This window comes from Sphingomonas sp. BRN-1R (assembly GCF_057748035.1).
The window spans coordinates 1,037,387-1,152,729 of the sequence record NZ_CM173236.1 but is presented as its reverse complement, the minus strand read 5'-3'; the positions used below and the strand labels follow the sequence as shown (position 1 = coordinate 1,152,729).

96 protein-coding genes, 1 tRNA gene and 3 pseudogenes (2 of these 100 running past the window's edge) are annotated in these 115,343 nt (G+C 66.1%); 50 read left to right on the top strand and 50 right to left on the bottom strand.

All coding sequences use genetic code 11. The features are described 5' to 3' along the window. The 4 genes from AC3ANX_RS05225 to AC3ANX_RS05210 form a co-directional block, all read right to left on the bottom strand. On the bottom strand, positions 1-916 hold the 5' portion of the coding sequence (locus AC3ANX_RS05225) for a LamG-like jellyroll fold domain-containing protein (RefSeq protein ID WP_488335961.1). It extends 2,939 nt beyond the left edge of the window; only the first 916 of its 3,855 coding nucleotides appear in the window; its start codon is at positions 914-916; its stop codon lies off the left edge, out of view. A gap of 20 nt (positions 917-936) precedes the next feature. Next, positions 937-1,722 carry a 2-keto-4-pentenoate hydratase gene (locus AC3ANX_RS05220; RefSeq protein ID WP_488335960.1) on the bottom strand — a complete coding sequence of 262 codons (786 nt, stop codon included), beginning with the start codon at positions 1,720-1,722 and terminating at the stop codon, positions 937-939. 134 nt (positions 1,723-1,856) lie between these two features. Next, a complete protein-coding gene (locus AC3ANX_RS05215) occupies positions 1,857-3,476 on the bottom strand; it encodes a family 43 glycosylhydrolase (protein WP_488335959.1) in 1,620 nt (539 codons plus the stop codon). 130 nt (positions 3,477-3,606) lie between these two features. Next, positions 3,607-6,945, bottom strand: a complete 3,339-nt coding sequence (locus AC3ANX_RS05210; RefSeq protein WP_488335958.1) for a TonB-dependent receptor — start codon at positions 6,943-6,945, stop codon at positions 3,607-3,609. Positions 6,946-7,214: 269 nt separating this feature from the next. Between AC3ANX_RS05210 and AC3ANX_RS05205 the strand changes: the two genes are divergently transcribed. Continuing rightward, a complete protein-coding gene (locus AC3ANX_RS05205) occupies positions 7,215-7,466 on the top strand; it encodes a hypothetical protein (protein ID WP_488335957.1) in 252 nt (83 codons plus the stop codon). Next, positions 7,444-8,390 (top strand): IS630 family transposase gene (locus AC3ANX_RS05200; protein ID WP_488334225.1). Its coding sequence is split into 2 segments (ribosomal slippage): positions 7,444-7,780 and positions 7,780-8,390, totalling 948 coding nucleotides; the frame shifts between segments, so codons are not numbered across the junction. The genes AC3ANX_RS05205 and AC3ANX_RS05200 overlap by 23 nt, the downstream gene beginning before the upstream one ends. A gap of 108 nt (positions 8,391-8,498) precedes the next feature. Here AC3ANX_RS05200 and AC3ANX_RS05195 read toward each other — a convergent pair. Continuing rightward, a complete protein-coding gene (locus tag AC3ANX_RS05195) occupies positions 8,499-10,874 on the bottom strand; it encodes a glycoside hydrolase family 95 protein (protein ID WP_488335956.1) in 2,376 nt (791 codons plus the stop codon). A 366-nt stretch (positions 10,875-11,240) separates the two neighbouring features. Then, a complete protein-coding gene (locus AC3ANX_RS05190) occupies positions 11,241-12,035 on the bottom strand; it encodes an IclR family transcriptional regulator (RefSeq protein WP_488335955.1) in 795 nt (264 codons plus the stop codon). Between the two features lie 245 nt (positions 12,036-12,280). Between AC3ANX_RS05190 and AC3ANX_RS05185 the strand changes: the two genes are divergently transcribed. From AC3ANX_RS05185 to AC3ANX_RS05165, 5 genes and pseudogenes are all read left to right on the top strand, one after another. After that, a complete protein-coding gene (locus AC3ANX_RS05185) occupies positions 12,281-13,492 on the top strand; it encodes an L-fuconate dehydratase (RefSeq protein ID WP_488335954.1) in 1,212 nt (403 codons plus the stop codon). Then, positions 13,489-13,878 (top strand): SDR family oxidoreductase, encoded by a 390-nt coding sequence (locus tag AC3ANX_RS05180; protein WP_488335953.1) that lies wholly within the window; start codon positions 13,489-13,491, stop codon positions 13,876-13,878. Before AC3ANX_RS05185 ends, AC3ANX_RS05180 begins: the two co-directional genes overlap by 4 nt. Positions 13,879-13,901: 23 nt before the next feature. Then, entirely contained in the window at positions 13,902-15,194 is a 1,293-nt protein-coding gene (fucP, locus tag AC3ANX_RS05175; RefSeq protein WP_488335952.1) for an L-fucose:H+ symporter permease, read from the top strand. Between the two features lie 3 nt (positions 15,195-15,197). Continuing rightward, positions 15,198-16,208, top strand: coding sequence for a zinc-binding alcohol dehydrogenase family protein (locus tag AC3ANX_RS05170; RefSeq protein WP_488335951.1), 1,011 nt, complete (start codon positions 15,198-15,200; stop codon positions 16,206-16,208). Positions 16,209-16,386: 178 nt separating this feature from the next. Continuing rightward, positions 16,387-16,850 (top strand): annotated as a pseudogene (locus tag AC3ANX_RS05165) (integrase core domain-containing protein); the annotation flags it as partial. A gap of 138 nt (positions 16,851-16,988) precedes the next feature. Here the strand turns inward: AC3ANX_RS05165 and AC3ANX_RS05160 are convergent. From AC3ANX_RS05160 to AC3ANX_RS05150, 3 genes are read right to left on the bottom strand one after another with little or no spacing between them, the layout of a single operon-like run. Then, positions 16,989-18,626 carry an alpha-L-fucosidase gene (locus AC3ANX_RS05160; protein WP_488335950.1) on the bottom strand — a complete coding sequence of 546 codons (1,638 nt, stop codon included), beginning with the start codon at positions 18,624-18,626 and terminating at the stop codon, positions 16,989-16,991. A gap of 18 nt (positions 18,627-18,644) precedes the next feature. After that, entirely contained in the window at positions 18,645-20,225 is a 1,581-nt protein-coding gene (locus AC3ANX_RS05155; RefSeq protein WP_488335949.1) for a family 43 glycosylhydrolase, read from the bottom strand. Further along, positions 20,222-20,599: an L-rhamnose mutarotase gene (locus AC3ANX_RS05150; protein WP_488335948.1), complete on the bottom strand. Its 378-nt coding sequence runs from the start codon at positions 20,597-20,599 to the stop codon at positions 20,222-20,224. The genes AC3ANX_RS05155 and AC3ANX_RS05150 overlap by 4 nt, the downstream gene beginning before the upstream one ends. 160 nt (positions 20,600-20,759) lie before the next feature. Here AC3ANX_RS05150 and AC3ANX_RS05145 point away from each other — a divergent pair, with 160 nt between their 5' ends. Further along, a complete protein-coding gene (locus tag AC3ANX_RS05145) occupies positions 20,760-23,624 on the top strand; it encodes a TonB-dependent receptor (protein WP_488335947.1) in 2,865 nt (954 codons plus the stop codon). Between the two features lie 161 nt (positions 23,625-23,785). On the opposite strand, the pseudogene AC3ANX_RS05140 reads toward AC3ANX_RS05145, so the two are convergent. Beyond that, positions 23,786-24,020 (bottom strand): annotated as a pseudogene (locus AC3ANX_RS05140) (transposase); the annotation flags it as partial. A 99-nt stretch (positions 24,021-24,119) separates the two neighbouring features. Continuing rightward, positions 24,120-25,066 (bottom strand): IS630 family transposase gene (locus AC3ANX_RS05135; protein WP_488334225.1). Its coding sequence is split into 2 segments (ribosomal slippage): positions 24,120-24,730 and positions 24,730-25,066, totalling 948 coding nucleotides; the frame shifts between segments, so codons are not numbered across the junction. Between the two features lie 117 nt (positions 25,067-25,183). Between AC3ANX_RS05135 and AC3ANX_RS05130 the strand changes: the two genes are divergently transcribed. The 5 genes and pseudogenes from AC3ANX_RS05130 to AC3ANX_RS05110 all read left to right on the top strand — a co-directional run bounded on the left by AC3ANX_RS05130 (position 25,184) and on the right by AC3ANX_RS05110 (position 29,277). Further along, complete coding sequence (locus AC3ANX_RS05130; RefSeq protein WP_488335946.1) at positions 25,184-25,612, top strand: AbiV family abortive infection protein; 429 nt, start codon at positions 25,184-25,186, stop codon at positions 25,610-25,612. 24 nt (positions 25,613-25,636) lie between these two features. Then, positions 25,637-26,041: a hypothetical protein gene (locus AC3ANX_RS05125; protein WP_488335945.1), complete on the top strand. Its 405-nt coding sequence runs from the start codon at positions 25,637-25,639 to the stop codon at positions 26,039-26,041. Between the two features lie 377 nt (positions 26,042-26,418). Further along, positions 26,419-28,041, top strand: coding sequence for a DUF6504 family protein (locus AC3ANX_RS05120; protein WP_488335944.1), 1,623 nt, complete (start codon positions 26,419-26,421; stop codon positions 28,039-28,041). Further along, positions 28,041-28,826, top strand: a pseudogene (locus AC3ANX_RS05115) (PHP domain-containing protein); the annotation flags it as partial. The gene AC3ANX_RS05120 and the pseudogene AC3ANX_RS05115, both read left to right, overlap by 1 nt. After that, complete coding sequence (locus AC3ANX_RS05110; RefSeq protein WP_488336890.1) at positions 28,822-29,277, top strand: OB-fold nucleic acid binding domain-containing protein; 456 nt, start codon at positions 28,822-28,824, stop codon at positions 29,275-29,277. The pseudogene AC3ANX_RS05115 and the gene AC3ANX_RS05110, both read left to right, overlap by 5 nt. Before the next feature lie 96 nt (positions 29,278-29,373). Here the strand turns inward: AC3ANX_RS05110 and AC3ANX_RS05105 are convergent, their stop codons facing one another. Beyond that, positions 29,374-30,321, bottom strand: coding sequence for an SDR family NAD(P)-dependent oxidoreductase (locus AC3ANX_RS05105; protein WP_488335943.1), 948 nt, complete (start codon positions 30,319-30,321; stop codon positions 29,374-29,376). A 14-nt stretch (positions 30,322-30,335) separates the two neighbouring features. After that, entirely contained in the window at positions 30,336-31,427 is a 1,092-nt protein-coding gene (locus tag AC3ANX_RS05100) for an alpha/beta hydrolase family protein (protein WP_488335942.1), read from the bottom strand. Positions 31,428-31,666: 239 nt separating this feature from the next. Between AC3ANX_RS05100 and AC3ANX_RS05095 the strand changes: the two genes are divergently transcribed. Continuing rightward, positions 31,667-32,569, top strand: coding sequence for an AraC family transcriptional regulator (locus AC3ANX_RS05095; protein WP_488335941.1), 903 nt, complete (start codon positions 31,667-31,669; stop codon positions 32,567-32,569). A 44-nt stretch (positions 32,570-32,613) separates the two neighbouring features. On the opposite strand, the gene AC3ANX_RS05090 is transcribed toward AC3ANX_RS05095, so the two are convergent. Further along, on the bottom strand, positions 32,614-32,958 hold the full coding sequence (locus tag AC3ANX_RS05090; protein ID WP_488335940.1) for an amidohydrolase family protein: 345 nt from the start codon (positions 32,956-32,958) through the stop codon (positions 32,614-32,616). Here AC3ANX_RS05090 and AC3ANX_RS05085 point away from each other — a divergent pair. The 3 genes from AC3ANX_RS05085 to AC3ANX_RS05075 all read left to right on the top strand — a co-directional run bounded on the left by AC3ANX_RS05085 (position 32,902) and on the right by AC3ANX_RS05075 (position 38,012). After that, a complete protein-coding gene (locus tag AC3ANX_RS05085; RefSeq protein WP_488335939.1) occupies positions 32,902-33,474 on the top strand; it encodes a helix-turn-helix domain-containing protein in 573 nt (190 codons plus the stop codon). The two genes, AC3ANX_RS05090 and AC3ANX_RS05085, sit on opposite strands and share 57 nt — an antisense overlap. A gap of 742 nt (positions 33,475-34,216) precedes the next feature. Then, entirely contained in the window at positions 34,217-36,982 is a 2,766-nt protein-coding gene (locus AC3ANX_RS05080) for a TonB-dependent receptor (RefSeq protein ID WP_488335938.1), read from the top strand. 52 nt (positions 36,983-37,034) lie between these two features. Further along, positions 37,035-38,012: a family 43 glycosylhydrolase gene (locus AC3ANX_RS05075; RefSeq protein WP_488335937.1), complete on the top strand. Its 978-nt coding sequence runs from the start codon at positions 37,035-37,037 to the stop codon at positions 38,010-38,012. A 7-nt stretch (positions 38,013-38,019) separates the two neighbouring features. Here AC3ANX_RS05075 and AC3ANX_RS05070 read toward each other — a convergent pair whose 3' ends face one another. Both AC3ANX_RS05070 and AC3ANX_RS05065 read right to left on the bottom strand, forming a co-directional pair. Further along, a complete protein-coding gene (locus AC3ANX_RS05070; protein WP_488335936.1) occupies positions 38,020-38,802 on the bottom strand; it encodes an SGNH/GDSL hydrolase family protein in 783 nt (260 codons plus the stop codon). Positions 38,803-38,888: 86 nt separating this feature from the next. Next, positions 38,889-39,812, bottom strand: a complete 924-nt coding sequence (locus AC3ANX_RS05065; RefSeq protein ID WP_488335935.1) for a Gfo/Idh/MocA family protein — start codon at positions 39,810-39,812, stop codon at positions 38,889-38,891. A gap of 81 nt (positions 39,813-39,893) precedes the next feature. On the opposite strand from AC3ANX_RS05065, the gene AC3ANX_RS05060 reads away from it, so the two are divergent. From AC3ANX_RS05060 to AC3ANX_RS05045, 4 genes are all read left to right on the top strand, one after another. Continuing rightward, positions 39,894-41,051 carry an aldose epimerase family protein gene (locus AC3ANX_RS05060; protein WP_488335934.1) on the top strand — a complete coding sequence of 386 codons (1,158 nt, stop codon included), beginning with the start codon at positions 39,894-39,896 and terminating at the stop codon, positions 41,049-41,051. Between the two features lie 18 nt (positions 41,052-41,069). Beyond that, on the top strand, positions 41,070-42,218 hold the full coding sequence (locus tag AC3ANX_RS05055; RefSeq protein ID WP_488335933.1) for a cellulase family glycosylhydrolase: 1,149 nt from the start codon (positions 41,070-41,072) through the stop codon (positions 42,216-42,218). 197 nt (positions 42,219-42,415) lie between these two features. Further along, positions 42,416-43,135 carry a FadR/GntR family transcriptional regulator gene (locus tag AC3ANX_RS05050; RefSeq protein WP_488335932.1) on the top strand — a complete coding sequence of 240 codons (720 nt, stop codon included), beginning with the start codon at positions 42,416-42,418 and terminating at the stop codon, positions 43,133-43,135. 88 nt (positions 43,136-43,223) lie between these two features. Beyond that, positions 43,224-44,219: a glycoside hydrolase family protein gene (locus tag AC3ANX_RS05045; RefSeq protein WP_488335931.1), complete on the top strand. Its 996-nt coding sequence runs from the start codon at positions 43,224-43,226 to the stop codon at positions 44,217-44,219. Positions 44,220-44,406: 187 nt separating this feature from the next. Here AC3ANX_RS05045 and AC3ANX_RS05040 read toward each other — a convergent pair whose 3' ends face one another. Beyond that, complete coding sequence (locus AC3ANX_RS05040; RefSeq protein ID WP_488335930.1) at positions 44,407-44,709, bottom strand: family 43 glycosylhydrolase; 303 nt, start codon at positions 44,707-44,709, stop codon at positions 44,407-44,409. Positions 44,710-44,929: 220 nt separating this feature from the next. On the opposite strand from AC3ANX_RS05040, the gene AC3ANX_RS05035 reads away from it, so the two are divergent. The 4 genes from AC3ANX_RS05035 to AC3ANX_RS05020 all read left to right on the top strand — a co-directional run bounded on the left by AC3ANX_RS05035 (position 44,930) and on the right by AC3ANX_RS05020 (position 53,839). Further along, a complete protein-coding gene (locus tag AC3ANX_RS05035) occupies positions 44,930-46,261 on the top strand; it encodes an oligogalacturonate lyase family protein (RefSeq protein ID WP_488335929.1) in 1,332 nt (443 codons plus the stop codon). Positions 46,262-46,373: 112 nt separating this feature from the next. Then, on the top strand, positions 46,374-49,136 hold the full coding sequence (locus AC3ANX_RS05030) for a TonB-dependent receptor (RefSeq protein ID WP_488335928.1): 2,763 nt from the start codon (positions 46,374-46,376) through the stop codon (positions 49,134-49,136). Positions 49,137-49,268: 132 nt separating this feature from the next. Further along, positions 49,269-50,582, top strand: coding sequence for a pectate lyase (gene pelA, locus AC3ANX_RS05025; RefSeq protein ID WP_488335927.1), 1,314 nt, complete (start codon positions 49,269-49,271; stop codon positions 50,580-50,582). A 17-nt stretch (positions 50,583-50,599) separates the two neighbouring features. After that, positions 50,600-53,839: a family 78 glycoside hydrolase catalytic domain gene (locus AC3ANX_RS05020; RefSeq protein WP_488335926.1), complete on the top strand. Its 3,240-nt coding sequence runs from the start codon at positions 50,600-50,602 to the stop codon at positions 53,837-53,839. 92 nt (positions 53,840-53,931) lie between these two features. On the opposite strand, the gene AC3ANX_RS05015 is transcribed toward AC3ANX_RS05020, so the two are convergent. Both AC3ANX_RS05015 and AC3ANX_RS05010 read right to left on the bottom strand, forming a co-directional pair. Further along, positions 53,932-54,063 carry a hypothetical protein gene (locus tag AC3ANX_RS05015; RefSeq protein ID WP_488335925.1) on the bottom strand — a complete coding sequence of 44 codons (132 nt, stop codon included), beginning with the start codon at positions 54,061-54,063 and terminating at the stop codon, positions 53,932-53,934. Positions 54,064-54,174: 111 nt separating this feature from the next. Continuing rightward, a complete protein-coding gene (locus AC3ANX_RS05010; protein WP_488336889.1) occupies positions 54,175-55,053 on the bottom strand; it encodes a helix-turn-helix domain-containing protein in 879 nt (292 codons plus the stop codon). A gap of 105 nt (positions 55,054-55,158) precedes the next feature. On the opposite strand from AC3ANX_RS05010, the gene pobA reads away from it, so the two are divergent. Further along, positions 55,159-56,328, top strand: a complete 1,170-nt coding sequence (gene pobA, locus AC3ANX_RS05005; protein WP_488335924.1) for a 4-hydroxybenzoate 3-monooxygenase — start codon at positions 55,159-55,161, stop codon at positions 56,326-56,328. Between the two features lie 22 nt (positions 56,329-56,350). Here the strand turns inward: pobA and AC3ANX_RS05000 are convergent, their stop codons facing one another. From AC3ANX_RS05000 to AC3ANX_RS04965, 8 genes are all read right to left on the bottom strand, one after another. After that, positions 56,351-57,352, bottom strand: coding sequence for an aldo/keto reductase (locus AC3ANX_RS05000; RefSeq protein ID WP_488335923.1), 1,002 nt, complete (start codon positions 57,350-57,352; stop codon positions 56,351-56,353). A gap of 8 nt (positions 57,353-57,360) precedes the next feature. Continuing rightward, on the bottom strand, positions 57,361-58,299 hold the full coding sequence (locus tag AC3ANX_RS04995; RefSeq protein ID WP_488335922.1) for a Gfo/Idh/MocA family oxidoreductase: 939 nt from the start codon (positions 58,297-58,299) through the stop codon (positions 57,361-57,363). After that, positions 58,296-59,150 (bottom strand): class III extradiol dioxygenase subunit beta, encoded by an 855-nt coding sequence (locus tag AC3ANX_RS04990; RefSeq protein ID WP_488335921.1) that lies wholly within the window; start codon positions 59,148-59,150, stop codon positions 58,296-58,298. Before AC3ANX_RS04990 ends, AC3ANX_RS04995 begins: the two co-directional genes overlap by 4 nt. A 1-nt stretch (position 59,151) precedes the next feature. Then, the gene (gene ligA / locus AC3ANX_RS04985) at positions 59,152-59,562 is read right to left on the bottom strand and encodes a protocatechuate 4,5-dioxygenase subunit alpha (protein ID WP_488335920.1); all 411 of its coding nucleotides are present in this window, start codon (positions 59,560-59,562) and stop codon (positions 59,152-59,154) included. Further along, positions 59,559-60,461, bottom strand: coding sequence for an amidohydrolase family protein (locus AC3ANX_RS04980; RefSeq protein WP_488335919.1), 903 nt, complete (start codon positions 60,459-60,461; stop codon positions 59,559-59,561). The genes ligA and AC3ANX_RS04980 overlap by 4 nt, the downstream gene beginning before the upstream one ends. Before the next feature lie 130 nt (positions 60,462-60,591). Continuing rightward, positions 60,592-61,608, bottom strand: coding sequence for an amidohydrolase family protein (locus AC3ANX_RS04975; RefSeq protein ID WP_488335918.1), 1,017 nt, complete (start codon positions 61,606-61,608; stop codon positions 60,592-60,594). Then, positions 61,605-62,465, bottom strand: coding sequence for a DUF1932 domain-containing protein (locus tag AC3ANX_RS04970; RefSeq protein ID WP_488335917.1), 861 nt, complete (start codon positions 62,463-62,465; stop codon positions 61,605-61,607). The genes AC3ANX_RS04975 and AC3ANX_RS04970 overlap by 4 nt, the downstream gene beginning before the upstream one ends. Positions 62,466-62,545: 80 nt before the next feature. After that, positions 62,546-63,721, bottom strand: coding sequence for a LysR family transcriptional regulator (locus tag AC3ANX_RS04965; RefSeq protein WP_488335916.1), 1,176 nt, complete (start codon positions 63,719-63,721; stop codon positions 62,546-62,548). 94 nt (positions 63,722-63,815) lie between these two features. Between AC3ANX_RS04965 and AC3ANX_RS04960 the strand changes: the two genes are divergently transcribed. Then, positions 63,816-64,487, top strand: coding sequence for a 4-carboxy-4-hydroxy-2-oxoadipate aldolase/oxaloacetate decarboxylase (locus AC3ANX_RS04960; protein ID WP_488335915.1), 672 nt, complete (start codon positions 63,816-63,818; stop codon positions 64,485-64,487). Then, the gene (locus tag AC3ANX_RS04955; protein WP_488335914.1) at positions 64,480-65,535 is read left to right on the top strand and encodes a 4-oxalomesaconate tautomerase; all 1,056 of its coding nucleotides are present in this window, start codon (positions 64,480-64,482) and stop codon (positions 65,533-65,535) included. The genes AC3ANX_RS04960 and AC3ANX_RS04955 overlap by 8 nt, the downstream gene beginning before the upstream one ends. A 137-nt stretch (positions 65,536-65,672) precedes the next feature. On the opposite strand, the gene AC3ANX_RS04950 is transcribed toward AC3ANX_RS04955, so the two are convergent. The 3 genes from AC3ANX_RS04950 to AC3ANX_RS04940 form a co-directional block, all read right to left on the bottom strand. After that, positions 65,673-66,050 (bottom strand): DUF4440 domain-containing protein, encoded by a 378-nt coding sequence (locus AC3ANX_RS04950; protein WP_488335913.1) that lies wholly within the window; start codon positions 66,048-66,050, stop codon positions 65,673-65,675. Further along, positions 66,047-66,499, bottom strand: a complete 453-nt coding sequence (locus tag AC3ANX_RS04945) for a YaiI/YqxD family protein (RefSeq protein ID WP_488336888.1) — start codon at positions 66,497-66,499, stop codon at positions 66,047-66,049. The genes AC3ANX_RS04950 and AC3ANX_RS04945 overlap by 4 nt, the downstream gene beginning before the upstream one ends. Before the next feature lie 149 nt (positions 66,500-66,648). Next, complete coding sequence (locus AC3ANX_RS04940) at positions 66,649-68,511, bottom strand: ABC-F family ATP-binding cassette domain-containing protein (RefSeq protein ID WP_488335912.1); 1,863 nt, start codon at positions 68,509-68,511, stop codon at positions 66,649-66,651. 163 nt (positions 68,512-68,674) lie between these two features. On the opposite strand from AC3ANX_RS04940, the gene AC3ANX_RS04935 reads away from it, so the two are divergent. Next, positions 68,675-68,830 carry a hypothetical protein gene (locus AC3ANX_RS04935; RefSeq protein WP_488335911.1) on the top strand — a complete coding sequence of 52 codons (156 nt, stop codon included), beginning with the start codon at positions 68,675-68,677 and terminating at the stop codon, positions 68,828-68,830. Positions 68,831-68,872: 42 nt separating this feature from the next. On the opposite strand, the gene AC3ANX_RS04930 is transcribed toward AC3ANX_RS04935, so the two are convergent. The 3 genes from AC3ANX_RS04930 to AC3ANX_RS04920 form a co-directional block, all read right to left on the bottom strand. Beyond that, positions 68,873-70,177, bottom strand: a complete 1,305-nt coding sequence (locus AC3ANX_RS04930; RefSeq protein WP_488336887.1) for a sensor histidine kinase — start codon at positions 70,175-70,177, stop codon at positions 68,873-68,875. Between the two features lie 44 nt (positions 70,178-70,221). Continuing rightward, positions 70,222-70,941 carry a response regulator gene (locus AC3ANX_RS04925; protein WP_488335910.1) on the bottom strand — a complete coding sequence of 240 codons (720 nt, stop codon included), beginning with the start codon at positions 70,939-70,941 and terminating at the stop codon, positions 70,222-70,224. 90 nt (positions 70,942-71,031) lie between these two features. Next, a complete protein-coding gene (locus AC3ANX_RS04920) occupies positions 71,032-71,694 on the bottom strand; it encodes an EF-hand domain-containing protein (protein ID WP_488335909.1) in 663 nt (220 codons plus the stop codon). Between the two features lie 149 nt (positions 71,695-71,843). Between AC3ANX_RS04920 and AC3ANX_RS04915 the strand changes: the two genes are divergently transcribed. Together AC3ANX_RS04915 and AC3ANX_RS04910 are read left to right on the top strand one after the other, a co-directional pair. Next, a complete protein-coding gene (locus tag AC3ANX_RS04915; protein WP_488335908.1) occupies positions 71,844-71,993 on the top strand; it encodes a DUF2256 domain-containing protein in 150 nt (49 codons plus the stop codon). Positions 71,994-72,059: 66 nt separating this feature from the next. Then, positions 72,060-73,913, top strand: a complete 1,854-nt coding sequence (locus tag AC3ANX_RS04910; protein WP_488335907.1) for a M1 family metallopeptidase — start codon at positions 72,060-72,062, stop codon at positions 73,911-73,913. A gap of 7 nt (positions 73,914-73,920) precedes the next feature. Here the strand turns inward: AC3ANX_RS04910 and AC3ANX_RS04905 are convergent, their stop codons facing one another. Next, complete coding sequence (locus AC3ANX_RS04905) at positions 73,921-74,571, bottom strand: L,D-transpeptidase family protein (protein WP_488336886.1); 651 nt, start codon at positions 74,569-74,571, stop codon at positions 73,921-73,923. Between AC3ANX_RS04905 and AC3ANX_RS04900 the strand changes: the two genes are divergently transcribed. From AC3ANX_RS04900 to AC3ANX_RS04870, 7 genes are all read left to right on the top strand, one after another. Continuing rightward, complete coding sequence (locus AC3ANX_RS04900; RefSeq protein WP_488337028.1) at positions 74,519-74,647, top strand: hypothetical protein; 129 nt, start codon at positions 74,519-74,521, stop codon at positions 74,645-74,647. The genes AC3ANX_RS04905 and AC3ANX_RS04900 overlap by 53 nt on opposite strands. Positions 74,648-74,843: 196 nt before the next feature. Next, the gene (locus AC3ANX_RS04895) at positions 74,844-75,479 is read left to right on the top strand and encodes a murein L,D-transpeptidase catalytic domain family protein (protein WP_488335906.1); all 636 of its coding nucleotides are present in this window, start codon (positions 74,844-74,846) and stop codon (positions 75,477-75,479) included. Between the two features lie 165 nt (positions 75,480-75,644). Further along, positions 75,645-76,505, top strand: a complete 861-nt coding sequence (locus AC3ANX_RS04890) for a glycosyltransferase family 2 protein (RefSeq protein WP_488335905.1) — start codon at positions 75,645-75,647, stop codon at positions 76,503-76,505. A 15-nt stretch (positions 76,506-76,520) separates the two neighbouring features. Then, positions 76,521-77,117 carry an RNA polymerase sigma factor gene (locus tag AC3ANX_RS04885; RefSeq protein ID WP_488335904.1) on the top strand — a complete coding sequence of 199 codons (597 nt, stop codon included), beginning with the start codon at positions 76,521-76,523 and terminating at the stop codon, positions 77,115-77,117. Then, positions 77,110-78,018: a FecR family protein gene (locus tag AC3ANX_RS04880; RefSeq protein WP_488335903.1), complete on the top strand. Its 909-nt coding sequence runs from the start codon at positions 77,110-77,112 to the stop codon at positions 78,016-78,018. Before AC3ANX_RS04885 ends, AC3ANX_RS04880 begins: the two co-directional genes overlap by 8 nt. Then, positions 77,972-80,335 carry a TonB-dependent receptor gene (locus AC3ANX_RS04875; protein WP_488335902.1) on the top strand — a complete coding sequence of 788 codons (2,364 nt, stop codon included), beginning with the start codon at positions 77,972-77,974 and terminating at the stop codon, positions 80,333-80,335. Before AC3ANX_RS04880 ends, AC3ANX_RS04875 begins: the two co-directional genes overlap by 47 nt. An 81-nt stretch (positions 80,336-80,416) precedes the next feature. Next, a complete protein-coding gene (locus AC3ANX_RS04870) occupies positions 80,417-81,004 on the top strand; it encodes a CDP-alcohol phosphatidyltransferase family protein (RefSeq protein ID WP_488335901.1) in 588 nt (195 codons plus the stop codon). Here AC3ANX_RS04870 and AC3ANX_RS04865 read toward each other — a convergent pair. From AC3ANX_RS04865 to aepX, 4 genes are read right to left on the bottom strand one after another with little or no spacing between them, the layout of a single operon-like run. Further along, a complete protein-coding gene (locus AC3ANX_RS04865; RefSeq protein WP_488335900.1) occupies positions 80,981-82,069 on the bottom strand; it encodes a 2-aminoethylphosphonate--pyruvate transaminase in 1,089 nt (362 codons plus the stop codon). The two genes, AC3ANX_RS04870 and AC3ANX_RS04865, sit on opposite strands and share 24 nt — an antisense overlap. After that, positions 82,066-83,025, bottom strand: a complete 960-nt coding sequence (locus AC3ANX_RS04860; RefSeq protein WP_488335899.1) for a lysylphosphatidylglycerol synthase domain-containing protein — start codon at positions 83,023-83,025, stop codon at positions 82,066-82,068. Before AC3ANX_RS04860 ends, AC3ANX_RS04865 begins: the two co-directional genes overlap by 4 nt. Further along, positions 83,022-84,158, bottom strand: a complete 1,137-nt coding sequence (aepY, locus tag AC3ANX_RS04855) for a phosphonopyruvate decarboxylase (protein WP_488335898.1) — start codon at positions 84,156-84,158, stop codon at positions 83,022-83,024. Before aepY ends, AC3ANX_RS04860 begins: the two co-directional genes overlap by 4 nt. After that, positions 84,158-85,789 carry a phosphoenolpyruvate mutase gene (gene aepX, locus AC3ANX_RS04850; protein ID WP_488335897.1) on the bottom strand — a complete coding sequence of 544 codons (1,632 nt, stop codon included), beginning with the start codon at positions 85,787-85,789 and terminating at the stop codon, positions 84,158-84,160. The genes aepY and aepX overlap by 1 nt, the downstream gene beginning before the upstream one ends. Before the next feature lie 87 nt (positions 85,790-85,876). Between aepX and AC3ANX_RS04845 the strand changes: the two genes are divergently transcribed. The 3 genes from AC3ANX_RS04845 (at position 85,877) to AC3ANX_RS04835 (ending at position 88,002) form a co-directional block, all read left to right on the top strand. Beyond that, positions 85,877-86,638, top strand: coding sequence for a phosphocholine cytidylyltransferase family protein (locus tag AC3ANX_RS04845; RefSeq protein WP_488335896.1), 762 nt, complete (start codon positions 85,877-85,879; stop codon positions 86,636-86,638). A gap of 1 nt (position 86,639) precedes the next feature. Further along, positions 86,640-87,413, top strand: a complete 774-nt coding sequence (locus AC3ANX_RS04840; RefSeq protein ID WP_488335895.1) for a phytanoyl-CoA dioxygenase family protein — start codon at positions 86,640-86,642, stop codon at positions 87,411-87,413. A gap of 61 nt (positions 87,414-87,474) precedes the next feature. Continuing rightward, the gene (locus tag AC3ANX_RS04835; protein WP_488335894.1) at positions 87,475-88,002 is read left to right on the top strand and encodes an inorganic diphosphatase; all 528 of its coding nucleotides are present in this window, start codon (positions 87,475-87,477) and stop codon (positions 88,000-88,002) included. A 12-nt stretch (positions 88,003-88,014) separates the two neighbouring features. On the opposite strand, the gene AC3ANX_RS04830 is transcribed toward AC3ANX_RS04835, so the two are convergent. Continuing rightward, positions 88,015-88,099 (bottom strand) — tRNA-Leu (locus AC3ANX_RS04830). Positions 88,100-88,417: 318 nt separating this feature from the next. Between AC3ANX_RS04830 and AC3ANX_RS04825 the strand changes: the two genes are divergently transcribed. The 4 genes from AC3ANX_RS04825 (at position 88,418) to AC3ANX_RS04810 (ending at position 97,647) form a co-directional block, all read left to right on the top strand. Continuing rightward, on the top strand, positions 88,418-89,242 hold the full coding sequence (locus AC3ANX_RS04825; RefSeq protein WP_488335893.1) for a 2-keto-4-pentenoate hydratase: 825 nt from the start codon (positions 88,418-88,420) through the stop codon (positions 89,240-89,242). A gap of 88 nt (positions 89,243-89,330) precedes the next feature. Beyond that, positions 89,331-92,312 carry a TonB-dependent receptor gene (locus tag AC3ANX_RS04820; RefSeq protein WP_488335892.1) on the top strand — a complete coding sequence of 994 codons (2,982 nt, stop codon included), beginning with the start codon at positions 89,331-89,333 and terminating at the stop codon, positions 92,310-92,312. Between the two features lie 67 nt (positions 92,313-92,379). Beyond that, positions 92,380-96,213 carry a LamG-like jellyroll fold domain-containing protein gene (locus tag AC3ANX_RS04815; protein ID WP_488335891.1) on the top strand — a complete coding sequence of 1,278 codons (3,834 nt, stop codon included), beginning with the start codon at positions 92,380-92,382 and terminating at the stop codon, positions 96,211-96,213. Positions 96,214-96,243: 30 nt separating this feature from the next. Beyond that, positions 96,244-97,647 carry a glycoside hydrolase family 28 protein gene (locus AC3ANX_RS04810; protein ID WP_488335890.1) on the top strand — a complete coding sequence of 468 codons (1,404 nt, stop codon included), beginning with the start codon at positions 96,244-96,246 and terminating at the stop codon, positions 97,645-97,647. Between the two features lie 6 nt (positions 97,648-97,653). On the opposite strand, the gene AC3ANX_RS04805 is transcribed toward AC3ANX_RS04810, so the two are convergent. From AC3ANX_RS04805 to AC3ANX_RS04775, 7 genes are read right to left on the bottom strand one after another with little or no spacing between them, the layout of a single operon-like run. Continuing rightward, positions 97,654-99,303: a pectate lyase gene (locus tag AC3ANX_RS04805; RefSeq protein ID WP_488335889.1), complete on the bottom strand. Its 1,650-nt coding sequence runs from the start codon at positions 99,301-99,303 to the stop codon at positions 97,654-97,656. A gap of 11 nt (positions 99,304-99,314) precedes the next feature. Continuing rightward, positions 99,315-99,614 carry a hypothetical protein gene (locus AC3ANX_RS04800; protein WP_488335888.1) on the bottom strand — a complete coding sequence of 100 codons (300 nt, stop codon included), beginning with the start codon at positions 99,612-99,614 and terminating at the stop codon, positions 99,315-99,317. Positions 99,615-99,646: 32 nt separating this feature from the next. Then, on the bottom strand, positions 99,647-100,102 hold the full coding sequence (locus tag AC3ANX_RS04795; protein WP_488335887.1) for a PaaI family thioesterase: 456 nt from the start codon (positions 100,100-100,102) through the stop codon (positions 99,647-99,649). Further along, positions 100,099-100,998, bottom strand: coding sequence for an NAD(P)H-dependent flavin oxidoreductase (locus tag AC3ANX_RS04790; RefSeq protein WP_488336885.1), 900 nt, complete (start codon positions 100,996-100,998; stop codon positions 100,099-100,101). The genes AC3ANX_RS04795 and AC3ANX_RS04790 overlap by 4 nt, the downstream gene beginning before the upstream one ends. Beyond that, the gene (locus tag AC3ANX_RS04785) at positions 100,995-102,785 is read right to left on the bottom strand and encodes an acyl-CoA dehydrogenase C-terminal domain-containing protein (protein WP_488335886.1); all 1,791 of its coding nucleotides are present in this window, start codon (positions 102,783-102,785) and stop codon (positions 100,995-100,997) included. The genes AC3ANX_RS04790 and AC3ANX_RS04785 overlap by 4 nt, the downstream gene beginning before the upstream one ends. A gap of 12 nt (positions 102,786-102,797) precedes the next feature. Continuing rightward, positions 102,798-105,116 carry a 3-hydroxyacyl-CoA dehydrogenase/enoyl-CoA hydratase family protein gene (locus AC3ANX_RS04780; protein WP_488335885.1) on the bottom strand — a complete coding sequence of 773 codons (2,319 nt, stop codon included), beginning with the start codon at positions 105,114-105,116 and terminating at the stop codon, positions 102,798-102,800. Next, on the bottom strand, positions 105,113-106,249 hold the full coding sequence (locus AC3ANX_RS04775) for a thiolase family protein (RefSeq protein WP_488335884.1): 1,137 nt from the start codon (positions 106,247-106,249) through the stop codon (positions 105,113-105,115). The genes AC3ANX_RS04780 and AC3ANX_RS04775 overlap by 4 nt, the downstream gene beginning before the upstream one ends. 185 nt (positions 106,250-106,434) lie before the next feature. Between AC3ANX_RS04775 and AC3ANX_RS04770 the strand changes: the two genes are divergently transcribed. The 5 genes from AC3ANX_RS04770 to AC3ANX_RS04750 all read left to right on the top strand — a co-directional run bounded on the left by AC3ANX_RS04770 (position 106,435) and on the right by AC3ANX_RS04750 (position 110,962). Further along, entirely contained in the window at positions 106,435-106,836 is a 402-nt protein-coding gene (locus tag AC3ANX_RS04770) for a DUF2147 domain-containing protein (RefSeq protein WP_488335883.1), read from the top strand. Positions 106,837-106,885: 49 nt separating this feature from the next. Further along, a complete protein-coding gene (locus AC3ANX_RS04765; protein WP_488335882.1) occupies positions 106,886-108,184 on the top strand; it encodes an OmpP1/FadL family transporter in 1,299 nt (432 codons plus the stop codon). A 4-nt stretch (positions 108,185-108,188) separates the two neighbouring features. Then, complete coding sequence (locus tag AC3ANX_RS04760; RefSeq protein WP_488335881.1) at positions 108,189-109,850, top strand: long-chain-fatty-acid--CoA ligase; 1,662 nt, start codon at positions 108,189-108,191, stop codon at positions 109,848-109,850. Positions 109,851-109,996: 146 nt separating this feature from the next. Beyond that, a complete protein-coding gene (locus AC3ANX_RS04755; protein ID WP_488336884.1) occupies positions 109,997-110,425 on the top strand; it encodes a MerR family transcriptional regulator in 429 nt (142 codons plus the stop codon). Positions 110,426-110,500: 75 nt separating this feature from the next. Beyond that, a complete protein-coding gene (locus AC3ANX_RS04750; RefSeq protein WP_488335880.1) occupies positions 110,501-110,962 on the top strand; it encodes a GreA/GreB family elongation factor in 462 nt (153 codons plus the stop codon). 64 nt (positions 110,963-111,026) lie between these two features. On the opposite strand, the gene AC3ANX_RS04745 is transcribed toward AC3ANX_RS04750, so the two are convergent. The 4 genes in view from AC3ANX_RS04745 to AC3ANX_RS04730 are tightly spaced (at most 5 nt apart) and all read right to left on the bottom strand, a layout consistent with a single transcriptional unit that may run on beyond the window. Beyond that, positions 111,027-111,479 (bottom strand): MaoC family dehydratase, encoded by a 453-nt coding sequence (locus AC3ANX_RS04745; RefSeq protein ID WP_488335879.1) that lies wholly within the window; start codon positions 111,477-111,479, stop codon positions 111,027-111,029. Further along, positions 111,479-113,320: an acetyl/propionyl/methylcrotonyl-CoA carboxylase subunit alpha gene (locus AC3ANX_RS04740; protein WP_488335878.1), complete on the bottom strand. Its 1,842-nt coding sequence runs from the start codon at positions 113,318-113,320 to the stop codon at positions 111,479-111,481. Before AC3ANX_RS04740 ends, AC3ANX_RS04745 begins: the two co-directional genes overlap by 1 nt. Beyond that, positions 113,317-114,159: an HpcH/HpaI aldolase/citrate lyase family protein gene (locus AC3ANX_RS04735; RefSeq protein WP_488335877.1), complete on the bottom strand. Its 843-nt coding sequence runs from the start codon at positions 114,157-114,159 to the stop codon at positions 113,317-113,319. Before AC3ANX_RS04735 ends, AC3ANX_RS04740 begins: the two co-directional genes overlap by 4 nt. A gap of 5 nt (positions 114,160-114,164) precedes the next feature. Further along, positions 114,165-115,343, bottom strand: partial view of a carboxyl transferase domain-containing protein gene (locus tag AC3ANX_RS04730; protein ID WP_488335876.1) — the 3' portion only. The gene runs 423 nt beyond the window's last position; only the last 1,179 of its 1,602 coding nucleotides appear in the window; the start codon falls outside the window, past its right edge; it ends in the stop codon at positions 114,165-114,167.

Genomic DNA, 115,343 nt, shown 5'->3' with positions numbered 1-115,343 from the left:
CGGCGAACTCGACCTTGCGGATGCGCGTGACCGCGTCGGTGAGCGGCGGCGGCGCGGCACGATCCCAGCCGTAGCGGTGCAGCCACGCGGTGCGGCGCGCGCGGGCGTCGGCTTGGGGCGTTCCGGCCGGCGGCTCACCCTTGGCGGCGAGCGCGGCGATCCCGCCGGCGCCCAGCATGCGGTCGTACACGCGGATCTCGTCGAGATCGCTGCCGCGCATGAAATGGTAGCGGCTCTGCACCTGATGCGGCGAGATCACCCGCCCCGCCATGCCGAACTGGTCGAGCCCCGCATCGAGATCGGCGGCCTGATCTTTGCGCGCAACTTCCTTGCCGTCCACGTACAGACGCACGCCGGTGGTCTCGTCCCACGCAAAGGCGATGTGCCGCCATGCGTCCGCCGCCGGCAGGTCAGGCATCCGCCACGACACGCGGACGCGCGACAGGTTGGCGTCGGTGACGAAGGCGTCGAAGCCGTGGCCGTTCCAGTCGATCCGCAGGAACGCCATGTCCCAGCTGGTGTGGTCGGCAAAGCCCGCGCGGAAGATCACGAACGGCGCCTCGCCTACGCCCTCGCGCGGGCGCCAGAAGAACGCCAGCGTGCCGCGTGCCGCGCGCATGTTGCCGGGTGCGCGCCACGCGACATAGCCATCGTCCGCCCAGCGCGCGGCGCCGCCGATCGCGCCATCGGGCACGACCGTCACGCCGGAGCGGAAATTGGGCTGGGGATCGCCGGCCGCGACATCCGCGGTCATGCTCTTGTCGGCGGAGACGCGGAACAACAGCCCGTCCGCATCTTGCGCCCGCGCCGGCGCGGCGGCGAGCGCAAGCACGCTGGTGGCGGCCAGCACGGCGGTACGAATGCCACCCCAGGCGCGACCGTCCAAGTGGCAGGGCGACACTTCCGCTATCGTCATCGCGTCTCTCCGCTGGCCTCTCAATACGCGCCGATCACGCACTCTACAGCCATGCTGCGATCGAAACGCGCGACCACGCGGTCCCCGACCGCGACCGGGTGGACGCCGGTGACCGCGCCGGTCGAAATCCACTGACCCGCCTCGACGGGGATGCCGCGTGCGGCGCACGATTCGAGCAGGAAGCGCACCGCACCGAACGGCCCGTCGAGCATCGTCGCGGTGGTGGCGCTGCCGATCAGCGCGTCGTTGATCCACAGTTCGACCAAACAGGCATCGAGATCGAGATCGCGCCAGGTCTCGACAGCCGCCCCGACGATCAGGCCGTTGTTGTTGCCGAAATCCGAGACGGTAACGGTCGGGCCGTGATCGTTGATGCCCGGGAACGGCGAGCTGGCGATCTCGATGCCAACGTGCACCGCGTCGATCAGAGCGGTAGCTTCCTGCGTGGTGTAGGTCGTCTTGGCAGGATCGGGCGCGGTGCCGATGCGCAGCAGGAACTCGGCCTCGGCCGCGCCGAAGCCGTCGGCGAAGATCGGCATGGTCAGATCGTCGGCCGCTTCCACGACATGGCCGGCGAAGATCGGCCCGGCAAGTCGATCGACCCCTTCGAAAGGCGGGCTGATCTTGCCGACCTTCCACCCGGCGATGCGCGCACCCGACGTCAGCGCGATCGCGCGATCCTGCACCGCATAGGCATCACCAAGCGTCGTCGGCATCTCTCCCGGAAACTGCGGCAACCCGATGCCGCTGCGGCGTGCATCGATGAACGCCCGCGCAATGCGGTCGACATTCCCTTCCAGCATCATCGCCAGCCCCTCTCCTGTTCATGAACGCGGTTATCACCAAAGTGAAGTAGCTTCTGGGGCCAAAGTTGGTGCCTTGAAGCCGCGCTCGCCGATCTGTCCACACAATCGACACGACGGGTGAGCGCAATACGCCGCTAGAGCGCTGTGAACTGGAAGTCGCGGAACACGGCCTCGCCCGTTCCCGCCGAATACAGGCCGGGCCGGAGCATCAGAAAGCCGCCGCGCACATTGTGGTGGTAGCCCGACACCTCCATGCCGCGATCGAAACGATGCCAGGTCTTGCCGCCGTCGCCGCTGGTATGGAAGGCGACGATGTGGCGCTTGTTGGCGACGCGCAGCCGCATCCGCCGGCCGTGCGGATTCTTGGGTCGGCCGCGCTCGATGCCATATTGGTGCGTGACGAAATTGTGCTCGTCGAAGCCCAACCCGCAATACAGCTTCTCGTCGTAGAACAGGATCAGCCCGGCGGTGCCGCCCGGCGCGACTTCGATATCGCATTCGAACTGGTAGCCGAGATCGCCCGCCGTCAGCAGCAGCGGCGAGGAATCGACCGGCGCCTTGCCGCTTCCCTTCAGGATCAGCGCGCCGCCCTCGGTGCGGGCACGACCGCTCTCGTTCGCGCCGGGCTTGAAGAAGCTCCATTTGCGCCCGAGCGCAAGCGTCCGGAAGTCGTCCGACAACGGCTGGCCGTGCGGACCGCCCTCGCCGCCCTTGGGCTTGGCGATCGGTTGCGAGAGGTCGCCGCCGGTCATGCGGAACCAGCCGTCCGGGGTCCATTCGATCGGGTCCATCAGCGCCTGCCGGCCAAGTGTCCAGAAGCCGTTCTCATAACCGTGGTAGATCGACCACCAGCTCCCGTCCGGCGCCTCGACCAACGAGGCGTGACCGCGACACCACCATTTCTCGTCGTTACTGGTGGTGCGCACCACCGGGTTATGCTCGTAGTTCACCCACGGTCCGTGGATCGAGCGCGAGCGCGCGACGATCACCATATGCCCGGTCGGCGGGCCGGCGGTGCCGCCGACGGCGGTAATCATGTAGAACCAGTCGCCGTGGCGCTGGATCTTGGGACCTTCGGGGGAGAAGCCCTCGACGTCCCAATCCTCCGGATAATGCCACGGATCATAGACATGCTCGGGCTGGCCCACGGTCGACAGCCCGTCCTCCGACAGGCGAATACGGTCGCCGCCCGACAGGAACAGCCAGCGCGAGCCGTCCTCGCCGACCGCATGGCACGGGTCGATATGGCCGCGCAGCTTGAGATCGACCGGATCGCTCCACGGCCCGTCGATATGGTCGGCGGAGATCACCCAGATCGTCGTGGGATCCTTGGTCGGGATGTAGAGGAAGTAGCGATTGTTGTGCTTGGCCAGGCTCACCGCCCAGACCGAGCCGATGTTGCGGGTGAGCGCCGCCGTGCGCGGTCGCCAGTTCACCAGATCGCGCGAATGCCAGATCGTCAGCCCCGGATAGGAGTCGAAGCTGGAGAAGGTCATGTAATAATCCGCGCCGTCCTTGAGGATGGCGGGATCGGGGTGGTCGCCGGCGATTAGCGGATTGAGGAAGCGGCCATCGCCAAGATCGGCGATGCGCTGCCGGTCGACGCCGCGCCGCCAATTCTCGGCGAACACGCGCCGGCAGGCAGGCGCGGCGGGCGCGGCGGGCGCGGCGGGCGCGGCCGCTGCATCGCCGGCAAGGCCCATCGCGGTTCCTGCCAGCGCCAGTCCGAAGGCGTCGCGTCGGGTCACATCCACTATCATGTCCTCCTAGACATCCGGTCCGTAGACCGCTGAACAAGCTATCTCTAAAATTCCCGCCGGATGAAAAAACCCCCGCCGGCAAAGGGATCTGCCGGCGAGGAGGTCGAGGGAACGGATCGTCCGATCAGAAGGTCAAGCGAGCGCCGACGCGATAAACCCGGCCCGAGCTGGCGTATTGCGACACTGCCGGGCTGTCCTGATAGGCATAGTTGTTGGTGTTCTGGTTGGTGAGGTTCAGCCCCTCCACCGTCAGCGCGAACGCCTTGGTGATGTTGAACGTCGCCGACGCGTCGAGGTTGAGCGTGTTCTCGCTGAACACGAAGTCGTTGATCAGCGGGCTGTCGCAGCCGACCGACTCTACGGTGCCGCCGCCGACCGTCGTCAGCCCTGGGCTGCACGACCCAGCCGCCACCGGATAGGTCTTGCTATAGCCCTTGCGGTACGATGCCGAAACGCGCGCGCGGAAGTTCTTCACCTCGTAGAACAAGGTCGCGTTGAACGCCTGCGGCGACACGCCGAGGAACGGCGCCTTGCCGAGTGTGCGCGGCTTGGTCGCGGTGCCCGGATCGAGGATGTAGTTCAGCTCGGACTGGATGTAGGTATAGTTGAGCAGCGTGCCGAAGTTCTTGAGGAAGCTCGGCAGGAAGGTGAAGTTCTGCTGGTAGCTCACCTCGATGCCGCGCAGATATCCGCCCGGCGCGTCTCGGTACTGACGCGCGACGAACGGCAGATTGGCGTCGATATAGGCGAGCTGCGCGACATTGGTATATTGCGCGCGGATCGCCGCGATCGTTGCGGCGTCGGTTAGATCCGACAACGAAGCCGCGTAGAGCACCGTCTGCGGGAAGCTGTCGATATCCTTCTCGAACGCGGCGACGGAAAGCAGGCCACCCGGCGCGAAATACCATTCGATGCTGGCATCGAGATTCGACGAGCGGAACGGGCTAAGCTTGGGGTTGCCGACCGTCAACGTCGCACCGCTGACGCTGCCGTCACTCGGGATCGAGATCGAGGTGATCGTCGGCGACAGATTGGCGAGTAGCGGGCGCGCCATCACCTTCGATGCGGAGAAGCGCACCAGCAGGTTCTTCATCACCTCGTAGTTGAGGTTCATCGACGGCAGCCAGTCGGTATAGCTGTTGCGGCCTACAATCGGTCGGCCAGCCTGCGAGGTGCCGAACGACGTGACATCCGTAATCGCGACGCGGGTGCCGACATTGCCGCGGAACCCGCGCCCGAACAGGTCGGTATCGAAATCGAATTCGAGGTAAAAACCCTTGTCCTTTTCATCGACCGAGTAGGTGTTCTGGCCACCGTTGCGCTTGGTGGTGAGCTGCCAGTCACCATATTTGTTGACGCAATTGCACTCGAAACCCAGCAGATTGTTGAACTTGGCCAGATCAGGAACGAGGAAGCTGGTTGGGGTTCCGGCAGGAAGCGCAAGGCCCCGGCCAAACTCGACGACCTTGCTGTTGGCCGCTGTGGTCGATCCCGCTTCCAGCAGAGTCGGATTCAGCGTGTCGGTGTTGCGCTCCGCCTGTTGCGTAAAAAAGCCGAAGTCGCGAATGTTGCCGCCGAAGCCGATATTGAACTGGTCGTTCACCTTCCAATCAAAATCAACCTTGCCGCTTTCATAAGTGTTGCGGACAATACGCTCGTAATGACGGATCGCGGAAAAGCCCTTGACCGTCTGCCAGTTGTTCGGATCGGCAACGTCAAATCCAAAGTTGAGCGACGGCATCGCACCGTGCGCGCGGTCGTCGTAAACAAAATTCTGCGGCGAATCCATGCGGTTGAACTCGACCAGCAACCCGGTCGAATAATTGACCGACTTGGAGCGGCCGTAGATCGCCGACATCTTGATCTTATCGCCGATGTCCTGATCAATCCGCGCAGTGCCCTGCCAGAAGGTCGTCGTATAAGCCGCGTAATCGACTGCGGACCGCATATCGACACCGCGCAGCACCAGATAGTCGGCGGTGCCGTTGTTGACGTTCGCGTCCAGCACGTCGACCGCCGGCCGGCCGATCAGCTGGCCGCGATAGGCAAGCCCGTTCGATGAGGGTATGTACCCGACCGAGTTGGGGTTGTTGTAATAATCGTAGGGATCAAGATTGTTCGGGTTGACGCTGAAGATGTTGGCGTTGGCGGGAGACACGCCGCCCGGCTGCGTCGCTGCCGCACCCAGCACCGACGGCACGAGCTGCCCGGCTGCGTTGAGCGCGGTCGAGAACGCCGGTGTGGAGCCGTACAGCTTGGACCCGCAATCCTGCGACACGGTGATATCGCTGCCGGCCGCAGGCGTGCAGATGCCAGGATAGGTTGCCCGCGCTGCCGTTGGCGAGAGGCGGCCGAGCGCGTTGTTATAGGCGGCGTTGGTGTTGTTGCGGTTGAGGCCGACCGGCGAGAGCTGGTCGTTTTCGCTCTCATTGTGGAAGCGCGAGTACAGCCCGTCGAGCGTAAAGCGCGTGTGCGGCGTCACGTCCCACTGATAGGCGCCGGTGATGCCGAGCCGCTGGTTGCGGACCTGCTGGTGCGTCAGGCTGGGCAGCGCGGGGATGCGGACCTGCGAATCGTCGTAGCGGCCCGGCGTGTTGTACGGCGCACCCGGGTAGAGTTTTGCATAAGCAGCAGGATCGGAACCGCGCTGCAATGCCAGCGCGTCCGGGTTGGCATAGGGCAGCGAGAAGGTGGTCGGCACCGCGAAGCCGGCATATTGCGTCGCACCTTCACCCAAGAATTGGCTACCACGGTACAGATAATCAGACGCGCCAACGGCACGCTGATACTGATCGATGATGTTGACTTCTTTGTTGTACGCGCCCGACAGTAGCAGGCCCATGCGCTTGTCCGCGCCGAAGCGCACCGAGGCGAGCCCGGCGATGCGGGGCGCGGGCTTCTTGCTGTTTTCATTGTAGCTTGCTTGGGTCGACAGACCAAGCTTGAGGCCCGGATAGTCAAAGGGCTTGCCGGTCTCGAGGTCGATCGTCGCGCCAAGCGAACCTTCGTCGGTTTCAGCCGATGGTGTCTTCTGGACCCGCAGCGAGCTGAACAGCTCGGATGCGAAGGTATTGTAATCGAACGATCGGCTGCGATTCGGGCTGGTGCCGGAATCGTTTGAACCGGCAGTCGATAGCGCCTCAATCCCGTTCAGCCGGGTCCGGTTGAAATCGCCGCCCAAGCCCCGAACCGTGATGCCGCGCCCTTCGCCGTTGTCGCGGTCGATCGAGACGCCCGGCAGACGCTGGAGCGACTCTGCAAGGTTTGAGTCGGGAAAGTCAGCAATATCCTGCGCGTTGATCTCGTCGATCTGAACGTTCGAATTGCGCTTGTCGTTAAGTGACAGTTGAATTGATTGTTTGAAGCCGCGCACGACGATATCCTGCGCGGCGATGTCGTCGGCGGCGGTCTGCGTCGTCTCCGCACCGCTTGCAGCCGGACGTGCAGGCGAATCGGTTGGCAACGACTGATCTTGCCCGAAGGCGGGCACGGCAACACCCACCGCTAGGAGTGCGGCAAAAGACGCGCTTGTCTTGCGTCCCGGACGTATTTCGCCTTTCAAGTGCTTCATATGCCTCCCCTGTTCTGCGGCCAGAACCGCCGCTTCTTTGCATCGACACTGCTCAAGGGTGCGCGGCGGGTAAGCCAATCCCGAGTTGTCATTCGCGTTGGGCGCACTGCTCGTCGGCAATGTCGCTCTCATCTCGTACGCGATCTGTTTCGGCTTACCGGATGGGTGCGGTCGCGCCCATCGCATCACTCTCCACCATCGATTTCGTCAATGAAACCTGTTTTCAGGAATGGCTCTACGCCACTTTCATCGGCATGACAAGATTTTTAGATACCGGTGTCAGATATTTCGGCCCGCTAGAGCGGTTTTCGTCGGGGCTGAATCGTTGGGGATTCACACGGCACCCGTTTTCTGATTCACGATCCGTGCTGGCGAAGGAGGCCGGGATGGATGGGTCGAGCGTTATCGCGTGATCTTCGGGATCGTGTCATCGCTGCTGTCGAAAGCGGGGTGTCTTGCCGGCAGGCGGCAGAGCGGTTCGGCGTCAGCGCGGCAAGCGCGATCCGCTGGCGACAGCTGGTGCTCGCTCATGGCACGCCGGCGGCCAAGCCGCAGGGCGGTGATCGCCGAAGTCCCAAGATTGAGGACCATGCCGCCTTCATTCTGGAGGCGATCGAGCAGCAGCCGGATCCGACGCTGGCAGAGCTTCGTGGGATGCTGGCCGAGCGTGGCGTGAGCGTCAGCATCGCCACGCTCTGGCGCTTCTTCGCCCGCCACGGGATCACGCGCAAAAAAAGACCGGCCACGCGACGGAGCAAGATCGTCCCGACGTCCTGAAGCGTCGCGAGGAGTGGTTCGAGGGCCAGCTCGATCTCGACCCCGACAAGCTGGTCTTCATCGACGAGACCTGGGCGTCTACCAACATGGCGCGGCGCCATGGTCGCTGCCGGCGGGGCCAGCGCTTGCGCGCCGGCATCCCCTTCGGACATTGGAAGACCACGACCTTCGTCGCCGGCCTGCGCCGCACGGGCATGGTAGCACCCTGGGTGCTCGACGGACCAATGAACGCCGATGCGTTCCTCACCTACGTCACGCGCGTGCTCGTGCCGGAACTCGGCCGCGGTGACGTGGTCGTGATGGACAACCTGTCGAGCCACAAGGCGCCGGCCGTGCGAGCCGCCATCGAAAGCGTTGGCGCAACGCTCCTCTTCCTCCCGCCCTACAGCCCAGACTTCAACCCGATCGAGCAGGCCTTCTCCAAGCTGAAGGCGCACCTGCGAAAAGCGGCCGAGCGGACCGTCCATGGCCTATGGAACGCCATCGGTCGCATCCTCGATCTCTACTCGCCCCAGGAATGTGCCAACTACTTCGCCGCCTGCGGCTACGATGCAGACTGATCGAAAACCGCTCTAGAGCGTTGCCGCCGCCCTCCTGCCGGCAAAACGGCTGCATCAGAGAATTACGCCCTTGATAATTTTCAACAATTTATGTCGGCCGAAACCGCACTAGCGCAATGTCTTGAAGCTGTTCTGCCGTAATCGTTTGGCTTGCCCAGCCAACATCGCATTTATGTTCTGACCGTCGCCGTAACGCACAATCGCCTCGCCCGCTTCGGTTGCAACGATCGTCGCGCTGGAAAGTCGGCCATTACGCCAAGCGATGTCGACAGTGTAGCCGCCGCGCGCACGTAAGCCGGACACTGCCCCGTTCGGCCAAGCTGCGGGCAAAGCGGGTAAGAGTTGAATAACACCACCCTGGCTTTGCAGCAGCATCTCGTTGATGCCGGAGACACCACCGAAATTCCCGTCGATTTGGAAGGGCGGATGTGCATCGAACAGATTTGGATAGGTCCGCTCGGGGCCGAGCAGGAAACGCAAGATCTCATGCGCGTGATTGCCCTCGCGCAAGCGCGCCCACAGGTTGATGCGCCACGCCGTCGCCCAACCGGTCGCGCGATCGCCGCGAATTTCCAGAGAGCGCTTCGCAGCCGCCGCAAGAGCAGGCGTGCGGTCTAGGTCGATCTGATCGCTCGGGAACAGGCCATAAAGGTGTGACACGTGACGATGGTGAAGGTCGTTCGCTTGCATGTCCCAATCAAACGGCCACTCCTGCAGCTGCCCGGCGGCACCAATCTGAAGCGGCAGCAGTTTTGCGCGTGCCGATGCGATCTCGCGGGAAAGGTCAGCATCGGTAGCTAAGATCTTCGCTGCCGTGCACGTCTGGTCAAACAAGTCCCGCAGGATCTCCATGTCCATCGTTGGGCCGTAGATAAGCGATGAGCCATGACCATGGCCGTTCTCTGGCGACATCGAGGGATTTGTGACCAGATGGCCGCTTGCCGGGTCGGTCTGTAGCGTATCTAGGAAGAAGAGGCATGCGCCGCGTAGCAGCGGGTAGACCGATGTGAGGAATGCACGATTGTGGTGAAACTGATAATGCTCCCAAAGATGCGTGCATAGCCATGCACCGCCCGTCGGCCATAGCCCAAACTTGGCACCGTCAATTGGCGCGGTTGCGCGCCACAAATCTGTGTTGTGATGTGCCACCCAACCACGTGCACCATACATCTCGCGCGCGGTACGAGCGCCGGTCAGCGACAAGTCGCGCACCAAGCGTACCAGCGGTTCTACGCATTCAGCAAGATTCGAGGTTTCGGCCGGCCAATAATTCATCTCGGTATTGATGTTGATGGTGAACTTGCTGCCCCATGGTGGATTGTTCGACTCGTTCCATATTCCCTGCAGATTTGCCGGCTGCCCTCCCGGTCGCGAGCACGAAATTAGCAGATAGCGCCCATATTGATAATATAGTGCGGCAAGTCCGGGATCGTCGCTCGCGACTGAAGCGACGATGCGTTCGTCGGTTGGCAGCGCACGGCCCGGTGCGGCGCCAAGATCAATTTCGACCCTGCGAAACAACTTGCGATGATCTGCAGCGGTATCAGTGGCGATTTTCGCGAAGCTGCGGCCAGTCGCTGCGGTGATCTGAGTACGCGTAATCGCGGTCGGATCGCCGGTAACATCGTCGAAGCGGCGGTAGCTTGTCGCCATCGCTATCAGCACTGTGACGGCGTGGGCGTCGGAGACGGTCAGGGTTGCACTATCTGCGGTGACGACGCCACCTTCTGCAATCACGCGTACGCGGGCCTCGAACCGCAACGCTCCAAGGATACCAGCATCTTCGTCGTTACGCCCAGAGAGCACGAGCGTGCTTTGCCGCTCAACGGCAACGCTCGCGTTCCTCATCGACGTCCTCATACCTAATCGTATCGAAACCTTGCCGCTTCGGTCGGCGGCGATCCTCATTGCGATGACCTGATCACTAGGCGACGCGACCACACTCCGCGTATAGCACACGCCGCGATGGGTGAAGCGCGTCTCCGCCTCCGCCGCGTCGATATCAAGTGAGCGTCGGTACTCGCTCGTCTCTTCGGCTACGATGCCGATCATCGTGATGATGAGATCACCAAAGGATTTGTACTTCGTTTGTCGGATCGGCGTTCCCATAACATGGGTTGCAGCGAAAGCTTCGGCTTCGGAATAATGACCCCCGAATATTAATTGGCGAAGCGCGGACATACTGCCTGCAGCCTGCGGATTGACCGGGTCATATGGACCGCCGCCCCACAAAGTGCTCTCGTTCAGCTGAATTCGCTCTTCAGCTATCCCACCGAACACCATTGCTCCAATTCTTCCGTTTCCAATCGGAAGCGCTTCGGTCCAGAGGTTCGCGGGCTGTTTATACCACAACAATGTCTCAACAGCACTGCTGCTTGTCTTCGCCGCTGTCGGCATTGTCACACCGATCGCGTTGGAAATCACGCCAAGCGACGTCATCTTCAACGCGTCCCGCCGCGTGATATCGCTCCGCTTGCCAGTCATACATGCTCCGCAGAAACTCCCGGAGGCTGCTGCCCGATCGCCTTCAGAATGAAGGCGGCGTGATCCTCGATCGTCGCCGTGCGGCTGATCACTGTCCTGCGGCTTTGCGGCCGGCGTGCCATGACGCAAAGCCAGCTGCCGCCATCGGATCGCGCTCGCCGCGCTGACCTCAAAACGCTCAGCGCCGCCGCCGCCACGACGTTCCGCCGTCGACCGCCGCGACTACCCGCTCCCGAAATTTTATGATAGCACTCGTAGCATCCATGCCACCCCTTGATCCGGCACAAAGCCGCAACAGGAAAGCCGACCGTGCGTATTCTCAAGGTTCAGAACGCGCGGAAACCGCTCTAGAAGGAAGGTGAGCGTTCAGCCCGTCCAGCCAAGGTCCCGACTGATCCGTCTCGCAGCCTCCCCCAGGTATGCCTGCGTCACTTCGATCCCAGCTGTTGCCGCATCATCGATCATCATCAGATATGGAACGGTAAGTGCCGCGAGAATGCGACCGTCAAAACCGAAAACTGGAAAACTAACGTCCGTGACGCCGCTGGTCCGCGCGCTAGACTGCCGCTCAAAGCCTTGCGTGCGTACGACGTCGAGGCGCTGGCGCAACTTCCGCTCCGACATGCTGAGCGGTCTAGGTAATTGCTGCAGTGCTGCTTCGCGCCTCCCTTCTTCAAGGAAAGCGAGCAGGACGTGCCCGGAACAGCTAGTCGCCAAGTCGATGGCCGCCCCCATTCGCATCGCGAATCCCGACGGCGCGCCACTTTCTTGTCGATGCACGACCAATCCAATCCCATCCGAATTAACGACAAGGTGGCAAGACTGGTTTGTCGCGTTCGCGAAGGTAAGCATCGCAGATTTAGCGACCTCCGCCAAGGTCTGCGCCGGTGTAGCTCGCTGCACCGAATCTAACGCGTGATATGTAACAGCGTAACGGTCACTCTCCATGTCTTTACGCAACCATCGGCGCCGTTCCATCACCATTATGATACGGAAGATTTCGCTGATTGAGCGGTGTAGCCGCTGGGCCATATCCTTGATCGTCAAGCCGTCTGGAAAATCTGAGAGCAGCTCGATTATGTCGAACCCCTTCTCCAGCGCGGGCGCGGTGTAAGCATGGTCGCCGTCGCGCTCGCTCGGACGCGCACCTTTGTCGGTCATTATTCCCGATACCGCACTGAACGGCGCGATGCAAATAGCAAACTGCTCAACTTTGCCCTTGCGTCGCCAACATTCTGATAATAGCTTTTGCATATGAAACTAGCGGGTTTGCCGATGCATACGATCTTACAAGTCCGTAGCGCGCCAATCGAAATCGGAGAGCGAACGCTTTGACGCAGATTATTGGACTCCGAGCGTTGGACCTACGGTTCCCAACTAGTGTGTCGCTGGACGGGTCGGATGCGATGAATCCCGATCCCGATTATTCGGCAGCCTACGTGATCCTCGACACAGACCAAGACGGTCTCGCGGGGCACGGCCTCACCTTTACGATCGGTCGTGGTAACGAGGTATGCGTAGCGGCGATCGAGGCGTTGCGCACTCTCGTTGTGGGGCTCGATTTAGAATGGATTACCACAGACGTCGGCCGGTTCTGGCGTCACATTACATCTGACAGCCAGTTGCGCTGGATCGGCCCGGATAAGGGAGCGATCCATCTTGCCACCGGTGCCGTGGTGAACGCGGTCTGGGATCTGTGGGCAAAGGCTGCGGGCAAACCTCTGTGGCGCTTGATCGTCGATATGACTCCGGAGGAGATCGTTCGCGCAATCGACTTCCGCTACCTTACCGACTGTATCACCCCTGACGAAGCGCTAGCACTCCTCGAGGCACAGGCAGAGGGCAAAGCGCTACGCATCGCTACGCTCGAAGCGGAAGGTTATCCCTGTTACACCACGTCGGCGGGATGGCTTGGATATCCGGATGACAAGCTGCGGCGGCTTGCTGAGGAGGCTGTAGCTGCTGGGTTCCACCATCTCAAGCTGAAGGTCGGCGTCAGCCTCGACGACGACATCCGGCGCCTGACGATCGCGCGTGAGGTGATCGGCCCCGATCGGCACCTGATGATCGACGCTAATCAAGTATGGGAGGTTGGACAAGCAATCGACTGGGTCAACGCGCTCGCCTGCGCTAAACCCTGGTTCATAGAGGAGCCCACCAGCCCGGACGATGTGCTCGGTCACGCCGCAATTCGCCGAGGTATCGGCGACGTGAAAGTCGCAACCGGCGAGATGTGCCAAAACCGAATTTTGTTCAAACAGTTCATCATGTCCGGGGCCATCGATGTGGTGCAGATCGACGCCTGTCGTATCGGCGGCGTCAACGAAATACTCGCCGTGTTGCTGATGGCGGCCAAATACGATCTTCCGGTTTGCCCGCACGCAGGGGGCGTTGGGCTGTGCGAGTATGTTCAGCATCTCTCCATGATTGATTATGTCGCGATTTCCGGCACGCGCGAAGGACGTGTGATTGAATACGTGGATCATCTCCACGAGCATTTCCTGGATCCGTGTCTGATCCGCAACGCGGCCTACATGCCGCCATCCCGACCGGGTTTTTCAATCGAGATGAAGCCCGACACGCTCGAACGCTACCGCTTCCGGACCATACCAGCATGAAAATGGGGCTTGATGGCAAGGTGGTGATCGTCACCGGCGGTGGTGCCGGCATCGGGGGTACCATCTCACGCGTGCTCGCCGAGGAGGGTGCGATTCCGGCGATTGTAGGTCGCAGTCCGCTTGCCGAGGATGGCGTGCGCGTGAACGCGGTGTTGCCCGCCGAGGTGATGACGCCGCTCTACCAGAACTGGCTGCAGAACTTCGCTGACCCAGAGGCACAGCTCGCCGAAATCACCAAGCGTATTCCCCTCGGCAAACGAATGACAAGCGATCGCGAGGTTGCGGACAGTGTTGTATTCCTACCTTCCGATCGCTCCTCGCACACGACGGGGCAATGGATCGTGCCTGATGGTGGCTACACGCATCTGGATCGCGCTTTGACCTAGACAACGACGGGGGAGGATTGCCAGTGCTAGTGGTAGGAGAGGCCGCGTCGGAGCGAGGCAGCACACGTGGTGGCTACGTCGCTGCGATCACTGTCACAGTCAGCCTGTTCTTCCTCTGGGGGCTGGCGAACAACCTGAACGATATTCTGATCGCGCAGTTCAAGAAAGCGTTCATCCTCAGCGACTTTGCTACCAGCTTTGTTCAGCAGGTGTTCTACCTGGGATATTTTCTGTTCGCGATCCCTGCCTCGCTGCTGCTTCGCGCGCGCGGCTATAAAGCCGGGATCGTAACCGGCCTCGCGTTGTACGCGGCAGGCGCCTTGCTGTTCTATCCGGCGGCAGCGTTTGGCCAGTATTTCTTGTTCCTGCTTGCCTTGTTCGTCATAGCTTCGGGCCTTGCATTCCTTGAAACGTCAGCGAATCCATTGATGACAGAGCTTGGCGACGCTGCAGGCGCAGCGCGGCGGCTCAACTGGGCGCAGGCGGCCAACCCGCTGGGCGCCATCACCGGCATCCTGATCGGGCGCAATTTCATCCTGTCGGGCATTCAGCATGACGATGTGACGTTGGCGGCGATGCCGGCGGCTGAGCGGCTGGCGTATTACCGGGCGGAGACGTTGGCAGTCCAAGCGCCTTATCTGGTCATCGCCCTGGTGGTGCTGGCGTTCGCGCTTGCGGCGACTGCGGTACGCTTCCCCGGGGTGGAGCGCGAGAAGGCGAGCGCACCCCGGCCGCGCTTCTCCGCCGTCTTCACCAAGCCGTGGCTTCTCGCCGCTGCTTTCGCACAATTCTGCTACGTCGGCGCGCAGGTCGGGCTGTGGAGCTTTACGATCCGCTATGCCGAGGCAAGCGTACCCGGCATTGGCGAGCGCGGCGCGGCCGATATGCTCTTCGCCTCGTTGGGGCTGTTCGCTGTCGGGCGCTTTGCCGGGACTGCGCTGATGGGACGGGTGCGTCCCGCGATCATGCTGCTTACCTTTGCTGTCTTCGCCATGGCGCTCGCCGTAATCGCCGCGTTGGTCGGCGGCACAATCGGGCTGTACGCACTGGTTGCAGCGAGCTTCTTCCTGTCTATTCAATTTCCGACTATTTTCGCGCTCGGTGTCGACGGCCTGGGACCGCTACGACAGGCGGGTGCGTCGCTCATCATCATGGCGATTATCGGCGGCGCGGCGCTGACCGCGGCGATGGGCTGGACCTCCGACCATAGCTCGATCGCGACGGCGATGTTGATTCCGGCAGCCGCGTTCGTCGTCATTGCCGCCTTCGCCTCTGGCGCATCGCGCCGCCCTGCCTTTTCAAACGGAACATTCTGAACCATGCACGTTGTCACTTGCCGCGAACCCGGCACGCTCACGCTCGAGACACGCGAAGCGCCTTCACCCCCGCCTGACGAGGTGTTGGTGCGCATTCGTCGCGTCGGCATGTGCGGCACCGATTACCACATCATGCGCGGCACCCAACCGTTCCTCAGCTATCCGCGTGTGATGGGGCACGAACTCGCCGGGACGGTCGAAATTGCCGATGCGGAAAGCAGTTTTGCGCCCGGCACGCCCGTGTGCATCATGCCTTACCTGTTCTGCGGTCACTGTATTGCCTGCTCGAAGGGCAAGACGAATTGCTGCACCAACATCCAGGTGCTGGGCGTTCACCGCGACGGCGGCCTGGCCGAACTGTTGGCGATCCCGCCGCGCTACCTGCTCGACACGACAGGGCTGACGCTCGATCAGGCGGCGATGGTCGAGTTTCTGTCAATCGGCTACCACGCGGTCGAGCGTGGCGGTAGCGGCGCAGAGGATCGAGTGCTGGTGGTCGGTGCGGGACCTATCGGCATGGCGGTGGCACTGTTCGCTGCGATGCGCGGCGCTGAGGTGACAATGCTTGATGGAAATGCCGCGCGCGCGGCGTTCTGCGTCGAGCGGCTCGGGGCAGCGCGCGCCGTGGCGCTCGATGCGGATACCGTCACGCGGCTCGCTGAGGTGAGCGGCGGCGCGTTCTTCGATGCGGTGTTCGACGCAACCGGCAACGCCGAGGCGATGCAGACCGGCTTCGACTATGTCGCGCACGGCGGCCGCTATGTGTTGGTGTCGGTCGTGTCGGCGGACATCACCTTCAATGATCCTGAGTTCCATAAGCGTGAGACCACTCTGCTCGGCAGCCGCAACGCGACCATGGCGGATTTCGCGGCGGTGATCGCGCTGATACGCCAAGGTCGCGTGCCAACCGGAGACATGCACACGCACAGCGCGCTTCTTGCCGATCTGCCGCAGGTGATCGGCGCCTGGATGTCGCCAAGCGCGGGTGTCATAAAGGCGATCGTAGAGATCTGATGCTTCTGTTGGCCATCAATTATCAAGATCCGTCTAGACTCGTGCGATGAGAATTTTAGCAAGCGGATACAGCAGCGCTCGACGGAGGCGCTGCATCGGTGTCTGGAGGCCGATTGTAGTCTCAAGATCAAGAACGATCGTGGGAAGTCTGCAGTAGCTGGCCCTTTAGCGCGCTACCCGCTGGTGTTCCGATGGACTCGAGATCGCCTGTAACAATGGCGAGAAGGTCGGGGTCGCCTTCCCACTCGACTGCTTTGATAGCGAGGCAACGGGGCGTGTGGCGAAGACAGCCGGGATCACCGCTGAGGACGTATAAAACCCGATGGTCGCCACCGTCGAGCACCGCTACGGGCAAGTGAACGGCGTGCCTGAACCGATCGAGTGGCTCACCGACAACGGCGGCTGCTACACTGCGCGCGACACCCGCAGCTTCGCTCGCAACATCGGCCTGGTGCCGCTTACGACCCGGTCTGCTCTCCACAATCGAACGCCATGGCATAGGCATTCGGCCGCACCCTCAAGCGTGACTATGTCCGGGTGAACTCAAGGCCAGATGCTCGAACCGTGATTGAGCAGCTGCCAGGCTGGATCGCTTATTATAACGAGGTGCATCCACACCGTGCTTTAGGCGATCGCCCCCCCCCCCGGCCAGTTCATCACAAAAACCCGCGAGGTTCCGTCAGGCCTTTAGGGGGGCAACAACACCCTTATAGCTCGCGAATGGCTGAGAGCCTGCAAACCTCGACAGCTGTGTGCGACAATCGTGAAGTATTCACTCGTTCATCCATGCATACGCGCATCGGTAGGCGTGATACGGATCACGTAAGCAGGCGCATCGACAAGATCAGATGGCAAGCCGACATTCACCGTATCCGACATTGTGCTAACGCGCAGCGCGCCGCTTCTGCCCAGGAGCTCAGCGCGCCCGATCTCGCCAGCGTTCAGCGCCGAAAGCCGAACAACGCGATCAGCCGGTAGCCCCAGAACGATGGCGTAAATCACGCCGCGCTTGCTCGTGTAGCGTATGTCCCGCGGCGTATAAGGCTGTTGGTTCTTTTCGCCGAACATGCCTTCGGCTGGTTGGGTTGGCCCTTCGCCAAAGATGCGCCACGGTCGCGTGTCGTAGATTGCCTCGCCGTTGATAGCGATCCAGTCGCCGATCTCATTCAAGATAGCATGCTCATCCTCATCAATGGTGCCGTCGGGACGGAGCGGCACATTGAGCATGAGAGATCCGTTTTTGGAGACCACGTCACACAGCAAGTGTACGACTGTTCGCGCGCTCTTGTAGCGGTGCTCGGCAAAGATGCGGTCATCATAAAACCAATCGCCTAGGCAGGTATCCGTCTGCCACGGGTGATCGACAATGCCTTGATGCGCGCCGCGCTCGACATCCTCAAGCACCGCTGAAGCTTTCGCGGCGGGCAGTTGCTTAGCCGTCACGGCCACCTCCATACGCCCGCCATGCCAGTCGAGGGAGCGATTGTAGTAGTATGCAGTGACGTCAAGCCCCGCCTGGCCGAGCGGCAGACTGCCGACATTGTCGAAATAGACAAGGTCAGGCCGGTAGGTGTCGATCAGATCTTTCGCCCGCGCGACCCAGCTGGCGGTGAAAGCTGGATTTTGCGCCGGTGCCTCCTCGGTCCAGACGCGATCGTGCTTCAGATGCCATTCCTTGGCAGCGTCAATGGTCGGGATCCCCTCCGGCATGACCAAGCTGCCGCCGGTATAAAGCTTTTGCGGATCGAGACCCTGCCAATCGCGCCCGTGACCATCTGCCTTGGTGAGCCGATAGGCATCATAGCGCACCCCTTTATTCGGCCCTTCCGGATCGTAACCATAAGCGGTTTGAAGCCAATGCCATGCATGCGATCCATGATTTGATACGCCAAACTTCATACCGCGCTGACGGACCAATTTTTCCCAAGTGCCGATGATGTCGCGCTTGGGCCCTATGCGAAGCGCGTTCCACTCGTGATTGCGCGAGGCGAACGTGTCAAAATTGTCGTGGTGGTTGGCAAGTGCCATGAAATAGCGTGCGCCCGCACGCTGGTAGAGGTCGAGCAGCTTCTCCGGCTGCCAACGCTCCGCCTTCCATTGGCCAATCATGTCGATGTAGCCGTGCCTCGACGGATGCCCCCAATCCTTCAGGTGGCGATCATAAAAAGGATCGCCTTGGATATACATCTTGCGGGCGTACCAATCGCCGGCTCGCCCTACGCTTTGGGGCCCCCAATGCGCCCAAATGCCGAATTTAGCGTCGCGAAGCCAGTCCGGCGGCCGATACCCGGCGACGAGTGACTCCCACGTGGCGTCATAGCGCCGTTGCGCTGATCCGGCAGCGCAAAGGGCCGGCAACGCGGATAGACCGGCCGCACCGGCTGCGCCGCCAACGAACGAGCGTCGTGAGATCAGCATGTGTGGTACCTTTCCGCGTCAAAGCGCCGTGAAAGTGAAGTTACGGAACATCGCAGCGCCCTGCCCGGCCGAATAAAGGCCTGGCGACAGCATAAGGAAACCGCCGCGCACATTATGGTGATAACCGGATACCTCCATGCCGCGGTCGAACCGATGCCATGTTTTCCCAGCGTCGCCAGAGGTGTGGAAGGAGACGATATGCTCGCGATTGGTCACACGCATTCGCATCCGCCGGCCGTGCGGATTAGCCGGTCGACCCCGCTCGATCCCGTACTGGTGCGTGACGAACCGCTTCTCGTCGAAGCCAAGGCCGCAATAGAGTTCGCGATCGTAGAACAGGATCAAGCCGGCAGTGCCGCCGGGCGCGATCTCGATGTCGCACTCGAACTGATAGGCGGTGTCACCCGCAACCAGCAGCAAGGGCGAAGAATCTTTTGGCGCGGTCCCGCTCGCCTTGAGCCGTAGCGCGCCACCGGCGACGCTGGCACGGGTCGCCTCCTGCGGGGCCGGCTTGAAGAACTTCCAGCGGGTACTCAGGGCGAGCGGACCATCGAAATCGTCCGATAACGCCAGTCCGTGGGGCACCGCGGCGCCGCCGCGCGGTTTGGCAAGCGGCACCGAAAGATCGCCGCCTTTCATGCGAAACCATCCGTCAGCCGTCCACTCGACGGGATCAAGCAGCAGCTGCCGCCCCAATGTCCAGAAACCATGCTGATAGCCATGATAGACTGACCACCAATCACCCGCTGGCCCCTCTACGAGCGTGGCGTGGCCACGCGACCACCAATGCTCTTCGTCTGAGCGGGTGTCGACGAGCGGGCTATTTGGACAATTTTCCCATGGTCCGTTGATCGAACGCGACCGAGCTGCGATGACCATGTGCCCCGTCGGCGGCCCGGCGGTGCCGCCAACCGCGGTGATCATGTAAAAATAGTCACCGCGGCGCACCAGCTTCGGCCCTTCGGGGCTGAAGCCTTCGACATCCCACTCATCGGGATAATGCCACGGATCATAAACATGCTCGGGCTTCCCGATTGTCGCGAGGCCGTCGTCGCGAAGCCGCACCCGATCACCGCCCGAAAGGAATAGCCAGCGACTGCCGTCCTCACCGACGACGTGCCCAGGGTCAATGTGATCGGGCAAGCCGAGATCGATTGGATCGCTCCATGGGCCGTTGATGCTGTCGCTCCAGATCACCCAATTCGCCCCCGGGTTGACGGTTGGGAAGTAGATGAAGAAGCGGCTGCCGTGACGGATCAGCTCCGGTGCCCAAACTGTACCCACATTGCGCGTCAGCGCGGCCGTGCGTGGCTGCCAATTCACCAGATCGCGGCTGTGCCAGATCAGCAATCCTGGATAAGAATCGAACGTTGAGAAAGTCATGTAGTAATCGGCGCCATCCCGCAGGATCGTGGGGTCGGGATGGTCGCCGGCCAGCACCGGATTGAGGAAGGTGCCGTTGCCAAGATCGGGAACACGCTGGTTATCTAGCCCGCGCCTCGCGCCCGGTGCTGGGGCGGCATGTGCATCGGCGGACTTCAGGGGCATCACCGCGCACAGCGCACCGAGTTGAAGACTTTGTCTGCGGGTAATCGTCATTGCGTCGCTTTCAGAGGCTGATCAGACAGTCGGTAAATGGAAACGGCGGGAACCCACTTGTCGCCTGCATCAGCCCAAGGGAGTGGCCGTTGAAACCGGCTCATCAGCGTTTCCCACGCGACGACATCCGGGTTGCTTCGATCAGCCGCAGCTTTTGCTACGAAATCAAAATTGGGGCCAACATCGATGACCATAACTAACCGGTTGCCTACAAGGAAGATCTCCATTTCGAGAATCCCGGCGGCGTGAATCGAACGGGTTACGGGCGTCGGGGGACCACCGGGCTTATGCCAATGCCGATAAGCCTCGATCGCGTCAGGATCGTCGGCAAGGTCAGCGATCAGGCAAAGGCGTTCAACCTTGGGCGCATTCATCCGCTCACCTCCTAATGCCTACAGCCGTCGTTTCTTTGTCTGCGACCGCAAGAATATCCTAGCACCTCACAGTAGGAAATCCACCAATAAAACTCATTTCCATATATGCGATCACGTTTGTATGATCGTCGGTAGACAAAAGCAGAAGCAGGAGGGTAGGATGACTGGGAAAGTGAACATTTTGCATGCGGGCACCTCCCGCCTTGCTGTGACCGCGGCGGTTGCGATCATGGCCACGCCCACAATCGTGGCTGCTCAGACCACGCCAAGCCCGGCATCAAGCGTGCCATCAGAGCCGGGCAGCAAAATCCAGCCCGACGATATCGTCGTGACCGGATTTCGCAGCAGCTTGGCACGCGCGCTCGACCAGAAACGCGACAGCTCTGCGTCTATAGATGTCATCGTCGCCGAAGATATTGCAAAATTTCCAGACAATAATCTGGCTGAATCGGTGCAGCGCATTCCGGGTGTGTCGATCGCGCGTGACGGCGGTGAAGGACGCCAGATATCCGTGCGTGGTCTGGGTGCTGACTTCACACGCGTTCGACTTAATGGAATGGAAGCAATCGCTACGACCGTTGGTGCAGTAGGCGGCATCAATCGCGGACGCGGCTTTGACTTTAACGTGTTCGCCTCGGAGTTGTTCAGCAGCATCGCCGTCCGCAAAACTCCCTCAGCCGAGGTCGACGAAGGCTCGCTTGGCGCAACCGTGGATCTTAGAAGCTCAAGACCGTTTGATTACAAAGGCGCAAAATTCGCCGTCTCTGCGCAAGGCCAATATACGGACATGCGCCAGCGGCTCGATCCGCGCGGAGCGCTTCTGTTCAGCGATCGCTTCCTAGATGGGCGGCTTGGCCTGCTTGTGTCAGCCGCCTATTCCGAGCGCCACACGCGACTTGAGGGTTCAAGCTCCGGGCAGTGGGATTTCGGCAGCGACAATGGCGGCTTCGGTGGATCAACCGCACCTGGCATAACTACCGCCTCGCTTAACTCTCCCGCCCTCTACACGCCGCGCTTCCCACGTTATGCCCTGACGCTGCTCAACGAGAAACGGCTGGGTCTTACCGGCTCTGTGCAGTTCCAAGCGACCCCGAGCACGCTGCTGACGTTCGACGCGATGTATGCGCGGCTCAACAATGACCGCCGCGAGCAGTATCTTGAGGCGATCTCCATCAGTCGCGCAGCCTCGCAAGGCGGCAAGCCGGAAATGACGCTCACGGATGGTTCGATCAGCAACAACCTGCTTCTGTACGGCAGATTCAACGGCACCGATCTGCGTGCCGAGGATTACATCACCACCAATCCAACCAAGTTTCAGCAGTACAATGCCGAGTTGAAACAGGATATCGGGGAGCGACTGCACGTGAGGCTTTATGGCGGCCTGTCTCAGTCTGTCCTCAATAATTTCGACACGACAGTCCAAATGGACCGACTAAATTCAAGCGGCTATTCGTTTGACTATCGAAAAGATCCCTATCACCCAACCCTGTCTTATGGCTTCGACGTGGCAAACCCGGCGAATTGGTATATCGGGCCGCTTGTGAATCCGGGCGCAGGGACGGTTCCCGGCTCAGCAGGGCTCGCCACTGGTCAGAACCAAGGACCAGAGATCCGGCTGCGCCCGATTGATGTCACCAACAAGTTCCGCACCGGCCAGGTCGACCTTAGCTATGATGTGCTCGATGGGCTGAAGTTTAAGGCGGGCGTGCAGTTCAAGCGTTTCTCGTTCGACAGCAAGGGCTATCGGATGGCGACAGAGCGCAATTTCGCTCAAATCCCCGGCGGGCACAGCGTTGCCGATCTGACCACCGTTTGCGATTGCATTCGATATCTCGACACCGGCGGATCGCCCACGACCTGGCTGTCACCCGACATCAACAAGTTCGCTTCAATTTACGGCATCTATAGCAACACCGGCTTTTTCCAGTTGCAAGGCGCAGAGAATGCCTCTGCACGCGGCGACATCCGCTCCGTGCTGGAACAAGATCGCAGCGTTTACGGCCAAATTGATTTTAAAGGCGAAATATTTGGCGTTCACGTTAATGGTGACGCTGGCATCCGCTTTGTTCACACGCGGCAAGCATCGACCGGATATTCCAACGTAGGTAGCGGTTATCAACAGATCACCATCGAACGCACCTATGACAACGCGCTGCCGGCGGCCAACCTCGCCGTCGACCTAACTGACAAGCTTTTATTACGACTGAGCGCGGCGAAGGTTATCACGCGCCCAGCATTGGGAAGCCTGACACCAGGCGGCTCTGTCAACGTCTCGGGCGGCGCGCGCACCGTGACATCGGGCAATCCACTCCTCGATCCGATCCGGGCCAAGACGGCAGACATAGCGATCGAGTGGTATTTCGCTCCGCAATCGCTGTTGTCGGTTGCCGGCTTCTACAAAGACATCGGCACCTACATTCAGACGCTGACTGCGATCCGTCCGTTCAACACTGCGGGCCTTCCCGACAGCGTATTGGCAGGCACCGGCGTCGCTGCAACTGACAGCTTCACCTTTTCGCAACCAGTGAACACTCCTGGGGGGAAGCTTAAAGGCTTTGAGGTCAATTACCAACAGCCGCTGCGCTTCTTGCCAAGTTTCCTGAATAGACTCGGCATCCTGCTAAACTATACGTACGTTGACTCCAACATTAACTATATCGTAAATGCGACAACTGGCCAGACAACTGACGCCGCGTTGATTGGTCTGTCCAAAAACGCCTATAATGCCACCTTGTATTATGAGGATAAAAACCTCTCAACACGCATCTCGGCCGCCTATCGAGACAATTACGTCCGGCAAGTTCCCGGACCGTATAACATCGATTTGCTCGCAACCAAGGGCACGCTCAACCTCGATGCGTCTCTATCGTACAACTTGAACGACCACGTTTCATTCACCGTCGACGCACTCAATCTTACCGACGAGGTTGATCAAACCTACATGCTGCGATCAGGAACGGAACTTGCTGAGGAGCTGCGTCAGTACGGTCGCAGCTTTATGTTCGGCGTGCGGTTCGCCATGTGATTGCGCCTTGTCGTCGTTGCGGGATGCCAACCTATGTCGCTGCGCTCGCAGCAATCGCGCCTTCCGCAGTGTAAGCGCGCTTAGGACTTGTTGACATAGTCGGTTAGCCGGAGCTTGGCGGCCGCGAGTGAGAGAAAGCCGAGGAAGGACAAGGCGGTTTTGTCGTAGCGGGTGGCGAGCATGGCATCCCATACACCCTGCTCGGCCCAACGCCGGAAGCGGACGTAGACCGAGTTCCACTTCCCGTAGCGCTCATGCATGTCACGCCAGGGCAGCCAACGCGCAACACATGCAGCATGCCGTTCAGAAACCGGCGATTGTCGTGCGATGAACGCGCTTTGCGGCCGCGTTCCGAGGCAGCAGTATTCCAGTGACGGACCATTCCTCGTCAGACACGTCTCCTCAACCCAATGCCGCCTCCAAAAGGCAGTCTTGAATCAGAGAGCACGCCGTTTGGGAATCCACTATGTCAACACAGCCTAGAGCGGTTTTCGATCAGTCTGCATCGTAGCCGCAGGCGGCGAAGTAGTTGGCACATTCCTGGGGCGAGTAGAGATCGAGGATGCGACCGATGGCGTTCCATAGGCCATGGACGGTCCGCTCGGCCGCTTTTCGCAGGTGCGCCTTCAGCTTGGAGAAGGCCTGCTCGATCGGGTTGAAGTCTGGGCTGTAGGGCGGGAGGAAGAGGAGCGTTGCGCCAACGCTTTCGATGGCGGCTCGCACGGCCGGCGCCTTGTGGCTCGACAGGTTGTCCATCACGACCACGTCACCGCGGCCGAGTTCCGGCACGAGCACGCGCGTGACGTAGGTGAGGAACGCATCGGCGTTCATTGGTCCGTCGAGCACCCAGGGTGCTACCATGCCCGTGCGGCGCAGGCCGGCGACGAAGGTCGTGGTCTTCCAATGTCCGAAGGGGATGCCGGCGCGCAAGCGCTGGCCCCGCCGGCAGCGACCATGGCGCCGCGCCATGTTGGTAGACGCCCAGGTCTCGTCGATGAAGACCAGCTTGTCGGGGTCGAGATCGAGCTGGCCCTCGAACCACTCCTCGCGACGCTTCAGGACGTCGGGACGATCTTGCTCCGTCGCGTGGCCGGTCTTTTTTTGCGCGTGATCCCGTGGCGGGCGAAGAAGCGCCAGAGCGTGGCGATGCTGACGCTCACGCCACGCTCGGCCAGCATCCCACGAAGCTCTGCCAGCGTCGGATCCGGCTGCTGCTCGATCGCCTCCAGAATGAAGGCGGCATGGTCCTCAATCTTGGGACTTCGGCGATCACCGCCCTGCGGCTTGGCCGCCGGCGTGCCATGAGCGAGCACCAGCTGTCGCCAGCGGATCGCGCTTGCCGCGCTGACGCCGAACCGCTCTGCCGCCTGCCGGCAAGACACCCCGCTTTCGACAGCAGCGATGACACGATCCCGAAGATCACGCGATAACGCTCGACCCATCCATCCCGGCCTCCTTCGCCAGCACGGATCGTGAATCAGAAAACGGGTGCCGTGTGAATCCCCAACGACTCAGCCCCGACGAAAACCGCTCTAGCTGCAGAGGGCGCACGGACCCTTTTGCAGGTACGCGCCGCAGCAGACATTGATGGCGAGCACACGGCCATGCTGGATACCATCAAGCAGCTCGCGTTTTACACTGATTGTCTGAATGACCAGCCGCACTGGACAATCCCCGAGGATGTGATCGAACCCAAGCTCGCGGAATTTATTCTCGGTGTGGCAAAGCTTCTCAACCGCGACGGCGTAACGAGCGTCCGCGAACTCGAACTTTGGATGAAGTTCGTCGCCCCTCATTTCAATATGTCGAAAATGGTGGATGCGCTTCTGCGCTTTCAGGCCGAGATGGTAGCCGAAGGCCTTACGGACATTACGGTCGCAATGATGGAGGCGTTTGTCCGAGGACAGCCGTTTGGCGCGCCCGGCGAGACTGCGCAGATGACCATCGCAACGCCCTTGACGCTCGAAACACTAGAAGAAAACATATAAGGAACATATGAGCCGATTCCCGCTATGTTACCCGATCCCGTTTCTGCCGATGTCCCCCGTGCGCGCACGCTCGACGAGATGCGCGCCACGGTAGGAAGCGTCGCTGCCACGGGAGCGCCTGTGCTGCCGTTCGGCATCGAGTCGCTTGATCGGCAGCTCGCCGCAGGCGGTATAGATGGCGGCGGATTGCATGACATTGCCGCGGCCTCGCCGACGCTGGGCGACGATGCTGCAGCATCGGTGTTTGTCACGGGTCTCGCGGCGCGCTTCGCCAGCAGCCCCGGCGCACAGGCTGCTTGGGCGCTGACCATTTCGATCTCTATGCGCCGGGGGTTCCGCAAGGTGGCCTTCGGTTCAAGCAGCTCCTCTATCTGGAGGGTAAGGACGATATCATGGCACTGGCGCTCGCCGAGGATGCGCTGCGTTTAGGCAGCTTCGCGGCGTCGTCGCCGAGGTGAAGGATAGCGCCAAGCTGCTTGACCAGGCCGCAACCCGCCGGCTCCAGCTCGCCGCCGCTGATGGCCGCACCCCGATGCTGCTCCTGCGGCGCTGGGCGCGAGCCAAGCGCGATCCGCTGGAGCGCCCGTCGGCCGCCATGACACGTTGGCGCATCGGCTGTGCGCCCTCGTGCCGCTGCCGGCGCCGGGCGTCGGACGCGGCTGCTGGACCGTGGAGCTGGCCCGCCAGCGCAACGGGCCATCCTTCTCTCTCGTGCTGGAGGCGTGCGATGCACAGGGTCGCCTCGCTCTACCTGCCGCAACTGCCGATCGAGCGATTGCGGCGGTTGGCGGCCTGGGGCACGCTGGGTGCGCGACGGTAGTCTGACCAAGGCGCAGATCGCCGATCAGGTCGCACAGCTTCCCGCGCATCAGCGCCCCGCCATGCGCGAGATGGGCCGACGGTCGAAGCATGCCGATCATCCCTTCAAGGCGATGCCCCCCGACGAGAGCGCGCGGGGCGCGCCGCCGATACGCATGCCAATGCCAGGATGGGACCGGCCGACCGTGCTGATCGAACGGATCGGCCAGCGCGAGGTCATCGCGTCGGCGTGTCCGGCCGCGCTTGCGCTGGGCCTTGGGCCGGGCATGACCGCCGCCCATGCACGGGCGCTGGTCGCCGATCTTGACGTGCGCGATGCCACGCCCGACGCCGACCGCGCCTGGCTCGATCGTCTGGCGCTGCACGCCGTCGCGCATTGGACCCCCATCACCTGTCCCTATGGCGCCGATGGCCTGTGGCTCGATCTCACCGGGACCATGCATCTGTTCGGCGGTGAAGACCATTTCTGCAGCAGGGTGCTGCACTTTCTCTCGCGGCTCGGCTTCACCGGCCGCATCGCCGTTGCCGGCACGCCGGGCGCTGCCCATGCGCTCGCTCGCTACGGTGGGAGGCAGGCCCTCTGTCTCGAGGCCGGCCGCGAGGCGGACGCGCTCATCAAATTGCCCGTCGCCGCGCTGCGCCTTGGCGACGAGGCGCTGATCTCGGCGGCGCGGTTCGGGCTGGAACGGATCGGCGATCTCCTCCGCATCGCGCGCGGTCCGCTCGCCCGCCGGCTCGGTCTGGCGACCGTGACTCGGCTCAACCAGACTTTGGGCCATGTCGCCGAGCCGGTGGTGCCCGTCGTGCCGTTCGAGGCGCCCGAGGTGACCCGGCGGCTGCTCGAACCGATCGGCACGCCGGAGAGCATCACTCAGGTCATCGGCGATCTGGTCGACGACCTGATCGTCATGCTCCAGCAGTGCGGCCTTGGCGGGCGCAACGCGACGTTGATCGCCGATCGGGTCGATGGCGCCGCCCAGCGCATCGCCATAGGCGCGAGCCGTGCCACTCGCGACGCCAAGCATCTGAAGCGCATGTTCGCACTGAAGCTCGACCGGGTCGAACCGGGCCTCGGCATCGAGGCAGTGCATCTGATCGTGCCGCACAGCGAGCTACTCGGCGCCAGCGCCTTCGGCTCGCTGGTGGCGCCGGGCGATAGTGCGCCGGATCTCGCGCCGGCAATCGATCAGCTTGTGGGCCGGGCCGGCGATGCCGCCGTCTTCCGCATGGCGCCGAACGAAGGCGACGTGCCCGAACGCGCGGTGCGGCGCGTCGACCCGCTCGCCGCGCCGGCTGATTGGCCGCTGTGGAAGCGGCCGGTCCGCGTCCTGCGGCCACCCGAGCGGCTTAGCCATGTCGTCGCCTTGCTGCCCGACCATCCGCCCCGGCGCTTCCAGTGGCGCGGCCGGCTCTATCGCGTCGTCGCGGGCGACGGTCCCGAGCGCGTCCATGGCGAATGGTGGCGGACCAACAAGGAACTGTGGGCGGTCCGCGACTATTTCCGGGTGGAGGTCGACACCGGCGAGCGCTTCTGGCTGTTCCGGCGCGGCGACGGCGTCGAGCCCGAGACGGGCGATCTCAGTTGGCGCATCCATGGGATGTTCGGCTGATGACCACCTATGTCGAACTGCAGGTGATGAGCCATTTCTCATTCCTGCGCGGCGCGAGTGCGCCCGAGGAACTGTTCGCCGCCGCGAGCCTGCTCGGCCATCGCGCGCTCGGCCTCGCCGATTGGGGATCGGTCGCCGGCGTCGTGCGCGGATGGGCCGGTCAGAAGGCGACCGAGGTCCGCATGATCGCCGGCGCCCGCATCGCGACGGCCGAAGGCCATGCGCTTTTGCTCTATCCGACCGATCGCCCTGCCTGGAGCCGACTGACCCGGCTCCTGTCGATCGGCAAGACGCGCGGCGGTAAGGGCCGCTGCCTGCTCGATTGGGCCGATGTCGTGAACCATGCCGATGGGCTGATCGCCATCCTGTTGGCCGATCTTCCCGACGATACGACCGCCGCGCAGCTCACCGACGTCGCCGCCGCTTTCGGCGCGCGCGGCTATTGCGCGCTGTCGCTGCGCCGCCGGCCCCACGATGCGATGCGGCTGCATGCGCTTGCCGCTCTGGCGGCCGAGCGCGGCGTGCGCGCGGTGGCGACGGGCGACGTCCTCTATCACAGCCCCGAGGCGCGGCCGCTGCAGGATGTCGTCACCGTGGTCCGCGAGCGGACCACGGTCGACGCGCTCGGCTATAAGCGTGAGCGGTTCATGGACCGGCATCTGAAGTCGCCGGCGGAGATGGAGCGCCGGTTCGCGGCCTTCCCGGACGCGATCCAAGCCAGCGCCGATATCGCGCACGCCTGCACCTTCGATCTTGGCGAGATCCAGTACCAATATCCGTATGAGTGGTCGAAGACTATCGGTCGCTGCAGCTCTCACGGCGCGGCCATCCGGTCAGCTTCCTGCGCCCACAGCTCGACGCCATGGGCATCGTGCGCTGCGCCGATCTCGCCACGATCCGCGACGGCCGCAACATCGAGGTCGCCGGCGTCATCCTCGTCCGCCAGCGGCCGGCTCGGTGCGGGGTGTTCTGTTCATCACGATCGAGGACGAGACCGGGATCGCCAACGGCATCCTCTGGCCCGACCGGTTCGAGATCTGCCGGCACCAGGTCATTTCGTCGTCAATGATTGCGATGCGCGGCCGCCTGCAGAAAGAGGGCGAGGTCATCCACGTCATCTGCGACCGCATCACCAACCATGACGACATGCTGCGCTCGACCGGGCGCACCGATTTCGCAGTCGCACCCGGTCGCGGCGATGGTGCGAGCCATGGCGGCGGCCCGGACCCCCCGTGATCCCGGCATTTCTCGAGGGCGGACGCTGACTTAGCCGCCGTTTGGGCAAGCGCCTGGGCAGGAGAAAATCCTGCCCATCCGGAGTCACGACTTTCACTAGCCGGCGTTCTGACCGCTTCCGGCGGCATCCAAGAGATCGCTCGATAGTCCGGTCATATGCGCGATCGATGTCCAAAGCTCGCGCTGAAAATCCTCCCTGTAGGAATCGCTTGAGGAGGCGATGAAGGCACCACCGGACATGTAGCGGCCGCCGGGAGCAGCTTCTGAACTCAACGTCAAAGAGACCAGCCGCCGAGCCGATTGCACCGGCGATTGCACATCCTTCTCCAAAAGAGGCAGAACGAACCGGCCCATGAGCTGGAAGAACCTTGGCCAGGTACGCGCAAGCCCTGTTCCCGGCATCATGCCCGGATTGAGCGTGTTCACCTTGATCGACGCCAGCCGTTCATCATCCGATGATTGCAGCAGCCGTTGCAGTTCATAAGCGCACAGCAGATTGCAGAGCTTGGAAAGGGCATACCGCCGCAGCCCGTTCGAGCGACCCTCGATGAAATCGTGCGCCGCCGCTTCCGCACTGACATACACAGGCGGTGGAATCTTAGTTTTGGCCTTTGGATCGTGAGTGCCGCTTGACACAAATGTGATCCGTCCATCACGCTGGAGGTCTGGCAGCAGCAGGCGAACCAGCAGATAGTGGCCGAGATGATTGACTGCAAAGGTCGTTTCAAAACCTTCTGCCGTCGTCTCAGGTTTTCCGACGTTCTGCATCCCTGCATTGCAGATGATCGCATGTAACGGCGGCAGATCCGCCGCCCAGAAAAGATCCGCGAAGCGCCGGATCGAGGCCTGGTCGGCGAGGTCGAGAGGAAGAAGTTTGGCAGTGCCGCCTGCCTGTTCGAGCTGCTCCACCGCCGTCTGACCGGACATTGGATTGCGACAGGCGATGACGATCGACAAGGCGGAATTGCGCGCGATCTCGCGTGCGGTTTCGAAACCGAGGCCGGCATTACCGCCAGTGACGATGACAGTGCGCTTTGACGACATGCCCATCTCCCTGATCACTTGCACTGGATCTTGCCGAGCGGATTGGCGCGCTCAGCAAATGCGGACGAAGCGGTCCGCCATGCTGGGTCGTCCGGATAGAGCTGTGTTCGAAGATAGGCCCACGAAAGCCGCTCGAGAACCGAAACGCGCTCCGGGCTTTCGTCGGTCGTTTCCGCCGCGTCATACTGAGCGACACCGCCATAGGAGTGCTTGGCACCATAAAGCGTGAGCAGGCATTTGGGACCAGGGCTCAGTGGATAGGCATCCGCTCTCCAAGTCAGACGCGGCGAGAACATCGGATTGACGTCCTGGTCCCCCGCAACCACCAACGCTGGAGCCGTCATCGTCGAGAAATTCACCTTCCTCGCGATGGGGAAGCCCTTCGCGATCGCCGGCCCGAGATCTTTGTCCCCACCGGGCGCGCCAATCATCACGACAGCCCGGACGCGTCGGTCGGTCAAATCGACTTCCTTGCCTGTCCCAGGGTCCGTGGGACGCATGCCCGCGAGCAACTGAACGGTGTGACCACCTGCAGAATGGCCAACCGCGGCCACATGTCCGGTGTCGATGCGACCTTTCAGTCCTGGAACCGCGCGGGCGATCTCGTCGAGGTGATCGAGGATGAAGCGCATGTCGAGGACCCGGGATCGCCAGGACGCCGCCATGGCCGGGCTGTCCGGAGGAAGCTGCAATGTCTTCGAATCGATGTGCGTCGGCTGGATCACGACGAACCCATGCGATGCGTAGAAGTCTGCGAGCGGCGCGTAGCCGTGCATCGATGACAGGAAATTCGAATGACCCAAGCCGTGCGAGAGGAGGATTACAGGCAGCTTGCTGCCCGTTGCCGGCGCAGAGACTTTCATCTGCAACGCCACGGGCCGTCCCGGGACATCCATCGTGACGGGCATCGCGGTAACAATCGGAACCGCTTCCGGCACCGGGATATAATCCGCATCCTTGACGACCTGAGCTGCTCCAGCCTTGGTGCCGCCTTGCGGCTGCGGGCCTTGTCCATTTGCCATTCCGCCAGCAGCAACAAGTCCGAGCAGCGCCCCACCGCGAAACAACGCAGGCCACCACGACTTCGTCATCCGGTACTTCGACATCAGACCTCCTGTCCTTAAAATGCCTCCACAGGATAGTCGAGAGGGGCAGGATTCTATGACGAGTTTGTCCGCATTTCTTTCGCGCCAGTCCAGAAAACGGCGACACGGCACACAAGCGAGGACCATTTGCGATCCCATTTCGCGCCGCGTCGGCTAATGCGTCACCATAAGCGGCATGGACAGGCCTTAACGGACTTTATAGACAGGAATGCCGCTTTTCTTTCGCAAAGATCCCACATTTGAGCGATCCGCTTGCCCAAATCGTCTCGCTTTTGCGCCCTACGGCACCCTATTCAAAAAGGGTCGGCGGCGCCGGCCGGTGGCGATTCCGACGGCCAGCTTCCGAACACCCTTACTTCTGCATCGTCATAGACGGCCAATGTCTTCTGAGCGACGGGCAGGGAAAAGAGCGGACTATCAGCGAAGGCGATTTTCTCCTCGCGCCTTCCGGTCATAGCTTCGAGATATCGAGCGCAGTCCCGCCAGCGATAGGGGAGCTGACTTCACCCCCCAATACCATGCCCGATGGCGAAATTCGCCATGGCGAGGTGGGAAGCCCGCCCGAGGTTCGCCTGCTGGTCGGGAATTGTGAGTTCGGCGCCCCTGACGCGCCCCTTCTGGCCTCGCTCCTGCCGAGCGTGATCCACATTCGCGGGGAAGAGCGACTTAAAACCCTCGTAACACTTGTGAGCGACGAAGCTCTTGCCCGGAGACCAGCACGCGACGTCATGCTGGAACGCTTACTGGAAGCCCTCTTCATTGAAGCGGTTAGGTCATCGGAGGGCCTATCGGAATCGCCTGGACTGATGCGCGGCCTCGCAGACCGACGTCTCGCCACCTGTATCCGGGCGATCCATGCTGTGCCCGGCAAGGAATGGACCGTCGAAGCTCTGGCACAGACTGCATCGCTCTCGCGATCTGCGTTCTATCAGCGCTTCCGCGACGCACTCGGCCGAACGCCAATGGAATATCTGCTAGCGTGGCGAATGGTGCTGGCGAAGCGGATGCTGCAGGAAGGTGCCCAAAGCATCGCTGAAATCGCCGACCAGCTTGGGTATAGTTCCGCTAGCGCATTCACAGCAGCATTCACCCGACATGTTGGCCACCCGCCTCGACGTTACGCTCGTGACCGGGCCGCATAGACGGGCTGTCCACCAGGTCTCTCGATCAGCTCCGCGAATGGACGTCATTTACTCGGTTGAACGAAACGGCCATCGTGCTTCGCGACGTCGCAAAGCATCGCATCGAGATCGGCTCTGGGGTAGAAATACCCCGCCCTCATCACACCAGCAATCCGGTGAAGGTTGTTCGCGGACGCCAGCGGGTTTGCATCGAGCAGGACGAGGTCAGCCGGCGCTCCAGGCATGACTCTTCCGAAGTCCGGCCAGCCGAAAAACCGCGCCCCGTTGATGGTTGTCATCTGCAGAATGTGCAGGGGCGGCACACCGGCGCGGGCGAGTTGGTCAAACTCCTGATGGAGCGCAAAGCCAGGAACCTCCCACGACCCGCTTTCATCGCTTCCCGAAAGCATCGGTACGCCGCTATCGTCGAAGAGCTTGGTTATCCGGAGTTGAAGACCGTACACGTCGTGCCACGCGCGCTGGGCCTGCTCGCGCGCGATGGGTGGTGCACGTTCGGGAGGGCGGTCGATCCTGGCGTCCTGGCCACCATCGAAGCGGATCTTGAACCCCGCTTCGCCGCAACGCCCACATGTCAGGGCGCGTTCTACGGCGAGCGGACCAAACGTTTTGGCGGCCTGCTGACGCGCGCGGCGGAAATGCGGCAGCTTGTCATGCACCCGCTCGTGATGAACCAAGAAACTGGCACGAGCTTCGGCCGCTGGCGGCAGCAGTTAAGCGTGGTCCTCGCGGTGCAGTGGCTCGCCGACGGCACGCCGATGCAGCGCGTGGCGGCCGATCTTGGGTATGAGAGCGTCCCGAACTTCGTTACGATGTTTAGAAGGTGTTCGGCACCCCGCCGGCGCAGTACATGGCGGAGCGACGGGCAGCGCCGATCGAGAGACTGGCCCGTTAGACATATTCACTAGCCTCAGGCTTTAACGGCGGTCGTTCAGCTGCCGCGGAAACCTTGCTTTGTATTGTAGGTTCGAATACGGTGCACGCAGTCGAACTGAGCCGCCAAGTGACGGTTTTCAGAGGAAAATCGACGAGGTATATTCCGAGGTATCGCGGGAAAAAGGTTCAACGAGAAGTACGGCAAATTAGCCGCTTAGCCGATCAGTTCGAATCCCTCCCGCTCCGCCACTTGGTCTTTGGACGAACCGCGACACCGAGGTCTCAGCCTGACGCGGCAGTGCCAGCGCTTCGCGCGCCGTCACCCACCGGCGTCGCCTAAGGATCGAGCAAGCGCGTTGATCGCGTTTCCGCGATCATCAGCGCCACGGCTCCAGCGCCGACCTTGCACGTTCACACGCCCTCGCCGCGTCTTGCTTGCTCTGGCGCCCTGACCGGTGCAGCGCATGATGATGCCGGGAGGGGCGCTCGGGACCCTTCCCAACTTTCGACCGTCGCGAGCCCTCGCCGGCGTTCGGCCGGCTACACGCCGATCGTTTGCGGTACAGCGGCTGTGCCGCACCCCGACCAATCTCGCGGTGCTGGCGGTAGAGCGCGATCATGGCGACCCGCGCCTCCCGCCAACGCCGACAATTCAGAAACATTTTTTAACAAACCTCTGGTGGTCCACGGATTAGTCTTATAAATGCGACCACATTCAGCCGGGTGGCTGCAAGAAAGAACGGTGCGCAGGGGCGTGCCCAAGGGAGGAATATCGTGAAAAATATCCTGTTGTGCTCGGCATCCGCTATGGCGGTGCTCCTGAGCAGCGCGGCAGCGCAGGCGCAACAAGCACCGGATACGGCGGCCACCGGCACACAGGCTGCGACGGATCAGGGTTCGCTCGGCGCGGATCCCGCCGCTCAGGACATCATCGTCACCGGCATTCGCAGCAGCCTGAAGGCCGCGCAGGACATCAAGCGCAATTCCGATCAGATCGTCGACGCCATCGTCGCGCAGGATATCGGCAAATTCCCCGATCCGACCGTCGCCTCCGCGCTACAGCGCGTGCCCGGCGTACAGGTCGTGGTGGGCGACAATAACGAGATCACCAATCCGCTGGTTCGCGGGCTCGGCGACATTCTCACCACGTTGAACGGTCGCGAGGTGTTCACCGGCGACGGCCGCGGCTTTTCGTTCCAGGATATCCCGGCCGAGGCGCTGGCCGCCGCGCAGGTTTACAAGAACAACAGCGCGAACATGATCGAGGGCGGCGTTGCCGGCGTCATCAACATGGATTTGCACCGCCCGTTCGACTTCAAGGGCTTCGTTCTTGCAGGATCGGTCCGCAACACGCTGTCGACCAACCTGAACAAGTCCTACCCCGCCGCCAGCCTGCTGCTTTCCGATCGCTTCGACACCGGCATCGGCGAGATCGGCGTGCTGTTGAGCGGCTCGTACGCCCGCACCGACTTCGATCGCCCGGTCGCGTTCGACGATCTGATGCGCTCGGGCAACCATGGCCCGGGTGGCACGACGGGCGGCGCGGCCGGCGGCCTGCTGCCGACCGGGGTCGGCGGTCTCAACCAGTTCGGCACCTACTCGCGCCCGCAGATCAACGGCTCGATCCAGTGGCAGGCTTCGCCCGACCTTCAGGTCTATGCCGACGGGCTGTGGGCGGGATACCGCAACACCTCGTCCACCGCGTTCATCATCAACGACGCGTTCTCGGGCAGCTCGCTCACGAACGTGCAAAAGGACAGCAACTGCAACACCTACAACGTCAACGGCGCGGGCTTCAATCCGTCCGGGGCAGATACGTCGCAGGTCGAGAAGCTCTGCAACGTGACGTCGTACACCGCCAACAACGGTAACGGCTTCACCAGCAACCAGGCACACAAGCAGAGCACGGACGACTATATCTTCGGCGGCGGCATCAAATACGATCACGGCCCGCTGCACCTCAACCTCGACGGATCGTATGAGAAGTCGACATACTACAGCAAGACGTTCATCATCGACATCGGCAAGCGCCTGTCGGCGGTGAACATCACCACCAACGACGACGGTGCCGTCAACTTCACCGCCCCGGGCAACGAGCTGAGCCAGCCCGGCGGCTGGTTCTTCACCAACGGCCTCGACGACGATCGGCTGAAGTCGACCGGCACGCTCGCCGCGATCAAGCTCGATGGCCAGTATGATGTCGGCGGCATCCTGAAGCAGATCCAGTTCGGCGCGCGTGCGGCGAGCCGGATCGGCCAGTATCAGGAAGTGGTGGTCAATCCGGCAGCGCCCGGGGGCGGCTATGCCACGTCGATCGACGGTCAGGGCCTGCCCGCCAACTTCCTCCAGCCGGTGCCGGGCGTGCCGCGCATCTACGGCGGCACACCCTGGCTCCAGCCAGGCACCGACGTGCTGCTCGACGAAGCGGTCGAGGATCGTCTGCGCACGATCTTCAAGGTGCCGACGGGCGACCAGCCCTATGATCCGGCGCGCAGCTTCCGCGCGCGCGAGCGGACCTATGCCGGCTATGTGCAGGGCAAGTACGACATCCCGCTGGGCGGCGCGCTTGCGCTCGATGGCCTGTTCGGCGTCCGCGTGACGCGTACCGACCGTACCATCGCCGGCACGGGCACGGTGACCAACCCCGGCGGCACGACCACACTGGTCCCCGTTACGCGCAGCACCAGCGACACCGACGTTCTGCCCAACGCCAGCGCCCGCCTGAAGCTCGGCGGCGGGCTGCAAGTGCGCGCCAGCTATGCCAAGACGCTGTCGCGGCCCGACTTCGGCTCGCTCAACCCCGGGCTGAACTATGCCGTGTCGACCAACGCCAACATCCAGAATGGCGGATCGCAGGGCAATCCGGACCTGAAGCCGCAAAAGGCGGACGAGTTCGACGCGATCGCGGAATATTATTTCGGCAAGTCGAACACCATTTCGGTCGGCGTGTATCAGAAGAACATCTCCGATCGCGTCATCACCGAAGGCGTCCTCACCAGCATTGGCGGCATCAACTACCTGATCCAGACGCCGCGCAACCTTGGCAAGGCACGTCTGCGCGGTATCGAGGCGTCGGCGCAGGTGTTCTTCGACTTCCTGCCCGGACCGCTGGCGGGCTTCGGAGCGTTCGGCAACTACACGCTCGCCGACAGCAAGGTGACGACCGCGAGCGATCCGCTGTTCGGCTACCAGCTTCTCGGCGTGTCGAAGTACAATTACAACGCGGGCCTGATCTACGAGAAGTACGGTATCTCGGGGCGGCTGGTGTACACGCACCGCTCGCATTACTACGATGGCGACAACACCACCTCGGTCAACCTGCGTCCGGCCAGCCAGACGGTGTTCCTGAACGGGGTGCGGCCCAACGGGCGGCTCGACTTCAGCCTGAACTACGATGTCAACGCGCACCTCACGCTGACGGCGGATGGCACCAACATCACCCGCTCGACGTATCAGAGCTATTATTACTACGGGCTCAATCCGCACGACATCCGCTTCGACGACAGCAGCTACTCGATCGGCGCGCGTATCCGCTTTTGATCCCCAACTGGCCGGGAGCTTCGCGCTCCCGGCCGCTTTTCGGAAGGGTGCGATGCGGTTTCTTTTCCTGATCGCGGCCGCCGCCGCTCTCGCCGGAAGCGCGCCAGCCACGCGCAATCCGCTGTTCGCGGGGGCCGACCCCGACATGGTCGCGCTGTGCGGCCGGTGGTGGATCTATCCCACCAACGCAGCCGCGGCAGACCGCTTCTACGCCTATCAATCGCGCGACCTCCGGCACTGGACGCGCTCGGCACCTCTGCTGGACATGGCGCACGTCCCGTGGATCGCATCGGACGGCGCGCATAACCACGGGCTGTGGGCACCAAGCCTGACTGCGGCGCGCGGTCGCTACTATCTGTATTACGCCGTCGGGCCGCAGAACCCGACGCCGAGCCGGATCGGCGTCGCGGTGAGCGATCGTCCGGACGGGCCATTCCACGACAGCGGCAGGCCGCTGCTCACCGGCGGCAACGGGTTCGAGGCGATCGACCCGATGGTCTTTATCGACCCGAAGAACGGCATCCCTTATCTTTATGCGGGCGGCAGCGCCGGTGCGACGCTGCGCGTCTTCACGCTGAAGCCGGACATGACCGAGATTGCGCATGAAGTTCCGGTCGCGACGCCGCCGAACTTCACCGAAGGCGCCTTCGTCCACGTCCGAAGCGGCGTGTATTACCTCTCGTACAGCCACGGCCATTACGATGGCCCCGATTATTCCGTTCACTATGCGACCGCCACGAGCCCGACCGGGCCGTGGACCTACCGGGGTGCCATCCTCCAGTCGGATGCGACGCATCAAGGGCCGGGACACCATGCCTTCGTCCGCAATCCGCGCGACGGCAGTTGGTTCATAGCCTATCATCGCTGGGAGCGCACGCCGGGGCCAGGGCCGTACCGGGGCAACCGCGAGGTCGCGATCGACGCGATCCGCTACACACGCGATGGCCGGATCATGCCGGTGCGGATGACGGATGGCCCGCCACCGCTTTCGCGCCCGCCCGCCTCGACATGCGCAGGCCCTCGCCGCTGAGGCTGCGTCACCGTCGCCGGGCTGGCGACATCCGGAGCAGCGCCTCCACGGCGCGCGCGGTCGCCGCGGCGCCGGCGGCATTCGGGTGGAACGGCGCGCCCGAGACAGGTGCCGCACCATTCGTCCAGGGTTCGGCGCTGCATACGTCATGACCATCGGAGGTCGCCGCAATGTCGACGATGTCCGCCCCGGCCTCCCCCGCCGTGTCGCGCGTGACGGCGGCGAGACGATCCGCAACGTCGCGGAACAGCGCGACCTGCGCCGCGTCCAGGCGCAGGGCGGCGCAGGTGCCCCGGCGTGGCAGCACCGTCGGATAGGTGACGACGACGATGCGCGCATGCGGCGCGCGCAGCCGGATCTGACGGAACAACGCTTGCAGGTTTGCGCGTAACGCCGCGTACGGCCGCTCCCCGGGCGATCGGACGGCTTCCCGCTCCCCGCCCCGCGGCGAGGCAGCGCGCATCATGCCGCCGACGTAATCGACGTCGTTGCCGCCTGCGGTGATGGTGACGAGCGCCGCATCTCCGCGCACCGACTCGATCTGCGGCGGCAGGCCGCCCTGCCCGGCCGTCACGATCTGCGCGACGGTTGCGCCACCGCAGGATGCATCGATCAGCCTGAAGCCGAGATCGCGCGCGACACGCTGCGGATACCCCTGAGACGTCCGCCCGCAAACCGCCGGCGACGCGTCCAGCACCGGCCCGAGACCGACACCGGCGGCGTAGGAGCTGCCGAGCGCCACATAGCTGCCGGTCCGATCAGCCGCACCCACAGCAGCGCTCAGCGCCACCGCCGCGAGCAGACCACATGCCGTCTTCATCATCGCGAACGGGCCTTCAAGGTTGAGGAATGGAGATCGTCCTGTGCACGATGCGCTCAGAACGAGAATGGCGCCACCGTGCGGCGATCCGCCAACAGAAACGCGTCGGCGACGATCTTCAGCGGTCGAACGTCGACCTCGCTTCGCCCCGCCTCCACCAGATCTGCGAAGCGCGCATACAAGCGGCTGTACTCCCGATCGGCGGATTCTTGCGGCTCCTGACCCGGTACGTGCAGGATGCTGCCGCCTATCGACAGGCGCATCATGCCAGCGTCGGTATCGACCTCGATGTCCCAGCTTTGCGGCCCGGTTTGCAGGAAATCGAACTCCGCCGTCACGCTCGCGCCGCCACTGCGCATTGTCAGGCCTGCCGCGATCGGCGCACCGCGTCCTTCCGGCACGTCCATCCACGCCGCGTCGAGCAGCAAGGCGTGCGGCAGCAGACAGGTGGCGATCGAAAGCGCGTTGATGCCGGGATCGAAGACGCCGAAGCCGCCGCGTGCGAGAATCCACTCTTGCCCCGGATGCCAGCGGCGGATGTCCTCCTTCCAGACGATGCGGACTGCGTCGATCCGCTTGTCGGCCAGCCAGGCACGCGCCGGCACCACTCCCGCCGCCTCACGCGAATGCCATGTCGTGAACAGCGTAACGCCCCGCGCCTCGGCGCGGGCCTTGAGATCGGCGATCTCGCACAAGGTCGCGGTCGGCGGTTTCTCGAGCATGACGTGCAGCCCCGCCGCGATCGCAGCCGCCGCCTGATCGTGTCGGCCGCCAGCGGGCGTGCACAAGGATACCGCATCGAGACCGGGGTGCCCTTCCAGCAGATGCTCGATGCTCCGGTATGCCGGTATCCCCTCCAGCGCGTCGTGCGGACTCGCCGTCGCGGCGAGCACGATACGTGGGTCGTTCGCGATCGCTGGCAGGTGCTGATCGCGTGCGATCTTGCCGATGCCAATCAGCCCAAGTCGTATCAAATCCACCTCGAACACTTTTATATGATATATATGCTATTCCTATTGCGCCCAGGTGCGGGTATCAAGGCGATAAGAGGGAGAGGACGCATGAAGCTTTTCACCGCCACCGGCATGGCCACACTCGCGTTGATCGCCGCCGCCCCGGCGCACGCCACCAGTTCGAAACGCGCGACCTTCGGCACCATGCCGGACGGACGCGCGGTGGAAAAGGTCACGCTGACCAACGACAAGGGCATGTCGGCAACCGTCATCGCTTATGGCGCCGCGCTCCAGTCGGTGGTCCTTCCCGACCAAGCCGGCCATAAGGCCGACGTGCTGCTCGGGTATGACAATCTCCAGCAGTATATCGACAAAGGCCAGTATTTCGGCGCCACCGTGGGCCGCTTCGCCAATCGCATCGCCGCCGGGCAGTTCACCCTCGACGGCAAACGCTATCAGACGCCTGTCAACGACGGCAAGAATTCGCTGCACGGCGGCACGCAAGGGTTCGACAAGGTGCTGTGGCAGGTCGTGTCGGTGAAGGACGGACCTGTGCCCTCGGTCACGCTGCGCTACGTCAGCCGTGATGGCGATCAGGGCTATCCGGGCACGATGACGGTCGATGCGACCTACTCGCTCGACAATGCCGACCACCTCACCATCGAATATGTCGCGCGGACCGACAAGCCGACCATCGTGAACATCAGCAACCACAGCTATTGGAACCTGTCCGGCGAAGGATCGAGCAATGGCGCGATGGGGCACCGCGTGATGATCCCCGCACAAACCTATCTGCCGACCGATGCCGGCTCGATCCCGACCGGTGCGTTTCAGCCGGTGGCGGGCACGGTGTTCGATTTCCGCGAGCCCCATGTCGTCGGCGACCGCGTTCGTGAGGCCAGCGACCAGCAGATCGCGTTCGCGCGCGGCTACGATCACAATTGGGTGATCGGCAAGACGATGACGGCGGATCAGCACCTGATGGCCAGGGTCGAGGATCCCGCCTCGGGCCGCGGTTTCGAATTGTGGTCGAACCAGCCGGGGCTGCAATTCTACTCCGGCAATTTCTTCGACGCGACCACGCACGGCAAATCGAAGCACACCTACCGGATGGGCGACGCGATCGTGATGGAACCGCAGATCTTCCCCGATGCGCCGAACCAGAAGGGCTTTCCGGACGCGCGGCTGTCGCCCGGCCAGACCTACCGTAACGTGATGACCTACCGCTTCACCACCGGCGCTCCCGCCGCGTCGGCTGCGAACTGAGACGTGGGAGAGACTATGATGATGCGCCGCACCTTCCTGTTCGCGACCGCTGCCGTCACGCTGGCGCTCGGCGCCGCTCCGGCCGAGGCGCGCGATCAATGGAGCAAGACGCAGGCCAACGGCTGGTACGCCAAGCAGGCCTGGCTGGTCGGCTCCAATTACGCGCCGGCCACCGCCATCAACCAGCTTGAGATGTGGCAGGCCGACAGCTTCGATCCGGCGACGATCGACAAGGAACTCGGCTATGCCCAGTCGATCGGCATGAACACGATGCGCGTGTTCCTGCACAACATGCTGTGGGAGAACGATCCCGAGGGGCTGAAGCAGCGCATGGACCAGTTCCTCGCCATCGCCGCCAAGCACAAGATCCGCCCGCTGTTCGTGCTGTTCGACAGCTGCTGGGATCCGAACCCCAAGGCCGGCCCGCAGCATCCGCCGATCCCGGGCGTGCACAATTCCGGCTGGGTGCAGGCACCCGGCGCGGTCCGTCTGAAGGACGCTGCGCATTACGACAAGCTCGAAGCGTATGTGAAGGGCGTGGTCGGCCACTTTGCGGGCGACCCGCGCATCCTCGGCTGGGATGTGTGGAACGAACCCAACAACGAAGGCGGCGGCAATTACGCGCCAACGCCCGACAAGAAGGCGTATGTCGCCAAGCTGCTGCCGCAGGTGTTCGCCTGGGCACGATCGGTGAACCCCACGCAGCCGCTGACGTCGGGCGTGTGGATCGGCGATCACTGGGACAATCCGGCCACGCTCGATGCGGTCGAGAAGACGCAGATCAGCCAGTCCGACGTGCTGAGCTTCCACGATTACAGCTGGCCCGAGACGTTCAGCAAACGTGCTCACCAGATGCTGAGCTATGGCCGCCCGGTGTGGTGCACCGAATATATGGCGCGCGGTAACGGATCGACCTTCGATGGATCGCTGCCGATCGGCAAGCGGCTCAACATCGCGATGATCAACTGGGGCTTCGTCGACGGCAAGACGCAGACGCGCATGCCGTGGGACAGCTGGAAGAAGCCCTATACCTATGAGGAACCGACTTTGTGGTTCCACGAGGTGTTCCGCGCCGACGGCACGCCCTACCGCCAGGCCGAGACCGACCTGATAAAGCGCCTCAGCGACGCGCCCAAAGGCGTCGTGCCACCGACGCCAGCGCAATGACGGCGCGACGAGGCGCGGCCGGTCCGCGCCTCGTCGCCGGTGCGACGGCCATGCGCGAATTGGCCACGGCATGACGCTGCCACGATAGCCGGCATGACGATCCGGCGCGTCGCCCACGCCTGCTACGCACTATGTGGCAGTGCGATCAATTATATGATCTATGATACGCCATATCGAAGTTTCATGGAGTATGCGCGATGTCTGCCGAGCCAGGTGAAATCAGGACGTCGCTGGGCCGCAACCTGACGTACGGCCTGCTCGACCACCTCGGCAAAACCATCGTGACCGGTGGTTATGCCGACAAGCCGTTTCCCACCGAAGCGGAACTGTCCAAGCAGCACGGCGTCAGCCGCTCCGTCACGCGTGAGGCGGTCAAGATGCTGACGAGCAAGGGACTGCTCAGCGCGCGTCCCCGCCAAGGCACGATCGTGGAGCCGGACAGCGCATGGAACCTGTTCGATCCCGACGTGCTGCGCTGGCTGCTCGACCGGAAATTCACGATCGAACTGCTGCGCGAGTTCAACCAGTTGCGCGTGGCGATCGAGCCGGCCGCCGCCGCGCTCGCCGCCCGGTTCGCGCAGGAGCCGGATCTGGTTCCGATCCGCGCCGGCTTCGAGCGCATGCGCGCCGCTGAAACCGGCGGGGACGATACGCTGGAGGCGGACATCGCGTTCCACGTCGCGGTCCTGCGCGCCTCGCGCAACCCGTTCTTCGCGCAATTCTGCGATCTGGTCGCGACCGCGCTGCGCACGTCGATCCGGTTCACCAATCGCATCCAGGGCCGCACCGCCGATCTCGCCGCGCACGGGGCCGTGCTGCGCGCGATCGAAGCGCGCGACCCCGAACGGGCGCGGGACGCGATGATGAACATCATCGACGAGGTCATGGACCTTATCGTGCGATCCTCGGGCGAATAGCGCCGGCGAGGCCGAGCAAACGGGAGATGGGAAGATGATGCGATTGGTGAGGTCGGCGGCACGTCTGGGATTGGCTCTGACGACCGCGATGGCCTTCCTCCCCGGTGCAAGCGTGACGGCGCAGGTCGCACCCGGCGGGCCGGTGACGCCGTATGTCGATCCGGCCAAGGCCTATCTCTTCCTGCACATGACCAAGGCGCATTACGGCGTCCTGTATTACTCGGTCAGTCTCGATGGCCTGCACTGGCGGCAGGTGAACGGCGGTGAGCCGGTGTCCGCCGATTACCACGGCCACGCCTCGGTCGCACGCGGTGGCGACGGACGCTATTACCTGGTCGGCAACAAGGGTGACGACGATCCGCTGATCCGCTTCTGGGTGTCGGACGATCTCATCCGCTGGACGCCATACGGCACGTATCGGCCCGATCTGAAGGCGGTGGCGGGCTATCCCGATCCGCTCCAGCGTATCGGCGCGCCCAAGCTGTTTTTCGACAAACCGTCGGGACAGTTCCTGCTCACCTGGCATACGCCGAGCCTGGAGGGCACCAGGGATGACCCGGAACGCTATTGGGGCAGCCAGCGCACGCTCTATGTCCAATCGAAGGATCTCAAGACCTTCGCCAACCCGCCGCGCCGACTGTTCAACTGGAACATGGCGACGATCGACACGATCATCCAGCCGAACGACGACGGCGGCTATTGCGCGATCATCAAGGACGAACGCTATCCGTCCTACGAATGGACCACCGGCAAGACCGTGCGGATGAGCTGCGCGGCAAGCCTGCTCGGCCCCTACCCCCTGCCCGGCCCGCCGCTCAGCCCCAATTTTCGCGAGGCACCGACGATCATTCGCGCGCCAGGCGGCAAGGACTGGATGCTGTATTACGAGCAATATGCGGGAACGAGCTATGGCCTGTCGATGGCGCCGAAGCTGACCGGACCGTGGTTCCAGGTGTCGGGCAACAGCGGCGTACCCGAGTGGAACCGCTACGAAATGCCGGCCGGCCTGCGTCACGGTTCGATGATCGGCATCAGCCGTGCGCAATATGATGCGATCGTCGCCGCCTTCCCCGACAAGCCATGAGGATCGGCGTCGAACGCCGACCGGGGAAGGCAGACAGCCGATCCGGCGCGGCGTTCGCCGACCGGATGCGCAAACCGGCGAAAGCGCCCAATCCGGCGGGAGCTGACAGACTCCAGCACGCCGCCCTCGTTCGCGCCGGGGAACAGCCCGCCCGGCCCGCTTGCGATTTGGGCTCGCTACACTGGCGTTACCGGCGGACTGCCTGCCGTTCGGCACCGGCCTCGCCGGACGGCTCGCGGATCGGGTCGCTCGCCTTCGCCGGTTCGCCGAACACCGGCATGCCGGCAGCGTCGAAGGTGACGCGCTGGGCGTGCGGCGCGCGCCGGCTCGTATACTTCATGTCCGGACCAGGGTTGGCGTGGAACACGATCCACTGCTCACGGCCATCGGGCGAGGTAAAGAAGCCGTTGTGGCCGGTCGCGTACACGCTGTTGGCGGCCGATGTCTTCAGCACCGGATCGTCCGCCTTGCGCCAGTTCTCGGGCGTCATCGGATCGCTGCCAGGTGCCGCGTGCAACAGGCCGATGTTGACCTGACACCGGTAGAACTCGCATACAAAGCATAAATGGTGGCGGGCCTTACCTGGGGCTTGCCGCGTCGGCCACGCGCGCCGGCGAGACGGGAGATGGATCTATGGGCATCACAACGCGCCACCGCGCTGCGTCCACGAACCTGCATTCCAAGCGGGTGCGGTCCGCGCGGGAGGGAACATGAGCGTGCTCAATCGCCGCGACGTTCTCGCCAGCGCCGCGTTCGGGGTCATCGCCGCCACACCAGCCGCCGCTGCGGTGCCCACCACACCCGCGCCGCGCGCGTGGACCGATCCGCGCACCGGGCGGCGTATCGTCCGCCTCACCGGCGACGATGGCGGCGCGAAACTCTACTTCTACAAGGATATGTTCACACCGCAGGGCGACGTTCTGGTCATCACCACGCCGGCCGGCATTACCGCGATCGACATGAAGACGCATGCGCGGCGCCTGCTCGTCCCCGATCCGCGCGCCGACCTGATGTTCACCGGCCGCAAGACCCGCTCGGTCTATTACAGCATCTCCGATCCGGGCACCGGCCAGCCAACCGATCGCGGTCGCACGATTTTCGCCGCCGATGTCGACACGGGCCGCGTTCGCAAGGTGGCGCGGCTCGAACGCGGGCAGATCGATGCGCTCAACTGCGACGAGACGCTGTTCGTCGGCGTCGTCGCGTATGGCGACCAGCCCCTCCAGCCCGGCGTGCCGGACCAGCATAACCGCGCGTTCGGCCAGGCCGAATATGCGGCGACCGGTCCGGACGGCAAACCGCTCAACTTCGCCAAGGCCAAGGGTGTGCGGATGCTGCAACGCTGGGCGGCGCGCGTGCCGATGGAACTGTTCGTCATCGATCTCGCGACCGGCCAGCGGCGCGTGATCCACCGCGCGCGCGACTGGCTCAACCACGGCCAGTTCTCGCCGACCGACCCGCATCAGATCACCTTCTGCCACGAAGGCCCGTGGCACCGCGTCAACCGCATCTGGCGGATCCGCAGCGACGGCAGCGGGCTCGCACCGCTGCACCAGCGGACCATGAACATGGAAATCTGGGGGCACGAGTTCTTCGCGCCGGACGGCAAGACGATGCTCTACGATCTTCAGACGCCACGCGGACAGGTGTTCTGGCTGGCGAGTGTGGATCTCGCGACCGGCGCCCGTGTCTGGCGGCGGGTCGATCAGAACGCGTGGTCGGTCCATTACCACGTCTCCCCGGACCAGCGCCTGTTCGCGGGCGATGGTGGCGACGCCGACATGGTCGCGCACGCGCCGGACGGTAAGTGGATCGTGCTGCTGCGGCCGGAAGCGATCGTCGATGCCGATGCAGACAGCTTCGACGATGCGCTGGTCGCTCCGCTTTACATGCGCCCTGAGCGACTGGTCGACATGAGCGCGCACGATTACCGGCTGGAACCGAACATCACCTTCACCCCGGATGGCAAAAGCCTGGTGTTCGGATCGAACATGCATGGTCGCAACCACGTCTATCTGGTTGATATCACCACCGCGGCCTGAACGACGAAGCGTTCATTACACACTACGAAACGCCGTTGCGAAATGTGATATTTCACCGTAGAAACATTTGTGACACCGGTGACAACACCGGGTTCGCAGCAGGGAGGGGATGATGGGCAGTCTGGTTCGATCGGCGCGTGCGGGGCTTTGCGTCACCGCATCCATCGCCGCGCTGGGAATTGGCACCGCCGCGCGCGCACAGACCGCGACGACGCCCGCGACTCCGCAGGGTGACACGCTGCCCGCCCACGCCGGCGAGAATCCCAACACCAACGGCAGCCCGGCCGAAGACATCGTCGTCACCGGCTTCCGCACCAGCTTGCAGAAGGCGCTCGACATCAAGCGCACCGCCGCCGGCGAGGTCGATGCGATCCTCGCCGAGGATATGGCCAAGTTCCCGGATCTCAACCTCGCCGAATCGATCCAGCGCCTGCCCGGCGTCACGATCGACCGGGAGAATGGCGAAGGCCGCTCGATCAGCGTGCGCGGCTTGAGCTCGCAGTTCACGCAGGTGCGCATCAACGGATTGGAAGCACAGGCCGCTTACGGTTCGAACGGCAATCGCGGGTTCGACTTCTCGATGTTCGCCTCCGAACTGTTCAACAGCATCACCGTCAACAAGACGCAGTCGGCCGAACTCGAGGAAGGCTCGCTCGGCGCGACGGTCGATCTCCAGACCGGGCGCGGGCTCAGCTTCGGTCCCGGCGTCCACGTCGCGCTGTCGGGCCAGGGATCGTACAACGATCTCGCCAAGAACGCGCAACCGCGTGTCGCCGGGCTGGTGAGCTGGGCCAACGCCGACAATACCTTCGGCCTGCTGTTCTCCGCCGCGTACAGCAAGCGCAACCCGATCAGCGAGAGCTTCAACACGACCCGCTGGCAGGCGGGCGATCCCAGCCTCGCCTATGGTGCGGGCAACAACTTCGCCGGCTGCGTCACCTGCACCACGGCGGCGCAGCGCGCCGCGTTGCTGTCGGCCTATTATCCGCGCATCCCGCGCTACACCTTCGGCTCGGTCGATCTCGACCGGCTCGGGCTGACCGGCTCGGTCCAGTGGAAGCCGGATGAGGGCACCGAGGTCGATCTCGACGTGTTGTGGGCGAAGTACAACCAGCAGGCGGAAAGCCCCAATATCGAGGCGATCGGCTTCAGCCGCACCGCCGGCGGCGTGCGCGACACGATCGTCGACGATTTCGCGATCGACCCGACCAAGAACGTCATCTCCTACGGCAAGTTCGACAATGTCGACGTGCGGTCCGAGAACGGCTTCCAGCGCGACGAGAGCCGCTTCCAGCAGGTCTCGCTCAACATCCGGCATTCTTTCTCCGACCGGTTCCGCGGCCGGCTGAAGATCGGCGAATCCGAAACCAAGGCGCGCACGCCGATCTCGGTCGCGTACAAGTTCGATGCGAACGATCGCGACGGCTACAGCTACGATTTCCGCGGCAACGATCGCCTGCCGGTGATCAACTACGGCTTCGATGTCACCGACGGGCGCAACTTCACGCTGACCGAATGGAGCAAGAGCACCAGCGGCACCAACTTCCGCCTGCGCAACGTGAGCGGCGGGCTGGAATATGATCTGCTCGACGGGCTGACGATCAAGGGCGGCGGCGAATACCATACCTATGGTTTCGACACCTTCGGCTATCAGGCGGCGGTCACGACGCTGAGCGGCGCGAACCGCGCGACCGACGTCACCAATCTCGGCAAGATCGTCAACCTCAACGGCGCGCTCGACATTCCCGCCGGCACCGATTTGTCGTACATCGTGCCGGATATCGACAAGATCAGCTCCTTCCTGAGCGTGTATAACAACCCGCTGGTGCCGGCCTACAACGGCACCCGCCGCGTGCAGGAGAAGGATTCGGGCGGTTTCCTCCAGGCCGATTTCAAGACGACGATCGCGGGCATCGTCGCGCGCGGCAATGTCGGCGTGCGGTTCGCGCATACCGATCTCGGCTCGACCGGGTTCCTCAGCATCGGTGCGGCCAACACCAACGTGACGGTGCGCAACCGGTACGACGACTGGCTGCCCTCCGCCAACCTCGCTTTCGAGCCGACCGACAAATTCACCGTCCGCCTCGCCGCCGCCAAAGTGATGTCGCGGCCATCGCTGGGCGATCTCACCCCCGGCGGATCGCTGTCCACGCCGACGCAGACGGTCAGCTACGGCAACCCTTTGCTCAACCCGTTCCGCGCGACGAACTACGACGTGTCGTTCGAATATTACTTCACGCGCGAGGCGCTGATCGGCGTCGCGTTGTTCTACAAGGATATCGCGTCGTTCACCTCCTCGGTGACGGAGGTGGTGCCGTGGCGCAGCCTCGGCCTGCCCGACAGCCTGCTGGTCGGCACGCCGTCGTCGCCCGATCTCGATTTCACCGTCAATCGCAAGATCAACGGCGAAGGCGGCACGCTGAAGGGTATCGAGGTACAGTACCAGCAGCCGTTCACCTTCCTGCCCGGGCCGCTCAAGCACCTCGGGTTCCTCGGCAACTACACCTATGTCCAGTCGCGGGTGAATTACGGCGCCTATGGCTACGGCCAGCTCACCGGCCAGTCGAACAACGCCTATAACGCGACGCTCTATTACGAGACCAAGAAGGTCAGCACGCGCGTGTCGGCGGCGTATCGCGGCAAGTATCTGCTCTCCTTCCCCGGCGGCAACGGCAATACCGAGGAGGGCGTGAACGGCACGCTCAACATCGACGCGTCCTTCTCGTACAATCTCAACAAGCACCTCACGCTGTCGGTGCAGGGCGTCAACCTGACCGACGAGTATAACGACCGCTATGTCGACGTGACCGACCGCGTTTCGAACTACCGGCATTTCGGCCGCGAGATCCTGTTCGGCGCCCGCGCCACCTTCTGACCCGTGTCCCCCGCCTGGGCCCGGCGGCAGCGCGTCTGCCGGGCTCGTTTTTTCCTTTCACGAGAAGCATGCAGGCCGGATACGCATCAACGCCGCGCCTTCCGATCCGACCGTACGTACAGGAGAGAAACCTTGAAGCCGCTTCGTCTCGTCGCCGCAGCCGCGATCCTGTCCGCAACGCCTGCTACCGCCCGTGTCATCGGCCTGACCGGCCCCGCCCGCTCGCTCACCGCCGAGCGTGTCGCCGCGCTGCCCCGGCCCGAGCAAGCCGCCTGGCTGGCGTATCTCGCCCGCTCCGACCAACGCGCGAAGGCCGATCGCGCGGCGATCGCGGCGGAGCGCAAGCCCGGCTACGTCTGGCCGCTGCCGCCCGAACATTACGGGGCGGGCATCAAATCCATGCCGCTCGACAAACCCGAGGCCTGGTATTCCGGCGCCGAGGCGAAGATGATCGCCGACAATGTGCTCAGCTTCCAGACACCCGCGGGCGGCTGGAGCAAGAACCAGAACCGCGCCGCGCCGCCGCGCGCGCCGGGGCAGGATTTCGCCGACAAGGCCGAACAGATCAATCCCGACAAGACCAACCTCGACGCGCCGCGCGACATCTACTGGACGTTCGTCGGCACTCTCGACAATGGCGCGACCGTCGGCGAGATGCGCTACCTCGCCAGGATGATCGCCGCACAGCCCGCCGGCAGCCCCGACCGCGCGCGCTACGAGGCGAGCTTCGTGCGCGGCGTGCGCTATCTGCTGGAGGCGCAATATCCCAACGGCGGCTGGCCGCAGATCTATCCGCTGGAAGGCGACTTCCACGACGGCGTGACCTTCAACGACAATGCGGTCGCACGCGCGGCGATGCTGCTCGAGGACGTGGCCGAGCAGGACGCCTATGGCTTCGTGCCCGCCGATCTGCGCGCGCAGGCCCGCACCGCCGTGGCAAAGGCCACCGACGTCATCCTCGCTGCGCAATATCGCGTCAACGGGGTGCCGACCGGCTGGCCGCAACAGGCCGATCCGCTGACGCTCGCGCCCGCAAGCGCGCGCAACTTCGAACCGGCCGCGATCTGTAGCGACGAGACCACCGACGTGTTGCTGTTCCTGATGCGCAAGGATCACCCGACCCCCGCCGTCCGGCGCGCGGTGGTGGACGGGATCGCGTGGCTCAGGGCCAAGGCGGTGTACGATCACGCCTGGGGCGGCACGCCGGAGGGGCGCAAGCTGATCGAGAAGATCTATGGCGGGCCATTGTGGTCGCGGCTGTACGATCCCGTCACCGGCGCGCCGATCTTCGGCGATTGGGACAAGACGATCCACGACAACGTCAACGAAATTTCCGAAGGTCGGCGCAACGGCTATGGCTGGTGGGTTGAGACGCCGCAGACCGCCATCGACACCTATCATGCATGGCGACAGGCGTGGAACGTGGCGGACGGCACGCCGTCGTGACGCAGGGAGACGCCTGAGTGGTGACTGTCGATCGCAGGAGGTTCGTCGCGCTGGCGGGCGCGGGTGCCGGCACGCTCGCCGCGCCGGTGCTGGCCGGGGAGACGCTCGTGCGCGGCGCTGGTCCACGCGTGAGCGTGGAGCAGTTGCGCGTCGACCGGATCGACCGTCCGCTCGGACTGGAATCGCCGCGCCCCAACCTTTCGTGGCAGCTCCGGTCGGCTGAGCGGGGGGTGCGGCAGAGCGCCTATCGCATCGTCGCCGCGGCAAGCGCCGACGCGCTCGAGCGCGGCACCGACCTGCTGTGGGACAGCGGCAAGGTCGCTTCGCGCGAGACCATGAATATCGTCTATGCCGGCCCTCCCCTCACCGCCCGCCAGCGGGTGTGGTGGCGGGTTTTCGTCTGGGACGAGGCGGGCGCGGCGATGCCGCCCAGCGACATCGCGTGGTGGGAGATGGGGCTGCTCGACCGCGACGACTGGCACGCGCGCTGGCTCGATGCGGAAGATCCCCAGACGCGCGAGATGCGGCGGGCCGGGCTGCACTGGATCTGGGGCGAGCAACAGCTCCACGCCGAGCCGCGCCGCTTCCGCTGGGCGGTCGACGGCGACGCGAGCATCATGGAGGCCACGTTCTACCTGTCGGCGAAGGACACGCTCGAACGACTGGCGATCGACGGCGCGACTCTCGCTGAACCCAAGGCGTGGCTGTCGTGGGGGTCGTTCTCACGCTTCGACGTGACGGACACGCTGCGCGAGGGGGGCCGCCACGTCCTTGCCGTGCAGGTCAGCGTGCGCACGGATCAGCCGCGCCCGGTGTTCGGCGGCGCGCTCGCCGCGCTGTTGCGGCTGCGGCACCGCGACGGGCGGGTGGAATGGCGCGTCTCCGGCCCAACATGGCGAACGACGCTCGGCACCGCGGAGGCGGGCTGGGATGCACCCGGTTTCGACGATCGCGGTTGGGCGGCGGCGGTTCCCGCCAGCAGCGTGCCCGCCGTCGAGCCGTGGCCCGCCGCGCCGGCGATGCTGATGCGCCACGACTTCACGCTCGCCAGACCGGTGCGCCGCGCGCGGCTCTACGCGACCGCGCTCGGCGCATATGAGGCGCGGCTCAACGGCGGCAAGGTCGGCACGATGGCGATCACGCCCGAGCAGACCGACTACCGCGTGCGCACCCTGTACCAGGTGTTCGACGTGACCGATCAGCTTCGCGTCGGCGCCAACACGCTCGGGGCGATCGTCGGCGACGGCTGGTTCGCAGGCGCGTTCGGCTTCCTCGATCTGCGCTATGCGTTCGGGCCGGCGCCGAAACGCTTCGTCGCGCAGCTCGAGATCGACTATGCCGATGGTGCGTTCGAGCGGATCATCACGGGCGACGGCTGGCGCACCGCCGAAGCGCCAGTGCGCGCGGCGGACATCTTCCTCGGCGAAGATTACGACGCGCGGCTGGAGCAACCCGGCTGGGACGCGCCGGGGTTCGACGCGCGCGGCTGGACCGCCGCCACCGCCGCCCCCGCGCCGACCTGCACGCTCGCAGCCCAGATCAGCCCGCCGATCCGCGCGATCGAAACGGTGCGCGCGGTCGCGATCCGCGAGACCAGGCCCGGCGTGTTCGTGTTCGATTTCGGGCAGAACTTCGCGGGCTGGTGCCGCCTCAAGGTGCGCGGCAAGGCGGGCGAGACGGTGCAGCTCCGCTTTGCCGAACTCGCGCTGCCCTCGGGCGATGTCGACCAGAGCAACCTGCGCCGCGCGCGGGCGATCGACCGCTATACCCTCAGCGGCGACGCGGCGGGCGAGGTCCACGAGCCGCGTTTCACCTACCACGGTTTCCGCTACGTCGAGGTAACCGGCTTTCCCGGCACGCCGACCAGCGATGCGCTGGAAGGCGTCATCGCGCGCAGCGATCTGGCAATCACCGGCCAGCTCGAAACCTCCGCGCCGATCATCGACCGGATCTGGCGCAACGCGATGTGGAGCCAGTCCTCCAACCTGTTCGGCATCCCCACCGACTGCCCGCAGCGCGACGAGCGGATGGGGTGGCTCGGCGACGCGCAGATCTTCTGGGATGCGGCGTGCTTCAACATGGATGTCGATGCGTTCACGCGCTCCTTCATGGACACTGTGCGTGATGGCCAGACCAAGGCCGGCATGTTCCCCGATACCGCGCCCTTCCCCACCGTCGCGGGCGGCACGCCGGGCTGGGCCGATGGCGGCGTGATCCTGCCGTGGACGGTCTATCAGCGCTACGGCGACACGCGCATCGTCGAGCAGAACTGGGCGGCGATGATGGCGTGGAGCGGCTATGTCCACCGCATCAACCCCGGCTTGCGGTGGACGGGTCCGCGCGGGCTCGATTACGGCGACTGGCTCGCGCTCGACGCCAAGCAGCCGGGCGATCCGACCACGCCGAAGGACCTGATCGGCACGGCGTTCTGGGCCTATGCCACGCGGCTGATGATCGACATGGGCACCGCGATCGGCAAGACCGCCGATGTGGCGCGGCTGCGCACGCTGGACGACGGCATTCGCAAGGCGTTTCGCGCGCACTATGTCGGCACCGGCGGGCGTATCGGCAATGCGAGCCAGACCTCGCAGATCCTCGCGTTGCGCTTCGGCCTCGTGGCGGAAGGCGAACGGCAGGCGGTGGTGGATGTGCTCGCGGCGGATATCCGGCGGCGCGGCGGGGTGCTCAGCACCGGCTTCCTCGGCACGCCCTACATCCTCGACGCGCTCGCCGACAACGGCCATGCCGATCTTGCGATCGCGCTGCTGCTGCGCACCGAATATCCCTCCTGGGGCTATATGGTGAGCCAGGGCGCGACGACGATGTGGGAGCGCTGGAACTCCGACAGCAGCGGCACGGCGATGAACTCGTTCAACCATTATGCCTTCGGTGCGGTGGTCGGTTTCCTGTACCGTCGCGTCGCCGGGATCAGCGCCACGACGCCGGGGTTCGGCGACATCGCGATCCGGCCGCTGATGCAGGCGCCGCTCGACCATGCCAGCGGCGCGTATCGTTCGGCCCGGGGGACGATCCGCAGCGCCTGGCGCCGCGTGGGGAGCGGCGGGCTGCTGCTCGACGTCGAAACCCCTGCCAACGCCACCGCACGCGTGCATCTGCCTGTGCCGCCGCGCGCTGTCGTCCGGGAAAGCCAGCGCGATCTCGCCGGGCGGCGCGATGTCGTCACCGTCTCACGCGGAGCGGAGGAAGCTGTGTTCGCGATCGGATCGGGACGATACCGCTTCGCCGTCGACGGGTGAGCCCATGCGCGGCGTGCAGACTCTGCGGTGCTTGCAGGCTGTGGGCGAGACGGGATGGACGCGTGTCGCAGACGTGCCGCGTTACGCCTGCGCTACAGGAGGTAGGTTATGGCCCAGTGCAGGCCGACCGAAGCAACGCCGAACCCCGCGATGATCCCGCACCAGGACGTGGCGTCGGCGCAGTGCGTACGGACAGCGGGCATCATCGCCACGATCTTCGACATCAGTACCTCCCCATGGGTTGTTTTCTTACGAGTATTTTCTGCTTTCCCGAGGAGGTCAATCTCCGATTTCTACTAACGCCGCATCCTCATACCCAAACAGGCCGCCTCCCCTCACCCGCCTCGCGTGCTGCGGAAGTGGCGTGGAGACTGGCCGGCGTGGCGCGTGAAGAAACGTGAGAAATAGGCGGGATCCTCGAACCCGATCGCCCAGGCGATCTGGTTGACCGACATGCTGGTATAGAGCAGCAGCCGCCGTGCCTCGAGCATTGCGCGTTCGTCGATCATCGCGGCCGGGGACGATCCTCCGGCGTGTTTGCACGCCAGCCGCAGCGCCGTTTCGCTGACCCCCAGCGCGGCGGCGTAAGCGGCGACGGGTTCGCGATCGCGGAAGCGCGCCTCGATCCGTTCGCGCAGATGCGCCACCACCAGCGCCTGCCGGCCCGGCACACCGCCGACCAGCACCCCCACCGCCGCGCGACGGAGCGCCCGCACCAGGATTGCGAGCACCTCCGCCTCCACCGCGCTGCGCTGCCCGGGCCCCAGCCAGCCAAGCTCGCGTTGCAACGCATCGACCGATCGCTCGACCGCCTGGTGATCCTCCACACCCAGCGCGATCGCCCGCGCGGGGTGGAACAGCGGCGCGAGATCGCGGTCGCGGTCCGCCAGTTGCGAGACATAGGCGTCGGCCAGCGTGATGACCCAGCCGCTCGATTCGCTGTGCCAGGTGAAGCCGTGCACCGCCCCCGCCGGGATCAACAGCAGCGCAGGCGCCTCGAACGCGCAGGTTACGCCATCGACCTGCATGGTGCCGCCGCCTTCACGCATCACGAAGATGTGGTTGAGATCGCGGTGAAGATGCGGGCGGATCGTCCATTCGCTTGGCCGCGAGCGATCATCGAGGCTTTCGACGTGGACGAAGCCCTCGCGCACGGCGCGCTGCGGCTCTCCGTAGAGATAGAAGGCGGGAACGGTGCGCGCGACAGGCTGCATCGGCAGGGCTCGAGTTGCTGGATCATCCAGATATCCGGTCGGCGCGGCCATGTCCAATCCCGCGCGCGCCACGCACTCTCGCGGCGGAGAAAATGGAGAGGTGGCGTGAAGACACAGGTCGCGATCGTGGGCGCGGGGCCGGCGGGGCTGCTGCTCGGCCATCTGCTGCGCGCGGAGGGCATCGATGTCGTCGTGGTCGAGCGCGCCTCCGCCGATTACGTGCTCGGGCGCATCCGTGCGGGGGTGCTGGAAACGACGCTGACCGATGTGCTCGATCAGCTGGGTCTGGCCACGCGGATGCACGCGGAGGGCCTGCCGCACGACGGCTTCAATCTTGCCGACGGCGAGCGACTGATCCGCATCGACGTGGGCGCGCTCACCGGCCGACAGGTGATGGTCTATGGACAGACCGAAGTGACGCGCGATCTGATGGACGCCGCACCGGCGCGCGGGCTCGAGGTGATCTACGACGCCGCTAACGTGACGCTGCACGACATCGACGGCGATACGCCCTACCTGACTTATGAAAAGCATGGCGCGCAGCACCGGATCGACGCGCGCTTCCTGTGCGGGTGCGACGGCTATCACGGGCCTTCGCGCAAGGCGATCCCAACGGCGGTCGCGCAGAGCTACGAGAAGGTTTATCCGTTCGGCTGGCTCGGCATCCTCGCCGATGTGCCGCCGTGCAAGCACGAGCTGATCTACGCCAACCACGCCAACGGTTTCGCGCTCGCCTCGATGCGTTCGGCGACGCGCAGCCGCTATTACATCCAGGTGCCGCTCGACGAGAGACTCGAGGACTGGCCCGACGACCGGCTGTGGGACGAACTCGCGTTGCGGCTCGGCCCCGAAGCCGCCGCGCACATGACGCGCGGGCCCGCGCTGGAGAAATCGATCGCGCCGCTGCGCTCGTTCGTGTTCGAACCGATGCGCCACGGCAGCCTGTTCCTAGCAGGCGACAGCGCGCACATCGTTCCGCCCACCGGCGCGAAAGGGCTGAATCTTGCCGCGTCGGACGTGCGGTATCTGTCCGAGGCGCTGGTCCGCTGGTTCCGCGCGAACGATACGGAGGGCGTGGGCCGCTATTCCGAGCGCGCGCTGGCGCGGGTGTGGAAGGCGGAGCGCTTCTCGTGGCAGCTCACCCGGCTGATGCACCGCTTTCCGGATTCGGACGCGTTCGACCGGCGGATGCAACTCGCCGATCTCGACTATATCGCATCGTCGATGGCGGCGCAGACGACGATCGCCGAGAATTACGTGGGGCTGCCGCTGTAGCGCAGGCCTCGGCGGCGAAGTCTCAGGCCAGCACTTCGCCCGGCAGCACCTCGGTGTCGATCTGCGCCTGCATCCGCGCGGTATAGCGTGCCCCCGCCACCGCGTGGATCGGGAACATCGCATCCACCGCCGCGATCGCCTCCGCCGGGATCGTCACGTCCAGCGTGGCGAAATCCTCCTCGAGATGCGCGATGCTGCGCGTGCCGGGCAGCGCGATCACGTGGTCTCCGCGCGACAGTACCCAGCCGAGCGCAAGCTGCGCCGGCGTCACGCCCGCATCGGCTGCGACCGCATCGAACCGCGCCACGAGCGCCAGATTACGACCCAGCTGCGGCTCGACGAAGCGCGGCATCGTCGCGCGGATGTCACCCGGCGCATAAGCATCGCTGCGGATCGCGCCGGCGAGCATCCCACGCGCCACTGGCGAGAAGGCCACGAAGGCGATGCCCAGTTCGGCGCAGGTTTCGAGCACCGCGACTTCGGGGTTGCGCACCATCGCCGAATATTCGCTCTGCACCGCCGCGACCGGGTGGGCCGCGTGCGCGCGCCGGATCGTCGCGGCGGACATTTCCGACAGGCCGATCATGCCGATCTTGCCCGCCTCGACCGCGCGGGCGAGCGCGCCGACCGACTCCTCGATGTCCACCTTGGGATCGAGCCGGTGGAGGTACATCAGGTCGATGTGATCGGTGCCGAGCCGCGCGAGCGACCGGTCGACAGACGCGGCGATCGCCACCGGGCTGCCGTCGCGCACGCGCTTGCCGCCGGGCATGTCGAGCACGCATTTGCTGGCGAGCGTGAACTCCTGCCGGCGGTGCATCACCGCACGCGCGAGGAGTTTCTCGTTCTCGCCACCGCCGTACAGCGCTGCGGTGTCGAGCATCGTCACGCCGAGATCGAGCGCGCGGTTGAGCAGCGCGCTCGCCTCGGTTTCGGAAGGCGTCACGTCATAGGCGTGACTGAGGTTCATGCAGCCGAGGCTGATCGCCGTGACGGTGCGGTTCCCGATCGGTCTCGTCTGCATGCCCGTCCTTACTTCAGTTGCTGTTCCAGCGCGTCGAGCACGCGGTAGCATGGCAGCACCTGCGCGACCGACGAATTCGGCTCGCGGCCCTCACGGATCGCGGCAATGAACTCGCGGTCCTGCAACTCGATCCCGTTCATCGACACATCGACCTTCGACACGTCGATCGGTTCTTCCTTACCGTTCACCAGATCGTCGTAGCGCGCGATATAGGTGTCGGTGTCGCCGATATAGCGGAAGAACGTGCCGAGCGGGCCGTTGTTGTTGAACGACAGCGACAAGGTGCAGATCGCGCCGCTCTCCGCCTTCAACTGGATCGACATGTCCATCGCGATGCCAAGCTCGGGATGGATCGGACCTTGCAGCGCATTGGCCTTGACGATCGGCCCGGCCTGATAGGCGAACAGATCGACCGTGTGCGCGGCGTGATGCCACAGCAGATGGTCGGTCCAGCTGCGCGCCTCGCCCTTGGCGTTGATGTTCTTGCGGCGGAAGAAATACGTCTGCACGTCCATCTGCTGGATCGCGAACTCGCCCGCCGCGATGCGATTGTGGACGAACTGGTGGCTCGGGTTGAAGCGCCGCGTGTGCCCGACCATGCAGGTGAGCCCGGTCGCCTGTTGCTTGGCCAGCACCGCCTCGGCATCCGCCAGGCTGTCGGCGAGCGGGATCTCGACCTGGACGTGCTTGCCCGCGTCCATGCAGGCGATCGCCTGGGCGGCGTGCATCTGCGTCGGCGTGCACAGGATCACCGCATCGACGTCGTCGCGGGCGAGCGCGTCGGCAAGCTCGGTCGAGCTGTGCTTGGCCCCGTATTTGGCGGCCACGGCGGCAGCCTGATCGGCGGTGCGGCTGATGATCGAGACGATCTCGACGCCGTCGATGTTCCTGAGGCCGTCGAGGTGCTTTTCCCCGAACGCGCCGGCGCCGGCGAGGGCGATTCTCATGCGATATGCTCCGTAATCGGTTCCAGAACGATATGCCCGACCGCCGTGTTGCTGGCGGGCACGTGATAATGCCGGTGCAGGCAGCGCGTGGCGCGGCCCAGCGCGCCGCGCATGATGAGCCACATCACCATTTCGATGCCTTCGCTGCCGGTTTCGCGCAGATATTCGATGTGCGGGATATGCCGCAGCCGATCGCTGTCGCCGACCAGACCGTCGAGGAAATCGTTGTCCCATGCGGCGTTGATGAGGCCGGCGCGAGGGCCCTGGAGCTGGTGGCTCATGCCGCCGGTGCCCCAGACCTGCACGTTCAGGTCTTCCTCGAAACTGGCGACTGCGCGCGCGATCGCCTCGCCCAGCGCCCAGCAGCGGTTGCCCGACGGCGGCGGGTACGTCACCACGTTCACCGCCAGCGGGATCACCTTGCACGGCCATGCCGCGGGCTTGCCGAACATCATCGACAGCGGCACCGTCAGCCCGTGGTCGACGTCCATCTCGTTGATGATGGTCATGTCGAATTCGTCGAGGATCAGGCTCTGCGCGATGTGCCAGGCAAGGTCGGGATGCCCCTCCACGTCCGGCACCGCGCGCGGCCCCCAGCCTTCGTCCGCCGGCTTGTAGCGTTCGCCGCAGCCGATCGCGAAGGTCGGGATGATCTTCATGTCGAACGCGGAGGCATGGTCGTTATAGACCAGGATCACCACGTCCGGCTTCGCTTCCGCCTCCCACGCCTTGGTCCAGTCGTAGCCGGCGAAGGCGGGTGCCCAATAGGGCTCGGCGGTCTTGTCGTAATCGCTCGCCACGCCGAGCGCGGGGATGTGCGACGAGGCGACCCCGGCGGTGATGCGCGCCATCTCAGCGGCCCTCCTTGATCGAGCGCTGCCCCTCGGGCGAGCGCCCCCCGCCCAGCATCATCGCCGCGTAATCGTCCAACCCCATGCCGCTCATCGTGGAGACGGCCTGGAGGAACGACTGGCCGTCGGTCGAGAACACCTTGGCCATGAAATAGATGTTGCCACCGAGATCGAGCAAGCGGTTGTAATCGCGCTCCAATACCGCCTGCTTCTGCTCCTCGGTCATCGGCCAAGCATCGAGATAGGCGCGCTCGTCCGCCTTCCAGCGTTCGCGATTCTCCGCCTTCATCAGGCTCATCGCGAACTGGTTGAGGTGATAACCCTGCCGCGCCCGCTTGGCGGTGAACACGCGCGTGCCGGGGATATCGTCGAACTCGGCGAGATATTCGTGTATGTCGGTCACGCGGTTCATGCGGCTTCCTCGGGCCAGTACAGCCGCATCGGATTGTCGACCAACAGCTTGCGTTGCAGCGCCTCGGTCGGCGCGATGCGCGGGATCATGTCGACCAGCGTACCGTCGTCGGGCATGTGGCCGACCATGTTGAGATTGGGATGCGGCCAGTCGGTGCCCCAGATTACGCGATCGGGATATGTCTCAACAACCTTCCGCGCGAACGGCACGAAATCGTCGTAGGTGGGCGGGCCGGATTTGGACAGCCGCTCCGGGCAGGTCACCTTGCACCAGATGTTGTCGTTTTCCATGAACGTCAGGAACGGAGCGAACTCCGGCCCGTCCACGTCCTTGCTGACGTCGGGGCGACCCATGTGATCGACCACCAACGTCGTCGGCAGCGAGAGGAAGAAGTCGCGCTTCTCGGCGAGATCGGCCGCCTCGAAATAGATCACGACGTGCCAGCCGAACGCGGCGATCTTCTCGATGATGCCCCGGTAATAGTCGTCGGGCTTGGGGTCGACCAGCCGCTTGACGTAGTTGAAGCGGACGCCCCGCACGCCGGCTTCGTGCATCGCCGCCAGTTCGTCGTGGCCGATATCCGCCTTGACGTCCGCAACCCCGCGCGCCCGGCCGCCGGCATGGACGAGCGCATCGACCATCGCGCGATTGTCCTTCCCGTGGCAGGTCGCCTGCACGACGACGTTGCGCGAGAAGCCGAGGAAATCGCGCAGGCCATAGAGCGTATCGCGCCCGGCATCGCACGGCGTATATTTGCGCTCGGGCGCATAAGGGAACACGTCGCCCGGCCCGAACACATGGCAATGCGCATCCACCGCCCCCGGCGGCGGGGTGAAGGCGGGCTTGGTAGGCGCGGGATCGTAGCACAGCCAGTCGGCGTCCATCGTGAAGGCGCTCATCGCCCGATCTCCCCGCCCGTCACCCCAGCGCAAGCTGGGGTCTCCCACGGCTCTTGTCCGCCCGGCCCCACAAAGATCCCGGCTTTCGCTGGGACGACGCTGGTGGCTGGAATGACGGTCGTGGCGCCTGTCACAACCCGCGCGCCTTCAACTGCGCGTCGAGCCGCGGAAACACTCGCCGCGCGTTGCCCTCGTAGATCGCGTGGCGCTGCTCGGCGCTGATCGGCAGCGCGTCGACATAGCGTTTGGTGTCGTCGAAATACTGCCCCGTCGTTGGGTCGATGCCGCGCACCGCGCCGACCATCTCGCTGCCGAACAGGATGTTCTTGGTGTCGATCACCTCGTTGAGCAGGTTGATGCCCGGCTGGTGGTACACGCAGGTGTCGAAATACACGTTGTTCATGACGTGGCGGTCGAGGCTCGGCTGCTTGAGCATGTCGGCAAGGCCACGGTAGCGCCCCCAATGATAGGGCACCGCGCCGCCGCCGTGCGGGATGATGAAGCGCAGGTTCGGGAAATCGGCGAACAGATCGCCCTCGATCAGCTGCATGAACGCGATCGTATCGGCGGCGATGTAATAGGCGCCGGTCGCGTGCAGCCCGGGATTGCACGATCCCGAGACGTGGATCATCGCCGGCACGTCGAGTTCGACCATTGTCTCGTAGAACGGATACCAGAAGCGATCGGTCAGCGGCGGCGAGGTGAAGTGGCCGCCGCCGGGATCGGGATTGAGGTTGCAGCCGATGAAGCCCATGTCCACGCAGCGTTCCAGCTCGGCGATCGAGCCGGCCATATCGGCCTTGGGGTTCTGCGGGAGCATGCAGACCGGCGCAAACACGTCCGGATACAGATCGGCGCAGCGCTTGATGAGATCATTGTTGGCGCGCGCCCAGGCGGTCGCGACGCTCTCGTCGCCGACATGCGGTGCCATCGCCGAGGCGCGCGGCGAGAAGATCGTCATATCCGCGCCGCGCTCGCGCAGCAGGCGGAGCTGGTTCTTCTCCAGCGTTTCGCGGATCTCGTCGTCGGAGATGGCCGGATAGGGCGGCATCCCCTCGCCCGCCTTGAACGCGGCCTTCTGCGCGTCGCGCCAGTCGTTATGCGCGGCCGGCGCGGTGGTGTAATGGCCGTGGCAATCGATAATCATGCAGGCTCTGCCTTCCGGTTGAGCAGGTCGAGTTTGGCGGCGAGGCCGTCGGGCGGTGCGACACCGAGGCCGCCGATCGCACGCTGGCGCACGACGGTGCCGGCGGTCATAGCCGATCCGGTGCCGAGCGCGTCGAGCGTCTTGACGACCTCCTCCATCTCGGCGGCGCGGCGCAACCCGTGCGCGAGCATCCGGTCGAGATTATAGTCGGCGCGAGCAAGCCAGCGCTGAGGCTTATCGCTGGCGTCGAGCGAGGCGAGCACCTCGTCCAGCACGCCGGCGGCATCGGCGGCGAGCACGCATTCGGCGGTGAGCGCTTCGATGCCCTTGACCATCACCGAGCGGATCATCTTGATCGAGGAGGCGCGCCCCACGTCGCCGGGCACGATCCGCACGTTGGTGAACCCCAGATCGCCGAGATATGCCGCGCCCGCCTCGGCATGCGGCCCCGACACCAGCAGCGGCACGGCGGTGCGCGCGGGCAACACCGGCGACATCACCGCCACGTCGACATAGCGCCCGCCCTGTGCCGCGATCGCTTCGGCGGCAGCGCGCTTGGTGTCGGGCGCGACGCTGTTCATGTCGCACCACAAGGCGTTCGCCGCGATGCGTGCGCCCTGCGCGGCGACGAGCGCCTGATCGGCGGTGACGAGCGACAAGGCAGCATCCGCGCCGTCGAGCGCGGCGGCGGCGCTCTCGCACCCACGCACGCCGACCATCCCGTAATCGTCACGCTTGTCGTCGGCCAGATCGGGCTGGTCGGTCTTGCGGTCGAACGCGGTCAGCATGCCGGACAGGGCGGGCGCGAACGCCATCGCCGCCTCGCCGAATCCGATCAGGGCCGTGTGTCTCTCCATTCCTTCCAGCTAGGCGCGCGTGGGCACATGCGCCCAATCGAATTGCGCGCGGAGCCATTCAAAATCCTGATGTCAGGTGGTCAGGATGCCGCCGCCACCCGGTCGAGCGCGGCGAGGAAGCGCGTCTGCGCGACCGTCGGCCGCCAGTCGCGCCGCACCGTCACGCCGATCACGCGCCCGCTCATCGCCGGTTCGGGGCCGATCGCCGCAAGGACGCCGCTGTCCACCTCCAGCGCGACCTGCTGGGGCGACAGCAACGTCAGGAAATCGCTTTCCGCAAGGATGCCGCGGATCACCATCACCGACCCGCAATGCACCGGCGCATGCGGCAGCGGCCCCGCGCCGAACAACCCCTCCCACAACAGGCGCAGCGGCGCGCCGACATGGCTCACCACCCACGGATAGCTGGCGAGTTGCGCCGGCGTCGGTGCGGGCGTGGCGGCGAGCGGATGCCCGGCCCGGCCGACGATCATCAGCCGGTCGGTAACGAGCGGGGTCTGGATCAGGTCGGGCGCGGCGGGCTCGGGCCGCAGCGCGCCGATGGTGAGGTCGATCGCGCCATCGCGAAGCGCCTCGACCAGTTCCCGCCACGATCCCTCGATCACGTCGATCTCGACATGCGGCGCGTCGGCCACCGTCTGCGCGATCGCGCGCGGCACCAGCATCGCGCGCGATAGCGGCATCGCGCCGATCACCACGCTGCCACCCTCCCGCGTCGTCAGTTCGGCGATCGCGGCGGCAATCTCGGCACGCGCCAGCCGGATGCCGCGCGCGAGCCGCAGCCCCGCCGGGCTGAGCGCGATGCCGCGCCCGCGCCGATCGACCAGCACGACGCCGCAGAGCTGTTCGAGATCGCGCACCGCGCGGTGGATCGCCGGTTGCGACAGTGCGATCGCCGCCGCCGCGCCGACGAAGCTGCCGGCATCGGCGAGGCTGAGGAACGCCCGCAACTGCGTCGCCGTCATCATCCCCTCCGGGCTGGCGAAGCGCCGCCCGCCCCGCACCGCGGCGGCGAGGTGCGCGAACGCCGCCGCCGTGCGCAGCGCGAGCGCGCGGCCCGGCTCGGTCGGGGTCATGCCCCCCGCTCCCCGCGCGAACAGCGCGACCCCGAGCTGCGCCTCCAGCTTGGCGATCCCCTGCGTCAGCGCCGGTTGCGACAGGCTGACCGCGCTTGCCGCCGCGCTCATGCTGCCGCGCTGCACGATCGCGCCGACCGCGCGCAGATGGCGAAGGTTGAGGTCGAAAGCGGCCGGCATCGCGCACGATTAGAGAAAACTTATCGCAGCTTTGCAATTCGGAATTGCGCTGACCGCAGGAAAGCCCAGTTCGGCGGGCGAAGGAGATCCCCGCATGGCCAAGGTTGTCACCCAAATCGAACGCGCCGACAGCGCCGTCATCGACGGACTCGCACACGCAGGCGTTGCGACGGTACATGAAGCGCAGGGGCGCATCGGCCTGCTCTCCAGCCGGATGCGGCCGATCTATCCGGGCGCGCGCATCGCGGGCTCGGCCGTCACGATCTCGGCACCACCAGGGGACAATTGGATGGTGCACGTCGCGATCGAGCAACTCCAGGCGGGAGACATCCTCGTGCTCGCGCCGACATCACCGTGCGAAGACGGCTATTTCGGCGATCTGCTCGCCACCTCGGCGATGGCGCGCGGCTGTCGCGGGCTGGTGATCGACGCGGGCGTGCGCGACGTGCGCGACCTGACCCAGATGGGCTTCCCGGTCTGGTCAAAGGCGGTGTTCGCGCAAGGTACGGTGAAGGCGGTGCTGGGGTCTGTGAATGTGCCGATCGTGTGCGCGGGTGCGGCGATCGAGGCTGGCGACGTGATCGTCGCCGACGACGACGGCGTGTGCGTCGTCAAGCGCGCGGATGCCGCCGACGTGCTCGCCAAGGCGCAGGCACGCGAGGCGGCGGAGGAGAGCAAGCGCAAGCGGCTCGCCGCCGGTGAACTTGGGCTCGACATCTATGATATGCGCGGCAAGCTCGAGGCGATGGGGCTGACCTATGAGTGACGGCGTGCGCTGCATGTGGATGCGCGGCGGCACATCCAAGGGCTCCTTCTTCCTTGCGGAGGATCTGCCGCAGGATACGGCGACGCGCGACGCCTTCCTGCTGCGCGTGATGGGCTCGCCCGATCCGCGCCAGATCGACGGCATGGGCGGAGCCGATCCGCTCACCTCCAAGGTGGCGGTCGTCTCGAAATCGGCGCGCGAGGGCGTCGACGTCGAGTATCTGTTCCTCCAGGTGTTCGTCGATCAGGCGATCGTGTCGGACTCGCAGAATTGCGGCAACATGCTTGCCGGCGTCGGCCCGTTCGCGATCGAACGCGGCCTCGTCGCCGCGACCGGCGAGGAGACGCGCGTGGCGATCTTCATGGTCAACACCGGCCAGATCGCGGTGGCAAGCGTGCGCACGCCCGGCGGCATGCCGACCTATGCCGGCGACGCGCGGATCGACGGCGTGCCCGGCACCGCCGCGCCGATCCCGCTGGAATTCCGCGACACGGCGGGCTCGACCTGTGGCGCGCTGCTGCCGAGCGGCAACGCCGTGGACGTGATCGATGGCGTCGCCTGCACGCTGATCGACAACGGCATGCCCTGCGTGGTGTTCAAAGCGAGCGACGTCGGCGCGACCGGCTATGAGGACCGCGAGACACTCGACGCGGCGAGCGACCTCAAGGCGAAGATCGAGGCGATCCGGCTGAAGGCCGGGCCGATGATGAACCTCGGCGACGTGACCGAAAAATCGGTGCCCAAGATGATGCTCGTCGCCCCTCCCGCACACGGCGGCGCGGTGACGGTGCGCAGCTTCATTCCGCACCGCGCACATGCCACGATCGGCGTGCTCGGCGCGGTGAGCGTCGCGACGGCATGCCTGATCCCGGGCTCACCGGCGGCGGAGGTCGCCAGCGTCTCGGGCGGGCAGCGCCAGACGCTCGCGGTCGAGCATCCCACCGGCGAGATGAGCTGCGTGCTCGAACTGAACGATGCGGGCGAGGTCGCGACCGCCGCCTTGCTGCGCACCGCGCGCAAGCTGATGGACGGCACCGTTTTCGGCTGAGCCATCGCAGGCGGCGGCTGCGGGTGCCGGTGGCGGCAGACGTACCCACCGCGACCGGCGAACTCGGCGCCGCGGCGCTGACGAGCGCATGGCAGCCGTGCGCCAGGCGCCGGCGCCGCCGCGACCGGCGACGGTTTTCAGGCGAGCGTGAGGTAGAGTTCCGCTTCGATCACCCAGCCAGCGGCGGTTTCGCGCCACTTGGCGGTGTACGCGCCCGCGGCGTTTGCCTGCCCGGCGGCGACGCCTTCCCACCGGCCATGTTCGAACGCGATCGGCTCCACACCCGAAGGAACGATCCGCTCGGGCGTGCGCGTGTAAACGGTGCGTGGAACGGCCGCGAACTCGCGCTTCCAGGCGGCGAGTTGCGCCTTGCGCCCGGCGAGAACCGCGCTGTCGGTGCCGGTGACGAGCACCGCGTCCACCGCCAGCAGCGGGCCGATCGCGGCGAGATCACCCTCGGCAAGCGCGCGGTTGAAGGCGGCCCGGCGCACGCGGATGGCGAGATCGGCGCTCACCGCGCGAGCTTTACCAGCGCGGTGTCGAGCGCTTGCAGGAAGCGCGAGCGGTCGGTCTTGCTGAACGGTGCCGGGCCGCCGATCACGTCGCCGCCCGCGCGAAGGTCCGCCATGATCGCGCGGGTGGCGATCGCGCCGCCGATCGAACTGGCGGTGAACGGCTTGCCGGTCGGCGCAAGCACGGTCGCACCTGCCTTCAGCGCGCGGTCTGCGAGCAGGATGTCGGCGGTGATGACGATCGCGCTCGCGTCGGCCTGTTCTGCGATCCAGTCGTCGGCGGCGTCGAACCCGTCCGACACGACCACGCGGCTGACCAGCGGATGCTGGGGGATACGGAAGTGGCTGTTGTTGACGATCACCACCGGCACCTCGCGGCGGTACGCGACCTTGTAGATCTCGTCCTTGACCGGGCAGGCGTCGGCATCGACGAGGATGCGGGGTGTGGGGATGCGGATTCTCCTGTTTGCCGGCGCATCTTCCCACCCGGCGTCATCCCAGCGCAAGCTGGGATCTCTCGGTGAGACGCGAGCCGGTTGCCCGCCGGCGAGAGGCCCCAGCTTTCGCTGGGGTGACGTGAGTAGGGTGCGCGCTCGGGGCCTTACGCCGCGATTCCTTCCAGCGATTCGCTGATCTCGAACCACACCGCCTCAGCCGCCTCCAGCTTCTTCGATACGGCGGCATGTTCCTTCAGCCGCGCGTGTTCGTTCATCCGCGCCAGCCACGGCTCGGCAACCGAGGGATCGGCGATCGCGCGGTCGATCGCGTCGCGCTGGCGGGTGAGCTTGGCGACCAAAGCCTCCGCCTCGTGCGCGCGCTTCTTCAGCGCGTCGGCCCGCTTGCGCGCTTCGTCGGCGACCTTGTCGACCGGCTTGGCCTTCTTCGCGCCTTCGCCGCTCGCCGGATCGCCGGCCAGCACGAAGGCGATATAATCCTCCATGCTGCCGTTATATTCCTTGGCCGTGCCGCCATCGACCAGCACCAGCCGGTCGGCGGTCAGCTCGACCATATGGCGATCGTGGCTGACGAGGATGACCGCGCCCTCATAGGCGTTGAGCGCCTGCACCAAAGCCTCGCGCGCATCGACGTCCAGGTGGTTGGTCGGCTCGTCGAGGATCAGCATGTGCGGCGCCTCGCGGGTGATGAGCGCGAGCGCGAGGCGCGCGCGCTCGCCGCCCGACAGCTTGCCGACCTTGGTGACGGCCTTGTCGCCCTGGAAGCCGAAGCGGCCGAGCTGCGCGCGCACGGCGGCGGGGGTCTTGCCCGGCATGACCCGCACCATCGTTTCCAGCGGCGTGTCGTTGCCGTCGAGCTCCTCCACCTGATACTGGGTGAAATAGCCGACCCGCATCTTGCCGCTCGATGTCATGCCGCCGTCCATCGGCGCAAGCTGGGCGGCGAGCAGGCGCGCGAGCGTGGTCTTGCCGTTGCCGTTCCGCCCCAGCAGCGCGACGCGGTCGTCTGGGTCGAGCCGCAGGTTCAAACGCTGGAGGATCGGCTTCTCGTTATAGCCGACCGCTGCCATGTCGAGCGTGATGAGCGGCGGCTTCAGTTCGTCGGGGCTCGGAAATTCGAACGACAGCGTCGGGTCTTCGGCCATCGATGCGATCGGCTGCATCTTGGCGAGCATCTTCTGGCGCGACTGGGCCTGTTTGGCGGTCGAGGCGCGCGCCGAGTTCTTGGCGATATATTCCTGCAACTTGGCGCGTTGCGCATCCTGCGACGCCTTCGCCGCCGCCAACTGCGCGGCGCGTTCGGCGCGCTGGCGCTCGAAACTGTCGTAATTGCCCGAGTACATCGCGACGCGCCCGCCCTCGACGTGGAGGATCGTATCGACCACGTTGTTGAGCAGATCGCGTTCGTGGCTGATGACGACCATCATGTTGGGGTAGGATTTGAGAAAGTTCTCCAGCCACAAAGTCGCTTCGAGATCGAGGTGGTTCGAAGGCTCGTCGAGGAGCAGCAGATCGGGTTCGGAGAACAGCAACGCCGCAAGCGCGACGCGCATTTTCCAGCCGCCCGAATAGCTATCGAGCGGGCGGTTCTGCATCTCCTCGTCGAAGCCGAGCCCGACCAGGATCGAGGCGGCGCGGGCGGGCGCGGTATAGGCGTCGATCGCGCCCAGCCGCTCGTAGATCTCGCCGAGCCGGTCGGCATCCTCGCAGGTTTCCGATTCGGTCAGCAGCGCGGCGCGTTCGACATCGGCGGCGAGCACGGTCTCGATCGGGGTGGCGTCGCCCTGCGGCGCGTCCTGCTTGAGATAGCCGATGCGCGTCTTGCGCGGCATCTCGATCTCGCCGGTGTCGGGGTCGATCGATCCGATCATCACCTTCATCAGCGTGGACTTGCCAGCACCGTTGCGGCCGATCAGGCCGACGCGGCTCTTGCCGGGCAGCGCCGCCGAGGCATTGTCGAGGATCGTCCGCCCGCCAAGGCGCACCGTGATACCGTTGATATTCAGCATGGGCCTGCGCTTATCATGCGGTGCAGCATTCGTCACCCCGCCCTCGGCTCATCGCAATCACGGATCACATGCGGAACATTTCGGTAATTTACCCGTTGAAACGTGCAGGATCGTCGGTGAGGTGAGTAGGAGGTTCGCCCACCGCCAGTGAGGAGTGTCCGCCATGAACGGGGTTATCTATTTCCGCGCCGACCATGAGCTGATCGGCCGAGTGCTCGCCGAGAAACTCCGCCGCCGCACCGATCGCGATCGGCTGGACGACAGCTTCCGCATCGTCGGCACGCGCGAGATGCGCGGCTGGTCGGCACAGGCCGCCTGAGCGATCCCGACCGGTCATTCGGTACGAACGGAGCGAAGGCGATCAGCGCGGTAGCGTGATCGTCGCGGCCAGCCCGCCGCCGTCGCGATTGACCAACGTGATGTCGCCGCCCGCCTCCCGCACGATCGCGCGGGCGAGCGCCAGGCCGAGGCCGATCCCGCCGGTATCCTTGTTGCGCGAATGTTCGAGCCGGGTGAACGCCTCGAACACATCTCCCAGCCGATCCTCGGGAATACCGGGGCCGCGATCGCATACCGCGATCGTCACCTGACGCGGCGTCTCGGCGAGTTGCACCTCCACCGCGCTGCCGTATTTGAGCGCATTCTCGATCAAATTGCGAAGCGCGCGCCGCATCAGTGACGGGCGCAGCCGCATGCGCAGCCGTGCGGTCTCCTCGAACGCAACCTCCTCGCCGAGATCGAGGAAATCGTCGACCACCGCCTCGACCAGTGCGGCGAGATCGACCTCGGTCGGCGGCTCGCTCGGGCGGCCGAGCCGGGCAAGCGAGAGGATGTCGTCGAGCGTGCGGTTCATCTCGGCGATCGTCTCGGCCATGCGTAGCCGGTCGGTATCGTCCTCGACCGATTCGATGCGCACCCGCAACGCCGCGAGTGGGGTGCGCAGATCGTGCCCGATCGCGCCGAGCATGCGATCCTTCTCGTCCAGCATCGCGGTCACGCGCAGCCGGAGCGCGTTGAACGCGGCAATCACGTCGCGCACGTCCTGCGGCCCGCGCTCGGCGAGCGCATCGGCCGGCTCGCCGGGGCGGAAACCGCGCGCCGCCACCGCCAGCGTGCGCAACGGCTTGGAAATCTGCCGCGCGGCCACCAGCACCGGCACCAGCACGACGATGTAGAGGATCACCGTCTGCCAGACGAGCCGCCAGAAGATCCAGTCGTCACCCCGGAACCACGGCACCGACAGCACCAGCCAGTCCTTGCCCGGCCGCTCGACCGCGATCATCAGTTCGGCGCCGGCGCGGCGGAACCGCTCGCGGCGTTCCTTGCCGGTGTAGCGCAACCGACGGTCGTGGGGGCCGAGCGGGCGGATCTGCGTCTCGATCCGGCCGACCTTGAAGCCCGCATCCGTGAGAGCCGTGCGCAGGCTCTGTTCGATATCGCGGCGATGCTCGCCATCGGGTTCGATCGGGGAGCCGGGCAGGCTGCGCACATGCCCGCGATCGAACCGTGTCGGATCGCCGAACCCGCCGCGCTCGATCGCATCGGCGATCCGCCCGACCACCGGCCCGGTCGCGCCGTCGATGCGCGCGCGCTGGCGCTCCTGAAGCAAGAGGGTGAAGTTGATCGCCTGCGCGACGAACAAGGCGACCGCGATGACGAGCGCCATCTGCCCCGACAGGCTGCGCGGCCACAGGCGCGGGCGCGGTATCTTCAAAGGCGGGTCACCTCTGCGGCGAGCGTATAGCCGCCGCCCCATACCGTCTTGATGAGTTCGGGGTTTTTGGGATCGGTCTCGATCTTGCGGCGCAGGCGGCTGACCTGATTGTCGATCGCGCGGTCGAACGCCGCCGCCTCGCGGCCCTGCGTCAGATCGAGCAGTTGGTCGCGCGTGAGCACCTGGCGCGGGCGCGTCACCAGCGCGTGGAGCAAATTGTACTCGCCGGTCGACAGCGGCACCGACACGCCGTCGTGATCGACCAGTGCGCGCTCGCCCGACTTGAGCACCCAGCCGGCAAAGGCGAACGATCCCGCCGCCGGCGCATGCTGGCGCACGCCCCCGGCGGCGGCGCGGCGCAGGATCACCTTGATCCGCGCGGTCAGTTCACGCGGGGAGAACGGCTTCACGACATAATCGTCCGCGCCGATCTCGAGCCCGACGATCCGGTCGGTCTCCTCGCTCTTGGCGGTGAGCAGGATGACGGGGGTGTCGCCGGTCGCGCGGATGTGGCGGCACAGGCTGAGCCCGTCCTCGCCCGGCATCATGATGTCGAGGATGACGAGGTCGATCGCATAGGCGGCCATCCGCATGCGCGCGCCCTCGGCATCGCCCGCCTGCGTCACGCGGAAGCCCTGTTTGGTCAGGAACTGCGCGAGCGGCTCGCGGATCGAGCGTTCGTCGTCGACGAGGAGGAGGTGTGGCGTTTCACCCATAGGCTCGGGACTTAGCATAATGCTCCAGTCTGCCAAGTTCGCCGGGTGGGCGGGGGAAGCACCCGCCCGGCAGGCCTGGCCAGTCGGGGATTACTGGCCGGGATCGCCCTCCGGGCCGCCCGGCGGGGGCGGCGGCATGTCGCCGTGGCCCCGGTGCATGTGCCGCGCGGCATCCATTTCGGCCTTCTCGACGAAGCCGTCGTGATTGGTGTCGAGCTTGGCGAAACGCGCGTCGGACACGGCGCGCATCTCGTCACGGCTGATCCGGCCGTCGTGGTTGGTGTCGAGCGTCTCGAACATGTCGCCGCGCGGGCCATGCGCGTCGCCCGGGGGCGGTGCGCCGTCCGGACCGCCACGGCCTTGGCCACCGCGATCACGGAAGCGCTGCATCATCGCCTGCGTCTCGTCGGGGGTGATCTTGCCGTCTTGGTTCGCGTCGAGCCGCTGGAAGCGCGTGTCGGCCTCGGCCATGAACTGGTCGCGGGTGATCGCGCCGCCCTGCGCGCGCTCCGCCATCGGCCCGCGCAGCTCGTCGCCGGAAAGCTTGCCGTCGTGGTTGGCGTCCATCCGCTCGAAGCGCTGCGTCGCCGCCGCGACATATTCGTCATGCGTGATGATACCGTCGCCATTGGTATCGGCGCGCATCATCATGCCGCCGCGACCGCCACCGCCCTGCTGCGCGGTCGCCGCCGTACCCGCGAGCCCGGCCAGCACCGTGCCGGACAGTGCCGCTGCGAGAAAAAGCGTCCTCATCGTGATCGTTCCTCTGGATGAACCCGGCCACTTCCGGATCGTCCATGCTGGTCTAGGCGGCGCGTGTCTTGCCAGTGTGTCAGCGTGGCGGGAAAGTGTCGCAATTTGTCGCGTGCGCGGCCATTCGCGGTGCGGCGCGTTGAAGCGGCATGGCGCACAAGAAGCTCACCTTGCCGACCAAGACCTGCGCGGCGTGCCAGCGGCCGTTCGCGTGGCGCAAGAAATGGGCGCGCGACTGGGACAACGTCCTGTATTGTTCGGATCGTTGCCGGGCGCAGCGCGGGACGAGCCGCGGCTGAGGTCCGGTTCAACGGCGGCAGGTTCGCCTTGCTTGCATGCGTCGTAAAACCCGATAGCAGCATAGTATGATCACAGCCCTTCTCGCGCTCGCCGCCGCGCCGCTCGCGCCTGTCGACGCACCCGCCCCGATCCTCACCACGCCCGAGGCGAAAGATACCCTATCCTTCGCCGAGCCGGCGACGGCGCGCGTCACCCATGTCGATCTCGACCTCACCGCCGACTTTGCCGCGCAACGCCTCGCCGGCACCGCGACGCTCGATATTCTGGCCAAACCCGGCGCGGATACGATCGTGCTGGACGACGACGGCCTCGTCATCGCGCGCATCTCCGACGCGGCGGGCCACCCTCTCCCCTATACCGTCGGCGCGATCGTCGCCGACAAGGGTGCGCCGCTGACGGTGAAGATCGGCGCGGCACGGCGGATCGTCATCACCTACACCTCCGCGCCCAAGGCGAGCGCGCTGCAATGGCTGGCGCCTGCGCTCACCGCCGGCAAGACGCAGCCGTTCCTGTTCAGCCAGGGCGAGCCGACCAACAACCGCAGCTGGATCCCCACGCAGGACAGCCCCGGCATCCGCCAGAGCTGGTCCGCGCACCTCACCGTCCCTGCCAACATGCTGGCGGTGATGAGCGCGAACCGGCTTACCCCTGCCGGCACGCCCGCCGCCAGGGGAATGAAGCGGTTCGCCTTCGACATGCCGCATGCGGTGCCGCCCTATCTGATCGCGCTCGCGGTCGGTGACCTCGCGTTCAAGCCGCTCGGCCCCACCACCGGCGTCTATGCCGAGCCTGCGACGATCGCCCGCGCCGCTGCCGAGCTGGACGATACCGAGAAGATGGTCGCCGCCGCCTCCGCTTTGTACGGGCCGTACCGTTGGGGGCGCTACGACATCCTGATGTTGCCGCCGTCCTTCCCGTTCGGCGGGATGGAGAACCCCACGCTCACCTTCGCGACGCCGACGATCCTGACCGGCGACAAGTCGAACGTCGACGTGATCGCACACGAACTCGCGCATAGCTGGTCGGGCAATCTCGTCACCAACGCGACCTGGTCCGACGTGTGGCTGAACGAAGGCTTCACCACCTATTTCGAGAACCGCATCGACGAGGCGGTGTACGGCAAGGAGCGCGCGGCGACGCTGGCGGACCTGAGCTGGGACAATCTCGAACGCGACCTGAAGGGCGCGGGCGGACCGGACGCACCATCGACGCGGCTGCACGGCGATCCGAACGGCACCTATGGCGAACTCGATTACAACAAGGGCGCGACCTTCCTGCGCACGATTGAATACCGCGTCGGCCGCGCAAAATGGGATGCGTATCTGCGCTCGTACTTCGATCGCCACGCTTTCCAGCCGCAGACCACTGCCGGCTTCCTCGCCGATATTCGCGCCAATCTGATCCGGGGCGATGCTGCGCTGGAGAAGGACTTGCAGCTCGATCGCTGGGCGTATCAGCCAGGGTTGCCCGACAATGCCGTCCACGTCCGCTCGGCCACGCTGGCAGCGATCGACGCGAAGCTCGCCGCCTTCAACGCGGGCACAGCCGCCGCTTCGATCGACACCACCAGGTGGAGCACGCAGGAATGGCTGCGCTTCCTCAACGGGCTGCCGCGCAAGCAGACCCCCACGCGGCTGGCGGAGATCGACGCGGCCTGGGGCCTCTCAAAGTCGCCGAGCGCCTATATCGGTTTCGCGTGGTTCAGCCTCGCCATCGCCAATCGCTACGAACCGGTGGTGCCCGCGCTCGACCGGTATCTGCACACGATCGGGCGCGGGCTGTTCGTCTTCCCGCTCTTTCGCGGGCTGATGGCGGAGGGCGACTGGGGCCGACCGATCGCACGGCGCATCTATGCGACCGCGCGCGCGACCTATCATCCGACGGTGGCGGCGAGCCTCGACACCATCGTCGGCCGATAGCCGCGCGTTACGGCCGATGCGGCTCGGCGTAGGCGATCTGGGTGGTCGCCGACGCGGTCTCCGGTTGCGCCGCCAGTGTTTCCGGCTGCGCGGGCAGATTTTCAACGGGCGTCGATTCGGTCGCTTCGGGCGGCGCTACATCCAGAATGGGATCGTCGGTGATCGTCACCTGCGCGCCCAGCCGGGTAATGCCGTACAGCCGCTTGGCGAAGGCGAGCGGCACGCGCACGCAGCCGTGCGACGCGGCATAGCCGGGATCCCGCCCGGCATGGATCGCCACACCGTCCCAGGTGATGCGTTCCATGTACGGCATCGGCGCGTCGTCATAGAGGTTGGAGCGGTGCATCACCTGCTTTTGCAGGATGGTGAATTCACCGGTGGGCGTTTCGTGGCCGGGCTTGCCGGTCGATACGGCGGACACCGCGACGAGGTTCGCGCCGCGATAGACGTAGAGTTTCTGGTCGGCGATGCTGACGACGATGCGCACCGCGCCCGCTTGCGCCGGAGCGCTGCCGGCGTCGTGCCACAGGAACTCGCCAGCGTTCATCATCGCGACGGAATCGCTCGTCGGCGCCGCGTCCCTCGCCTCGGCGGAGACCGGGAGAATGGACGCGCAGATCAGGGCCGCCGCAGCGAAGCCGCTGCGGCGTAAAAGCATTGAAGCCATCGCCTACCTCGTTTACAAACCCATTTACCGGCGTGTCGCGCGGTGCGCCGACGCCATTCGGATCTGAGCTTCAAAACGCAAAGCTCGGAAATTCGATCCAAATTCTTGCTGCGTACGGCTTTGCGACGAGCGGCGAGATATCTCGGACGAAATTGGCCATGTTAGGGAACCAAGCGCCTCTGGTTCAACACATTGGCAGGAATTTGTGCTATCAGGACACCATCGACAGCTTTCGAGGTGTGTATCCTACCGTGAAAGATCAAATGCTTAATCTGTCCCGCCGCAGTCTCGCCAAAGGCGGACTTGCCGCCATCGGCGCCGCCGCGCTCCCCCCCATCGCCACTGCCGCGCAAGCTCCCGCCACCGTTCAGCCGCTCGCATCGACCCGCGTGGTCCGTCCCGAACTGCTGCGCCGCGCGCTGATCGCGCTGCAACGCCACGGTTCGCAGATCCCGCACCGCGACCGGATCGCGATCGCGGACTTCTCGCTTTCCTCCTCGCAGCCGCGCTTCTACCTCGTCGACATGGCGAACGGCATGGCGACCACCCTGCTCGTCGCGCACGGCAGCGGCAGCGACCCCAAGCACACCGGCTTCCTCCAGCGCTTCTCCAACGACGAGGGCTCTAACGCATCGAGTGAGGGCGCTTTCCTCGCCTCGGACTATTACGTCGGCAAGCATGGCAAGTCGCAGCGGCTGATCGGGCTCGACCCGTCGAACAGCAACGCGCTGGCGCGGGCGCTGGTCGTGCATTCGGCGTGGTACGCCAACCCGAACATGCTGCGCACCCACGGCCAGCTCGGCCGCAGCCAGGGCTGCTTCGCGGTCGGCGAGGACGACCTCCAGCAGGTGTTCGCGCGGCTGGGTCAGGGCCGGATGATCTACTCCGCCAAGGTCTGATCGCCCCGCCTCGTTCTGCTTTCGGCGCCGTCGCCCTCGACGGCGCCTTTTTTTCGTCTGCACCCGAAAAATTTTCGCGAGCCCGTGTGGTTCGCGCGCGACCGTGTCGTCCTGTCATCGGGCGGCGGCTCTTCCGGAGCCGCCGGGGGATGGGAATGACGACCGATGTTCAAGACTTTTGTTCAGGTTGACGATGTTTCGAAGCGTATCGCCGAGCAAGACGATGCCTGCCGCGAATGGACGGTGCTGCTGCCCTTCTTCAACGAACGCGCGTATCTCGCCGACACGCTCGCGAGCCTCGCGCGGCAGAGCGAGCCGCCGCTCGTCATCCTGATCGACAATGGCAGCACCGACGGCAGCGGCGCGATCGCGCGCGAGGCGTGCGTTCGGCTGCGGCTCGCCCATGTGCTGCTGCGGGAGACGACCCCCGGCAAGGTCGCGGCGCTGGCGAGCGGGCTGTCGCTGGTCAACACGCCTTATGTCGCCACCTGCGATGCCGACACCTGGTATCCCGAAACCTATCTCGCGCACGCCCGCGCGGTGCTCGAACGGGGGGATCGTGCCGCCGCCGGCGCCTATTTCGTCGCGCCTGACGCGGGGCGCTGGCAGCGGCTTGGCAAGGCGGCGCACATCCTGCTCGCCGCCGCGCTGCTGCCCGACCAATGTCATGCCGGGGGCGCGGGACAGGTGTTCCGCACCAGCGCGCTGCGGCGCGCGGGCGGGTTCGACCCCGGCCGCTGGAACATGGTGCTGGAGGATCACGAGATCATGCACCGCGTCCGCGATCATGGCCGGCTGGCGTATCATTCGAAGCTGTGGTGCGCACCCGCCCCACGCGAGCGCGACCGCGCCAGCACGCGCTGGACGCTGATCGAGCGGCTTTGCTACCACGCCACCACGGCGTGGGCGGGCGACTGGTTCTTCTACGCCTTTCTCGCGGATCGGCTTGCCGCGCGCCGTCTCTCGAGCGAGCGCTTGCGCGAACGGGCGTATCACGATCACGCCGACACGGCGCTGGCGGCTTGATGGCAGGCGCGCGCCTTGCCCGGCAACGGATCGCTCGCGCCCTTGCGCGCGCGCGCGATCGCCGACATGGCGCGCGATCATGGACTCGCCGCGCCCATCCGCATCATGACGCACGACGGCGGTCTGGCGGCGGCGTATCTCGAACAGCGCGCGGCGCTGCTCCGGCTGCTGAGCACGCGGCTCGGCTCGGCCAGCGAGGCGGAGGATGCGTTGCAGGACCTGTGGCTGAAGATCGAGGGGGGCGACACCGGCCCGGTCGCGCACCCCGCCGCCTATCTGTTCCGCATGGCGAGCAACCTCGCCACCGACCGGCGGGTCGCGGCGGCGCGGCGCGGGGCGCTGGAGACGGCGTGGCAGGGCGTGCAGCCGGACGCCGCCGAGTTCCCCGACAGCGAGCGCCGGCTGCTGTCGCGCGAGGGGCTGGCGCAGGCCGAGGCGCGGATCGCGGCGATGCCCGAGCGGATGCAGGCAGCCTATCGGCTGTTCCGCATCGAGCATGTGCCGCAGCGCGAGATCGCCACGCGGCTCGGCATCAGCGTGAGCGCGGTCGAGAAACTGCTGCACCGGGCCTACCGGCACCTGCATGCGCGCGAGGGGGCGGACGATGAGTGACAGGACGATCTTCGACGCCGCGCTCGCTTGGCATCTGCGCCAGGAGACGATGGAGGAGGACGACTGGTTGCGCTTCGTCGCCTGGCTCGAGGCGGACCCGGCGCATGCCGCCGCCTATGATCGGGTGAGTCTCGCCGACGCGTTGCGCCACGAGGACGTGCCAGCGCCCGTTCCTCACGCCAACGACAACCCGCCCGTGTCGCGGCGACGCTGGTGGCTCGGCGCGGGTGTCGCCGCTGCGGTGGTGCTGGCGGGTGTGGCGACGCTGCGTCCGGCGCCTGCGGAGCACACGATCGTCGCCAGCGCGCCGCAGACGCTGCACCTCGCGGACGGCAGCGCGGTCGCGCTCGCGAGCGGCGCGCGGCTGGTGATCGGCGCGGGTGATGCGCGTGACGTGCGGCTCGACGATGGCCGCGCGACCTTCCGCGTCCGGCACGACGCCGCGCATCCGTTCGCGGTGCGGGTCGGCGGTTGGACCGTGCAGGATGTCGGCACGGTGTTCACGCTCACGCACGTGCGCGGCGGGCTCGACATCGGCGTGAGCGAAGGCGCGGTGCTGCTCGATCCGCAAGGCGCGGCGATCCCCGTGCGCGCGGGCGAGGCGGTGTCGATCGCGCAGGGCGGCGCGACGCCGGTGCGCTCGGCGATTGCGCGCGGCGGCGCACGCACCTTCCGGTTCGCGGGCGAAAGCCTCGGCAGCGTCGCTCAAACAGTTGGGCTGGCGCTCGCGACCGAGGTGCGGACCACGCCCGAAGCGGCGCAGCAGCCTTTTATCGGCGTGCTGCGATTGACGGGGCGCGCCGCCGACGACATTCCCCACCTCGCGGCGATGACGGGGACACGCGCTACCGACGATGCGGGAACATGGACGATCGGTACGGCGGGCGCGGCGACACGCTAGGCCCCTCGCCGCGATCCTCGCGTGGCTCGTCTGCTGCCCGGCGGCGGCGCTGGCGCGAGCCGAGCCGCCGGGCACCCGCGCGCTTTCGGCGGTGCTGCTCGATCTGGCGCAGCGCACCGGTGCCGAAATCGTCAGCGTGGAGCCCGGCCTTGCGGCCGTGCAGGTCGCGCCGCCCGAGACGAGGGGATCGGTCGCGCAGGTGCTCCGCCGCGTGCTGCGCGGCACCGGCTATCGCGCGGTGCGGCAGGGCGCGCTGAGCTACCGCATCGTTCGCGCCCCGGCCGCCGTGCGGCGACCACCCCGGCCCGCGCCGCCGCCCGCGCGAAGCGGCGACATCATCGTCACCGCCTCCAAACAGCGCATCCCGCTCGACCGGTTCCCCGCGACGATCACCACCGTCGCGCCCGAAAGCAGCGCGCTTGGCCCAGCCGCCGCGCGCGACATGGCGGCGATCGCCAGCGCCACGCCGGTGTTGCAGACCACCGCGCTCGGCAGCGGGCGCGACAAGCTGTTCATCCGCGGCATCGCCGACAGCAGCTTCGACGGCGCGACCCAATCCGCCACCAGCTATTATTTCGGCGACGTCCAGATCGGCTACGCCACGCCCGAGCCCGCGCTCGCGCTGGTCGACATGCAGAGCGTGGAGGTGATGGAGGGGCCGCAGGGCACGCTGTACGGCGGCGGCGCGATCGGCGGGGTGGTGCGCATGGTGCCCAACCCGGTCGATCTCGATCGGACGAGCGGCATGCTCTCCACCGCGATCGGCGCGACCGAGCGCGGCGCCGCCAGCGAGGCGGTCGCGGCCGCGCTCAACCTCCCGCTTGCGAGCGGGCGTGCCGGGCTGCGCGCGGTCGGCTACCAGTCGCGCGACGGCGGCTATATCAACGCGCGAACGCTCGGGCGGCGTAACATCAACGGCGTGACGCGGGTGGGTGGTCGCCTCGCCGCGCGCTACGATCCGGGCGATGCCTGGATGATCGACGCGAGCGTGCTGGCGCAGCGGATCGCGGCGGACGATGGCCAATATGCCGATCGCACCACCGGCGGGCTCGGCCGCGACAGCCGCATGGCGCAGCCGTATCGCAACAGCCTCGCGCTCGGGCGGCTGGTCGTCACCAAGCGGTGGGACAGCGGGCTCGAACTGGTCTCCGCTACCGGCATCAGCCGCTATGTCGGGCTGGACACGTTCGACGCGAGCCGCCGCGCGCCCGCCCCGCTGACCGAATATCGCAACCACCGCGCCGACCTGCTGGTCGCGCAGGAGGTGCGGCTGTCGCGCTCGCTCGATCATGGCGGATCGTGGGTGGTCGGGATCGCCGCGCTCAACAACCGCGACGCGCAGGACCGCACGTTCGGCCCGGTCGCCAACCCCAACGACATCATCGCCGTAACCAACGTGTCGAGCAGCGAGTCGGCCTTTGCCGAGATCACCGAGCCGCTCACGCGGCATCTGTTCGCGACCGCCGGGCTGCGCGCCACCTTCGCGCGGGTCGACGGCACCCCGTCCCTCAAGCCGCGCGGCGGCGACGTAGTGCGCGGGCGGCAGACGCGCCGCGCCGATCCCACGCTCGCGCTCGCCTGGACGGTCGCGCCGCACGTGTCGCTGTACGCGCGGTATCAGTCGGGGTTTCGCACCGGCGGCCTCGCGGTCGCGCGCGGCATCGGGCGGGTCGCCGAATTCGCCTCCGACGATATCGGCATGGGCGAGTTCGGGCTGCGGCTGACCCGCGCGGGCGCAACCGGGCTGTCGCTGTCCAGCGCCGTGTCCTATGCGCGCTGGACCAGCATCCAGGCCGATCTCGTCGACAAATCGGGCCAGCCCTACACCGCCAATATCGGCGACGCGGACATCGTCGCGGCCGAGGTCAATGCCGATTGGGTGGTCGTGCCCGGCCTCAGCCTCAAGGCGGCGGCGCTCTATACCGACAACCGGGTGAGCGGCACGATCGCGGACACAGCACCGCGCGCCGACCGCCGCCTGCCCGATACGCCGCCGTTCGCCGCCCATGCCGGCGCGGACTATCGCTGGACGATCGCGCGCGACCGGCTGCGCGCCGCCGCGACGGTGGAGTATGTCGGGCGCTCGCTGCTCGGGGTCGGCAATTATCTCGATATTGCGCAAGGGCACTATGCGTTCGGCTCGGCGGAACTCGGCTGGCGACACCGCGGGATCGACTTCACGCTCACGCTGGAGAACATCACAGACACGCGCGCCGATCGCTTCGCGTTCGGCAACCCCTTCTCGCTCGCCAACCGTCAACAGGCCACGCCGCTGCGCCCCCGTACGCTACGGCTCGGCGCGACCATGAGCTTCTAGGCGCGCTTTTCACGGGCTTGCTCTTGCAAGGTGGCGCAACTGCATGTCATTCGCGCGAGCCACTCGCTCCCGGGAACCGTTTTGAGCCACGACACCGTCATTCACCGCATCGTTCGTCCGGCGGTCCGCCTCGCCGCGCGCAGCGGCGTGTCGCCCAACCAGATCACCACCGTGCGGCTGCTGTCGGGGCTGGCCGCCGCGCTATGCTTCGCGCGGGGCACGCAGGGCTGGCTCGCGATCGGCGGCGGCGTGTTCGTGCTGTCGATGCTGCTCGACCGTGCCGATGGCGAGCTTGCGCGCCAGACCGGGCAGATGAGCGTGGCCGGCCACCGCTACGATCTCGCCTCGGATTGTCTCGCGAGCATGGCCGCGTTCGTCGGGCTCGGCATCGGGCTCGCGGGCGCGCACGGCGTGCTGGCGATCTGGCTGGGCGTGCTGGCCGGGGTCGGCATCGGCACGCTGTTCGCGGAACTGAACTTGTTCAACCTGGCGAGCGTGCGCGGCTATACGCTTGGCCCCGGCATCACGCTCGATCCCGACGACGCGATGATCCTGATGCCGGTGCTGGTCTGGCTCGGCCTCGCCTGGCCGACGACGGTGGCGGGCGCGATCATCACCCCGGCGGCGGCAATCGTACTCGCGCTGCTAGGCCTGCGTCGCCGCCGCTAGCGCCGGGGCGAGCGCGGTCGCGAGACGCGCAAAGTCCGCCGGTTCGACCGCCCCGATGCAGCCGATGCGGAACGATTCGCCACGGGTCAGCTTGCCCGGGTAGATCACGAACCCGGCGGCGGCGAGCGCGTCGTAGAACCGCGCGAAGTCGAACCCCGGCGGCGAGCGGAACGTCGCGATGATCGGCGCCTGAAGCGCGCGATTGAGGTATAGGTCGATCCCGAGCGCATCGGTCGCCGCCAGCAATGTCGCGAGGTTCGCCTCATACCGCGCCAGCCGCGCCGCGCTGCCGCCCTCAGCCTCGAGCCGGCGCAGCGCCTCGACCAGCGCGGCGACGACCTGTACCGGCGGGGTGAAGCGCCACTGGCCGTTACCCTCGAACCCCTGCCACTGGGCATGCAGGTCCAGGCTCATCGACGCGCTGCGTCCGGCACAGCCGGCCAGCACCGCCGCATCGACCAAAGCGAAGCCGAGTCCGGGCGTGCCCTCCAAGCATTTGTTGCTCGACGCGAAGATCGCCGCCGCCGGCAGCGTGGCGAGGTCGATCGGCAGCGCGCCGAAGCTCGCCATCGCATCGACGATCAGCAGCCGCCCCGCCTCCGCCACCACGCGCGCCACGTCTGCGAGTGGGTTGAGCAGCCCGGTGGTCGTCTCGACATGCACGACCGCGACGTGGCTGATCGTCGGATCGACGGCGAGCCGCGCCGCCACCGCATCCGGGTCGACGGCCACGTCCTCGTCCCAACGCAGCGTCTCGACCGCATGGCCGAGCCGCGTCGCGATCGCCGCCATCCGCTCGCCATAGGCACCGTTGATGAGCACCAGCAGCCGGTGCCCCTGCGCGAGCAACGTCCCCGCCGCCGCCTCCAGCACATAGGTGCCGCTCCCCTGGATCGGCACCGCGACGTGAGTCGCGGCACCGTTGGCGACATCGAGCAGACGCCGCCGCAGTTCGGCGGTGAGCGCGATGAACGCCGGGTCGCGCGATCCCCAATCGTCGAGCATCGCGCGGCGCACGGCGGGATCGGTGGTGAGCGGGCCGGGGGTGAGCAGGATCGGCGTCACGATTGGCTTCCTTCGATGGCGACGACCGGTCGCCGCGATTCCATCCGCTGCCACAGCGCTAGCCCCGGCAGGCCGAGCGCGAGTTCGCGCACCCGGCGGATCAACGACAGCGCGAGCGCAGGTTGCGCGGGTATGCCGAACATCGCGCAGATCAGCAGATAGCCGCCCTCCTGCACGCCGAGCGCACCCGGCACCAGGAAGCCGACGCTGCGCACCGCCTGCCCCAGCCCCTCGACGATCATCGCCTCGCGCATCGATGCATGGATGCCGAGCACATGCAGCGCGGCATAGGTCTCGATGCCGCCGAGCAGCCACGACAGCAGATGCCACGCCGCCGAATGCACCAGCCGCCCCGGTTGCGCATACAGCGCGATCACGGCAGCGTTGAGCCCGACGAGATCGCGCCCGCGCGTCCACCGCGTCACCCCCCGCTCGATCAGCGCGAATAGCCCGAAGCGCTGCGCCAAGACGAACGCCACCGCGAGCAGGACGACGATCCCCGTCACCCCGATCGCGAGCGGCAGCGCCGCGCCGCCATGCGCACCAGCCAGCAGCAGCACCACGCACAGGATGGTGAACACCGCCTGCGTGGCCGCTTCCATCGACAGATCGACCATCGTCGCGGCAGTCGCCGACGCCGCAGCCACGCCACGCTGCGCGAGCAGTCGCGCGCGCACCACGTCGCCGCCCAGTTGCGCGACCGGCAGCAGCGCGTTGACCGATTCACGGATCCAGCGCAGCACGTACAACCGCCCGATCGGCTCGCGGCGGTCGAGCAGCACGCCCCAGCCGATCGCCGAGGCGGAGGTCTGCGGCATGTGCAGCACCACCACCAGCGCGATACCCCACCCCGCCTGTCGCAGCGCGGCGAGGATCGCGGACAGGTCGTTGGTGGCGATCAGCGTGACCGCCAGCACCAACCCGATCGCGACCGCCAGAAGCGCGGAGCGGTTCACGCCGCGAGGAACGCCTTGAACCGCCGCGCGACCGCCTGCGGCGTCACCGTCGGCCGGCCGAGCGTCGCCATCGATCCGGCTGCGATGCGCAGGTGGATCATCGCCGGCCGCCCCGCCGCGATCGCCTCCCGCCACGCCCGTTCGAACCCGTCGAGATCGTCGCACGACGCGGCATAGCCATAGCCGCAGGCGATCGCGACGCTTGCGAAATCGACCGAGGCGGAGACGGTCGCCTGTCCCCCGGTCGAATCGTGCACGCCGTTATCGAGCAGCAGGTGGATCAGGTTGCCCGGCGCCTCCGCCCCGATCGTGGCGAGCGTGCCGAGCTTCATCAGCGCAGCGCCATCGCCATCGATCACCACCACCCGCTTGCGCGTGTTGAGCGCCACGCCGAGCGCCATCCCCGACGCGCCCCCCATCGAGCCGACCTGATAGAGATGCTGTTCGCGGTCGGCGAGCGTGAACAGCTCGCGCCCCGACTTGCCGGTGGTGGCGATGACGGCGGTGGCATCGTCGGTCAGCGCGAGGAAGCGTTCGAGCGCCGCCACCCGCGTCGGCCGCACGCCGCCGCTGCGATACTCGACCCGCCGCCCCGCCGCCGGCAGCGCGCGCGCCGGCTGGTCGAGTGGCGTATCGGCGACATCGCCCTTGGCCATCACGAAGGCGAACGGCAGATCGTTCGCATCCATCGCCGACACCGCTTCGTGCAGGCGCGGCGCGATCTCGGCGTCGGTATTGGGAAACGGGCGGTGCGCGACGCCAATCAGGTCGAGCAGCCGGTGCGTCGTCTCGCCCATCACGACATGCTGCGGCTCGTCGGGCTCGCCCGGGCGGCCGCGCCACGTCGTCACCAGCAAGGTCGGGATCGCGAACGGCGCGTTGAGCGAGGTCAGCGGGTTGACCATGTTGCCCAGCCCGGAGTTCTGGCACATCGCCACCGTGCGCCGGCCCGCCAGCCATGCGCCGGCCGCGATCGCCACCGCCTCGCCCTCGCTCGCCGCGCCGACGTAGCGCAAGCGCCGGTTCGACAGTACGCCGTTGATGAGCGGGGTCAGGTAGCTGCACGGCACGCCCGTGTAGAAATCGAACCCCGCGGCCGATGCTTCGGCCATGAACGCGTCGGCGGTAATCATCAGGTGAAGTTGCGCGCGTCGGCGACATCGGCGAGCGTGTTGACGTTCATCCAGTGCCCCATGAAATATTTGACGCGCACGGGATGCTTCGCCGAGATGCGGCTGAGCAGCAGCGGCAGGTCGGCGCTATCGAGCAGCCCCTCGGCTTCGAGCGCGGCGATCTCCTCGCGCAGCCACGCCGTCCCGGTTGCGCTGAAGCGGACGAGTCCGACCCACTCGCCGCTCGCCTCGCCGCCGAGGTCGCTTGCCATGCGGATCAGATTGGCGGGCTCGTCGTCGAGATAGCTGCCCGAAAAGGCGTGATCGGCGGCGACCAGATCGCGCGCTGGGGTGCCGCCCCGCTTCGACGCATCGACCGCGAGCACCACGTCCGCCTTGCTCGAAAGCAGACTCTCGAGGATGTAGCTGCGGAACAGCACGTCGCCATAGGACACCACCAATTCGCCCGACAGCGCGTCGGCGGCCTGTGCGAGCGAATAGGCCTCGCCCGTTTCGGCGTAGCGGTCGTTGTCGACCGTGCGAATGCCCTTCATCGCGACGGCGGCCTTGGCGAAGCCGCGCACCACCGTCACGTCGCGCACGCCGGCATCCTTGAAGGTCGCCACCTGCCGCGCGAGCAGCGACTGGCCGCGCACGTCGATCATGCACTTGGGCTGGTCGCGCGTCAGCTCGCCGAGATCGCCGCCAGAGGCCGCCAGCACGATCGCGCGCGGGTGCGGCGTTTCGGGCAGGTAGCGGCGCTCGGCCTCTTCCAGTTCGGCATTGCCCATCAGGCGGAACACGTCCTTGACCGCGACCACGCGCCCCTCGACGTTCACCAGCGACTGTTCGTCGTGGATCATCCGCGCCGTCTCGCGCATCGCGGTGATCGAGGCGCGCATCAGGTGGTTGGCCCAGATCACGGTCGAGATGCCCGCCTCGCGGAACAGGTCGGTCGGGGTGGGATAATAGGTGGTCGGCACGATCACGACCGGCGCGCGGCTGCCCCAGCGGCGGCAGAACTCGAAGATCTCGGCGCCATCGGCCTTCTTGGAATGGATCAGGATCGCGTCGGCACCGGCGGCGTGGTACGCCTCGGCACGGCGCAGCGCCTCTTCCATCGGCCGGCTCGAGATCAGCGCCTCGACGCGCGCGACCAGCACGAAATCGTCGCTCGTCTGGCTGTCCTTGCCCGCCGCGATCCGCCCGCAGAACTCGTTGATGTCGGCAAGCGGCTGTTCCTCGCCGATGAACGAATTGGTCTTGGGGAACAATTTGTCCTCGATGCACACGCCGGCAATGTTGCGCTCGCCCAGCTTGCGCACCAGCCGGCGCACGTTGTTGAAATTGCCATAGCCGGTGTCGCCATCGACCAGGATCGGCAGCGTGGTTGCGTCCGCCATATATTCCAGCACGTCGAGCACCTGCGTCCACGACGCCTCGTTGCTGTCGCGCAGGCCGAGGCTCGCCGAAATGCTCAGACCCGATGCCCAGATGCCGCCGAAGCCCGCCTCCTCGACGATCTTCGCAGACAGGCCGCTATGCGCCTCCATCAGGAAGGACAGGTCTGGCCCCGTGATCGCATGGCGCAGCGCCGCCGCGCGCGAACAGGTGTTGGTGGGCGTGAGGATACCGGTGGACAGGTGGTTCATGGGGAGGTGGGCCTTCGATGGTCGTACTGCGGCATGGCCGGGCTAATATCCTTGGCCGCAAACCTTGATCGATATAGATGCCGCGTCATGCAAACAAGCCAAGCCGAGCCAAGCCCGTCGCAAACCAGGCCCATCGTCATCCTGCTGGCGGCCGGTATCGGCCGTCGCCTCGGCGAGACGCATGACGGCCCGAAGGTGCTGCTCGACTTCGCCGGGCGCTCGCTGATCGAACGGCACCTCGCCGCGCTGGCGGCGCTCGGCATCGACGATATCGCGGTGACGGTCGGGCATGAGGCGGAAACGCTGCGCGCGGTGTTGGGCGACCGTGCGACGACGGTGTTCAACCCGCAATATCGCGAGGGCAGTCTCGTGTCGCTGTGGGTGCAGCGCGACCGGCTGCGCAGCGGGCGCAGCGTGCTGCTGATGGACGGCGACGTGCTGTACGACCCTCGGATGCTCGAACGGCTGGTCGCCGCGCCGGGCGAAGCGGTATTGCTGGTCGACCGCCAGCTTGAGCCGGGCGACGAGCCGGTCAAGGTCTGCTTCCGGGGCGAGACGATGGTCGATTTCCGAAAGACACCCGAACATGCGCACGACTGGCACGGCGAGTCGGTCGGCTTCTTCAAGTTCGCGCCCGACATGGCGGCGAAACTGGCCGACGCCTGCGACCGCTATGTCGCCGCCGGCATCACCCAGGTCGAATATGAGGAGGCGATCCGCGACCTGATGCTCGCCGATCCCGCCGCGTTTACCTATGTCGACGTGACCGATCTGGCGTGGACCGAGATCGACTTCCCCGAGGACGTCGCCAAAGCGCGCGACACCGTCCTTCCGCAATTGGCGAACTGAGATGGCGCTCGACGACCCGCAGCCGCTGACCGCGGACGACCTCGCCCATTTCGCCGAGACCGGCTGGCTGATCCGACGCGGCCTGTTCGGCGCGGACGAGGCTGCCGAGATCGCACGGTGGAGCGACGAACTCGTCGCGCTGCCCGAAGTGCCGGGCCGGCACATGGTCTATTACGAGGACAGCCTTGCCGTGCCAGGCGCGCGGGTGATGCAGCGGATCGAGGATTTCTGCCCCTATCATGCGGAGTTCGACGCGTTCATCCGGCGCAGCCGCGTGTCGGCTGCGGTCGCGCAGTTGCTCGGCGACACGGCGGTTTTGTTCAAGGAAAAGATCAACTTCAAGATGGCGGGCGGCGCCGGATTCGAGCCGCATCAGGACCAGCAGGCCGGCTGGACCCGTTATGCGCCGATGTTCGTCACCGCGCTGGTCGGCATCGACCGGGCGACGATCGCCAATGGCTGCCTCGAAATGACCAGCGCGCCACGCCTCTCGACGATGATCGGCGCGGAATGGCAACCGCTCACGCCCGAACAGATGGCGGCGTTCGATCTCATCCCGATCCCGACCGAGCCCGGCGATGTGCTGTTCTTCGACAGCTATGCGCCGCACGCCTCCAAGCCCAACCTCACCGACGCGCAGCGCCGCATGTTGTACCTCACCTACAATGCCGCCACGCACGGCGACCACCGTCGGCACTATTACGACGAGAAGCGCGCCAACTTCCCGCCCGATATCGAACGCCTGCCCGGCGCCGAGTACGTGTTCCGCGTCTGAACGCGGACCGGAACGCGGCACACCGCCCGTGGGTTATCGGCATCCACTGCCGGGAGCGCACATGGCCGACCTCACCAAGATCGATCCGCATCTCGATGCGGCGGAACGGACCTGCCGCGTCGTGATCGAGACGCCGAAGGGCAGCCGGTCGAAATACACCTACGATCCGGAGCTTTGCGCGCTGGAGCTATCCGGGCTGCTTCCGGCGGGCATGAGCTTCCCGCTCGACTTCGGCTTCGTTCCCGCGACGCTCGCAGAAGACGGCGATCCGCTCGACGTGCTGGTGGTGGGCGACGAGCCCGGGGCGCCCGGCTGCGTGGTGCAGGTCAAGCTGCTCGGCGTGATCGAGGCCGAGCAGACCGAGCATGGCAAGACCGTCCGCAACGATCGCCTGATCGCGCGCACGGCCTTGTCGATCAACTATCAGGAAGCGGAGACCATCGCCGATCTGGGCGCGTCGTTCGTCGATCATCTCGGGCGCTTCTTCGTCACCTACAACGACTTGAAGGGCAAGACGTTCGAGGTGATCCGCGTCGGTGACGCCGAACGGGCGGTCGCGCTCCTCCGCGACGCCGTGACCGGCGGATAGTCGTCCAGATAATGGTGCGGGCGGTCGGGGTCGAACCGACACTCCTTGCGGAACGGGATTTTGAGTCCCGCGCGTCTACCAATTTCACCACGCCCGCGTTGCGATTCGGCGCAGAAGCTGGCCTGAGATCGACGTGGCAGATCCTATACCCGGCTCCGCCGGCGATTTCCAGAGCGGAATTTGCTGCTGCGCCCAGCGCGTTGGCGCAGCCGGCCGCGCATACCCAAAATGCGCTAAAAACATGATGACACCGGTGCCAGAATGTGAAATCTAACAGAAATGTTAGAAAGAGCGGCGCGGCAAGCGAGCGTTCGGATGAGGATGTGAAAGGGAACCTGCGGACTCCGGCATGGCCGGATGCCGCACCTGCATACCTGCGTCCGGTGCCCTTGCCACGAGCGAATGGGGGCAGGACATGACGACGCCGCAGAGCAGCGAGCAGACGATAGCGGGCGCGTTCGTCGCGGCACGGCAGGACGCGCGGTCACTGCCGACCTATCCCGGCACGCCACCCGGCGATCTCGACACTGCGTACGCGATCCAGGCTGCGGCGGTGGCGGCCTGGCCCGATAGCGTGGCTGGCTGGAAAGTCGGCCGGGTGCCGCCCGATCAGGTGCCATCACTGGGCGCGGTGCGACTCGCCGGGCCGATCTTCACGCGGCAGATCGTCACGGCGGCAGATGCGACAGCGGTCGACATGCCGGTCTTCGCCGGCGGCTTCGCAGCGGTGGAAGCCGAATATGTCGCGGTGCTGGGCGCGATCCCCGAGGGCAAGATGCGCTTCACCCATGCCGAAGCGGCCGCGCTCGTCACCCGCCTCCATTATGGCATCGAGATCGCCAGTTCGCCGCTCCCCAGCATCAACGCGGACGGATCGGCCGTCACCGTGTCCGATTTCGGCAACAACGCCGGCCTGCTGCTCGGGCCCGAGATCGCGGACTGGCGCACCTCGGGCTATGAGGATTGGGCCGTCGCGGTGTCCGTGAACGGCGCAGACGTGGGCGCGGGAACCGGTGGCACGATGATGGACGGGCCCATCGGCGCGGTCCGCTTCCTGCTCGAAACCGCGGCCGAACGCGGACTGCCGCTCGTGGCCGGCATGGTCGTCTCCACCGGCGCCGTCACCGGGGTTCATGAAGCAGACGTCGGCGCACACGCGACCGCCACTTTCAACAACAGCGTGCGCTTGTCGTGCCGGCTCGTCGCCGCTCGCCCGGCTCATCGCGACGCGCCGGCCTGAGCCGCCGGGCCACCCATCGTCAACCACGTACCGCCGGTCAGAAGCCGCAACAGGACCACCGGCACAGTCACATACAGGAGGGGAAATCATGACATCTCGGATCACCACACTCACGCTGTGCACGTCGGTTATCGCGCTGATGGCGGGCGCGGCGAACGCGCAGACCGCGCCGTCCGTGCCGCAGGGGCCGGGCACCACCCCGTCCGCGCCCGCGCCCGCGACGATCGAGAACGACAGCCAGACCGCGACCGCGCAGAAGGGCGATCAGCAAGCGGCCAACCCGGAGGACATCATCGTCACCGGGTTCCGCGCCAGCCTTGCATCCGCGATCAACGCCAAGCGTGAGGCGCTCGGCGCGATCGACGTCATCAAGGCGGAGGATATCGCCAAGTTCCCGGACAACAACCTCGCCGAATCGATCCAGCGCGTGCCCGGCGTGTCGATCGCACGCGATGCCGGCGAAGGCCGCAGCATCACCGTGCGCGGCCTCGGCGCGCAGTTCACCCGCATCCGCATCAACGGCATGGAGGCGCTGAGCACCACCACCTCGACCGACAGCTCGGGCGGCGCCAATCGCGGGCGCGGGTTCGATTTCAACGTGTTCGCGTCCGAACTGTTCAGCTCCATCACGGTGCGCAAGACGCAATCGGCCGAGATCGACGAAGGCTCGCTCGGCGCGACGGTCGATCTCCAGACCGCGCACCCGCTCGATTACAAGAAGACCACCTTCGCGGCCTCCGCGCAGGGCAATTACAACGATCTGCGGAAAGCGGTCGATCCGCGCTTGGCCGGGCTGTTCACCACCAAGTTGTTCGACGACACGGTCGGCGTGCTGGTCTCCGCCGCCTATTCGCGCAGCCGCAAATATGAGGACGGCGCAGGATCGGTCGGGTTCGACACCACCGCGACCAACGGCGGCTATTGCGCACCGGTCGGCTACGCGCCGACCAATCCGCCGCTGTCCGCATCGACCGGCACCACCGCGACCTCGTGCTCGACCGGGGTGGCGCGCCCGGCCAACACGCCCGACAACGTGGCGGCGTACAACACCGTCACCGCCGGGGGCGGCAACGCCGTCCACGCGCCGCGCCTGCCACGCTACGGCCGGCTGACGCACGACCAGAAGCGGCTCGGCCTGACCGGGTCGATCCAGTGGCAGCCGACCAGCCACACCTTGCTAACCTTCGACGCGCTCTATTCGAACTATCACGCCACGCGCGAGGAGAACTTCATCGAAGCCTTCTCGTTCAGCCGCGCGCTGTCGAACAACGGCAAGCCGCAGACGGCGGTGCGTCAGGCGCAGGTCAATGCGGCGGGCGATCTGGTGTACGGCGTGTTCGACAACGTCGATATCCGCTCGGAAACGCGCTTCACCGATTTCACCACGAAGTTCCAGCAATATACGCTCAACGGCAAGCAGGATCTGGCGAGCTGGTGGACGCTGACCGGCGGCATCGGCTATTCGAAGTCCGACCTCGAGGTGCCGATCGACACGACGCTGACGATCGACCGCCCCAACAGCCAGAACTATAGCTGGGATTACCGCGACGACAGCCGTCACCCGGTGCTCAACTACGGTTTCGACGTGACCAACCCGGCCAATTTCGGGTTCATCAACAACACGTCCGAAATCCGGCTGAGCACCAGCAGTTCGGTCAACACCTTCAAGAACGCGCAGCTTCAGAGCAACATGAAGCTGCTCGACGGCCTTAACCTCAAGATCGGCGGGTCGTACAAACGGTTCGAGTTCAAGTCGTTCGCGACCGGCCGTGCGGTCAATTCGCTGCTCGTGCCCGCGCTGCCCGCCGGCACCACCGTCGCCGATCTCACGCGCGTGCTGACCGGTTTCGGCGAAGGCTTTAAGGTGCCCTCTCCCACGCCGACCTCGTGGGTGACACCGGACCTGGACAAGTTCGTCAAGGTGTTCGACATCTTCTCGAACACCGGCACCTTCGCGCAGAACAGCGTCGAGAACAGCAGCGCGCGCGGCAACATCCGCGGCGTGACCGAGGATGACAAGTCCGGCTACGGACAGGTCGAGTTCGACGGCAGCAAGCTGTTCGGCTTCCCGCTGCGCGGCGATATCGGCGTGCGCTATGTGGTGACCGATCAGTCGTCCAACGGCTATCAGCTCGTCGGGTCCGCGCCGGTGCTCGTCACCGCGAAGCGCAGCTATGACAATTGGCTGCCGTCGCTGAACCTCGCCTATTCGCCGCTCGACACGCTGATCTTCCGGCTCGGCGCGTCGAAGGTGATCGCGCGGCCCGATCTCGGCAACCTCACGCCCGGCGGGTCGATCACCGTCACCGGCGCGCGCAGCGTCACCGTCGGCAACCCCGAACTCGATCCGATCAAGGCCAAGACGCTCGATCTGGCGGTGGAATGGTATCCGACGCGCGATACGTTGCTGTCGGTCGCCTATTTCTACAAGAAGATCAGCACCTACATCCAGACGCTCCAGCAGGATCTGCCGTTCGACCAGCTTGGGCTCGATCCCGCGCTGCTCGCCAACTCGACCACGGTGACGAGCGATATCTTCACCTCCAGGCGGCCGTTCAACACGCCGGGCGGGCCGCTCAAGGGCTTCGAGGTCAATGCGCAGACGGCATTGCCGTTCAACTTCCTGCCGGACTGGCTCAACCATTTCGGCGTGCTGGCGAACTACACGCACGTCACCTCCAAGATCAATTACGTGCTGACCAGCGCGGGCGGCGTGCCGATCCTCACCACCACGGCGGCACTGGTCGGCCTTTCGAAGAACGCGGCCAACGCCACCGCCTATTTCGACGACGGCAAATTCTCGATCCGCGGCTCGATCGCGTATCGCGGCGGCTTCCTCGTCAGCGTGCCGGGCGGGAACACCGGCAACGACGTGAACGGGCAGAGCGCGATCACCACGATCGACGCCAACCTGTCCTATCAGGTCAACAGCATCCTGAAGATCACCGTGCAGGGGCTGAACCTCACCGATGCGGCGGTCGACCAGTATCAGGGTTCGGACCGCAACAGCCCGTTCATCAACACGCACACCGGTCGCCAGATCTATTTCGGCGTCGGCGTGAAGTTCTGATCTTTCTCCCCACTGGAGGGGCTCCGGCCCCTCCGTTTCTTCTTCTCCGCCAGGGCGAGACACCTTCATGAAGGCACATTGCATCCGTGCGCTGCTCGCGGCGACCTCCTGTCTGTCCGCCCCGGCACTCGCGCAGCGATCCGGCGACGACGGGCTGTTGTTCGCGGTGTCGGGGCAGAATGGCGCGGTCGCGGATCAGGCCGGCGGAGCGGCCACGCCGATCTTCGCAGATGGCGTGAGGACGGTGGCGGACGGGCGCGTCGGCCCCGGGCTGTCGCTGGCGGATTCGCTCGTGCTGGCGTGGAGCGCGCCCGGCAACATCATCGCGCAGCGCGGTACGCTCTCCTTCTTCTTCCGCCCGCGCACCCCGCTCGGGTCGACGCCCTTTCCCGTGTTCCGCATCGGCGACAGTGACGGCACCAGTTGGGACATGGCCTGGGGCCGGATCGACTGGAACGGCCACGGCTTCGACGCCTTCGTCACCGATACCGGCCTCGCCCGCACGCGCGTGTCGTTCCGCATGGACAGCGTGCCGGCGGCAACGGCGTGGATCCACGTCACCTTCGCCTGGGACGAGACCAGCGGGGTCAAGCTGTGGATCGACGGCAAGCCGGTCGCCCATACCGAGCGCAAGGCGGTGTACGATGGCGGGTTGTTCGGGTTCGGCCCGTTCCAGCGCATCGTCTCGCCGCATCAGGTGCAGAGCCAGTATAACTACATCCGCTCCGGCGACATGGACGAGATCCGCATCTACGATCACATGCTCGACGATGCGCAGGTGGCAGCACTCGCCGCCGCGCAGCCGCCGGCGGTGCCCGCCGCCGCGCCCCGCGCGCTCACCGATGCGGCGACGCGCGACGAATGGTGGCTGCGCTACGGCTGGAACCGCGCCGCCCCCGCCTATCTGTCAGACACGGTCACGCGCATCCGCAAGGTCGAGTTCGCCGACACGCGCGACCAGAAGGAGCGGATGTTCCGCGGCGCCGACGGCATCCGCGAGACGACCTGGCCCGGCGTGTACAACCGCTCGCGTTTGCCCGGCCGCCACGATTATTTCGAACTGCCCGACTGGAACGTCTATGCGACCGGGGGCAAGACCTACACGCTGACCCTGCCCGACGAACCGTGGAATCGGATCGAGATCAACGGCGCCGCTTACGGCACGCTGAGCGATGCGAACGGCACGCTGTTCTCGCGCGGCGCCGGGCAGGAGCGGACCTCGAACGCGCTCGGCAAGGAACGGCGCGGCGGCGTGCTGCGCTTCGACAACGTCGCGCAGGAGACGCCGATCGAGGAGATCGCCGCCTATGACGTCACCGCCGGCGCGGTGCCCGACGATCCGGTGGTGATGCGCTATACGCTCGATGCGCACGCCGATGCCGCCACCTACCCCACGCTCGACGCGCTGCGCACCACCATCGCCGGCCGCTACGCCAAGGACGAGCGCGCGACCGTCGTCGCGCTGCCAGCCGGTTCGCCGCGCACGGCTGCGACCGCCACGACGCCGGCCGCGTTGCCGCTCGTCCACATCCTCATCCCCGGCGATTTCCGCGACAGCCGGGCGGGCGGCGCGATCACGCGCTTCGCTTATGGCACCGAGAATATGGACGTCGGGCTCGACGGTATCGCCATCGACCTGCCCGCGCTCGATGTGGCGGCGACGCACAACGGGCTGCTGCCGCTCAACATCCGCGTCAAGGACCCGACCTGGCCAGACCGCGACCTGCTCGACATTAACGTCTCGGTAAAGCCGCACGAGGCGCGCACGCTGTGGCTCGACACGCGCGACCGCATCCTGCCGCCGGGCGCGAACCTGTACCTGACGATCGCGGCGGCGGGCGGCGGCTTCGACGCGGCCAAGCTCGACGGCACCGCCATCCGCCTGCTCTACAAGCCCGCCGCCGACGCCAAGCGCGAGCATGTCGCCGATCGCTTCGAACAGGCACGCGACAACCTCTCCTTCCTGGTCGAGGAACAGCCCAACAGCCGCGCCTTCCCGATGTGGGACCGGTTCGAGCGCGACATATCGGACGTGCTGCGGGTCGATCCCGGCAATGCGGTGGCGCGCTCCTATTGGGTCGAGAAGAACCCGCACCAGCCCTATGCGCCCACCCCGCAAGCCGCGCCGCCGACGGGCGTGCCGGTCTGGGCGTTCCGGCAGGTCGAGGATCTCAAGCTCTACCGCCGCTTCGTCGACTGGTGGATCGACAACCGCCAGATCGCCGACGGCGAGTTCGGCGGCGGCCTGTCGGACGACACCGACCTGATGAACCAGTGGGTGCCGCTCGCGCTGATGGGGGTCGAACCCGCGCGGCTGGCCGCGTCGCAACGCCGCGTGCTCGATGCGACCTATGCCAACGGCATGTGGTCGGACGGGCTGAGCCGCATCCGCGCCGACGAGCTGCACAGTTACGAGGAGGGCATCAACGCGGTCGCGCAATCGCTCCAGATCAGCCGGGGCGATCCGACCGCGATCGAACGGGCCATGGCGGTGGCTCGCAACTACCCGCGCCTGATCGCGGTCAACCCGGCGGGGCACCACCACATCGTGTCGAGCTATTTCAGCGGCACCGATATCGTGCGCGAGAGCGTGTGGGGCTGGCAGCGGCCGTACAGCCTGCTCGTCACCCATCCGGGGCTGCTGCTCGCCGATTACAACGGCGCGCCGGCGGTGAAGTCCGCGCTGCTGCCGCTGCTCGACGACTGGCTGGCGCACGGCGAACAGGCGGCGGACGGGAGCTGGACCTATCCGGCCGAGATCGAATGGGCGACCGACGCGACGCGCGGGACGGGCGTGGTGAGCGCCGCCAACGTGTTCTGGGCGGCGTGGACGTGGACCGGAGACGACCGTTACCTGCGGCCGATCGCATCGGATATCACCCACCGCAACCTCGCGGGAGTGTCGCGGCTCAACGCCGATCTGCTCACCCGCCTGCCCGGCGGCCCGCAACTCGCCAAGGGCATCGCCGATGGCAGCATCACGCCGGCGGGGGCGGATAACGACCGTAACCTCGGCGGAAGCACCGACGCCGATTTCGCGCGTTTCGTGCGCTGGCAGCGCACCGGCGACAAGGCGGTGATCGCCGACCTGTTCGGCTCCGAGATCGCCTCCGACACCGCGCGTATGCACCTGCTGACCGAGGGCCATCTCTGGTCCGACCGCGTGAGCGTGCCGATCGAGATGCTCCAGCGCACCCGGCTCGGCGGCGTCGCGCATCGGCGCAACGCGTACGCCGCGGGCAATCTCGTCCGCTGGCGCTTCGACGGAGCGAATGCGGAGGACGTCGCCATCCTGATCCCGCAAGGCGATCCGCGCCGGTTCAAGGTGATCGCCTACAACCTCAGCGATCGCCCGATCACCGCGACGATGATCGGCGACGGCATCGCGGCCGGTCGCTGGACGATGACCGGCGGCGTCGACGGCAATGGTGACGACCGCGCCGACACGCCCTCCGCCGCGAGCGAGGTGGCGTTGGAGGAAGGCGCCACCCTGCCGCTCACGCTCGCACCGCATCAGACGAGCGTGTTCGAGTTCGCGCTGGCGAGCGCGGGCGAGGAACCGCGCACGCGCGCCGACATCGGCCTTTCGGCGGACGATCTCGTCGCCAAGGGTGGTAGCCTGACTGCGACGCTCCACAGCCTCGGCGCGAAGCCGACGCCGGGCGGGGTGGCGACGCTCACCGACGGCAGCGGCCGCGTCATCGCCACCGCGCGCTTCCCCGCGCTGGCTGCACCCGCCGATCTCGTGCCCAAGACCACCACGGTGCGCTTCGCTTGCCCGCGCGGTGTGGGGCTGGACACGCTGACGGTTACGCTGACGCTCGACGGCACGCCCGCTGAGGTGTCGACCGCAAACAACCATGCGCGTTTCGGGGCGACGATCGCCAGCGCGATGCGGTAAGACACCGTTCACCTAGCCCAAGAGGTTGCCATGCCGATCGAACGCCGCGCCTTCCTTGCCGCCGCCGGGCTGACCACGCTCGCCACGATGGCGCGACCGGCGCTCGCCTCGCGCGCGGCCATGCCCGCGCTGCCGCGCCCTGCCCCCACGCCGGCGCGCGGCTTGCTGCTCGATCCGCGCGTGTTCGGTGCGGCCGGTGACGGCGTGAGCAAGGACACCGCCGCGATCCAGCAGGCGCTCGACCGGTGTGCGGTGTTCGGCGGCGGCACGGTGGTGCTGTCGGGCGGCACCTTCCTGTCCGGCGCGGTGCGGATCGGTTCGAACACGACGCTGCGCATCGAGGCGGGCGCGACGCTGCAAGGATCGCCCGATCTCGCCGACTATCCGGTCGGTCAGGTGCGGTGGGAGGGGCGTTGGGTGCCCGGGCATCTCGGCCTCGTCTGGGCGCAGGATGCGCAAGGCGTCGGGTTGGCCGGCAAGGGACGGATCGTCGGATCGCCTGCGATCCCGGGCCGCGTGGGCACGACCGGCCTGCGTAACCCGGCGCTGCTCGAATTCGTCGCGGTGCGCGGGCTGGCAGTGCGCGATCTTGTGACGCAGCAGAACGACATGTGGTCGATCCACCCGGTCTATTGCGAGGACGCGAGCTTCACCGGCCTCACCGTCAGCGGCGGCGCGGATGGGATCGACGTGGATTCCTGCCGCCGCGTCGAAATCCGCCACTGCGCCTTCGATACCGCCGACGACTGCATCTCGCTCAAATCGGGGCGCGGCATGGAGGGCGCGACGCTGGCACTCGCGACCGAGGACGTGACCATCACCGACTGCACCTTCCGCGACCGCCGCTGGGCGTGCATCGGCATCGGCAGCGAAACCTCCGGCGGCATCCGCCGGGTGCTGGTCGAGCGGTGCGCGTTCGTCGCCGCGCATACCTTCAGCATCTATATCAAGAGCCGGCCCGGACGCGGCGCGTTCATCGAGGACATCACCATGCGTGACATCGACGTCGGTGGCGCGGGCGACGGCTTCCTGCGGCTCAACTTCCTCGACAGCGGCAAGCAGGACCAGTTCCCCGTCGCCGGCGTGGCCGGCATCCCGAGCGTGCGCAACTTCACCTTCGAGCGTGTGCGGGTGAAGGACGTGCCGGTGCTGGTCGAGGCGGTCAACATTCACCCTGACAAGCCGCTCGACGGCTTCGTGCTGCGCGACGTGGCGGGCACGAGCGGACGCGGCATCCGGCTCGCCAACATGCGCGGCGTGGTGCTGGAGCGGATCGACGTGGCGGTCGCCTCGGGGCCGAAGCTCGCCATCGCCGGCGTCACCGGACGTGGGCTCGCGGGGGCCGAGGCGCTGGCGCCCCCGCCCCGCCCGCTCCCGGTCGCGGCGGCGGCCGAGCCCTATCGGCTCGGCCTACAATCGGGCACGCCCAATTAGGCGCGATCAGCTTTTCGGCGGCGCGGCGGCGCGGGCGCGGATCAGCACGCCCATGTTCCTGGCGAAGGTGGCGGTGCTGATCCCCGCCACCGGCGCGGGGTCCGGATAGGGCGAAGTGTCGGTATCGTCGCCGACATACGTATGCGAGAAATCACCCGGCACCGGCTTGGCATAGCCGTCGCGCGTATAGAGGTGGCTGGTCGTGCGCAGCGGCGTCACCCAGCGATGCTCGGCATCGAGCGCGGCAAGCACGGCCTGCGTTTCATCCGCCGCCGCCGGATCGGGCGTGTGCGGCGCATTCGTCTTGAGATCGCCGATCGTGATGTCCGCCAGCGTGAAGTAGCGCGGCAGTGCCTGCTGCCCGCCGTGCAGCGCCGATCCCACCGCGACCTCCGCCGCCGGCCGCGCCGCCAGTTCGGCATGACGCGCACGCAGCTTCGCGACGTCGGGCGAGCGGAACGAGCTGTAATGCGCGACCGTGTTGTGCGGATCGTCGTCGTGATAATATTCGCCGTTGACCACGTCCGACCCGCGCCGGTGGATGAACATCGGCTTGCCGGTGCCGATCTCGGTGAAGGTCGGGTAGCGCCGCTGCGGGTCCACGCTCGCGGGCAGACGGATCGCGTCGAGCCAGTCGAGCGCTTCGGGCAGGCGGCGCATGAACTTGGCGTCGCCGGTCAGTTCGTAGAAGTCCATCATCAGCGCGATGTTCGCGGCGGTGGTGTGCGAGACGAGCGCCTTGGGCTCGTAGGTGCGCGCGCTCGCCGGCTTGAGATCGGCGACGGTGTGCTGGAGGCCCCAGCCGGGCTGTGGCTGCGGCTGCTGCGCCTTGACGAAACAGTCCATGCCGCGCGCGATCGCATCACGTACGCGGGCATCGCCCAACGTCTGCCACACCATCAGCAGGAAGACGATGTTCTCCGCCGCGACATCGTCGTTGAAGGTGATGAACGACGTATAATCGGGCAGCCCGTGATCGTGGAACTCGTCGCGCAACGGGAAGCGCTGCGGCCAGCCGCCGACCGGATACTGGCTCGCCAGCACGAAGCCGATCACCTTGTCGAGCGACGCCTTGTAGCGGGGATCGCGTTTTTCGAGGTACATGCGCAGCATGAACTTGGCGCAATCGGCGGTGCAGCTGTCGTCATAGGTGGCGTTGCCGTAATAATGCTGGAATTCCTCCAGCCGCCAGCCGTTCTTGCCGATCGTGTCGTACCATTTGCGGTGCGACGCCTCGCCCGCCAGATCGAAATGGTAGTTCCAGCCGCCGCTCTCCTGCTGGCCGCGGATCAGCACGTCGGCGGCCTTGGCGGCGGCCTGGTAGAAATAGTCGTTGCCGGTCGCGTGATAGGCGTCGAGGAACACCTGACCCACCAGCGGCGTACCGGGGTACTGGATCCACACGCTGGTCGGATAGGCCTGCATCTCGCCCCATTCGCGCGAGCGGTCGAGCAGCACCTGCCAAACATAGCCGCCCTGATGGCTGACCTTCTCCACCATGTAGCGCGCTGCGCCGAGCATGGCGGCGTCGAGCGCGGCGGTGCCGGTCGCCGCCTGCGCCGCGCCGGCTGCGACGGTGGCGAGCCCGAGCGCGGCGCTGCCGGCGAGCAGGTCGCGCCGCGTGAGGGCGGCGGCTGGCGTGGATGTATCGGTCATCGTCTGGCTCCTCAGGTGCCGGGCTGGATGTGGGGGATGCGTTCGAACAGCGCGCGCTGCCCGTGGCGCGGATCGGCTTGCCGGCGGCCCGCAACGCCGGAGATCATCGCGCGCGCTGAGATCATGTTCTGTCGAGCCGGCGGAGCGACATGAGTGGGGTCGCCGGTATCGGCGAAGGCGACGAAGCCGTCCTTCCCGGGCGTGGCGCCCGGTCGGACCGAACGCTCGCTACGTGCGCTTTCATGGCCAAGAATCCCCTCCGTCCTGTTGGACTTGGCGCCATGGTAAAGCGGTGTCAGCAGGTTTGGCAAGCGCTCGCTTTGCCTTGCCCCGTACCAGAGGATTATGCGGTCGGGGATGCCTCCGGCTCGGCGGTCGCGCGCCGCTCGGACAGCAGCAGGGTCGATGTCGCCGACGCGTAGAGCCTGTCGTCGGCGCCGATCAGCTTCGCCTCGGTATAGGCGACGCGCTTGCCGATCGTCAGCAGTCGTCCGATCGCGCGTACCCGCCCCGAACGCGCACTCAGCGCGGCGTGGTAGCTGATCTTGATCTCGAGCGTGACGCAGTTGAGCGGCGTGTCGGTCGCGCTGCTCGCGGCGAGCCCGCAGGCAGAATCGAGCATCGTCGCCGCATAGCCGCCATGGACGATGCCGAGCGGGTTGTAATGCAGCGCACTCGGCGTGGCCTCGAAGACGACGTGGCCGCGATCGACCTCGGTCAGATCGATATCGAGCAGTTCCATCATCGGCGGCCGCTTGCCGCGCGCGATCATCGCGCGGATCTCATCCAACCCGGTCATGCCGCCACCGCCGCGCGATATTCCGCGATCAACGCCTCGCACACTGCACGCGCGGGCTGCACCGCACGCGCCGCGCCGACGCCCTGCCCCGCCGACCAGATCGACTTCCACGCGCGCGCTTCCTCCGCGAGCGAGAGGCCGCCATGCGCGTCGGGCAGGGTCGCCGCGTCGAGGCTGGGCTTGAGGAAACTGGCGGGCACGCCGGTGACGCGATCGGTATGGACGATGTCGGCGGCGTGTGCGCCGAGCATCATCGCCTTCTGCGCATCGCTCGCCAGGCTTTCCTCGGCGACGATGAAGTGCGAGCCGAGATAGGCGAGGTCGGCGCCCATCATCCGCGCGGCGGCGATGTGACGACCTTGCGTGATCGCGCCCGCCAGCGCGAGCGGACCGTCGAAGAAGCCGCGGATCTCAGACACCAAAGCGAACGGGCTGAGCGTGCCGGCATGACCGCCAGCACCCGCGCACACCGCGATCAGCCCGTCGACGCCCGCCGCGACTGCTTTCTCGGCATGGCGCACCGTCGTCACGTCATGCAGCACGATGCCGCCGTAGGACTGCACCGCCTGCACGATGTCCGACACCGCGCCGAGCGAGGTGATGACCACCGGCACACGGTGCGCGACGATGCGGGCAAGATCGGCATCGAGCCGCGTGTTGCTCTTGTGGACGATCAGGTTGACGCCGAACGGCGCGGCCGCCCCGTCGAGCCGCGCCGCGATCTCGTCCAGCCAGCGATCAAGGTCTTCCCCGGTACGCGCGTTGAGCGCCGGGAAGGTGCCGAGCAGCCCGCTTTGGCAGCAGGCCACCACCAGTTCCACGCCCGACACGAGGAACATCGGCGCGACCATCGCCGGAATCGCGAGCCGCTCGGACAGGGCAGCGGGAAGCGTCAGAACGCCTCCGCGTCGAGCGCCATCATCGACGTCTTGCCCGCCTTGATCTGGAGGAACAAAGCGGCGGTCTGCGGCAGGATGCGTTCGTAGAAGAAGGTCGCGGTCTTGATCTTGGCGTCGTAGAATGCCTTGTCCTCCGCGCCGAACAGCAGCTTGAGGCCCGACACCTTGGTCGCCTTGGCAAAGCAATAGGCCATCGCCACCAGCCCGAGCAGTCGCAGGTAATCGGTCGAGGCGGCCCCCGCCTCCTCGGGATCGGCGAGGCCACGCTGCGCGATGGTAGCGGTGGAAAGCTGCAACGCCCCGAACGCGCGGGCGAGGCCGTCGATCATCGGTTTCAACGGCCCCTCGCCGCTGTTCTCCTCGATGAACTGCGACACCGGATGAAAGAAGCTGCGCAGATAGCGGCCGGTATGTGCGCCGAGCTTGCGCCCGACCAGATCGAGCGCCTGAATGCCGTTGGTGCCTTCGTAGATCATCGCGATCCGGGCATCGCGGGCATATTGCTCGACACCGCTTTCGCGAATGTAGCCGTGGCCGCCATAGCATTGCACCGCCAGATGCGCGCTCTCGTGGCCCAGATCGGTGAACAGCGCCTTCACCACCGGCGTCATCAGCGCGACGAAATCCTCCGCGCGCTGCTTGACCGCCGGATCGGGCGAGTGCGTTTCCGCATCAAGCGCGCGCGACACCCACGCCGATACCGCGCGACAGCCCTCGTTATAGGCACGCATCGTCATCAGCATGCGGCGCACGTCGGGGTGGACGATGATCGGATCGGCTGGGCCGTCCGGGTTCTTGACGCCCGACAGCGCGCGGCCCTGCAACCGATCCTTGGCGTAATAGACCGCCGCCTGATACGCCGCCTCGCCGACGCCCAACCCCTGGATGCCGACCGAGACGCGTTCGGTGTTCATCATCGTGAACATCGCCGCCATGCCCTTGTTGGGCTCACCGATCAGCCAGCCGGTCGAGTCCTCGAAGTTCATCTGGCACGTTGCGGAGGCCTTGAGCCCCATCTTGTGCTCGATATTGGCGCACAGCACGCCGTTCGACGGGCCGACCGAACCATCGTCCTTGGGGAGATACTTTGGCACCAGGAACAGGCTGATCCCCTTCACGCCCTTGGGCGCATCGGGCAGCCGCGCGAGCACGAGGTGGACGATGTTCTCGGTCAGGTCATGCTCACCCGCCGAGATGAAGATCTTCGAACCGGTGATGCGGTAGCTGCCGTCGTCCTGCGGGACCGCGCGGGTGCGCAGCAGGCCGAGATCGGTGCCGCAATGCGCCTCGGTCAGGCACATCGTGCCCGACCACGCGCCGCTGACCATCTTGGGCAGATAGGTCTGCTTGAGGTCTTCGGTGGCATAGCCCTCGATCGCGGTGGTCGCGCCGTGGGTGAGGCCGGGGTACAGGCCGAACGACAGGTTGGCCGAACAGCTCATCTCCTCGACCAGCTTGTTGAGCGCCTCGGGCAGCCCCTGCCCGCCCCATTTCGGATCGCCGGCAAGCGCGGTCCAGCCGCCTTCGGCGAACTGCTTGTACGCGTCCTTGAAGCCCGCGGGAGTGCGCACCACGCCGTTCTCGTAATGGCAGCCCTCCTCGTCGCCGGAGCGGTTGAGCGGGGCGAGCACCTCGCGGCTGAAGCGCGCGGCCTCCTCCAGCACCGCGTCGGTCAGGTCGGGCGTGAACTCGGCGAGCGCGGGGATATCGCCGAACCCGTCGTCATTGTGCAGTTCGTTGAGGACGAAGCGCATGTCGCGCAGCGGTGCGTCATAGACTTGCATGGGTTCGGTCTCTCAATTGCGGAGCGGTTTGCCGGTGTCGAGGATATGCTCGATCCGGGCCTGCGTGCGGGGGTCGCGCACCAGCTTCATGAAGGCCTTGCGTTCGAGCGCGAGCAGATCGGCTTCGGTGACGGTATCGACCAGATCGGCCTCGCCGCCGGTCAGCACGTCGGCGAGGAAGCCCGACACCACGCCGTCATAGTCGGTGGCGAGGCCGCGCGCCTGGAAGCCCTCAACCGCCATGCCGAGCGCGGTCCGCCCGCTCACGCCCGGCAGGCGGAACTCGGGTGGCTTGGGCGGCTCGTATCCCTCGGCCAGCGAGAGCGCCCTGGCCTTGGCGTCGGCGAGCAGCCGGTCGCGGTTCATGGTGATGCCGTCGTCGGGGCGCAGGAAACCATATTCCTTGGCCTGCGCCGCCGACTTGGAGACGGTCGCGGTCGAGACGGTCTCGAACACCTTCGCAACCGCGGGCATCGGGCCCTTGGGCATGGTCGGGTCACTCCGCCAGCGGTCGAGCATCTCGCCGCACCCGCCCCAGCCGGGGATCAGCCCGACGCCGCATTCGACGAGGCCGGTGTAGGTCTCGGCGTGTGCCTGCACCGCATCGCTGTTGAGCAGCATCTCGCACCCGCCGCCGAGCGCCATGCCGAACGGCGCGCTCACCACCGGGAACGGCGCATATTTGAGCGCCTTGTACGCCTCCTGCCCGCCTGCGACGAGCTTGTCGATCTCGCCCCACGCCGCGATGTTGAGCGCGAACATGGCGAGGCCGAGATTGGCGCCGGCCGAGAAATTGCTGCCCTCGTTATAGACGACCAACGCCTTGAACTTCTCCGTGACGATGGGAATGGCAAGGCCGATCGCCTTCATCACCTCACCGTCGAGCGCGTTCATCTTGCCGGTGAATTCGAGCGCGGCGACGCCATCACCCACGTCCCACAATGCGGCGGATGCGGTCTTGACCAGCGGCTTGGCGGTGAGCTTCACATCTGCGAGCAGCAGCACGCCGTCAGGGCGCGCCACGTCGTGATACGTGCCGTCGAGCCCGAGGAACTGGCGCTTGCCACCCTCGACCCGGTAGAAGCTGCGCTCCCCCGCGAGGCCGAGGATCGCGGGCACCGGCTTGCCCTCGGCGGCGAGCCGCTCGGCGAGCTTGGCCGCGCCGATCTTGTCGATCAGCTCGAACGGGCCGAAGGTCCAGTTGTAGCCGAGCTTCATCGCGGTATCGACGCCGACGATATCGTCAGCCGCTTCGGGCACGAGGCTGGCGGCGTAGGAGAGCGTCGCGCCGAGGATCGCCCAGGCGTACGCGCCGACCTTGCCGGGAACGCTGAGCAGCGCGGCAAGATCGCCCTTCGCCGCGCCACCCGGCAGCGACGCCGGCGTGACGACCGGGCGATATTCGCCGCTGGCGAGGTCGATCGCCTCCTTGCGTTTCCCGGCCTCGCGGTTGATCCGGTAGAAGCCGCCCTTGCCCTTGCGGCCGGTATAGCCGTCCGCGATCATCCGCTCAATCAGCGGCGGGATCGCCGAGATCGCCTGATAGGGATCGTCCGGGCTGAGCGTCTCGGTGAGGCTCTTTTGCAGATGCGGCATCAGGTCGATGCCAACCAGATCGACCAGCCCGAACACGCCGGTCTTGGGCACGCCCATCGGCTTGCCCGCGATCGCATCGGCTTCCTCGACGGTGAGGCCGAGGTCGAACGCGGCGTTGAGCGCCGCCTGGATCCAGAAGGTGCCGACGCGGTTGGCGATGAAGCCGGGCGTGTCCTTGGCGTGGACGATCGTCTTGCCCATGCGGCGATCGGCGAAATCAGCGACGCGCGCAACCAGCGCGGCGTCGGTCGCGGGAGCCGAGACGATTTCGAGCAGCCGCATGTAGCGCGGCGGGTTGAAGAAGTGTGTGATGAGGAAATCGCGCGCGAACGCCTCGGAACGACCGGCGGTCAGGTTCGCGAGCGGGATGGTCGAGGTGTTCGACGATACGGCCGTGCCCGGCCGGCGCACCGCCTCCAGCTTCTCGTACAGCGATTGCTTGAGGTCGATCCGCTCGACGATCGCCTCGACGATCCAGTCGCATTCGGCGACACGGGCGAGATCGTCCTCGATGTTGCCGACTTCGACCAGCTTGGCCGCCGCCTTGGACATGAACGGCGCGGGCTCGGTCTTGAGCATCTTCGCCACCGCGCCCGCCGCGACCGCGTTGCGGTCGGCAGGGTCGCGCACGATGTCGAGCAGCAGCACCGGCACGCCGGCATTGGCGACCTGCGCGGCTATCCCTGCGCCCATCGTGCCCGCGCCGATCACGCAGACCTTTTTAATATCGCTCATTCCACCGACTCCAGCACCGTCGCGATGCCCTGCCCGCCGCCGATGCACTGGGTGGCGAGCGCATATTTCCCGCCCTCGCGGCTGAGCAGCGCCGCCGCCTTGCCGACGATGCGCGCGCCGGTTGCGCCGAGCGGATGGCCTATCGCGATCGCGCCGCCGTCGAGATTGACCTTGGCCTGATCGAGCCCGAGGTCACCGATGCAGGCCAATGCCTGACTGGCGAACGCCTCGTTCAGCTCGACCACATCGAGCTGTCCAACCTCGACACCGGCGCGGGCGAGCGCCTTGCGGCTCGCCTCGACGGGGCCGATGCCCATGATCTCGGGCGAGCAGCCCGACACCGCCACCGCCTTGATCCGCGCGAGGATGGTCAGGCCGTTGGCGCGCGCGTACTCCTCGCTCGTCACCAGCACCGCGCTCGCGCCGTCGGTCAGCGGCGAGGCGGTGCCCGCCGTCACCGTGCCGTCCTGGCTGAACGCGGGCTTCAATCCGGCAAGCGCCTCCGCCGTGGTCCCCGCGCGCGGCGTGCCGTCCTTGTCGACCAAGCCCGCCTTGGTGGTGATCGGCACGATCTCGGCATCGAGCTTGCCGCCCGCGACCGCCGCCGCCGCCTTGTCCTGGCTCGACACCGCGAAGGCTTCCTGCTGTTCGCGGGTGATCTGGTATTTGCGCGCGACGTTCTCGGCAGTGTCGCCCATGCTCATATAGGCGGCGCTTTTCTTGGCGAGCGCCGGATTGGGAAGCGGGTTGAAGCCCATCATCGGCACCCGGCTCATCGCCTCGACACCGGCGCAGATGAACGTCTCGCCCGCGCCGAGCTGGATCTGCCCGGCGGCGATATGGATCGCGCTCATCGAGGAGCCGCAGAAGCGGTTCACGGTCATCCCGCCGACCGACAGCGGCAGATCGGCGAGCAAGCCGACGAGGCGCGCGATGTTGAAGCCCTGTTCGCCTTCCGGGAAGGCGCAGCCGAGGATGATGTCCTCGATATCCTCCGCCTTCACGCCGGTCCGCTCGATCAGCCCGCGAATCACCGTGGCGGCGAGATCGTCGGGGCGGACGCGGGCGAGCGCGCCCTTGCCGGCGAGATGAAAGGGGGAGCGGGCATAGCCCGCGATAACCACGTCGCGCATCGAACAGCCTCTCCAAAGGTCTTCGGGAATCACCGTCCCGCTCACCATCCCCTAATGGTGCGATAATTGACCTATACGTCAACTGATTTTTGCGGCAAAGTGCGATTCGCGTTCCACCGCCGATGCGGAAACGTGCGGGCCAGCGTGTCGGATCAACCGGCGCGCGCAAGGCCGGAGGAGAGAGGATGATTGAGCTTTTGGCAGCAGCGGCGGCCTATGCGGCCGCTCCGGATATGGTGATCGGGCGCTGGCAGACGCCGGTTCGGCACGGCGTGGTCGAGATCGCGAAGTGCGGTGCGTCGATCTGCGGATCACTCCTCGAATCGGATGGCCTGCGCGCCGATCCGCACCTCAAGGACATCAAGAACAAGGATGCGGCGAAGCGTTCGCGCGCGCTCAAAGGGCTGACGATCCTCGAAGGATTCGCCTGGAAGGCGGGCGCGTGGGGCGGCGGCACGATCTACAATGCCGAGGACGGCGGCACCTATACCGCCACGCTGACGCCTGCCGATGCCAACCAGATCAAGCTGAAGGGCTGCATCGTCTGGCCGTTGTGCAAGACGCAGGTGTGGACGCGCATCCGCTGATCCCAGGATCACGGCGACAAAACAAAAGACGTTAGGATTGGAGGATTACATGCGAAATTTCCGGAAGATTTCCTCGCTGGCGGCAATGCCGGTGGTGTTTTTTGCCTATTCCGGGGCGGCGCACGCAAGCGCTTTCTATCTTCAGGAACAGTCGGTGAAGGGCGCGGGCCGCGCCTTCTCGGGCGAAGTCGCGGATCAGGGGCCGGAGTCGCTGTGGTGGAACCCGGCATCGATCGCCGACCAGCAGGGCTGTGCGGGCTCGCTCGGCGCAAGCGGCATCCTCCCCAAGGGCAATGTCGTCAACAAGGGTACGGTGATCGTGCGTCCCGGTCAGGCGCCGCGCGCGGTCGGCGGGGACGTCGTCAGCAACAATCCGATCCGCGACGGCCTGCTCCCCTCCGGCGCGGTATCGTGCGCGATCACGCCGCGGCTCAGCATCGGCCTCGCCGCCACCTCGCCGTTCAGCTTCACCACCGATTATCCGGCGACGAGCTGGGTCCGCTACACCGCCGACCGCACCAAGCTGCGCACCTATGATCTCCAGCCCTCGGTCGCGTTCATGGTGACGCCGCAGATCGCGATCGGCGCGGCGCTCAACGCCGAATATTCGGACGCCACGCTCTCCAACGCGCTCCCCAACCTGTCGCCGCTGCTCGCCGACGGGCATCAGGAGCTGAAGGGCAACGGCTGGGACTTCGGCTATACGGTCGGCGCGCAATATCGCGCCGGGCCGATCACGCTGGGCGCAAGCTACAAGTCCAAGATCAAGCACAAGCTCGAAGGTTCGGTGACGACCGCCGGCCTGCTCGGCCCGCTTGCCGCGCAGAACGGCCGGATCGCGACCGATGCGACGTTCACCACGCCGTGGCAGGTGACGTTCGGCGCGCGCGCCGCAGTCACCCCCAAGGTGACGCTCAACGCGCAAGCCGTGCGCTCGGGCTGGTCCGAATTCGACGCGATCCGGATCGGCGCGCCGCTCAACGTCGCGATCCCCGAGGGGTATCACGATACGTGGAGCTTCGCGGGCGGCGTCGACGTGGCGGTCGCGCGCCAGATCACCTTGCGCGCGGGCGTGCAGCATGACGAGAGCCCCACCAGCGATGGTGACCGCGACGCGCGCGTGCCCGACAGCGACCGCTGGAACTTCGCCACCGGCGCCAGCATCGCGGTGACGAAGGCGTTCACAGTGGACACCGCCGTCTCCTACATCATGTTCAAGAACGCGAAGATCGATCGGCTGACCGCGGCCTATGCCGGCACCGCCGCGCAAACGCCGATCCTCGTCAACGGCGAACTCCAGAAGGCGAGCGCGGTCGTGCTGTCGCTCGGCGGCCGGTTCCGGTTCTGACGCGATGATGCCCGCCCCCGCCCCGCCGGTCGACCACCAGGACCGCTTCGTCATGCGCCCGCGTCTGCTGGGCGATCTGCTCGACCATGCGGTCGCCACCTGGCCCGAGCGGATCGCGATCGACTTCCTCGGTCGGACGTGGACGTACAAGGCGCTGGGCACCTTGGTCGATCATGCGGCGCGGGGGCTTCAGGATCGGGGGCTGAAGCCGGGCGACCGCTTCGGCCTCTGCCTGCCCAATTGCCCCTATTTCGTGGTGCTGTACTTCGCGGCGCTGCGGGTCGGGGCGATCGTGGTGCAGTTCAACCCGCTCTATACCGAGCAGGAACTCGACCATCAGATCCGCGACTCGGGCACGCGGATGATCGCGGTGCCCGATCTCGCCGCGATCCACGACAAGGTGCAGGCGGTCGCGACCGCCGCCGGCATCGAGCAGATCGTGCTGTGCGGCATGGCCGACATGCTGCCGATGGCGCAGGCGATCGGCTTCCTCGTCTTCAAGCGCAAGGACCATGCCCGCGTCGCCGACGAGGGCCATACGATCCGGCTGCGTGCGCTGCTGTCCAACCATGCCGCGCCCGATCCGGTCGCGCAGAGCCCCGACGACGTCGCCGTGCTGCAATATACCGGCGGCACCACCGGCGTACCCAAGGGCGCGATGCTCACCCACGCCAATCTGACCGCCAACAGCGCGCAGATGCTGGAGCATGTCGGCGGCCGCAAACCTCATCAGGAGCGCACGCTGGGCGTGCTGCCGATGTTCCACGTCTTTGCGCTGACCACCGTGCTCAATTTCTCGGTCGAGATCGGCGCGGAGATGGTGCTGCTGCCGCGCTTCAACATGGCGCAGATGCTCGCCACGATGAAGCGCAAGCCGCCGACGCAATTCTTCGGCGTGCCGACCATCTATGCGGCGATGAACGACCTGCCCCAGCAGCAGGTGCCCGACCTCTCCCGCGTGCGCGCGTGCATCTCGGGCGGCGCGCCGCTGCCGCTCGAGATCCGCGAGACGTTCGAACGACGTACCGGCGGGCGCGTGGTGGAGGGTTACGGCCTGTCCGAATCCTCGCCGATCATCGCCTGCAACCCGCTCGACGGGCTGGTGAAGAACGACAGTTGCGGCCCGCACTTCCCCGGCACGATCCTCGAAATCCGCGATCCTGCCGAGCCGCACCGCCTCCTGCCCCAGGGCGAGCGCGGCGAGGTCTGCGCGCGCGGGCCGCAGATCATGAAAGGCTATTGGCAACGCCCCGCCGACACCGAGGCGGTGTTCGTCGATGGCGCGCTTCGCACCGGCGATATCGGCTATCTCGATGGCGACGGCTATCTGTTCCTGGTCGATCGTATCAAGGACGTGATCCTGTGCGGCGGCTACAACGTCTATCCGCGCATGATCGAGGATGCCGCCTATCAGCATCCCGCTATCAAGGAAGCGATCGCGATCGCCATTCCCGACGCCTATCGCGGTCAGTCGCCGAAATTGTTCGTCGCGCTGCACGAGGGGATGGAACTGACCGTCCCCGATCTCAAGCGCTTCCTCGAAGAACGGCTGAGCAAGATCGAGGTGCCCAAGGAGTTCGAGGTCCGCGACAGCCTGCCCAAGACGCTGATCGGCAAACTCTCCAAAAAGGAACTGGTCGCCGAAGATCGCGCGCGACGCGCCTGACCGGGCGAAAGTCCTTGATTCTCATCCCGCCTTGTTGATCGAACCGGCGCGGGCAGCACGAAAGCAGCGGGCATGAACGACACGCATCCACACACGCGCGAGCGGGCCTCGCCGTGACGACACCGGGCCAGAGCCGCCTCGACACGATGCGCGCGGCGGTCCGCAAGGAACCGGCCGACGAGACGCGCAAGGGCATTCAGGAAGTCGCGCAGCAGCTCGGCGTGACGCAGCGGACGTTACGCTTCTACGAGGACAAGGGCCTGATCGAGCCGCAGCGGATCGGCAGCACGCGGATCTATTCCAAGCGGGACGTGGGCCGCATGCAGCTCATCCTGCGCGGCAAGCGGCTCGGCTTCTCGATCCGCGAGATCAAGGAGTTCCTCGACCTCTACGACGTCGATCCGCTCCATGCCGAGCAGATGTCGCGGCTGGCGAACCGGGTGCGCGAGCGTCTCGCCGATCTCGAACATCAGCGCGCCGCGCTGGAGGAGACGATCCACGAGTTGCAGCAGATCGAGCGCGAGGCCTCCGCACGGCTGCGCGAGAGCGGCGTGGCGGGCGACCGGCGCGACTGACCGGCCGCACAATCCCTTGGACGCGGTGTTACAAACGCGCGACAATGGCGGACAAGCGGATCAGGAGAGACAATTGTGAGCGTGGCATTCCGGCGCGAGAGCGACGAGGAGCATAAGGAACCCCGGTTCGAACTGCCGATCCCGCCCGGCCCCAACCGCGTCACGCCGCGCGGGCTCGCGCTGATCGGCGAACAGGTCGCGCATTTCCGCGCGCTCGCCGCCGCCGCGCCCGAGGGCGACGAACGCGACGTCGCCGAACGCGACCTGCGCTATTGGTCGACGCGCGAGACCACTGCCGAAGTGGCACCGCCTGCCACCGGCGATCACGTCGCGATCGGCACGCGCGTGGCGTTCACGCTGAACGGCGGGCTGCGCGAAATCGAGATCGTCGGCTTCGACGAGAGCGATCCGGCGGCAGGCCGCCTCGCCTTCTCCGCCCCGCTCGCGCGCGCGATGATGGGCGCTGAAGTTGGCGAGACGGTCGATTACGGCGGCAAGGCCGATGCGATCGAAGTGGTGGCGGTTACGGTCGCCTGACCTTCAACGCCGGTGCGCCGCAGATAGCGGATCGCACCCACATGCCAACGGCGCAGTCGTCACATCATGCATTGCGCGTCTTGAGCAGGGCCATGCGAAGGCATTTGCACACCACCTCGTGGCGCTGGTTGATGAGTTCGTGCGCGAAGGTGACGATGCCGGCATTTGGCCGCGACCCGCTCTCGCGCAAACCGGTGACGTCGCTGGCGGCGCGCAGCGTATCGCCGATGAAGACGGGCTTGGGCATCACCAGCTTGTCATAGCCGAGGTTGGCGACGAGCGTGCCGAGCGTGGTGTCGGCGACGGTGAGACCGACCATCAGCGCGAAGGTGAAGGTGCCGTTGACGAGGATCTGGCCGAACTCCGACGCCTTGGCCGCTTCCGCGTCGATGTGCAGCGGTTGCGGATTATGCGTCATCACCGAAAACAGCAGATTGTCGGTTTCGGTGACGGTGCGGCGGATCTCATGCTCGATTCGGTCACCCACCTGCCACTCGTCGAAATGCCTGCCGGCCATTATGCGTCTTTCACTTCGATGCGCGCGAGCAGCGCCTCGACCTGCACCTGCGCGCCGGCGGTGGCGTTGAGTTCCGCGACGGTGCCGTCGAACGGCGCGACCAGCGTGTGTTCCATCTTCATCGCCTCCAGCGTGAGCAGCTTCTGCCCCTTGGTGACGGCATCGCCCGCCGCCACATCGACCGCGATGATGCGGCCCGGCATCGGCGACAGGATCGTGCCGGTCGCGGCGGCGCCCCCCGCCCCTGCCGCCGCACGGAATGGCGCGAGCCGCCATACCTGTCCGTTCTCGACCACGAGGGTTGACTCCACCGGCACGGCGCTGCCACCCGCCAGCGTCACCTCGACAGCCTCACCGTCAAGCAGAAACGTCGCGGTCCGGCGTGGCGCGGCGTTGAGGCGGAAGCCGAACCGGCGGTTGCTCGCAACCAGCGTTTGCGCCGCCTCGGTCAGCGCGGCGGCCGAGGGCGCGGGCGGCTCCGCCATCTCCGCACCATCGCGGCCGATCAGCCCGGTATCGACATCGCCGGCGACGAAGGCCGGATGCTCCAGCGCCTTGACGAGGAAGGCGGCGTTGGTCCTGACCGGCCATACCGCGCTGCCGGCGATCTCGGCACGCAGCCGGACGCGCGCTTCGTCGCGGGTCGCGCCGCGCGCGATCAGCTTGGCGATCATCGGATCGTAGAAGGGCGAAACCTCCGCGCCCTGATAGACGCCGGTGTCGACGCGCCCGCCTTCGACCGCGCCGAAGCGCAGCAGGTCGAGCGTGCCGATCGACGGCAGGAAGCCTTTGGCCGGGTCTTCCGCATAGAGCCTCGCCTCCATCGCCCAGCCGCCGATCGTCAGCTCCTCCTGCCGGCGCGGCAGCGGCTCGCCCGATGCGACGCGAAGCTGCCATTCGACCAGATCGATCCCGGTGATCTCCTCCGTCACCGGATGCTCGACCTGAAGACGGGTGTTCATCTCCATGAACCAGATGCGGTCGGCGCGCAGGCCCTCGCTCGCATCGGCGATGAACTCGATCGTGCCCGCGCCGACGTAATCGACCGCCGCCGCCGCCTTCACCGCCGCCGCGCACAACGAGGCGCGGGTCGCCTCGTCCATGCCGGGCGCTGGCGCTTCCTCGATCACCTTCTGGTGGCGGCGTTGCAGGCTGCAATCGCGCTCGAACAGGTGGACGATGTTACCGTGCGTGTCGCCGAACACCTGCACCTCGATGTGGCGCGGCCGCTGGATATACTTTTCGATCAACACATGCGCGTTGCCGAACGAGGATGCCGCCTCGCGCTGGCACGAGGCAAGCGCGTCGGCGAAATCCTCGGGCCGCTCGACCAGCCGCATGCCCTTGCCACCGCCGCCCGCCACCGCCTTGATGAGCACCGGATAGCCGATCTTGTCAGCCTCCGCGGCAAGGAAGCCGGCGTCCTGCCGCTCGCCCATATAGCCGGGCGTGACCGGCACGCCGGCCGCCGCCATCAGCGTCTTGGCGGCGTCCTTCAGCCCCATCGCGGTGATCGAGGATGGCGTCGGGCCGACCCACACAAGCCCGGCATCCGCCACCGCTGCCGCAAAGCCGGCGTTTTCGGAGAGGAAGCCGTAGCCGGGATGGATCGCCTCGGCGCCACTCGCCTGCGCGGCGGCGATGATCCGTTCGCCGACCAGATAGCTCTCGCGCGCAGGGGATGCGCCGATATGCACCGCCGCGTCCGCCTCGCGCACGTGCAGCGCGTCGGCATCCGCGTCCGAATAAACTGCCACCGTCCGCACGCCGAGCCGGCGCGCGGTGCGGATGATGCGGCAGGCGATCTCGCCGCGATTGGCGATAAGAAGCGAGCCGATCATGCCGGGTCTCCTGCAAGGTCGAGGATGCGGCGCGCCTGCACCAGATGCGGGCGATCGACCATCTTGCCGTCGAGTTTCAGCGCGCCGACCCCGGGCGCGGCGGCGAAAGCCTCGACGATCGCCCGCGCCCGCGCCACCGCCTCGGCGGTGGGCGTGAAGCCGGCGTTGATCGCGGCGATCTGCGTGGGGTGAATCGCCATCATACCGGTGAAGCCATCGCGGCACGCCCGTGCGACATATGCGGCAAGTGCGTCGGCCGCGTCGATACGCGGGAAAATCGTCTCAATCGCCGCGACCCCGGCAGCGTGCGCAGCGAACAGGGTGAGCGCGCGAACCATCTCATACGGCGCGGTATAGCTGCCGTCCGCCTCGCGCGCGCTCTGCGCGCCGATCGCGGCGGGCAGGTCTTCCGCGCCCCAGGTCACCCCGGCGAGATGCTGCGCGACACTGCGATAGCTGCCCAGCTCGAAGATCGCCGCCGGCGTCTCGGTCGCGATCGGCAGGATCGGCGGCAGCGACGGCCCGGCGCGGTCGAGCAGCGCACGCACCGACGCCGCGCCCTCCGCCTTGGGCAGCAGGACGCCATAGGGTCGGCCGCCCGCCACTACCGCTAGATCGTCGTCGATCGTCGCGCTGTCGAGCGGGTTGATGCGCACGAAACTCGGGACGGCCGAACCGTCGGCGAGCCATTCGGCCACCGCCTCTCGCGCGAAACCTTTGCGGTCGGGCGCGACCGAGTCCTCGAGATCGAGGATCAGCGAGTCGGCACCCGAGGCGGCCGCCTTGGCGAAGCGCTCGGGTCGGTCGCCCGGCACGAACAGCAGGGATCGCATGCGCATCGCCATCACATCCGGAACACGCCGAAGCGCGCGGCGTCGGGCACGGGGGCGTTGAGCGTCGCGGCAAAGGCCAGACCCAGCACGTCGCGCGTCTGCGCGGGGTCGATGATGCCATCGTCCCACAGCCGCGCGGTGGCGTAATAGGAATTGCCCTCGTCCTCGTATTTCTGGCGGATCGGCGCCTTGTACGCCTCCGCCTCCTCCGAAGACCAGTTCGCCGCATCGCGGTGGACGGTGGCGAGCACGCTCGCCGCCTGCTCGCCGCCCATCACGCTGATCCGTGCGTTGGGCCAACTGAACAGGAAGCGCGGTTGATAGGCGCGCCCGCACATGCCGTAATTGCCCGCGCCGAAGCTGCCGCCGATCAGCACGGTGATCTTGGGAACGCTCGCGGTGGCGACGGCGGTGACGAGCTTCGCACCGTTCTTCGCGATGCCCTCCGCCTCATATTTGCCGCCGACCATGAAGCCCGAGATGTTCTGGAGGAACAGCAGCGGAATACGCCGCTGGCAGGCCAGTTCGATGAAGTGCGCCCCCTTCAGCGCGCTTTCGGAGAACAGCACGCCGTTGTTGGCGAGGATCGCGACTGGCATGCCCCAGATATGCGCGAAGCCGCACACCAGGGTCGTGCCGTACAGCGCCTTGAACTCATGGAACGCGCTGCCGTCGACCAGCCGCGCGATCACCTCGCGCACGTCATAGGGCGCACGCACGTCCTGCGGGATGATGCCGTACAGCTCCTCCGGCGCGTATTTCGGCGGCACCGGCGGGCGCAGGTCGAGATCGGGTGTGCGGTCCGGCCGGAGCGTCGAGACGATATCGCGCACGATCGTAAGCGCGTGTTCGTCATTTTCGGCGACGTGATCGACCACGCCCGACTTGCGCCCGTGCAGATCGCCCCCGCCGAGATCCTCGGCAGAGATCACCTCGCCCGTCGCCGCCTGCACCAGCGGCGGCCCGGCGAGGAAGATCGTGCCCTGGTTGCGCACGATCACGCTCTCGTCCGACATGGCGGGAACATAGGCGCCGCCCGCCGTGCAGCTTCCCATCACGCAGGCGATCTGAGCGATGCCGTGCGCCGACATGGTCGCCTGATTGAAGAAGATGCGGCCGAAATGATCGCGGTCGGGGAACACCTCGGCCTGGTTGGGCAGGTTCGCGCCGCCGCTGTCGACCAGATAGAC

What these genes read in the sequence shown, in the direction of transcription:
- AC3ANX_RS04990 (WP_488335921.1), bottom strand. Translation starts at nt 59,150, where the DNA reads ATGGCGCGCATCACCGCCGGGGTCGCCTCGTCGCACATCCCCGCGCTC.
- AC3ANX_RS05050 (WP_488335932.1), top strand. Translation starts at nt 42,416, where the DNA reads ATGTCTGCCGAGCCAGGTGAAATCAGGACGTCGCTGGGCCGCAACCTG.
- AC3ANX_RS04785 (WP_488335886.1), bottom strand. Translation starts at nt 102,785, where the DNA reads ATGCAAGTCTATGACGCACCGCTGCGCGACATGCGCTTCGTCCTCAAC.
- AC3ANX_RS05060 (WP_488335934.1), top strand. Translation starts at nt 39,894, where the DNA reads ATGAAGCTTTTCACCGCCACCGGCATGGCCACACTCGCGTTGATCGCC.
- AC3ANX_RS04915 (WP_488335908.1), top strand. Translation starts at nt 71,844, where the DNA reads ATGGCGCACAAGAAGCTCACCTTGCCGACCAAGACCTGCGCGGCGTGC.
- AC3ANX_RS05190 (WP_488335955.1), bottom strand. Translation starts at nt 12,035, where the DNA reads ATGACCGACAAAGGTGCGCGTCCGAGCGAGCGCGACGGCGACCATGCT.
- AC3ANX_RS05015 (WP_488335925.1), bottom strand. Translation starts at nt 54,063, where the DNA reads ATGTCGAAGATCGTGGCGATGATGCCCGCTGTCCGTACGCACTGCGCC.
- AC3ANX_RS04930 (WP_488336887.1), bottom strand. Translation starts at nt 70,177, where the DNA reads ATGGCGCTCGTCATCGCGGTCGCCTTGTTCGTCGCGCAGGCGATCAAC.
- AC3ANX_RS04895 (WP_488335906.1), top strand. Translation starts at nt 74,844, where the DNA reads ATGCTTAATCTGTCCCGCCGCAGTCTCGCCAAAGGCGGACTTGCCGCC.
- AC3ANX_RS05085 (WP_488335939.1), top strand. Translation starts at nt 32,902, where the DNA reads ATGGAGCGCAAAGCCAGGAACCTCCCACGACCCGCTTTCATCGCTTCC.
- AC3ANX_RS05035 (WP_488335929.1), top strand. Translation starts at nt 44,930, where the DNA reads ATGAGCGTGCTCAATCGCCGCGACGTTCTCGCCAGCGCCGCGTTCGGG.
- aepX (WP_488335897.1), bottom strand. Translation starts at nt 85,789, where the DNA reads ATGAACCACCTGTCCACCGGTATCCTCACGCCCACCAACACCTGTTCG.
- AC3ANX_RS05075 (WP_488335937.1), top strand. Translation starts at nt 37,035, where the DNA reads ATGCGGTTTCTTTTCCTGATCGCGGCCGCCGCCGCTCTCGCCGGAAGC.
- AC3ANX_RS05180 (WP_488335953.1), top strand. Translation starts at nt 13,489, where the DNA reads ATGAAAATGGGGCTTGATGGCAAGGTGGTGATCGTCACCGGCGGTGGT.
- AC3ANX_RS05205 (WP_488335957.1), top strand. Translation starts at nt 7,215, where the DNA reads ATGGGTGCGGTCGCGCCCATCGCATCACTCTCCACCATCGATTTCGTC.
- AC3ANX_RS04920 (WP_488335909.1), bottom strand. Translation starts at nt 71,694, where the DNA reads ATGAGGACGCTTTTTCTCGCAGCGGCACTGTCCGGCACGGTGCTGGCC.
- AC3ANX_RS05110 (WP_488336890.1), top strand. Translation starts at nt 28,822, where the DNA reads ATGAGTGGTCGAAGACTATCGGTCGCTGCAGCTCTCACGGCGCGGCCA.
- AC3ANX_RS04845 (WP_488335896.1), top strand. Translation starts at nt 85,877, where the DNA reads ATGCAAACAAGCCAAGCCGAGCCAAGCCCGTCGCAAACCAGGCCCATC.
- AC3ANX_RS04905 (WP_488336886.1), bottom strand. Translation starts at nt 74,571, where the DNA reads ATGCTTTTACGCCGCAGCGGCTTCGCTGCGGCGGCCCTGATCTGCGCG.
- AC3ANX_RS04815 (WP_488335891.1), top strand. Translation starts at nt 92,380, where the DNA reads ATGAAGGCACATTGCATCCGTGCGCTGCTCGCGGCGACCTCCTGTCTG.
- AC3ANX_RS05125 (WP_488335945.1), top strand. Translation starts at nt 25,637, where the DNA reads ATGTTACCCGATCCCGTTTCTGCCGATGTCCCCCGTGCGCGCACGCTC.
- AC3ANX_RS05220 (WP_488335960.1), bottom strand. Translation starts at nt 1,722, where the DNA reads ATGATGCTGGAAGGGAATGTCGACCGCATTGCGCGGGCGTTCATCGAT.
- AC3ANX_RS05030 (WP_488335928.1), top strand. Translation starts at nt 46,374, where the DNA reads ATGGGCAGTCTGGTTCGATCGGCGCGTGCGGGGCTTTGCGTCACCGCA.
- AC3ANX_RS05150 (WP_488335948.1), bottom strand. Translation starts at nt 20,599, where the DNA reads ATGAATGCGCCCAAGGTTGAACGCCTTTGCCTGATCGCTGACCTTGCC.
- AC3ANX_RS05185 (WP_488335954.1), top strand. Translation starts at nt 12,281, where the DNA reads ATGAATCCCGATCCCGATTATTCGGCAGCCTACGTGATCCTCGACACA.
- AC3ANX_RS04910 (WP_488335907.1), top strand. Translation starts at nt 72,060, where the DNA reads ATGATCACAGCCCTTCTCGCGCTCGCCGCCGCGCCGCTCGCGCCTGTC.
- AC3ANX_RS04755 (WP_488336884.1), top strand. Translation starts at nt 109,997, where the DNA reads ATGCGCGCGGCGGTCCGCAAGGAACCGGCCGACGAGACGCGCAAGGGC.
- AC3ANX_RS05155 (WP_488335949.1), bottom strand. Translation starts at nt 20,225, where the DNA reads ATGACGATTACCCGCAGACAAAGTCTTCAACTCGGTGCGCTGTGCGCG.
- AC3ANX_RS05090 (WP_488335940.1), bottom strand. Translation starts at nt 32,958, where the DNA reads ATGCTTTCGGGAAGCGATGAAAGCGGGTCGTGGGAGGTTCCTGGCTTT.
- AC3ANX_RS05160 (WP_488335950.1), bottom strand. Translation starts at nt 18,626, where the DNA reads ATGCTGATCTCACGACGCTCGTTCGTTGGCGGCGCAGCCGGTGCGGCC.
- AC3ANX_RS05105 (WP_488335943.1), bottom strand. Translation starts at nt 30,321, where the DNA reads ATGTCGTCAAAGCGCACTGTCATCGTCACTGGCGGTAATGCCGGCCTC.
- AC3ANX_RS05170 (WP_488335951.1), top strand. Translation starts at nt 15,198, where the DNA reads ATGCACGTTGTCACTTGCCGCGAACCCGGCACGCTCACGCTCGAGACA.
- AC3ANX_RS04900 (WP_488337028.1), top strand. Translation starts at nt 74,519, where the DNA reads ATGGACGCGCAGATCAGGGCCGCCGCAGCGAAGCCGCTGCGGCGTAAA.
- AC3ANX_RS05055 (WP_488335933.1), top strand. Translation starts at nt 41,070, where the DNA reads ATGATGCGCCGCACCTTCCTGTTCGCGACCGCTGCCGTCACGCTGGCG.
- AC3ANX_RS04820 (WP_488335892.1), top strand. Translation starts at nt 89,331, where the DNA reads ATGACATCTCGGATCACCACACTCACGCTGTGCACGTCGGTTATCGCG.
- AC3ANX_RS04925 (WP_488335910.1), bottom strand. Translation starts at nt 70,941, where the DNA reads ATGGGTGAAACGCCACACCTCCTCCTCGTCGACGACGAACGCTCGATC.
- AC3ANX_RS04970 (WP_488335917.1), bottom strand. Translation starts at nt 62,465, where the DNA reads ATGGAGAGACACACGGCCCTGATCGGATTCGGCGAGGCGGCGATGGCG.
- AC3ANX_RS04975 (WP_488335918.1), bottom strand. Translation starts at nt 61,608, where the DNA reads ATGATTATCGATTGCCACGGCCATTACACCACCGCGCCGGCCGCGCAT.
- AC3ANX_RS04875 (WP_488335902.1), top strand. Translation starts at nt 77,972, where the DNA reads ATGCGGGAACATGGACGATCGGTACGGCGGGCGCGGCGACACGCTAGG.
- AC3ANX_RS05045 (WP_488335931.1), top strand. Translation starts at nt 43,224, where the DNA reads ATGGCCTTCCTCCCCGGTGCAAGCGTGACGGCGCAGGTCGCACCCGGC.
- AC3ANX_RS04740 (WP_488335878.1), bottom strand. Translation starts at nt 113,320, where the DNA reads ATGATCGGCTCGCTTCTTATCGCCAATCGCGGCGAGATCGCCTGCCGC.
- AC3ANX_RS04840 (WP_488335895.1), top strand. Translation starts at nt 86,640, where the DNA reads ATGGCGCTCGACGACCCGCAGCCGCTGACCGCGGACGACCTCGCCCAT.
- AC3ANX_RS04880 (WP_488335903.1), top strand. Translation starts at nt 77,110, where the DNA reads ATGAGTGACAGGACGATCTTCGACGCCGCGCTCGCTTGGCATCTGCGC.
- AC3ANX_RS04940 (WP_488335912.1), bottom strand. Translation starts at nt 68,511, where the DNA reads ATGCTGAATATCAACGGTATCACGGTGCGCCTTGGCGGGCGGACGATC.
- AC3ANX_RS04780 (WP_488335885.1), bottom strand. Translation starts at nt 105,116, where the DNA reads ATGAGCGATATTAAAAAGGTCTGCGTGATCGGCGCGGGCACGATGGGC.
- aepY (WP_488335898.1), bottom strand. Translation starts at nt 84,158, where the DNA reads ATGATTACCGCCGACGCGTTCATGGCCGAAGCATCGGCCGCGGGGTTC.
- AC3ANX_RS04795 (WP_488335887.1), bottom strand. Translation starts at nt 100,102, where the DNA reads ATGACCGGGTTGGATGAGATCCGCGCGATGATCGCGCGCGGCAAGCGG.
- AC3ANX_RS04805 (WP_488335889.1), bottom strand. Translation starts at nt 99,303, where the DNA reads ATGACCGATACATCCACGCCAGCCGCCGCCCTCACGCGGCGCGACCTG.
- AC3ANX_RS04760 (WP_488335881.1), top strand. Translation starts at nt 108,189, where the DNA reads ATGATGCCCGCCCCCGCCCCGCCGGTCGACCACCAGGACCGCTTCGTC.
- ligA (WP_488335920.1), bottom strand. Translation starts at nt 59,562, where the DNA reads ATGAACCGCGTGACCGACATACACGAATATCTCGCCGAGTTCGACGAT.
- AC3ANX_RS04890 (WP_488335905.1), top strand. Translation starts at nt 75,645, where the DNA reads ATGTTCAAGACTTTTGTTCAGGTTGACGATGTTTCGAAGCGTATCGCC.
- AC3ANX_RS04980 (WP_488335919.1), bottom strand. Translation starts at nt 60,461, where the DNA reads ATGAGCGCCTTCACGATGGACGCCGACTGGCTGTGCTACGATCCCGCG.
- AC3ANX_RS04995 (WP_488335922.1), bottom strand. Translation starts at nt 58,299, where the DNA reads ATGAGAATCGCCCTCGCCGGCGCCGGCGCGTTCGGGGAAAAGCACCTC.
- AC3ANX_RS04775 (WP_488335884.1), bottom strand. Translation starts at nt 106,249, where the DNA reads ATGCGCGACGTGGTTATCGCGGGCTATGCCCGCTCCCCCTTTCATCTC.
- AC3ANX_RS05145 (WP_488335947.1), top strand. Translation starts at nt 20,760, where the DNA reads ATGACTGGGAAAGTGAACATTTTGCATGCGGGCACCTCCCGCCTTGCT.
- AC3ANX_RS05195 (WP_488335956.1), bottom strand. Translation starts at nt 10,874, where the DNA reads ATGACTGGCAAGCGGAGCGATATCACGCGGCGGGACGCGTTGAAGATG.
- AC3ANX_RS04810 (WP_488335890.1), top strand. Translation starts at nt 96,244, where the DNA reads ATGCCGATCGAACGCCGCGCCTTCCTTGCCGCCGCCGGGCTGACCACG.
- AC3ANX_RS04735 (WP_488335877.1), bottom strand. Translation starts at nt 114,159, where the DNA reads ATGCGCATGCGATCCCTGCTGTTCGTGCCGGGCGACCGACCCGAGCGC.
- AC3ANX_RS04835 (WP_488335894.1), top strand. Translation starts at nt 87,475, where the DNA reads ATGGCCGACCTCACCAAGATCGATCCGCATCTCGATGCGGCGGAACGG.
- AC3ANX_RS04965 (WP_488335916.1), bottom strand. Translation starts at nt 63,721, where the DNA reads ATGCCGGCCGCTTTCGACCTCAACCTTCGCCATCTGCGCGCGGTCGGC.
- AC3ANX_RS05010 (WP_488336889.1), bottom strand. Translation starts at nt 55,053, where the DNA reads ATGCAGCCTGTCGCGCGCACCGTTCCCGCCTTCTATCTCTACGGAGAG.
- AC3ANX_RS05100 (WP_488335942.1), bottom strand. Translation starts at nt 31,427, where the DNA reads ATGTCGAAGTACCGGATGACGAAGTCGTGGTGGCCTGCGTTGTTTCGC.
- AC3ANX_RS04935 (WP_488335911.1), top strand. Translation starts at nt 68,675, where the DNA reads ATGAACGGGGTTATCTATTTCCGCGCCGACCATGAGCTGATCGGCCGA.
- AC3ANX_RS05040 (WP_488335930.1), bottom strand. Translation starts at nt 44,709, where the DNA reads ATGACGCCCGAGAACTGGCGCAAGGCGGACGATCCGGTGCTGAAGACA.
- AC3ANX_RS04825 (WP_488335893.1), top strand. Translation starts at nt 88,418, where the DNA reads ATGACGACGCCGCAGAGCAGCGAGCAGACGATAGCGGGCGCGTTCGTC.
- AC3ANX_RS05000 (WP_488335923.1), bottom strand. Translation starts at nt 57,352, where the DNA reads ATGCAGACGAGACCGATCGGGAACCGCACCGTCACGGCGATCAGCCTC.
- AC3ANX_RS04955 (WP_488335914.1), top strand. Translation starts at nt 64,480, where the DNA reads ATGAGTGACGGCGTGCGCTGCATGTGGATGCGCGGCGGCACATCCAAG.
- AC3ANX_RS04765 (WP_488335882.1), top strand. Translation starts at nt 106,886, where the DNA reads ATGCGAAATTTCCGGAAGATTTCCTCGCTGGCGGCAATGCCGGTGGTG.
- AC3ANX_RS04960 (WP_488335915.1), top strand. Translation starts at nt 63,816, where the DNA reads ATGGCCAAGGTTGTCACCCAAATCGAACGCGCCGACAGCGCCGTCATC.
- AC3ANX_RS04745 (WP_488335879.1), bottom strand. Translation starts at nt 111,479, where the DNA reads ATGGCCGGCAGGCATTTCGACGAGTGGCAGGTGGGTGACCGAATCGAG.
- AC3ANX_RS04770 (WP_488335883.1), top strand. Translation starts at nt 106,435, where the DNA reads ATGATTGAGCTTTTGGCAGCAGCGGCGGCCTATGCGGCCGCTCCGGAT.